Annotated in this window: 115 protein-coding genes, 2 tRNA genes and 1 other RNA gene (2 of these 118 running past the window's edge); 60 read left to right on the forward strand and 58 right to left on the reverse strand. The window is 51.9% G+C overall.

Going from position 1 to position 115,343, the window contains the following annotated elements:
* From OGV89_RS13385 to OGV89_RS13435, 11 genes are all read left to right on the forward strand, one after another.
* Window positions 1-269 carry the end of an MFS transporter gene (locus tag OGV89_RS13385; protein WP_003024814.1) on the forward strand. 1,033 nt of this gene lie to the left of the window's left edge, so only the last 269 of its 1,302 coding nucleotides appear in the window; the start codon falls outside the window, past its left edge; its stop codon occupies window positions 267-269.
* Between the two features lie 134 nt (window positions 270-403).
* Window positions 404-1,180 carry a transcriptional regulator ExuR gene (gene exuR / locus OGV89_RS13390; protein ID WP_003024817.1) on the forward strand — a complete coding sequence of 259 codons (777 nt, stop codon included), beginning with the start codon at window positions 404-406 and terminating at the stop codon, window positions 1,178-1,180.
* 348 nt (window positions 1,181-1,528) lie between these two features.
* Complete coding sequence (yqjA, locus tag OGV89_RS13395) at window positions 1,529-2,191, forward strand: DedA family general envelope maintenance protein YqjA (protein WP_003024820.1); 663 nt, start codon at window positions 1,529-1,531, stop codon at window positions 2,189-2,191.
* 18 nt (window positions 2,192-2,209) lie between these two features.
* Window positions 2,210-2,578 (forward strand): EnvZ/OmpR regulon moderator MzrA, encoded by a 369-nt coding sequence (gene mzrA, locus OGV89_RS13400; protein ID WP_162838710.1) that lies wholly within the window; start codon window positions 2,210-2,212, stop codon window positions 2,576-2,578.
* A 148-nt stretch (window positions 2,579-2,726) separates the two neighbouring features.
* Window positions 2,727-3,095 (forward strand): DUF1090 domain-containing protein, encoded by a 369-nt coding sequence (locus tag OGV89_RS13405; protein WP_003024825.1) that lies wholly within the window; start codon window positions 2,727-2,729, stop codon window positions 3,093-3,095.
* A 33-nt stretch (window positions 3,096-3,128) separates the two neighbouring features.
* Window positions 3,129-3,434, forward strand: coding sequence for an ElaB/YgaM/YqjD family protein (locus OGV89_RS13410; RefSeq protein ID WP_003024832.1), 306 nt, complete (start codon window positions 3,129-3,131; stop codon window positions 3,432-3,434).
* A 2-nt stretch (window positions 3,435-3,436) separates the two neighbouring features.
* Window positions 3,437-3,832, forward strand: coding sequence for a phage holin family protein (locus OGV89_RS13415; RefSeq protein ID WP_003024834.1), 396 nt, complete (start codon window positions 3,437-3,439; stop codon window positions 3,830-3,832).
* A complete protein-coding gene (locus OGV89_RS13420; RefSeq protein ID WP_003024845.1) occupies window positions 3,832-4,131 on the forward strand; it encodes a YqjK-like family protein in 300 nt (99 codons plus the stop codon). Before OGV89_RS13415 ends, OGV89_RS13420 begins: the two co-directional genes overlap by 1 nt.
* Before the next feature lie 173 nt (window positions 4,132-4,304).
* The gene (locus OGV89_RS13425) at window positions 4,305-4,697 is read left to right on the forward strand and encodes a DoxX family protein (protein WP_003024847.1); all 393 of its coding nucleotides are present in this window, start codon (window positions 4,305-4,307) and stop codon (window positions 4,695-4,697) included.
* 71 nt (window positions 4,698-4,768) lie between these two features.
* Window positions 4,769-5,755 (forward strand): glutathione S-transferase family protein, encoded by a 987-nt coding sequence (locus tag OGV89_RS13430; protein WP_046670244.1) that lies wholly within the window; start codon window positions 4,769-4,771, stop codon window positions 5,753-5,755.
* A gap of 863 nt (window positions 5,756-6,618) precedes the next feature.
* Window positions 6,619-6,984 (forward strand): DUF805 domain-containing protein, encoded by a 366-nt coding sequence (locus tag OGV89_RS13435; RefSeq protein WP_003024853.1) that lies wholly within the window; start codon window positions 6,619-6,621, stop codon window positions 6,982-6,984.
* Between the two features lie 37 nt (window positions 6,985-7,021).
* Here OGV89_RS13435 and yhaJ read toward each other — a convergent pair whose 3' ends face one another.
* Window positions 7,022-7,918, reverse strand: a complete 897-nt coding sequence (yhaJ, locus tag OGV89_RS13440) for a DNA-binding transcriptional regulator YhaJ (RefSeq protein ID WP_003024855.1) — start codon at window positions 7,916-7,918, stop codon at window positions 7,022-7,024.
* A 104-nt stretch (window positions 7,919-8,022) separates the two neighbouring features.
* On the opposite strand from yhaJ, the gene OGV89_RS13445 reads away from it, so the two are divergent.
* Window positions 8,023-8,724 (forward strand): pirin family protein, encoded by a 702-nt coding sequence (locus OGV89_RS13445; protein WP_003024860.1) that lies wholly within the window; start codon window positions 8,023-8,025, stop codon window positions 8,722-8,724.
* Between the two features lie 26 nt (window positions 8,725-8,750).
* A complete protein-coding gene (locus OGV89_RS13450; protein ID WP_003841507.1) occupies window positions 8,751-8,900 on the forward strand; it encodes a protein YhaL in 150 nt (49 codons plus the stop codon).
* Window positions 8,901-8,954: 54 nt separating this feature from the next.
* On the opposite strand, the gene OGV89_RS13455 is transcribed toward OGV89_RS13450, so the two are convergent.
* From OGV89_RS13455 to garP, 14 genes are all read right to left on the reverse strand, one after another.
* A complete protein-coding gene (locus OGV89_RS13455; RefSeq protein ID WP_003841509.1) occupies window positions 8,955-10,265 on the reverse strand; it encodes an L-cysteine desulfidase family protein in 1,311 nt (436 codons plus the stop codon).
* A 24-nt stretch (window positions 10,266-10,289) separates the two neighbouring features.
* Window positions 10,290-11,621 carry an SLC5/6 family protein gene (locus tag OGV89_RS13460; RefSeq protein ID WP_003841510.1) on the reverse strand — a complete coding sequence of 444 codons (1,332 nt, stop codon included), beginning with the start codon at window positions 11,619-11,621 and terminating at the stop codon, window positions 10,290-10,292.
* 283 nt (window positions 11,622-11,904) lie between these two features.
* Window positions 11,905-13,269: an L-serine ammonia-lyase gene (gene tdcG / locus OGV89_RS13465; RefSeq protein WP_046670242.1), complete on the reverse strand. Its 1,365-nt coding sequence runs from the start codon at window positions 13,267-13,269 to the stop codon at window positions 11,905-11,907.
* Between the two features lie 87 nt (window positions 13,270-13,356).
* Complete coding sequence (locus OGV89_RS13470) at window positions 13,357-13,752, reverse strand: enamine/imine deaminase (RefSeq protein WP_003024870.1); 396 nt, start codon at window positions 13,750-13,752, stop codon at window positions 13,357-13,359.
* Between the two features lie 13 nt (window positions 13,753-13,765).
* Window positions 13,766-16,060, reverse strand: coding sequence for a formate C-acetyltransferase (gene pflB / locus OGV89_RS13475; protein WP_003024871.1), 2,295 nt, complete (start codon window positions 16,058-16,060; stop codon window positions 13,766-13,768).
* Between the two features lie 28 nt (window positions 16,061-16,088).
* Window positions 16,089-17,297 carry a propionate kinase gene (gene tdcD / locus OGV89_RS13480; RefSeq protein ID WP_046670240.1) on the reverse strand — a complete coding sequence of 403 codons (1,209 nt, stop codon included), beginning with the start codon at window positions 17,295-17,297 and terminating at the stop codon, window positions 16,089-16,091.
* 31 nt (window positions 17,298-17,328) lie between these two features.
* Window positions 17,329-18,660 (reverse strand): threonine/serine transporter TdcC, encoded by a 1,332-nt coding sequence (gene tdcC / locus OGV89_RS13485; RefSeq protein ID WP_003024875.1) that lies wholly within the window; start codon window positions 18,658-18,660, stop codon window positions 17,329-17,331.
* Window positions 18,661-18,682: 22 nt separating this feature from the next.
* The gene (gene tdcB, locus OGV89_RS13490) at window positions 18,683-19,672 is read right to left on the reverse strand and encodes a bifunctional threonine ammonia-lyase/L-serine ammonia-lyase TdcB (protein WP_003024877.1); all 990 of its coding nucleotides are present in this window, start codon (window positions 19,670-19,672) and stop codon (window positions 18,683-18,685) included.
* A 98-nt stretch (window positions 19,673-19,770) separates the two neighbouring features.
* The gene (gene tdcA / locus OGV89_RS13495; RefSeq protein WP_003024882.1) at window positions 19,771-20,709 is read right to left on the reverse strand and encodes a transcriptional regulator TdcA; all 939 of its coding nucleotides are present in this window, start codon (window positions 20,707-20,709) and stop codon (window positions 19,771-19,773) included.
* A 1,076-nt stretch (window positions 20,710-21,785) separates the two neighbouring features.
* Window positions 21,786-22,162: RNase P RNA component class A (rnpB, locus tag OGV89_RS13500), an RNA gene on the reverse strand.
* A 32-nt stretch (window positions 22,163-22,194) separates the two neighbouring features.
* The gene (gene garK / locus OGV89_RS13505) at window positions 22,195-23,340 is read right to left on the reverse strand and encodes a glycerate 2-kinase (protein ID WP_003024885.1); all 1,146 of its coding nucleotides are present in this window, start codon (window positions 23,338-23,340) and stop codon (window positions 22,195-22,197) included.
* Between the two features lie 65 nt (window positions 23,341-23,405).
* Window positions 23,406-24,296, reverse strand: a complete 891-nt coding sequence (gene garR, locus OGV89_RS13510; RefSeq protein WP_003840019.1) for a 2-hydroxy-3-oxopropionate reductase — start codon at window positions 24,294-24,296, stop codon at window positions 23,406-23,408.
* Between the two features lie 30 nt (window positions 24,297-24,326).
* Window positions 24,327-25,097 (reverse strand): 2-dehydro-3-deoxyglucarate aldolase, encoded by a 771-nt coding sequence (gene garL, locus OGV89_RS13515; RefSeq protein ID WP_003840018.1) that lies wholly within the window; start codon window positions 25,095-25,097, stop codon window positions 24,327-24,329.
* 15 nt (window positions 25,098-25,112) lie between these two features.
* Entirely contained in the window at window positions 25,113-26,447 is a 1,335-nt protein-coding gene (gene garP, locus OGV89_RS13520; RefSeq protein ID WP_003024898.1) for a galactarate/glucarate/glycerate transporter GarP, read from the reverse strand.
* A 403-nt stretch (window positions 26,448-26,850) separates the two neighbouring features.
* On the opposite strand from garP, the gene garD reads away from it, so the two are divergent.
* The 7 genes from garD to OGV89_RS13555 all read left to right on the forward strand — a co-directional run bounded on the left by garD (window position 26,851) and on the right by OGV89_RS13555 (window position 35,245).
* Window positions 26,851-28,422, forward strand: coding sequence for a galactarate dehydratase (gene garD, locus OGV89_RS13525; protein ID WP_139935803.1), 1,572 nt, complete (start codon window positions 26,851-26,853; stop codon window positions 28,420-28,422).
* A gap of 355 nt (window positions 28,423-28,777) precedes the next feature.
* Window positions 28,778-30,037, forward strand: coding sequence for an ABC transporter substrate-binding protein (locus OGV89_RS13530; protein WP_044701300.1), 1,260 nt, complete (start codon window positions 28,778-28,780; stop codon window positions 30,035-30,037).
* Between the two features lie 78 nt (window positions 30,038-30,115).
* Window positions 30,116-31,060, forward strand: coding sequence for a carbohydrate ABC transporter permease (locus tag OGV89_RS13535; protein WP_003840012.1), 945 nt, complete (start codon window positions 30,116-30,118; stop codon window positions 31,058-31,060).
* Between the two features lie 10 nt (window positions 31,061-31,070).
* A complete protein-coding gene (locus OGV89_RS13540) occupies window positions 31,071-31,895 on the forward strand; it encodes a carbohydrate ABC transporter permease (protein WP_003024907.1) in 825 nt (274 codons plus the stop codon).
* Between the two features lie 11 nt (window positions 31,896-31,906).
* On the forward strand, window positions 31,907-33,013 hold the full coding sequence (locus OGV89_RS13545) for an ABC transporter ATP-binding protein (RefSeq protein ID WP_003840008.1): 1,107 nt from the start codon (window positions 31,907-31,909) through the stop codon (window positions 33,011-33,013).
* A 36-nt stretch (window positions 33,014-33,049) separates the two neighbouring features.
* Entirely contained in the window at window positions 33,050-34,306 is a 1,257-nt protein-coding gene (locus tag OGV89_RS13550) for a Gfo/Idh/MocA family protein (protein ID WP_003840006.1), read from the forward strand.
* An 18-nt stretch (window positions 34,307-34,324) separates the two neighbouring features.
* Entirely contained in the window at window positions 34,325-35,245 is a 921-nt protein-coding gene (locus OGV89_RS13555; RefSeq protein ID WP_049001689.1) for an ROK family protein, read from the forward strand.
* 37 nt (window positions 35,246-35,282) lie between these two features.
* Here the strand turns inward: OGV89_RS13555 and agaR are convergent, their stop codons facing one another.
* Both agaR and OGV89_RS13565 read right to left on the reverse strand, forming a co-directional pair.
* Window positions 35,283-36,053 (reverse strand): transcriptional repressor AgaR, encoded by a 771-nt coding sequence (gene agaR, locus OGV89_RS13560; protein ID WP_003024920.1) that lies wholly within the window; start codon window positions 36,051-36,053, stop codon window positions 35,283-35,285.
* Window positions 36,054-36,377: 324 nt separating this feature from the next.
* Window positions 36,378-37,184: a DeoR family transcriptional regulator gene (locus tag OGV89_RS13565; RefSeq protein WP_003024922.1), complete on the reverse strand. Its 807-nt coding sequence runs from the start codon at window positions 37,182-37,184 to the stop codon at window positions 36,378-36,380.
* 249 nt (window positions 37,185-37,433) lie between these two features.
* Between OGV89_RS13565 and kbaZ the strand changes: the two genes are divergently transcribed.
* The 12 genes from kbaZ to OGV89_RS13625 all read left to right on the forward strand — a co-directional run bounded on the left by kbaZ (window position 37,434) and on the right by OGV89_RS13625 (window position 47,884).
* A complete protein-coding gene (kbaZ, locus tag OGV89_RS13570; protein ID WP_008320556.1) occupies window positions 37,434-38,729 on the forward strand; it encodes a tagatose-bisphosphate aldolase subunit KbaZ in 1,296 nt (431 codons plus the stop codon).
* Window positions 38,730-38,748: 19 nt separating this feature from the next.
* Window positions 38,749-39,222: a PTS N-acetylgalactosamine transporter subunit IIB gene (gene agaV, locus OGV89_RS13575; protein WP_003024925.1), complete on the forward strand. Its 474-nt coding sequence runs from the start codon at window positions 38,749-38,751 to the stop codon at window positions 39,220-39,222.
* A 10-nt stretch (window positions 39,223-39,232) separates the two neighbouring features.
* Complete coding sequence (gene agaW / locus OGV89_RS13580) at window positions 39,233-40,012, forward strand: PTS N-acetylgalactosamine transporter subunit IIC (protein WP_003839998.1); 780 nt, start codon at window positions 39,233-39,235, stop codon at window positions 40,010-40,012.
* A complete protein-coding gene (agaE, locus tag OGV89_RS13585; RefSeq protein ID WP_003024929.1) occupies window positions 40,002-40,880 on the forward strand; it encodes a PTS N-acetylgalactosamine transporter subunit IID in 879 nt (292 codons plus the stop codon). Before agaW ends, agaE begins: the two co-directional genes overlap by 11 nt.
* 16 nt (window positions 40,881-40,896) lie before the next feature.
* Window positions 40,897-41,331, forward strand: coding sequence for a PTS galactosamine/N-acetylgalactosamine transporter subunit IIA (gene agaF, locus OGV89_RS13590; protein ID WP_003024930.1), 435 nt, complete (start codon window positions 40,897-40,899; stop codon window positions 41,329-41,331).
* On the forward strand, window positions 41,328-42,461 hold the full coding sequence (nagA, locus tag OGV89_RS13595; RefSeq protein ID WP_286558831.1) for an N-acetylglucosamine-6-phosphate deacetylase: 1,134 nt from the start codon (window positions 41,328-41,330) through the stop codon (window positions 42,459-42,461). Before agaF ends, nagA begins: the two co-directional genes overlap by 4 nt.
* A gap of 301 nt (window positions 42,462-42,762) precedes the next feature.
* Window positions 42,763-43,917: an AgaS family sugar isomerase gene (locus OGV89_RS13600; RefSeq protein WP_003839993.1), complete on the forward strand. Its 1,155-nt coding sequence runs from the start codon at window positions 42,763-42,765 to the stop codon at window positions 43,915-43,917.
* Window positions 43,918-43,929: 12 nt separating this feature from the next.
* On the forward strand, window positions 43,930-44,805 hold the full coding sequence (kbaY, locus tag OGV89_RS13605; protein ID WP_049015901.1) for a tagatose-bisphosphate aldolase subunit KbaY: 876 nt from the start codon (window positions 43,930-43,932) through the stop codon (window positions 44,803-44,805).
* A 186-nt stretch (window positions 44,806-44,991) separates the two neighbouring features.
* Window positions 44,992-45,492 (forward strand): PTS galactosamine transporter subunit IIB, encoded by a 501-nt coding sequence (gene agaB, locus OGV89_RS13610; protein WP_200003036.1) that lies wholly within the window; start codon window positions 44,992-44,994, stop codon window positions 45,490-45,492.
* Between the two features lie 31 nt (window positions 45,493-45,523).
* Entirely contained in the window at window positions 45,524-46,330 is an 807-nt protein-coding gene (gene agaC, locus OGV89_RS13615) for a PTS galactosamine transporter subunit IIC (protein WP_286558833.1), read from the forward strand.
* Complete coding sequence (gene agaD / locus OGV89_RS13620; RefSeq protein WP_005131762.1) at window positions 46,320-47,111, forward strand: PTS galactosamine transporter subunit IID; 792 nt, start codon at window positions 46,320-46,322, stop codon at window positions 47,109-47,111. The genes agaC and agaD overlap by 11 nt, the downstream gene beginning before the upstream one ends.
* Window positions 47,112-47,164: 53 nt before the next feature.
* A complete protein-coding gene (locus tag OGV89_RS13625; RefSeq protein WP_049015907.1) occupies window positions 47,165-47,884 on the forward strand; it encodes a galactosamine-6-phosphate isomerase in 720 nt (239 codons plus the stop codon).
* Between the two features lie 3 nt (window positions 47,885-47,887).
* On the opposite strand, the gene OGV89_RS13630 is transcribed toward OGV89_RS13625, so the two are convergent.
* On the reverse strand, window positions 47,888-48,889 hold the full coding sequence (locus OGV89_RS13630; protein ID WP_121540481.1) for a Fic family protein: 1,002 nt from the start codon (window positions 48,887-48,889) through the stop codon (window positions 47,888-47,890).
* A 2-nt stretch (window positions 48,890-48,891) separates the two neighbouring features.
* Window positions 48,892-49,755, reverse strand: a complete 864-nt coding sequence (gene rsmI, locus OGV89_RS13635) for a 16S rRNA (cytidine(1402)-2'-O)-methyltransferase (RefSeq protein ID WP_115489295.1) — start codon at window positions 49,753-49,755, stop codon at window positions 48,892-48,894.
* Between the two features lie 63 nt (window positions 49,756-49,818).
* Here rsmI and OGV89_RS13640 point away from each other — a divergent pair, with 63 nt between their 5' ends.
* Genes OGV89_RS13640 through dolP form a run of 4 tightly spaced genes read left to right on the forward strand, consistent with a single transcriptional unit; the run spans window position 49,819 to window position 53,433 of the window.
* Window positions 49,819-51,870, forward strand: coding sequence for a penicillin-binding protein activator (locus OGV89_RS13640; RefSeq protein WP_121540482.1), 2,052 nt, complete (start codon window positions 49,819-49,821; stop codon window positions 51,868-51,870).
* Complete coding sequence (locus OGV89_RS13645) at window positions 51,828-52,223, forward strand: YraN family protein (protein ID WP_003024946.1); 396 nt, start codon at window positions 51,828-51,830, stop codon at window positions 52,221-52,223. The genes OGV89_RS13640 and OGV89_RS13645 overlap by 43 nt, the downstream gene beginning before the upstream one ends.
* Window positions 52,224-52,257: 34 nt before the next feature.
* The gene (diaA, locus tag OGV89_RS13650) at window positions 52,258-52,848 is read left to right on the forward strand and encodes a DnaA initiator-associating protein DiaA (RefSeq protein WP_003024948.1); all 591 of its coding nucleotides are present in this window, start codon (window positions 52,258-52,260) and stop codon (window positions 52,846-52,848) included.
* Between the two features lie 9 nt (window positions 52,849-52,857).
* A complete protein-coding gene (gene dolP / locus OGV89_RS13655; RefSeq protein ID WP_121540483.1) occupies window positions 52,858-53,433 on the forward strand; it encodes a division/outer membrane stress-associated lipid-binding lipoprotein in 576 nt (191 codons plus the stop codon).
* Window positions 53,434-53,526: 93 nt separating this feature from the next.
* Here dolP and OGV89_RS13660 read toward each other — a convergent pair whose 3' ends face one another.
* Together OGV89_RS13660 and OGV89_RS13665 are read right to left on the reverse strand one after the other, a co-directional pair.
* Entirely contained in the window at window positions 53,527-54,162 is a 636-nt protein-coding gene (locus tag OGV89_RS13660) for an NAD-dependent epimerase/dehydratase family protein (protein ID WP_121540484.1), read from the reverse strand.
* A 37-nt stretch (window positions 54,163-54,199) separates the two neighbouring features.
* The gene (locus OGV89_RS13665; protein ID WP_044714511.1) at window positions 54,200-54,628 is read right to left on the reverse strand and encodes a YhbP family protein; all 429 of its coding nucleotides are present in this window, start codon (window positions 54,626-54,628) and stop codon (window positions 54,200-54,202) included.
* Window positions 54,629-54,671: 43 nt separating this feature from the next.
* Here OGV89_RS13665 and OGV89_RS13670 point away from each other — a divergent pair, with 43 nt between their 5' ends.
* Window positions 54,672-54,980 (forward strand): GIY-YIG nuclease family protein, encoded by a 309-nt coding sequence (locus tag OGV89_RS13670; RefSeq protein WP_088169154.1) that lies wholly within the window; start codon window positions 54,672-54,674, stop codon window positions 54,978-54,980.
* Here OGV89_RS13670 and OGV89_RS13675 read toward each other — a convergent pair.
* Together OGV89_RS13675 and ubiT are read right to left on the reverse strand one after the other, a co-directional pair.
* Complete coding sequence (locus OGV89_RS13675) at window positions 54,967-55,470, reverse strand: GNAT family N-acetyltransferase (RefSeq protein ID WP_003024966.1); 504 nt, start codon at window positions 55,468-55,470, stop codon at window positions 54,967-54,969. The genes OGV89_RS13670 and OGV89_RS13675 overlap by 14 nt on opposite strands.
* The gene (gene ubiT, locus OGV89_RS13680) at window positions 55,464-55,988 is read right to left on the reverse strand and encodes a ubiquinone anaerobic biosynthesis accessory factor UbiT (protein ID WP_003024968.1); all 525 of its coding nucleotides are present in this window, start codon (window positions 55,986-55,988) and stop codon (window positions 55,464-55,466) included. The genes OGV89_RS13675 and ubiT overlap by 7 nt, the downstream gene beginning before the upstream one ends.
* A gap of 220 nt (window positions 55,989-56,208) precedes the next feature.
* Between ubiT and ubiU the strand changes: the two genes are divergently transcribed.
* The 3 genes from ubiU (at window position 56,209) to OGV89_RS13695 (ending at window position 59,177) form a co-directional block, all read left to right on the forward strand.
* Window positions 56,209-57,204 carry a ubiquinone anaerobic biosynthesis protein UbiU gene (gene ubiU / locus OGV89_RS13685; protein ID WP_003839981.1) on the forward strand — a complete coding sequence of 332 codons (996 nt, stop codon included), beginning with the start codon at window positions 56,209-56,211 and terminating at the stop codon, window positions 57,202-57,204.
* Between the two features lie 8 nt (window positions 57,205-57,212).
* Window positions 57,213-58,091, forward strand: a complete 879-nt coding sequence (locus tag OGV89_RS13690; protein ID WP_003844853.1) for a U32 family peptidase — start codon at window positions 57,213-57,215, stop codon at window positions 58,089-58,091.
* Window positions 58,092-58,169: 78 nt separating this feature from the next.
* Complete coding sequence (locus tag OGV89_RS13695) at window positions 58,170-59,177, forward strand: luciferase-like monooxygenase (protein ID WP_032950308.1); 1,008 nt, start codon at window positions 58,170-58,172, stop codon at window positions 59,175-59,177.
* Window positions 59,178-59,264: 87 nt separating this feature from the next.
* Here the strand turns inward: OGV89_RS13695 and mtr are convergent, their stop codons facing one another.
* The 12 genes from mtr to OGV89_RS13755 all read right to left on the reverse strand — a co-directional run bounded on the left by mtr (window position 59,265) and on the right by OGV89_RS13755 (window position 73,133).
* Window positions 59,265-60,509, reverse strand: coding sequence for a tryptophan permease (mtr, locus tag OGV89_RS13700; protein WP_016151047.1), 1,245 nt, complete (start codon window positions 60,507-60,509; stop codon window positions 59,265-59,267).
* Window positions 60,510-60,646: 137 nt separating this feature from the next.
* Window positions 60,647-62,575 carry a DEAD/DEAH family ATP-dependent RNA helicase gene (locus tag OGV89_RS13705; protein ID WP_003839970.1) on the reverse strand — a complete coding sequence of 643 codons (1,929 nt, stop codon included), beginning with the start codon at window positions 62,573-62,575 and terminating at the stop codon, window positions 60,647-60,649.
* Window positions 62,568-62,648, reverse strand: a complete 81-nt coding sequence (yrbN, locus tag OGV89_RS13710) for a protein YrbN (RefSeq protein ID WP_010723222.1) — start codon at window positions 62,646-62,648, stop codon at window positions 62,568-62,570. The genes OGV89_RS13705 and yrbN overlap by 8 nt, the downstream gene beginning before the upstream one ends.
* Window positions 62,649-62,754: 106 nt before the next feature.
* On the reverse strand, window positions 62,755-63,639 hold the full coding sequence (nlpI, locus tag OGV89_RS13715) for a lipoprotein NlpI (protein WP_003024982.1): 885 nt from the start codon (window positions 63,637-63,639) through the stop codon (window positions 62,755-62,757).
* Between the two features lie 109 nt (window positions 63,640-63,748).
* Complete coding sequence (gene pnp / locus OGV89_RS13720) at window positions 63,749-65,881, reverse strand: polyribonucleotide nucleotidyltransferase (protein WP_003024984.1); 2,133 nt, start codon at window positions 65,879-65,881, stop codon at window positions 63,749-63,751.
* A gap of 246 nt (window positions 65,882-66,127) precedes the next feature.
* A complete protein-coding gene (gene rpsO / locus OGV89_RS13725) occupies window positions 66,128-66,397 on the reverse strand; it encodes a 30S ribosomal protein S15 (protein ID WP_000059465.1) in 270 nt (89 codons plus the stop codon).
* Between the two features lie 273 nt (window positions 66,398-66,670).
* Window positions 66,671-67,615, reverse strand: a complete 945-nt coding sequence (gene truB, locus OGV89_RS13730) for a tRNA pseudouridine(55) synthase TruB (RefSeq protein ID WP_003024986.1) — start codon at window positions 67,613-67,615, stop codon at window positions 66,671-66,673.
* Window positions 67,615-68,019 (reverse strand): 30S ribosome-binding factor RbfA, encoded by a 405-nt coding sequence (rbfA, locus tag OGV89_RS13735; RefSeq protein ID WP_003024988.1) that lies wholly within the window; start codon window positions 68,017-68,019, stop codon window positions 67,615-67,617. Before rbfA ends, truB begins: the two co-directional genes overlap by 1 nt.
* A 146-nt stretch (window positions 68,020-68,165) precedes the next feature.
* A complete protein-coding gene (gene infB, locus OGV89_RS13740; RefSeq protein ID WP_003844847.1) occupies window positions 68,166-70,856 on the reverse strand; it encodes a translation initiation factor IF-2 in 2,691 nt (896 codons plus the stop codon).
* A 24-nt stretch (window positions 70,857-70,880) separates the two neighbouring features.
* Window positions 70,881-72,368: a transcription termination factor NusA gene (gene nusA / locus OGV89_RS13745; RefSeq protein ID WP_003024992.1), complete on the reverse strand. Its 1,488-nt coding sequence runs from the start codon at window positions 72,366-72,368 to the stop codon at window positions 70,881-70,883.
* Window positions 72,369-72,396: 28 nt separating this feature from the next.
* Window positions 72,397-72,849, reverse strand: coding sequence for a ribosome maturation factor RimP (rimP, locus tag OGV89_RS13750; RefSeq protein ID WP_003024996.1), 453 nt, complete (start codon window positions 72,847-72,849; stop codon window positions 72,397-72,399).
* Between the two features lie 207 nt (window positions 72,850-73,056).
* Window positions 73,057-73,133 (reverse strand) — tRNA-Met (locus OGV89_RS13755).
* 333 nt (window positions 73,134-73,466) lie between these two features.
* Here OGV89_RS13755 and argG point away from each other — a divergent pair.
* Window positions 73,467-74,810, forward strand: a complete 1,344-nt coding sequence (gene argG, locus OGV89_RS13760; RefSeq protein WP_003024998.1) for an argininosuccinate synthase — start codon at window positions 73,467-73,469, stop codon at window positions 74,808-74,810.
* A 202-nt stretch (window positions 74,811-75,012) separates the two neighbouring features.
* Here the strand turns inward: argG and OGV89_RS13765 are convergent.
* The 3 genes from OGV89_RS13765 to OGV89_RS13775 all read right to left on the reverse strand — a co-directional run bounded on the left by OGV89_RS13765 (window position 75,013) and on the right by OGV89_RS13775 (window position 76,502).
* Window positions 75,013-75,099 (reverse strand) — tRNA-Leu (locus tag OGV89_RS13765).
* Between the two features lie 9 nt (window positions 75,100-75,108).
* On the reverse strand, window positions 75,109-75,441 hold the full coding sequence (gene secG, locus OGV89_RS13770) for a preprotein translocase subunit SecG (protein ID WP_003025000.1): 333 nt from the start codon (window positions 75,439-75,441) through the stop codon (window positions 75,109-75,111).
* Between the two features lie 167 nt (window positions 75,442-75,608).
* Entirely contained in the window at window positions 75,609-76,502 is an 894-nt protein-coding gene (locus OGV89_RS13775) for a LysR family transcriptional regulator (RefSeq protein WP_008320638.1), read from the reverse strand.
* Between the two features lie 148 nt (window positions 76,503-76,650).
* Here OGV89_RS13775 and iadA point away from each other — a divergent pair, with 148 nt between their 5' ends.
* Together iadA and dcuC are read left to right on the forward strand one after the other, a co-directional pair.
* Window positions 76,651-77,784: a beta-aspartyl-peptidase gene (iadA, locus tag OGV89_RS13780; protein WP_284924305.1), complete on the forward strand. Its 1,134-nt coding sequence runs from the start codon at window positions 76,651-76,653 to the stop codon at window positions 77,782-77,784.
* Between the two features lie 10 nt (window positions 77,785-77,794).
* Window positions 77,795-79,258: a C4-dicarboxylate transporter DcuC gene (gene dcuC / locus OGV89_RS13785; protein ID WP_016151051.1), complete on the forward strand. Its 1,464-nt coding sequence runs from the start codon at window positions 77,795-77,797 to the stop codon at window positions 79,256-79,258.
* 47 nt (window positions 79,259-79,305) lie between these two features.
* On the opposite strand, the gene glmM is transcribed toward dcuC, so the two are convergent.
* The 4 genes from glmM to rlmE all read right to left on the reverse strand — a co-directional run bounded on the left by glmM (window position 79,306) and on the right by rlmE (window position 84,246).
* Complete coding sequence (gene glmM / locus OGV89_RS13790) at window positions 79,306-80,643, reverse strand: phosphoglucosamine mutase (protein ID WP_003025008.1); 1,338 nt, start codon at window positions 80,641-80,643, stop codon at window positions 79,306-79,308.
* Window positions 80,636-81,484, reverse strand: a complete 849-nt coding sequence (gene folP, locus OGV89_RS13795; RefSeq protein WP_003025010.1) for a dihydropteroate synthase — start codon at window positions 81,482-81,484, stop codon at window positions 80,636-80,638. The genes glmM and folP overlap by 8 nt, the downstream gene beginning before the upstream one ends.
* A gap of 98 nt (window positions 81,485-81,582) precedes the next feature.
* Complete coding sequence (ftsH, locus tag OGV89_RS13800; protein WP_058842408.1) at window positions 81,583-83,517, reverse strand: ATP-dependent zinc metalloprotease FtsH; 1,935 nt, start codon at window positions 83,515-83,517, stop codon at window positions 81,583-81,585.
* A 99-nt stretch (window positions 83,518-83,616) separates the two neighbouring features.
* Window positions 83,617-84,246, reverse strand: coding sequence for a 23S rRNA (uridine(2552)-2'-O)-methyltransferase RlmE (gene rlmE, locus OGV89_RS13805; RefSeq protein WP_003025015.1), 630 nt, complete (start codon window positions 84,244-84,246; stop codon window positions 83,617-83,619).
* A 125-nt stretch (window positions 84,247-84,371) separates the two neighbouring features.
* On the opposite strand from rlmE, the gene yhbY reads away from it, so the two are divergent.
* On the forward strand, window positions 84,372-84,665 hold the full coding sequence (yhbY, locus tag OGV89_RS13810) for a ribosome assembly RNA-binding protein YhbY (protein ID WP_003025016.1): 294 nt from the start codon (window positions 84,372-84,374) through the stop codon (window positions 84,663-84,665).
* A gap of 153 nt (window positions 84,666-84,818) precedes the next feature.
* On the opposite strand, the gene greA is transcribed toward yhbY, so the two are convergent.
* Complete coding sequence (greA, locus tag OGV89_RS13815; RefSeq protein WP_003025019.1) at window positions 84,819-85,295, reverse strand: transcription elongation factor GreA; 477 nt, start codon at window positions 85,293-85,295, stop codon at window positions 84,819-84,821.
* A 248-nt stretch (window positions 85,296-85,543) separates the two neighbouring features.
* Here greA and dacB point away from each other — a divergent pair, with 248 nt between their 5' ends.
* The gene (gene dacB / locus OGV89_RS13820) at window positions 85,544-86,977 is read left to right on the forward strand and encodes a serine-type D-Ala-D-Ala carboxypeptidase (protein ID WP_003025021.1); all 1,434 of its coding nucleotides are present in this window, start codon (window positions 85,544-85,546) and stop codon (window positions 86,975-86,977) included.
* A gap of 105 nt (window positions 86,978-87,082) precedes the next feature.
* On the opposite strand, the gene cgtA is transcribed toward dacB, so the two are convergent.
* The 4 genes from cgtA to rplU all read right to left on the reverse strand — a co-directional run bounded on the left by cgtA (window position 87,083) and on the right by rplU (window position 89,952).
* Complete coding sequence (cgtA, locus tag OGV89_RS13825; protein ID WP_003025024.1) at window positions 87,083-88,255, reverse strand: Obg family GTPase CgtA; 1,173 nt, start codon at window positions 88,253-88,255, stop codon at window positions 87,083-87,085.
* Between the two features lie 15 nt (window positions 88,256-88,270).
* Window positions 88,271-89,236 carry a DMT family transporter gene (locus tag OGV89_RS13830; protein ID WP_003839955.1) on the reverse strand — a complete coding sequence of 322 codons (966 nt, stop codon included), beginning with the start codon at window positions 89,234-89,236 and terminating at the stop codon, window positions 88,271-88,273.
* Between the two features lie 127 nt (window positions 89,237-89,363).
* Window positions 89,364-89,621 carry a 50S ribosomal protein L27 gene (gene rpmA / locus OGV89_RS13835; RefSeq protein WP_003025030.1) on the reverse strand — a complete coding sequence of 86 codons (258 nt, stop codon included), beginning with the start codon at window positions 89,619-89,621 and terminating at the stop codon, window positions 89,364-89,366.
* A 19-nt stretch (window positions 89,622-89,640) separates the two neighbouring features.
* On the reverse strand, window positions 89,641-89,952 hold the full coding sequence (gene rplU / locus OGV89_RS13840) for a 50S ribosomal protein L21 (RefSeq protein WP_003025032.1): 312 nt from the start codon (window positions 89,950-89,952) through the stop codon (window positions 89,641-89,643).
* Between the two features lie 258 nt (window positions 89,953-90,210).
* Here rplU and ispB point away from each other — a divergent pair, with 258 nt between their 5' ends.
* Window positions 90,211-91,182: an octaprenyl diphosphate synthase gene (gene ispB, locus OGV89_RS13845; protein WP_003025033.1), complete on the forward strand. Its 972-nt coding sequence runs from the start codon at window positions 90,211-90,213 to the stop codon at window positions 91,180-91,182.
* 222 nt (window positions 91,183-91,404) lie between these two features.
* Window positions 91,405-91,689, forward strand: coding sequence for a DNA-binding transcriptional regulator SfsB (sfsB, locus tag OGV89_RS13850; protein WP_003839952.1), 285 nt, complete (start codon window positions 91,405-91,407; stop codon window positions 91,687-91,689).
* A 56-nt stretch (window positions 91,690-91,745) separates the two neighbouring features.
* Here sfsB and murA read toward each other — a convergent pair whose 3' ends face one another.
* The 7 genes from murA to mlaF all read right to left on the reverse strand — a co-directional run bounded on the left by murA (window position 91,746) and on the right by mlaF (window position 96,594).
* Window positions 91,746-93,005 (reverse strand): UDP-N-acetylglucosamine 1-carboxyvinyltransferase, encoded by a 1,260-nt coding sequence (murA, locus tag OGV89_RS13855; RefSeq protein WP_003839949.1) that lies wholly within the window; start codon window positions 93,003-93,005, stop codon window positions 91,746-91,748.
* Between the two features lie 53 nt (window positions 93,006-93,058).
* The gene (gene ibaG, locus OGV89_RS13860) at window positions 93,059-93,313 is read right to left on the reverse strand and encodes a BolA family iron metabolism protein IbaG (protein ID WP_003025040.1); all 255 of its coding nucleotides are present in this window, start codon (window positions 93,311-93,313) and stop codon (window positions 93,059-93,061) included.
* Window positions 93,314-93,482: 169 nt separating this feature from the next.
* Complete coding sequence (gene mlaB / locus OGV89_RS13865) at window positions 93,483-93,776, reverse strand: lipid asymmetry maintenance protein MlaB (RefSeq protein WP_286558838.1); 294 nt, start codon at window positions 93,774-93,776, stop codon at window positions 93,483-93,485.
* Window positions 93,776-94,411, reverse strand: coding sequence for a phospholipid-binding protein MlaC (mlaC, locus tag OGV89_RS13870; RefSeq protein ID WP_003025047.1), 636 nt, complete (start codon window positions 94,409-94,411; stop codon window positions 93,776-93,778). The genes mlaB and mlaC overlap by 1 nt, the downstream gene beginning before the upstream one ends.
* An 18-nt stretch (window positions 94,412-94,429) precedes the next feature.
* The gene (gene mlaD, locus OGV89_RS13875) at window positions 94,430-94,987 is read right to left on the reverse strand and encodes an outer membrane lipid asymmetry maintenance protein MlaD (RefSeq protein WP_003025050.1); all 558 of its coding nucleotides are present in this window, start codon (window positions 94,985-94,987) and stop codon (window positions 94,430-94,432) included.
* Between the two features lie 4 nt (window positions 94,988-94,991).
* Window positions 94,992-95,774 (reverse strand): lipid asymmetry maintenance ABC transporter permease subunit MlaE, encoded by a 783-nt coding sequence (gene mlaE / locus OGV89_RS13880; RefSeq protein ID WP_003025053.1) that lies wholly within the window; start codon window positions 95,772-95,774, stop codon window positions 94,992-94,994.
* A 19-nt stretch (window positions 95,775-95,793) separates the two neighbouring features.
* Complete coding sequence (mlaF, locus tag OGV89_RS13885) at window positions 95,794-96,594, reverse strand: phospholipid ABC transporter ATP-binding protein MlaF (RefSeq protein WP_003025057.1); 801 nt, start codon at window positions 96,592-96,594, stop codon at window positions 95,794-95,796.
* Between the two features lie 215 nt (window positions 96,595-96,809).
* Here mlaF and OGV89_RS13890 point away from each other — a divergent pair, with 215 nt between their 5' ends.
* The 11 genes from OGV89_RS13890 to npr all read left to right on the forward strand — a co-directional run bounded on the left by OGV89_RS13890 (window position 96,810) and on the right by npr (window position 104,729).
* Window positions 96,810-97,787, forward strand: a complete 978-nt coding sequence (locus OGV89_RS13890; RefSeq protein ID WP_286558841.1) for a calcium/sodium antiporter — start codon at window positions 96,810-96,812, stop codon at window positions 97,785-97,787.
* A 13-nt stretch (window positions 97,788-97,800) separates the two neighbouring features.
* Window positions 97,801-98,787: an arabinose-5-phosphate isomerase KdsD gene (gene kdsD / locus OGV89_RS13895; protein ID WP_003025063.1), complete on the forward strand. Its 987-nt coding sequence runs from the start codon at window positions 97,801-97,803 to the stop codon at window positions 98,785-98,787.
* 20 nt (window positions 98,788-98,807) lie between these two features.
* Window positions 98,808-99,374 carry a 3-deoxy-manno-octulosonate-8-phosphatase KdsC gene (gene kdsC / locus OGV89_RS13900; RefSeq protein WP_003025065.1) on the forward strand — a complete coding sequence of 189 codons (567 nt, stop codon included), beginning with the start codon at window positions 98,808-98,810 and terminating at the stop codon, window positions 99,372-99,374.
* A complete protein-coding gene (gene lptC / locus OGV89_RS13905; RefSeq protein WP_003025068.1) occupies window positions 99,371-99,946 on the forward strand; it encodes an LPS export ABC transporter periplasmic protein LptC in 576 nt (191 codons plus the stop codon). The genes kdsC and lptC overlap by 4 nt, the downstream gene beginning before the upstream one ends.
* Window positions 99,915-100,463 (forward strand): lipopolysaccharide ABC transporter substrate-binding protein LptA, encoded by a 549-nt coding sequence (lptA, locus tag OGV89_RS13910; RefSeq protein ID WP_003025070.1) that lies wholly within the window; start codon window positions 99,915-99,917, stop codon window positions 100,461-100,463. Before lptC ends, lptA begins: the two co-directional genes overlap by 32 nt.
* 6 nt (window positions 100,464-100,469) lie before the next feature.
* Complete coding sequence (gene lptB, locus OGV89_RS13915) at window positions 100,470-101,195, forward strand: LPS export ABC transporter ATP-binding protein (RefSeq protein ID WP_003025073.1); 726 nt, start codon at window positions 100,470-100,472, stop codon at window positions 101,193-101,195.
* 46 nt (window positions 101,196-101,241) lie between these two features.
* Window positions 101,242-102,675, forward strand: coding sequence for an RNA polymerase factor sigma-54 (rpoN, locus tag OGV89_RS13920; RefSeq protein ID WP_003025074.1), 1,434 nt, complete (start codon window positions 101,242-101,244; stop codon window positions 102,673-102,675).
* 22 nt (window positions 102,676-102,697) lie between these two features.
* A complete protein-coding gene (gene hpf, locus OGV89_RS13925; protein ID WP_003025078.1) occupies window positions 102,698-102,985 on the forward strand; it encodes a ribosome hibernation promoting factor in 288 nt (95 codons plus the stop codon).
* A gap of 83 nt (window positions 102,986-103,068) precedes the next feature.
* Window positions 103,069-103,560 (forward strand): PTS IIA-like nitrogen regulatory protein PtsN, encoded by a 492-nt coding sequence (gene ptsN, locus OGV89_RS13930; protein WP_003025083.1) that lies wholly within the window; start codon window positions 103,069-103,071, stop codon window positions 103,558-103,560.
* A gap of 45 nt (window positions 103,561-103,605) precedes the next feature.
* Window positions 103,606-104,460, forward strand: a complete 855-nt coding sequence (gene rapZ, locus OGV89_RS13935) for an RNase adapter RapZ (RefSeq protein ID WP_003025085.1) — start codon at window positions 103,606-103,608, stop codon at window positions 104,458-104,460.
* Window positions 104,457-104,729 (forward strand): PTS phosphocarrier protein NPr, encoded by a 273-nt coding sequence (gene npr / locus OGV89_RS13940; protein WP_003025086.1) that lies wholly within the window; start codon window positions 104,457-104,459, stop codon window positions 104,727-104,729. Before rapZ ends, npr begins: the two co-directional genes overlap by 4 nt.
* Before the next feature lie 130 nt (window positions 104,730-104,859).
* Here the strand turns inward: npr and mtgA are convergent, their stop codons facing one another.
* The 4 genes from mtgA to mnmL form a co-directional block, all read right to left on the reverse strand.
* A complete protein-coding gene (gene mtgA, locus OGV89_RS13945; protein ID WP_003839927.1) occupies window positions 104,860-105,579 on the reverse strand; it encodes a monofunctional biosynthetic peptidoglycan transglycosylase in 720 nt (239 codons plus the stop codon).
* On the reverse strand, window positions 105,576-106,229 hold the full coding sequence (gene elbB, locus OGV89_RS13950) for an isoprenoid biosynthesis glyoxalase ElbB (RefSeq protein ID WP_136346019.1): 654 nt from the start codon (window positions 106,227-106,229) through the stop codon (window positions 105,576-105,578). Before elbB ends, mtgA begins: the two co-directional genes overlap by 4 nt.
* Window positions 106,230-106,458: 229 nt before the next feature.
* Window positions 106,459-108,795, reverse strand: a complete 2,337-nt coding sequence (arcB, locus tag OGV89_RS13955) for an aerobic respiration two-component sensor histidine kinase ArcB (protein ID WP_003025089.1) — start codon at window positions 108,793-108,795, stop codon at window positions 106,459-106,461.
* A gap of 205 nt (window positions 108,796-109,000) precedes the next feature.
* Window positions 109,001-109,930: a tRNA modification radical SAM protein MnmL/YtqA gene (gene mnmL / locus OGV89_RS13960; RefSeq protein ID WP_003839924.1), complete on the reverse strand. Its 930-nt coding sequence runs from the start codon at window positions 109,928-109,930 to the stop codon at window positions 109,001-109,003.
* Between the two features lie 684 nt (window positions 109,931-110,614).
* On the opposite strand from mnmL, the gene gltB reads away from it, so the two are divergent.
* Both gltB and OGV89_RS13970 read left to right on the forward strand, forming a co-directional pair.
* Entirely contained in the window at window positions 110,615-115,075 is a 4,461-nt protein-coding gene (gene gltB, locus OGV89_RS13965; protein WP_016151061.1) for a glutamate synthase large subunit, read from the forward strand.
* A 12-nt stretch (window positions 115,076-115,087) separates the two neighbouring features.
* Window positions 115,088-115,343, forward strand: partial view of a glutamate synthase small subunit gene (locus tag OGV89_RS13970; RefSeq protein WP_003025096.1) — the start only. 1,163 nt of this gene lie beyond the right edge of the window; the window shows 256 of its 1,419 coding nt (coding positions 1-256); it begins with the start codon at window positions 115,088-115,090; its stop codon lies beyond the right edge, outside the window.

A 115,343-nucleotide genomic window follows, 5' to 3' on the forward strand; every position in this document is an offset into this window, starting at 1 on the left:
CGCTGATCACACTCTCTTCTGACGTGTTTGGTCGTAATGAAGTGGCAACGGCGAACGGTCTGACCGGTATGTCCGCCTGGCTTGCAAGTACGCTGTTTGCGCTGGTCGTCGGCGCACTGGCTGACACCATCGGCTTTAGCCCACTGTTTGCCGTACTGGCGGTATTCGACCTCCTCGGCGCGTTAGTCATCTGGACAGTATTGCAGAACAAATCGGCCAGCGAGGTAGAGTCAGAGTCGCAAACTGGCGATCCCGCTGCGCAAAGTTAACCGGACAAGATTTAACAAGGTTTTGTCATGCTAAGCCGCCAGTTATCTGGCGGCTTTTTTGACGTCGCGAGTGGAGCCGTAATCGTAAAAGTGGTATAACAAATAGAGTCTGCCGTATCATGCCTGGAGCGCATATGGAAATCACTGAACCACGACGTTTGTACCAACAACTTGCCGCTGATCTGAAAGAACGCATTGAGCAGGGCGTCTATCTGGTGGGTGAAAAACTCCCCGCAGAGCGCTTTATCGCCGATGAAAAAAATGTCAGCCGTACCGTGGTTCGTGAAGCGATTATCATGCTCGAAGTTGAGGGCTATGTAGAAGTGCGCAAAGGTTCTGGCATTCATGTCATTTCGAACCAGGCCCGTCACCAGCAGGCCACCGACGAATCGCTTGAATTCGCCAATTATGGTCCTTTCGAGCTGCTTCAGGCTCGTCAGTTGATTGAAAGCAATATCGCTGAATTTGCTGCTACGCAGGTTACCAAGCAAGACATCATGAAACTGATGGACATTCAAGAGCATGCGCGGAATGAAAAATGCTTCCGCGATTCCGAATGGGATCTGCAGTTTCATATTCAGGTCGCGCTAGCCACGCAGAACTCAGCGCTGGCCGCCATCGTGGAAAAAATGTGGACCCAGCGCAGCCACAACCCGTACTGGAAAAAACTGCACGAGCATATCGACGCACGTACCGTCGATAACTGGTGTGATGACCATGATCAAATTCTCAAAGCACTGATCCGTAAAGATCCCAATGCGGCAAAACTGGCGATGTGGCAGCACCTGGAGAATACCAAAATCATGTTATTCAACGAGACCAGCGATGATTTTGAGTTCAACGCCGATCGTTATCTTTTTGCAGAAAATCCGGTCGTTCATCTCGATACGGCAGTTAACAGCGCTAAATAAGCAATCTTTTCGATGCAGGCGCGACAAAGCGCCTGTTTCTCCTGCTTGGTAAGCATTAGGTATAAAGTGTCAGCCTGTGTAAATCCTCTCGCCTCCCTCCATTGCGATAAGCAAAATCACAGTTCAACAACCGTAATTTCTATAACGGACAACGTTGACCTTTGTTACAATTAGATGCTATTTGAATTTTTGTGTTTGAGAGCTTGCTTACTTCACAACTTTACAGGGAATAGTTCAGGCCGTGAATTTGTGTCAGACCGCGATCCATGTAAAAAACACCAATAAAATTGCGGCGTTACAAACTCCAGAAAACCGGCATGACGACAACCGATTCTCCAGGAATATTGAATGGAACTACTGACTCAATTACTGAATGCTTTATGGGCTCAGGATTTTGAAACGCTGGCCAATCCTTCCATGATTGGCATGCTCTATTTCGTACTATTTACCATTTTGTTTCTGGAAAACGGACTGCTGCCAGCGGCCTTTTTACCTGGCGACAGTCTACTGGTGCTGGTCGGCGTACTTATCGCCAAAGGCGCGATGGGTTTCCCGCAAACGGTACTGCTGCTCACTACCGCAGCCAGCCTGGGTTGCTGGCTTAGCTATATCCAGGGGCGATGGCTGGGGAATACCCGCACAGTACAAAACTGGCTATCTCATCTGCCCGCACATTACCATCAGCGCGCGCATCATCTGTTCCATAAGCATGGCTTGTCTGCGCTGCTGGTCGGTCGCTTCATCGCGTTTGTCAGAACATTACTGCCGACCATCGCAGGATTGTCCGGCCTGAACAATGCGCGCTTTCAGTTCTTCAACTGGATGAGTGGACTGCTTTGGGTTTTGATTCTCACAACGCTTGGTTATCTGCTGGGCAAAACGCCGGTGTTTCTCAAGTATGAAGATCAGCTGATGTCTTGTCTGATGCTGCTTCCTGTGGTGTTACTGGTGTTTGGTCTGGCAGGTTCACTGGTTGTTCTTTGGAAGAAGAAATACGGGAACCGAGGGTAAATTATGCTGAAATCATGCATAACGCTCCGACGACTTGCCTGGTCCACCACTTTTATGTTGTTCATTGGCGCGTTGCTCCTGACCTGGTCTGTCATTCGCCAGCAGGAATCAACGCTCGCCATTCGTGCCGTAAACCAGGGAGCCAGCATGCCTGATGGCTTCTCTATCTGGCATCACCTGGATGCCAACGGCATTCGTTTTAAAAGCATCACTCCGCAAAATGACGCACTGCTGATTACCTTTGATTCCAGTGCGCAAAGCGCAGCGGCAAAGGTCGTACTTGATCGAACGTTACCGCACGGTTTCGTTATCGCTCAGCAGGATGATGATAATCAGGCGGTGCAGTGGTTATCCCGCTTACGTGATACTCCACACCGCTTTGGTTAATTTCCAGGAATCTGAATTAGATCACTCACTTTGGTGATTTCACCGTTTAGCGCCTATGATTAATAAACTGGGCTTATGACCCAACGTTTTATTATTCTGGAGCATCGACCCTAAACGACGAGGTCGAATCACAATGGAAGGTTCAAGAATGAAATACCGCATCGCTTTGGCAATTAGCCTTTTCGCTCTAAGTGCCGGCAGCTACGCCAACACCCTCTGTCAGGAAAAAGAACAAGACATTCAGCGGGAGATTAGCTATGCCGAAAAACACAATAATCAGAGCCGCATCAATGGGCTGAACAAAGCGCTGAGCGAAGTCAGGGCAAACTGTACTGACAGCAAACTGCGCGCCAACCATCAGAAAAAAATCGCCGAGCAGAAAAATGAGATTGCCGAGCGTCAACGTGACTTAGCCGAAGCTAAGCAAAAAGGCGATGCGGATAAGGTAGCTAAGCGCGAACACAAGCTTGCTGAAGCTCAGAAAGAGCTAAAAGAACTCGAGACCCGCGATTACTAAGTACGGTAACTAGCCACTCAACTGGAGAAAACTATGTCGAAAGATAATGCTACGGAAAACCTGCGCGCTGAGCTGAAATCTCTTGCGGATACGCTTGAAGAAGTACTTAGCTCTTCTGGCGATAAGTCGAAGGAAGAGATGAGTAAAATTCGCAGCAAAGCCGAACATGCGCTGCGCGAGAGCCGCCATCGTCTGAGTGAAACCAGCGATGTGATTGCCAAACAGACCCGTGAGGCCGCGGCTAAAGCCGATAACTACGTGCGCGAAAACCCATGGACAGGCGTCGGCATTGGCGCTGCAGTCGGTGTGGTGCTTGGTGTACTGCTGTCGCGCCGTTAACAATGGCTGATTCTCAACACGCACAAGGTCCAGGCAAAGGCGTACTGGGTATTGGACAGCGGATCCTGACGATTCTCGTTGAGATCGTAGAGACGCGGCTGCGGCTGGCCGTCGTTGAGCTGGAAGAGGAAAAAGCCAACCTCATCCAGATCCTGCTGATGCTTGGGCTGACTATGCTGTTCGCGGCGTTTGGCCTGATGAGCCTGATGGTACTTATCATCTGGGCCATTGACCCTCAATACCGCCTGAACGCCATGATTGCCACCACCGTAGTGCTGTTGCTGTTAGCGCTGATTGGCGGGATATGGACGCTGCGTAAAGCGCGTAAAACAACGCTGCTACGCCATACGCGCAATGAACTCGCGAACGACAGGCGGGCTCTGGAGGATGACGCATAATGAGCAGTAAAGTCGAACGTCAACAACGTAAGGCGCAACTGCTTGGACAGATCCAGCAGCAACGGCTGGATCTGTCTGCTACTCGCCGCGACTGGCTGGAAGCCACCGAGGTCTACGATCGTGGCTGGAAGACGCTGTTGAACCTGCGCGGCTGGGTGTTAGTCGGGAGCAGTATTATGGCAGTTCGCACCATCCGTAACCCAAATCTGCTGGTCCGCTGGGCCAAACGCGGCTTTAGCGTCTGGAGCATCTGGCGTCTGGTGAAATCGACCATCAGACAGCAGCAACTGCGCGGCTAATCCCTTCCCTACCCCCAACCTCAAAATTTTTGAAAAATACTGACAGTTTTCCTTGCTAACAATTCTCATTAGCCACGTTTATTATTCTCTTCATCGACAGCAACGACGCGCTCAGCAGCGTCGTTGCACAAAAAAACACAATAAGCCGCCTGAGTGGTTTCCTGGAGAGTATGATGAAGAAATTAGAAGATGTTGGTGTACTGGTAGCGCGCATTCTGATGCCAATCCTGTTTATTACCGCAGGTTGGGGAAAAATCACCGGATATGCAGGTACCCAACAGTACATGGAAGCCATGGGCGTCCCTGGATTTATGCTGCCGCTGGTGATTCTGCTTGAGTTTGGCGGCGGTCTGGCAATTCTGTTCGGTTTCCTGACCCGTACTACCGCGCTGTTCACCGCAGGCTTCACGCTGCTGACGGCATTCCTCTTCCACAGTAACTTTGCGGAAGGTGTGAACTCTCTGATGTTTATGAAAAACCTGACCATAGCAGGCGGCTTCCTGCTGCTGGCTATCACCGGTCCGGGCGCATTCAGTATTGACCGCGTACTGAATAAAAAGTGGTAAGCAAACTATACTGAACACATCAAAAAGCGAGGAGATATCTCCTCGCTTTTGCTATCTGAGGAGACGATAAAATGGGACAACTGATTGACGGCGTCTGGCATGACACTTGGTACGACACCAAATCAACCGGTGGGAAATTTCAACGTTCTGCATCGGCTTTCCGTAACTGGCTCACCGCAGATGGCACGCCTGGCCAGACCGGTGAAGGTGGCTTTGCTGCCGAAAAAGACCGTTATCATCTGTACGTTTCTCTGGCCTGTCCGTGGGCACATCGCACACTGATTTTGCGTAAACTTAAAGGGCTGGAACCGTTTATTTCCGTTTCCGTTGTGCATCCGCTAATGCTGGAAAACGGCTGGACCTTTGACGACAACTTCCCAGCGGCAACCGGCGATACCCTGTATCAGCACAAATTTCTTTATCAGCTCTATTTACACGCCGATCCGCACTACAGCGGTCGGGTGACCGTTCCGGTACTGTGGGACAAAAAAAACCACACTATTGTCAGCAACGAATCTGCAGAAATCATCCGCATGTTTAACACTGCGTTTGATGCGCTGGGTGCGAAAGCCGGGGATTACTATCCACCTGCCCTGCAAAGTAAAATCGACGAGCTGAACGGCTGGATTTATGACAACGTCAATAACGGCGTGTATAAAGCGGGATTTGCCACCAGCCAGGAAGCCTACGACGATGCCGTGGAAAAAGTCTTTCAATCTCTGGCACGACTGGAGCAGATCCTGGGTCAGCATCGCTTCCTGACCGGTGACCAGCTAACTGAGGCCGATATTCGCCTGTGGACCACGCTGGTGCGCTTTGATCCGGTTTATGTCACCCACTTCAAGTGCGACAAACACCGCATCAGTGACTACCTGAATCTGTACGGTTTTCTGCGCGATATCTACCAGATGCCGGGCATTGCGGAGACCGTCAACTTTGACCATATCCGTCATCACTACTTCCGTAGCCACAAAACAATCAACCCGACCGGTATTATTTCAATCGGCCCGTGGCAGGATCTCAGCGAACCTCATGGGCGTGACGAGCGTTTCACCTGATTTACACTGGCCTCCGTTTGGGTAATGCTGTTCAGTTAACGCCTCAGTTTCGAAAGGCATCAACATGTGCTGGCGGAGGTAATGAATATGCTATTTCAGGGAAAGGGTTCCGTTCACCTCATGTTCATCGTTTCTCTGAAGCACCGATTCCTGTGAACGTGTAAAGGGCGTTCTCCGCCACGCCCTTTACAATCCCGGCTCCCGGCAGGAAAATTGTTGCTGTGCAATACCCTCCGCTTATTCCTCCAGGCTACCGGGTCGGGCGCGAGGAAACGTCCCTGTAAAACGCGCCCTGAACCCGCATCCATGCGGGTTCTCCCGGCCTTACGGAAACACGTCGGCAATTTTCAGCCGGACCAGCCCACACCTGACCATCTGCGTTTTTTTGAATATATCTGAACAGCAAATCAGATTTAACTGGAAGTCAGAGCATTACAGCGATGACCCCGGTCCGGCTGAAAATCGATGAGGCGTTGACGGCTGACCGGGGCTGCCCGCAGGGATGCGGGCAGAGGGAACGGCCTGCATGGACGCAGGCTCGGCCCCGACCCGACAGGCAGACGGAATAAGACGAATACATCGCGCAGCGACGATTTTCCCGCCGGGAGCCTGGGTTGCAAGGGAGGCGGCGGTGAGCCTCCCTTGCCCGTTCACGGGTATAAAGATATCAGAGAAGCAACGCACATGAGGTGAACGGAACCCTGAGCAAGAATCACATGTTCACCATACATGCTTAACTGATCGGCATTGCCCGTTTGGAGGCCAAATAATTAACAACACAAACATTTACCAGCATTCCATTCGCAGCTATTCTTAATTTGATTGCTTTAAAAACAAGTAATTGAACGCAGAACGAGGCAAAAATGGATTGGTATTTAAACGTATTAAAGAATTACTTTGGTTTTGGTGGCCGCGCGCGTCGTAAAGAATACTGGATGTTTGTGCTGGTCAACATCATCTTCACGTTCGTGCTGGGCATTCTGGACAGAATGCTTGGCTGGGAACGCGCCGGAGGAGAAGGCATATTAACGACGATTTACGGGGTTCTGGTCTTTATCCCGTGGTGGGCGGTACAGTTTCGGCGTTTACATGACACGGATCGTTCAGCCTGGTGGCTGCTGGTGCTGCTGATCCCGATCGTCGGCTGGTTGGTGATCATCATTTTCAACTGTCAAAACGGCACTCCGGGGAGTAACCGCTTCGGCGCTGACCCCAAACAGTTGTCCTGAATTTAAATACGCCCCTTCCGTTGGAGGGGCGTATTTCTTATTTACCCGCAAACAGCTTGGGAATTTCTCGCAGACACCAGGATTTCGCCTCGCCCATGCTGTCACGACGCCAGGCCATAATAATATCTATCTCGCTTGTCGATTCCGGGCTAACGACCCGCAGTCGACCAGCTGCAATATCCTCTTCCACCAGCGGGTACGGCATTGTCGCTACGCCCAATCCGGCCAGCAGCGCCTGACGTTTATCTTCTATCGTACTCACCGTCAGACGCGGCTGTTTATCCAGCAATTGAACCGTGAGTACCGGACGCTCACGGGCGGTATCCGCCACAGCGATCCCACGGTATTTCACGCGGGTGACTTCCGATAACGGTTCCGGCTCCTGATGAATCGGATGATCCGGAGCCGCCACATACACGTTCATCAGCGAGTACAGCTTGCGCGAGTTGATTTCGGAAGATGAGCGAAAATGCATATCCGGCGCAATCACGATATCCGCCCGCCCCTGCTCAAGACGCTCCCACGCCCCGGCCAGAACTTCGGTAATGACGGAAAGCTGGGTATTGGCCTTGCCGGCAAGTCGGTCGATCAGCGGGAAAAACGCCGCCGTTGGCACCAGTGCTTCGGTAACGATAGTCAAATGCGTTTCCCATCCTCGAGCCAACGCTTCGGCATCGGTAGTCAGCTTATCCGCAGCTTCCAGCAGTACGCGCCCACGCTCCAGCAGCATACGCCCGACGTTAGTGAATTTTGTACGGTGGCCTGAACGGTCAAACAGCACTACGTCCAGCTCTTCCTCCAGCTTCTGCATGGTATAGCTAAGTGCGGAAGGCACGCGCCCCAGTTCGTCTGCTGCGGCGGCAAAGCTGCCGCGCCTGTCTATTGCGTCCATGACGCGTAACGCCTCAAGCGTTAAAGCCCTTTCTTTAGCCATCTCGTTCTCATTCAGGAAATTTGAACATACCAGGCAGAATATCTGGCTAACAATGCAGCGTCTAGCCATTTAACATAAAAGGAAGTAAAGAGAGGTCAAGAACTATGATTACTACCCGTACAGCCAAACAATGCGGGCAAGCAGACTACGGCTGGCTGCAGGCCCGTTATACCTTCTCCTTTGGACACTATTTTGATCCTAAACTGCTGGGTTATGCCTCGCTGCGTGTTCTGAACCAGGAAGTTCTGGCACCGGGGGCCTCTTTCCAGCCACGGACCTATCCGAAGGTGGATATCGTCAATCTGATCCTCGAAGGGGAAGCGGAGTACCGAGACAGCGAAGGCAACCATATCAAGGCCAAAGCAGGAGAAGTTTTACTGCTCGCGACACAGCCCGGGATTAGCTATAGCGAACACAATATCAGCAAAGACAAACCATTAACGCGGATGCAGCTCTGGCTGGACGCCTGCCCGCAGCGTGAAAACGCCTGCGTACAGAAAGCCACGCTGGGTACCGGTAAGCATCAGCTGCTGGCCTCGCCGGACGGTGAACAAGGCAGCCTGCATCTGCGCCAACAGGTATGGGTGCACCACGTTGAACTGCAGCAAGGTGAATCGCTGAGTTTTCAGTTACATGGGCCACGCGCTTATTTACAGTCGATTCACGGCAGATTCCATGCGGTGACGTCTGGTGCCGAAAAAGAAGCGCTCACCTGTGGCGATGGGGCATTTATTCGTGACGAAACTAACATAACGTTAGTCGCCGATACCCCGCTGCGCGCTTTGCTGATAGATTTGCCCGTATAGTCAGGGAAAACAATGGAGTACGACTATTGAGCAAGAAATCATCAAAAAAACGCCAGCCGCAGGTTGAGCTGAAAAAACAGGAAACAGTTGCCTTCGGCTATGAAGAAATGCTGACAGAGCTGGAAGCGATTGTGGCCGATGCCGAACTACGGCTGGAAGACGAAGAAGCCGCCTGAAAAGGCGGCTTAGACTTATGCCGGGTGGCGGCAACGCCTTACCCGACCTGAAGATTAATGCGCCTTACTGGCCATGATCTCAATGATCTGCTTGTCGGTTTCCTGCATCGAACGACACGCCAGCGCACACAGGTTAGCGATAGATTGTTCCACGTTATGCGCCACAATCCCTTCGTTTCCGGTTACGGCAGTATCATCCAGTGCCATCAGTACCGCTTTCCACGCCGCAGATGCGCTGGTTGAGACTTTCATCGCGCAGCTGTTTGAAGCGCCATCGCAAATCATTCCGCTCACGTCGCCAATCATGCTGCTGATCGCCATCGCGATGGTGTTGTAGCGGCCATCCACGATCCATGCCATCCCCGCTGCTGCGCCCATCGCCGCCGTGGTTGCTGCGCACAGCGCAGACAAACGAGGAAGCTGATGATGGATGTAGATAGCGCTCAGGTGAGACAACATTAGCGCACGTGCCAGTTTCTCCTCATCCGCGCCAAAGTGCTCGGCCACCACCATGACCGGAACAGTCGCGGTAATCCCCTGATTGCCGGATCCGGAGTTACTCATGGCCGGCAGCGTCGCCCCACCCATTCGCGCATCCGATGCCGCACTGGTGCGGATCAGAATAGAGGTGGAGAGATCGTTCGCCAGCAGACCACGCGCGCACTGCTTCTCAAGTGTGGTTCCGATGTGCAAGCCCCAGTTACCACGCAGCCCTTCCTGAGACAGCGCACCGTTCAGCTTTGCCGCATCAAGAATAAAGCGGATCGACTCAAACGGTACCGCGTTCACGAACGCCAGAATCTCTTCCAGCGAGGTGTGAGATAATACCGCCAGCGGCGACTCCAGCTCCTCTTCCTGAGCATTCTGTTCTGTGGTGAACACTACACCCTTATTGGTCTCGATGTGGACTATGTTGGTATGACCGCCCACAATCGTCACGCACGCCCATCCTTCAGCGCTGTAAACCTTCGCGCGGGAAAAGAGGATATCCTCGCAAGGCTCCTGCAGCATCACCGCGACCTTGCCAGCGCTCAACATCGCTTTCGCATCAGCGATCGCTTGGGGCGACGCATCTTTCAGTACCTCTAAACCGGCACGGGCATTTCCCCCCAGCGCACCCAGCGCCGCCGCGACAGGTAACCCGACCATTCCGGTACCCGGCACGGTAACGCCCATGCCGTTTTTCATCAGGTTCGGTGAGACCCACGCATCAATACGTTCAACCGCGCCGTCCAGCTCAGAGGATGCGACCGCTGCCGCCAGCGCCAGAGAGATAGGTTCCGTACAACCCAGCGCAGGCTTAACCTCTTCCTGTACCGCGCGGATAAAACTATCCCATAATGGATTCAATGTAGTCTCAAACATAACAACAACCTTTGCTCAGATAACTCAGGAAAATGCCAGGAACGGAGAAACGCACAGCAGCAGGCCCGTGATAATAATCAGATACAGGGAAGCGCCTTTGTATTTGTGCAGTGAAGGAACTTTGTAGACCAGCCAGGCCGGGATCAGACAACCCACCATGCCGAAGATAGGACTACAAATAGAGGTGAAGCTCAGCACCGGCGCATTGAGCACAATTGCGCTCCAGGCCAGCAGGATGGCGAAAACCATAATGCCGCGCTGAACCAGGGTTTCGTTGATTTTCTCGGCTGGCATTTTGCGGCGCAGCACGTTCATTACGATCCCCTGAGTCGCTTCACGGAAACCTAAGTAGACGCCGAAGAAAGCGGTCATAACGGCAAAGATGTTCAGAACAACGCTGACGATTTTCACCCAACCAGCACCCGCACCGCTGATAAACTGCGCGGCAATCGCCAGAGCGGAAATATTCTGCTCATAAGCTTTAACCGCTTCGTCATGGCCCATCGCCAACGTGAAGGAAACGGCGTAGAAAAAGACGGTCACGAACAGAATGCCGAACGCGATATTCATCGCTCGCAGGGCTTTATGGCGCGCCACTTCAATGGATTTGTTGCGAGAACGATACGAGATAACCATCGGGCTTAATGTCTGAATAAACAGAATTGAGGTCAGCGTAAATGGCAACGTTATGATCGCGTTTTTGATCAGCAGCGCCATCGGCGGCAGTAAACCTACGTTATACAAATGCCACATCCCAACCATCGATACGCCAAGCGCTGCCACTACCAGCAGTTTGGTCAGCACCATGCCGGTGGAGATTTTAAACAGCAGTTTTTCCCCGCGTGACGAGATGGCCACCAGGATGCAAATCAGCACCAGGCCATAGAACGGGCTGTCGGACAGTAAACCTTCAGTAACGCCAAAAGTATGCAGGTAAGAGGCGCTATCGTTGGTGATGGCGGTGGAGTAGACGAACATCCAGATTACCAGCATCACAAAGTACAACGCACCTAACAGGATGCCCCAGTTTTTACCCAGGTAACCGCTGATCACGCTTGGGTAATCTTTACATTCCGGGGACTCAGCCAGCGTATTGATAAACAGACGCTGGAACAGATACATGGCTGGGTAGCCAATGATAGAGGACAGCAAGAACACCCACAGCCCCATTAACCCGACCTGGACAGGAAGAAAAACAATCCCCGCGCCAATTGCCATACCGATACTCATAATGACCCAGCCAGTGTCCATGCTGTCGAATTTAATGGCTTCACGCCATTCACTTTCGGTCATCCCCGCCCGACGCGCCGGAGCTGATGCGTCGAGTATTACGCTGTTATTCGTTGCCGTTTCCATAAAAATCTCGCTCAAAATGTAGGGTAAGGTTTTATTATTTTTCCGTTCCGCATCAATGCGATACGCGGTACGAGTCGTGCAGGCGAGTTCGTTAGAATGGAGAAATCATACGCCGAGGGTCAGAGAAAAACTTCACATAAATACCCACTCATTTCATAATGTTTAATAAAATTTTTCTATTTTATATTTACAAAATGGGATTAATTTCCCTTTTTGAAGCGGATCACAACAAAAAAAAGGGCGCACTCAAGTGCGCCCAAAGGAGAAATAAACACAAATTTAGTTAAGTGCAAATCACTTTGATAGCCAGACCACCACGTGACGTTTCACGGTATTTGTCGTTCATGTCTTTGCCCGTCTCATACATGGTCTCGATCACTTTATCGAGCGAAACGCGTGGTTCTGACGTCCTACGTAGCGCCATACGCGCGGCGTTGACGGCTTTTACCGCGTTGATCGCATTGCGCTCAATACACGGTATTTGTACCTGTCCGGCGACCGGATCGCAGGTCAGTCCCAGGTTATGCTCCATGGCGATTTCCGCCGCAATACACACCTGAGACGGGCTACCGCCGAGCAACTCGGTCAGCCCAGCTGCTGCCATTGAACAAGCAACGCCAATCTCACCCTGACAGCCCACTTCGGCACCAGAAATAGAGGCATTCATCTTATACAGCGCACCTATCGCCCCCGCGGCCAGTAAGTAGCGGGCAATGGAGTTTGCATTCACCGGGCGGCGGAACTTGTCGTAATAGGCCAGGACAGCAGGGATAATCCCACATGCTCCGTTGGTCGGTGCCGTCACAACCCGGCATCCGGCGGCGTTTTCTTCGCTCACGGCCAGCGCGAACATGTTGATCCAGTCGATCACGTTCATCGGGTCGCTGGACAGGTTATCGCTGGAAACCAGCAACCGACGTAATGCCACGGCGCGGCGCGGGACGTTCAGTGGACCCGGCAGAACGCCTTCGGTGTTCATGCCTCGCTCAATTCCAGCGTGCATAACGTCCCAAATGGCAGCAAAGCCAGCATCGATTTCTTCTTTGCTGCGCATCGCCAGTTCGTTTTGCATCATCAGGCCGGAAACAGACAGCCCGTTGCGCTCGCACAGTTTCAGCAGTTCGCTGGCGGAATGAAAATTGTAGGGCACGTGTGCTTCAACATCATGCGCCTGACCAAATTGCTCCTCTTCAACGATAAAACCACCGCCGATGGAGTAATAGGTTTTGCTTAATAGCGTCTCGGTGCCGTTCCATGCGGTGATACGCATGCCATTTTCATGGCGTGGCAGCGTTTCGGCATGAAAGAGAATATTTTCGTCTGGGGAAAAATCGACAACATGCGTGCCCCCTGCAACCGGTAAACGTCCGGTACGGGCCACTTCCTGAGTAAAACCAGCGATTGAATCTATATTAACATTTTGCGGACTGTTACCTGCCAGTCCCATCATGATGGCGACATCTGTTGCATGACCTTTTCCGGTCAGGGAAAGCGATCCATAAAGATCGACCACAATATGTGTAGCCTTGGAAAGTTCCCCGCAGCTGACCAACAGATCGATAAAGCTTTTACCAGCGTTCATTGGCCCCACGGTATGGGAGCTGGAAGGTCCAATGCCAATCTTGAAAATATCGAATGCGCTAATCATATCCACACCCTCGGATTGCCGTTCAGTGAAGACCAGGTTTCACACTCATTAAGGATCGGGGCGATCCTGAGATCGCCCCGCAAGGGATTACAGCGTGTCGCCACGTACGGCGATGGCTTCAATCTCCAGCTTCACATCCTTTGGTAAGCGGGCGACCTGCACGCAGCTGCGCGTAGGGTAGATTGCCTTATGCTCATCAAAGAACTGCTGGTAAACCTGATTGATGGTGGCGAAGTCGTTCAGGTCGGAAACGAAAACGGTGGTCTTGACGATATCGCTCACTTTCAAACCTGCAGACTCGACAATCGCTTTCACGTTTTCCAGGCTTTGACGCGCCTGATCGGATACGTTTTCAGCCACTTCACCGGTCTGTGGACACACCGGGATTTGACCTGACGTCAACACCATGCTGCCCAGATCCACACCCTGTACGTAAGGCCCGATAGCCCCTGGCGCACATTCGGTTGCAATAACTTTTCTCATAGTCCCTCCGGCGTCAGAGCGCCTGGGTGAAAGTACGTGAAATAACATCCTGCTGCTGTTCGCGGGTCAGCGCGTTGAAGCGCACCGCATACCCAGACACGCGGATCGTCAGGTTCGGATAGTTTTCCGGGTGCTCAATGGCATCCATCAACATTTCACGATTCATAACGTTAACGTTCAGATGCTGACCACCTTCCACATGCGCTTCATGGTGGAAGTAACCGTCCAGCAGACCGACCAGGTTGGTTTTACGCACTCCATCCTCTTTGCCCAGCGCTGCCGGTACAATGGAGAAGGTGTACGAGATACCGTCTTTGGCATAGGTGAACGGCAGTTTGGCGACCGAGGTTAACGACGCCACCGCACCTTTACGATCGCGGCCGTGCATCGGGTTTGCCCCTGGCGCAAACGGCGTACCTGCGCGACGTCCGTCCGGCGTGTTACCAGTTTTCTGTCCGTACACCACGTTGGAGGTGATGGTCAGAATGGACTGCGTCGGCACCGCGTTACGGTAGGTTGGCAACACTTTAATTTTCTTCATAAAGCGCTCGACCAGATCGCAGGCAATACTGTCTACGCGCTCGTCGTTGTTGCCGTATTGCGGATAGTCTCCTTCGATTTCAAAATCAATCGCCAGACCGTTTTCATCGCGAATCGGTTTCACGCGAGCATATTTGATAGCCGACAGAGAATCCGCCGCCACGGACAGACCCGCCATACCACAGGCCATCGTGCGATAGACATCACGATCGTGCAGCGCCATCAGCGATGCTTCGTAGCTGTACTTGTCGTGCATGTAGTGGATGATGTTCAGTGCGCTGATGTACTGCACGGCCAGCCAGTCCATAAAGTGGTCCAGGCTCTCCATCACCGTGTCGTAGTCCAGCACGTCATCCATCAGCGGTGCCGTTTTCGGCCCGACCTGGATTTTCAGCTTCTCATCCACACCGCCGTTGATTGCGTACAGCAACGTTTTGGCGAGGTTGGCACGCGCCCCGAAGAACTGCATTTGTTTGCCGATAACCATCGGGCTGACGCAGCAGGCAATGGCATAGTCATCGCTGTCGAAGTCGGCACGCATCAAATCGTCGTTTTCATACTGCAAAGACGAGGTGATGATAGACACCTGGGCAGCGTACTTTTTAAAGGCGATTGGTAGCTGTTCAGACCACAGCACCGTCAGGTTCGGCTCTGGTGCCGGGCCCATGGTGTGCAGCGTATGCAGATAGCGGAACGAGTTCTTCGTCACCAGCGTGCGGCCATCAAGCCCCATACCACCGATAACTTCGGTCGCCCAGATAGGGTCGCCTGAGAACAGGGTGTCGAATTCCGGCGTACGCAGGAAGCGCACCATACGGATCTTCATAATGAAGTGGTCGATCAGCTCCTGCGCCTGCTGCTCGTTTAAAATCCCCGCTTTGAAATCGCGCTCAATGTAGATGTCGAGGAACGATGCGGTACGGCCCAGCGACATCGCGCCACCGTTCTGCGATTTCACCGCAGCCAGGTAAGCAAAGTACACCCACTGCACCGCTTCCTGCGCATTACGTGCCGGGCGGGAGATATCGCAGCCATACTTCGCCGCCATTTCCTGCATTTGCAGCAGAGCGCGACGGTGCTCAGACAGCTCTTCACGCAGGCGAATCGTGGCTTCAAGATTCTGGCCCCACTCCAGGTTCGACTGGAGATCGGCAAACTGCAGTTCACGCTCGCGCACCAGGTAGCGAATACCGTACAGCGCCACGCGGCGATAGTCACCGATGATACGGCCACGACCATAGCCGTCCGGCAGACCGGTCAGCACGCCGGATTTACGGCAGCGCAGCATATCCGGAGAGTAGGCGTCGAATACGCCCTGGTTATGGGTTTTACGCAGTTCAGTAAACTGGTATTCAAAATCAGCATCCATCTCACGACCATAAGCATCAAAAGAGCTTTTGATCATGTTGATGCCACCAAACGGATGCAGAGCGCGCTTGAGCGGCTTATCCGTTTGCAGACCAACGATTTTTTCCAGTTCTTGTTCAATATAACCCGCATCATGCGCGGTTATCGTGGTAGCAATATTGGTATCGAAATCAACCGGCGCGTGCGTCGAGTTTTCAATACGGATGCCCGCCATAACTTTTTCCCACAATGCAGTGGTCGCAGGCGTTGCTTCGGCGAGGAAAGATTCATCCCCTTCATAAGGCGTATAGTTGTGCTGAATAAAATCACGGACATTAATTTCTTCTTTCCAGTCCGTACCTTTAAAGCCATTCCAGGCTTCGGCATACAGCATATCGCTGGTATCGATATTTACCTTCATGAAAAATAATCTCTCTGCTGAAAATTAATTATGCAAATGCTACTGGGGTATTAATTTTGCCTAATGCAATGGCATCACGTGCAATCATTTTCTCTTCATTTGTGGGAATAACCGCACAAATAACACGAGCATCTTTATTTGAGATAATTCTTTCACCATGGGAATTTGGCAGACTATTCATTTCGTTGTCGATATTCACGCCTAAAACGGCAAGGTGCTCAATAACCAGACGACGAATTAATACTGAGTTCTCACCTATTCCACCAGTGAAAATAATCCCATCAAGACGATGCAACGATGCGGCATGCCCGGCGATATGACGCGCGATACGATGCACAAACGTTTTAATCGCCAGCTGCGCACGCTCATGTCCCTCGTGCCAGGCTTTTTCTAACGTACGTAAGTCAGAGGACAAACCGGAAATACCCAGTAAACCGGACTCTTTATTCACTACGCGCTCAAGGTCCCTCAGCGTCTGGTTGGTTTCGCTGGCAATCCACGCCATCGCGCCGAAATCAACGTCGCCACTGCGTGTCCCCATCATCAACCCTTCCAGCGGCGTCATGCCCATTGAGGTATCAACGCTCTGGCCGTTACGCACCGCACAGATTGACGCGCCGTTCCCCAGGTGAGCCACAACCAGACCCGAGTCATCACTCTGCAGGTCGAGAAGGTCATGCGCTTGCTGAGAAACATAGCGATGCGACGTACCATGGAAGCCGTAACGACGAACGCCCAACTCTTCGAAATATTTCCACGGTAAACCGTACAAATAGGCTTCAGGGGCCATCGTCTGGTGGAAGCTGGTATCAAATACCGCAATCTGCTGCCGGCCAGGGAAAAGGTGCTGAGCAGATTCGATCCCACTCAGGTTCGCATAATTATGTAACGGTGCTAGCGGCGATACCCGGCGGATATTATCGATAACTTCGTCAGTAATAATTGCTGATTCGGTAAAGATATTTCCGCCGTGGGCAATGCGGTGGCCAATTAAGGCCACGCTGTCCATTAAATTACGTTTCTCTAGTTCAACGGCAATTGCTTTTAATGCGTCTTCGTAGCTGTGGTGAGCCAGCTTAGCTGGCTCTCCTCCATTAATTGCTATGAACGCATTTTCAGAGTTAATACCGTCCGCGATTCCCGCCATTAAAACTTCACAGTTAGCTGCATCCAGCACTGAGAATTTAATGGAAGACGAACCACAGTTAATAACCAGTACTACCGGAAACTCATTCATTTCACTACTCCGCTCATCCTGAGCTTAAGGATTAAAACAGTTTGTAGACAATGTTCAGGATGGTCAGCAGACCAATCACGGTAACAAACACGTTATCCAGACGGCCACGGTATTTCGCCAGTGATGGCGCTTTACGGATGGCATACATCGGCAGCAGGCAGAGCAGAGAGGCAATAATCGGCGCGCCCATTGCTTCAATAAGGTCCAGGATGTTCGGGTTGGCGTAAGCCACAACCCAGGTGGAGCCCATGATGAAGATCATGCTGATGGTGTTCAGTTTGCCGGCGGAAACTTTGGTCTTATCGCCTTTGTAACCAAACTTCAGCACCAGACCGTTCAGACCTTCCAGCGTACCCAGGTAGTGGCCGAAGAACGATTTGAAGATAGCAACCAGGGCGATAATAGAAGCACCGTATTCCAGAACGGTCGCGAAGGTGGACTTCGTCCCGGACAGTGAAGCGAAGTGGTTCGCCAGATAAGACAGTACTGGAATGTTCTGCGCTTTCGCATCCGCCATGTTTGCCGGAGACAGCGTGAACAGGCAGCTAAAGGCGAAGAACATTACCACCGCAACCATCAGCATACTGGCGCGGGAGATGATTTTAGAACATTTCTGCTCGGTAAATTCGCGACCGAAATCTTTCTCATACTCTTCGCGTTTAGAGACCACGAAGGAAGAAACGATTGGCGAGAAGTTGAAAGAGAACACCATGATGGAAATACCCAGCCATACGGTAACCAGGATGCCGTCATGACCAGTCAGAGCGATATTGCTGATATCAACCTGATCGATAACCGCTGAGTTCCAGTAAGGAATCAGTGACAGAGAGATAAGCACCAGGCTGGCAATGAACGGCCATACCAGGTAGCTCATCACTTTAACCATCAGATCTTTACCAAACCAGATGACGAATGCCATCAGCAGCAACAGGAACAGCGCCACAAAGCCACGGTTCAATGCTGGCATTTGCAGTTGGTTTTCCCAGAAGGTCATAAAGGTGTTGGTAATGGTGACGCCATAAATCCACAGCAGCGGACAAATCGCAAAGAAGTAGAGGAACGTGATAACCACGCCGCCCGTTTTACCAAAGTGCTCTTCAACCGTTTCTGTGATGTTACCGGAAGGATTAGAACCGGAAAGACACAGGCGTGCCAGCGCACGGTGGCAATAGAAAGCGATTGGGTATGCTAACACCAGCATGATCAGAATGGGGATCAGTCCGCCAAAACCTGCGCGGATAGGGAAGAACAGCACCCCAGCGCCGATGGCTGTACCAAATAAACCCAGTGTCCAGGTGGTGTCCGATTTGCGCCAGGACGACTGTTTTGTCTGGCTGGATACAATGCTATCAGTAGTACTCATATCCTATCCTCAACGAAGTATATTAAGCGTCAACTAAACCAGTAATTTGAGATACACGAGAAAGGTCGATATTACCGCCAGAAATAATGCTGACTGTTTTTCTGTTCTGGATATAGCTATCTAATTTCCCGCTTAATAATGCTGCGCATGCCAGCGCACCGGCACCTTCAGTTACAACTTTATTTCGCTGAATTAATGCCACCATGCTGTTGCGAATTTCATCTTCGCTGACCAGGACAATGTCATCCACCAACTCACGAACGATTTCATACGTTAAAGTACCCGGGCGAGAGACGTCACAACCATCCGCCAGGGTGCCGGTCGTTCGGTGCGTGGTTATTTCTCCAGCGTGGAAAGAAGCCGCCATGCCGTGAACGTTTTCAGACTGCACGCCAATAATTTTAATGGTCGGGTTAATAGATTTAATTGCCACCGCAATACCCGCAATCAGACCACCACCGCCAATTGGCACAATCACGTTATCGACATCGTACAGGTCTTCCAGAATTTCCAGACCAATAGTGCCCTGGCCAGCAATAACTTTCGGGTCATCATATGGTGGAATAAAGATACGGCCTTCCGTTTCCACAATCTCGCTAACCTTAGCGATGGTGTCGTTGAAGTTGTCGCCATGCAGCACAACTTCCGCGGAATAATCGCAGGTTGCCGCTACTTTAGACTTCGGTGCGCCTTTCGGCATCACCACTTTGCCGTCGATACCGAGCATAGCACAGGAGAGAGAAACCCCTTGCGCATGGTTACCTGCAGAGCAAGCCACCACGCCCTTCATTCTTTCTGCTTCTGTTAAGGAACTGAGCTTGTTAAAAGCGCCACGGATTTTAAATGAACCGGTACGCTGCATGTTTTCAAACTTGAGGAAAATTTCCCCTTTGCAACGTTCACTAAAATAGTTAGAGCGAGGCATTCCCGTTTTATAAATTTTCCCCGCCAGTCTTTTTTTCGCTTCGAGGATATCTTCAATTGCAACTGGGAGATCGTATGTAATGTGCATTAGAACCTCTTACTAGGGTATTAAAGTAAATAGATAGCCGTGACCATTGTCAGATATAGACAGATGGCGTTTATTTTTTGTTAAAACAATTTCAATCTTTAATCAATTTCAATTAATTGCCTTCGTCTCCGACAATTATATGATGAATACTCTTTGGCTAATTCCACCAAAATAGATGCTGCTTTTTTAATTCGATAATTTTTCGACCACACGGCGGCGTAACGCGCGACGGGTAAAGTTTCTTGTACCGGGATAGTAATAAACTGGTTTGAGCCAAACGGTGTGGTCATATCGCAGGGAATTACTGTTAAGAAATCAGCATTGAGAACAAGATTATAAATGGTGACGACGGAGTCAGTATTAACGATGTTTTCACTGCTGATGCCATTATTCTGTAACGTGGTAAGAAGTTCGCTGTAGTACCCCATATTCGTTTGTGGCAACACCCACTGTTCGTTTTTCAACGCGCTCAGCGAGGTGATGCCGGTGCATGTTCGGGACTTGCTGGCAACCAGGATAAAGTCTGACTCAAAGAGCGGCTCCACATGCAGATCGTGCAATTTCATCTCATCGCTCAGCGTACCGATGGCAAAATCCAGACGCCCGTCACGGATTGCCGGTAAGAACGAGGAGAGCTGAGCTTCATACATAGAAACCTGTGCTTTCGGGAATACCTCTTTGAATTTTTTAATCATGCCGGACATGATGGTGAAGGCAATCAGTGAAGGAAAACCAAACGACACATCAACGACCGCATTGCTCGTCATGCTGTTCATCTCATCAACCATGTTTTTCATTTCACGGGTAATTGATTCAGACCATGAGAGCATCACCTGACCTGCCTGAGTCAATGTCACACCAGTATTTTTACGCACAACTAACTCAATACCAAAATAAGCCTCAACATCGTTGATGATTTTACTGACAGCGGGTTGAGTTAAACCTAATTCTTTTGCAGCTGAGCCGATAGAACCGCTTCTAATGACTTCCTGAAAGACCACTAAGTGCTGTGTTTTAGGGAGTGTAATAGTATTCATATCGACCTGCGTTAATTACTTTGTTGACGGCAGGAAGTGTACCAAATTAAGCAAACAAGGATATGTGCTACCCCTCACAAATCCCCTTGACTTACATTTTGTAAGACTATTATAAAAAATGAAACCACTTATAAATCATATAGATATGAAATACATATCTCACTTTACCCTGACTTTAATCAAAAAAAGATGGGGGGATAACGATTTTTTATGGCTATAACATCGCCATTTTATCTGTTATTTCTAAAAACCAGGAAAGGCTATATTTCAATCAATTACAGCGCAATTATCGGGCAAAATGACACTTAAATTTAATGAGTAATTTATCAAATATAATTATATTTTACCGTTTGTGGTGATTAAATAACGCCATGCATCACATTTTTTCGCCATATTTGTTTGTAAAGAAACATTGCGTTTATTAAAATTCAATCTAGACAATACAAATAATCATCATATGCAACATTACATTAACACTAATTTTGTACACTTTATTAGCGCGTAATTTTGTGATGGCGATCGATTGCGTTCGATTATTCTCGATAAAAACGTATCGCGCAGCGTTTTGTGCTAGCCATCACAAAAACGAAAATACCCCACAACGCATTCCCTCAAATAAAAGACGTTCAGCGCATAAATAAAGGTCAAATAAAGAGTAGATGAAGAGAAAATAAACGCCAGAGTCGTGTTAAACCAAGCGTAACGCGACAGGTATAACGTCTGCCGGATGGCGGTGTAAACACCTTATCCGGCCTACAAAACCCGTTCCAGCCATACCTGTAGGCCTGATAAGCGCAGCGCCATCAGGCATAACAACCTGCCCAGAAAGCAAAAAACCCATCAAAGCGGGGTTTCATAAAGAGTGAAGCTGACCGATAAGCCGCGTTCTTTTGAGCATAGCGTCGTGGACAGTCATTCATCTGGCCTATCCGAAAAGCAAAAACCCCGCCGAAGCGGGGTTTTATAAAGAGTGAAGCTGACCGATAAGCCGCGTTCTTTTGAGCATAGCGTCGTGGACAGTCATTCATCTGGCCTATCCGGAAAGCAAAAACCCCGCCGAAGCGGGGTTTTATAAAGAGTGAAGCTGACCGATAAGCCGGGTTCTGTCGTGGACAGTCATTCATCTAGGCCAGCAATCGCTCACTGGCTCAAGCAGCCTACCCGGGTTCAGTACGGGCCGTACCTTGTGAACCCCTATTTGGCCTTGCTCCGGGTGGAGTTTACCGTGCCACGGACTGTTACCAGCCGCGCGGTGCGCTCTTACCGCACCCTTTCACCCTTACCTGATCCCACTTACGTGGGCCATCGGCGGTTTGCTCTCTGTTGCACTGGTCGTGGGTTTCCCCCCCAGGCGTTACCTGGCACCCTGCCCTATGGAGCCCGGACTTTCCTCCCCTCCGCCCGTCTCCCCCGAAGAGGACGACGACGAAGCGGCGACTGTCTGGTCAGCTTCGGCGCGCAGTATAGAGGGTTTGTGGGGTAATGTCACCCCGCACTGCGCATTCCTATCGCTAACGTGGCAGCGATGTTTCTTGAGGCGCGATAAATATTATCAAATGCCCCACGGAAGGCCTCTTCCAGCGTGCTGATGCTGGTCAATACGCTAAACACCGCATCGATACCATATTGATGCACCACTTCCACATCGCGCGTCAGGCTGCCGCCAATACCAATTACCGGTTTGTGGTATTTCTTCGCGACATTCGCCACGCCCACCGGCACTTTGCCGTGAATACTCTGGCTGTCGATGCGTCCTTCGCCGGTCACCACCAGCGTACAGTCGTGAATATGCTCTTCCAGATTGAGGGCCTGAGTCACAATCTCTATCCCACTGCGCAGCTCCGCGCCTAAAAAAGCCATTAACGCGGCGCCCATACCACCGGCAGCCCCCGCCCCGGGAACATCCTTCACATCTACCCGCAGCGATTTTTTAATGATGTCGGCGTAGTGAGAAAGATTGCGGTCCAGTTCGAGAATGCGTTCTTCCGTCGCCCCTTTCTGTGGGCCGAAGATGCGCGAAGCGCCAGTATCACCTGTGAGCGGATTGGTCACATCGCAGGCCACGCGAATGGAGCAGGTTTTTAATCGCGGATCCAAACCGGAAATGTCGATGCTGTTGAGGCTCATCAGACTACCGCCCCCGTAGCCAATCTCAGTCCCGTTAGCGTCGCAAAGTTTCGCGCCCAGAGCCTGCACCATACCCGCGCCGCCGTCGTTGGTTGCACTACCGCCAATGCCGATAATAATGCTCTGCGCCCCGCTATCCAGCGCCTGCAAAATCAATTCCCCGGTACCACGTGACGTGGTGACTAACGGGTTACGCTTATCAGGAGGTACTAACGCCAGACCACTGGCTGCCGCCATTTCGATAAACGCAGTTTTACCATCTCCGGACATGCCCCAGCAGGCATTCACTTTTTCGCCCAGCGGCCCCGTTACCCACGCGGAATATTCACTCCCTTGCGTGGCGGCAATCATGGCTTCGACCGTTCCTTCGCCACCGTCGGCCACCGGAACTGAAACATATTGCGCATCGGGAAATATTTCCCGAAATCCTTTTTCTATTGCCTGAGCGACCTCAGTGGCAGATAGACTTTCTTTATAAGAGTCTGGGGCAATTACGATTTTCATAGTTATGTAGCCTGACTGTGCCGCGCAAGGCAAGAAATACAGGGCGCACATCCGCGCCCTTCTTGTTAGCGTGTGACTTCCACTTTCGCCAGTTTTTCGTAGTAGCATGCGAGCGCGCTGTGATCGGCGGTGCCCAGCCCATCTGCGCGAAGCGCCTGCATCATCTCCATGACTGCAGCAGTCAGCGGCAACTGCGCGCCGACCCCATGAGAAGTGTCCAGCGCATTCGCCAAATCTTTGATATGCAGGTCAATACGGAAACCTGGCTTAAAGTTGCGGTCCATGACCATCGGCGCTTTCGCATCCAGCACGGTGCTTCCCGCCAGTCCGCCACGGATCGCCTGATACACCAGGTCCGGGTTCACACCCGCCTTGGTCGCCAGCGTCAGCGCTTCAGACATCGCCGCAATGTTCAGCGCTACAATCACCTGGTTCGCCAGCTTAGTGACGTTACCCGCGCCAATGTCGCCGGTATGTACCACTGAGCCAGCCATCGCTTTCAGCAGATCGTAATACTTGTCGAAAATCGCTTTATCGCCGCCGACCATTACCGACAACGTACCATCAATCGCTTTTGGCTCGCCGCCGCTGACCGGCGCATCCAGCATATCCACGCCTTTCGCTTTCAGCGCGTCGCTAATTTCACGGCTGGCCAACGGTGCAATGGAGCTCATGTCGATAAGCACTGTGCCCGGTTTCGCACCTTCAATAATTCCGCCTTCACCCAGCGCCACTTCCTTAACATGCGGAGAATTCGGCAGCATGGTGATGATCACGTCGCACTGCTCAGCAATATCTTTCGCCGTGGCGGCGGTTTCTGCACCAGCGGCAATGACTTCCGCAATGGATTCCGGGTTACGGTCAGCAACCACCAACGAGTAACCTGCCTTGAGGAGGTTTTTACTCATTGGTTTACCCATAATACCGAGGCCAATAAAACCAACTTTCATTGTCATGTCTTTATCTCTCTCTACTGTCGATGGTGGTTATTTCTTAAAAGAATCAGCCAGTTTCTGCGTGGCTGAACGGAACACGCCAAGGTCGCTGCCAACAGCAACAAAGGTCGCGCCCCATTCCAGATAACGACGCGCATCCGCCTCTACCGGCGCCAGAATTCCGCTTGGTTTGCCATGTGCTTTCGCGCGGGCAAAAATGTGCTGGATAGCTTTCTGCACATCAGGATGTGACGCATTGCCGAGATGGCCTAGCGCCGCAGCCAGATCGCTTGGGCCGACGAAGACACCGTCTACACCTTCGGTCGCCGCGATGGCGTCAACGTTATCAACGCCCTGCTGACTTTCGATCTGCACGATGATGGTGATGTTCTTATTCGATTGCGCAAAGTAGTCCGGTACGGTGCCAAACATATTGGCGCGATGGGAGACGGACACGCCGCGAATACCTTCCGGCGGATAGCGGGTCGACGCCACGGCGTTCACCGCCTCTTCTTGTGTCTCAACGAACGGGATCAGGAAGTTGTAAAACCCAATATCCAGCAGGCGCTTGATAATCACCGGCTCGTTGGTCGGCACGCGTACGACCGGCGCGCTGGCGCTGCCTTTCAGCGCCATCAATTGCGGGATAAACGTCGAGATATCGTTTGGCGCGTGTTCGCCGTCCAGTACCAGCCAGTCAAAACCCGCCAGGCCTAAAACTTCGGTACTGATTGGGCTGGCCAATGCAGACCAGCAGCCAATCTGAATCTGTTGCGCCGCGAGGGCCGCTTTAAACTTATTCGGGAAAATCGTGTTATTCATCGCCTATACCTTTGTTTATTTCTGCAATTCCATACGTTTAATGTCACCGACAATAAACAGGTAGCAAACCATTGCCATCAGCGCCGAACACCCTACAAACATCAGCGCAGCATTAAATGAGTGCAGCTCGCTCACCAGATAACCAATCACCAGCGGGGTGACGATAGAGGCTACGTTGCCAAATACGTTAAATACCCCACCGCACAGACCAACGATTTCTTTCGGCGCGGTATCGGAAATCACCGGCCAACCCAGCGCGCCGAAGCCTTTGCCGAAGAACGCCAGCGCCATCAGCGCAACCACCAGAGTGGTGTTATCGGTGTAGTTACACAGAATAATGGTCGACGCGAGCAACATTCCGAGCACAATCGGCAGCTTACGTGCCAGGGTGATGCTGAAGCCACGTTTAATCAGATAATCAGAGAACACACCGCCGAGCACGCCACCGGCAAATCCGCACAACGCAGGAATCGACGCCACCAGACCGACTTTCAGGATCGACATGCCTTTTTCCTGTACCAGGTAAATCGGGAACCAGGTAAGGAAAAACCAGGTGATAGTGTTGATAAAATACTGTCCGAAGAACACGCCAAGCATCATGCGGTTTGTCAGCAACTGCTTGATATAATGCAGTTTAGGACCACCTGATTTCACATCGCCGGGCTTTTTATGGTCCATATCCACGACCGCGCCGTTTTCAGAGATAAACTTCAGCTCTTCCTGCGACATACGCGGGTGATCGGTTGGGTTATGAATAAACTTTACCCACAGGCCGGTGAGCACAAAACCGATAACGCCCATCACGGTAAAGACGTGCTCCCAGCCCCAGGCAAAGGTCAGCCAGCCCAGCAGCGGCGAAAACAGCGCCAGAGAGAAATATTGTGCGGAGTTAAAAATCGCAGATGCCGTACCGCGCTCTTTCGTCGGGAACCAGGCCGCCACAATACGGGCGTTCGCCGGGAAGGACGGCGCTTCCGAGAAGCCCAGCATAAAGCGCATGATGAACATTGAAATACCCGCCCAGGCCAGCGGGAACATGTCGACAAAACCCTGCAGAAAAGTAAACAGCGACCAGAAGAACAGACTGTAAGTGTAGACTTTCTTCGAACCGAACTTATCCAGCAGCCAGCCGCCAGGGATTTGCATCAACAGGTAAGCCCAACCGAAGGCGGAGAAAATGTAACCCATTGAGATGGCACTGAGCTGCAACTCTTTCGCCACTTCCGTGCCGGCAATAGATAGCGTGGCACGGTCCGCGTAGTTAACGGCGGTAACAATAAATATTATTAGCAATATTAAGTAACGGGTGTGCGTACCTTTCTTTTTCTCGACAACTGTATCCAGTATCATTCTAATTACCTCGGGTACATAAAAGTTTTTATTATTATTTGGCAGATATCCCTGGTGATAAATTACCGATAATAAAAACGTATAATAATTTATCAGACGCTATGAAACCGTGATTTAGTATAATCAGCAGTGCAACGTTAATCATTGTGCAAGCGCTCATTAAACATGCGTTATGAAAATAATGTTTTGGGCATATGCACACATGCATGGGCGCTAATCCACACATTTACGTATTGCTACCCCTGCTGGTGCGGTCTTGCTGAGTTTAAGTGATCATTGTCACATTCTTCACGATAAACTCCTGACATTCTTATTTCACGATACCGAATCTTTATTACTGAAAATGAGATTCAAAATATAAATATCCACACTATTATCACCACTTGTTGGAGAATACTGGACAATGGCCGACATCGAAATTAGACAAGAATCGCCAACGGCGTTTTATATTAAAGTTCACGAAACAGATAATGTGGCGATAATTGTCAATGACAATGGTCTGAAAGCCGGAACGCGTTTTCCGGACGGACTGGAACTCATTGAACATATTCCCCAGGGTCATAAAGTGGCGCTATTGGATATTCCTGCTCATGGCGAAATCGTGCGTTATGGCGAAGTGATAGGCTATGCCGTTCGCGACATCCCACGCGGCAGCTGGATTGATGAATCAATGGTTGAGCTGCCCAAGGCTCCGCCGCTGGAGACGCTGCCGTTGGCAACTAAAGTGCCTGAGCCGCTGCCGCCTCTCGAGGGTTATACCTTCGAAGGTTACCGCAATGCTGACGGTAGCGTTGGCACCAAGAATCTGCTCGGCATCTCCACCAGCGTGCACTGCGTGGCGGGCGTGGTGGACTATGTGGTGAAAATCATTGAACGCGATCTGCTGCCCAAATACCCGAATGTTGACGGTGTGGTGGGGCTCAATCATCTGTACGGTTGCGGCGTGGCGATTAACGCTCCAGCCGCCATCGTGCCCATTCGAACTATTCATAATATTGCGCTGAACCCTAACTTTGGCGGTGAGGTAATGGTCATTGGCCTCGGCTGTGAAAAACTGCAGCCAGAGCGCCTGCTGGAAGGCACCCACGATGTAAAAAGCATTCCGGTCGACAGCGCCAGCATCGTCAGCCTGCAGGATGAAAAACACGTCGGCTTTCAATCGATGGTTGCCGATATTTTGCAAGTGGCCGAACGCCATCTGGCAAAGCTCAATCAGCGCCAGCGTGAAACCTGCCCGGCATCAGAACTGGTGGTCGGCATGCAGTGCGGCGGCAGCGATGCGTTTTCCGGCGTGACGGCCAACCCAGCGGTAGGTTATGCCTCCGACCTGTTAGTACGCTGCGGCGCGACAGTGATGTTCTCCGAAGTCACCGAAGTACGCGATGCCATCCACCTTCTGACCCCGCGCGCGATTAACGAAGAGGTGGGTAAACGCCTGCTCGAAGAGATGGCCTGGTACGATAACTACCTGGATATGGGCAAGACTGACCGGAGCGCCAACCCATCACCGGGCAACAAGAAAGGCGGTCTGGCAAACGTGGTAGAAAAAGCGCTGGGTTCTATTGCGAAGTCGGGCAAGAGCGCGATTGTCGAAGTCTTGTCGCCGGGCCAGCGTCCAACCAAACGTGGCCTGATTTACGCTGCCACCCCCGCCAGCGATTTTGTCTGCGGTACGCAACAGGTTGCTTCCGGGATCACAGTACAAGTCTTTACCACCGGTCGCGGTACGCCGTATGGCCTGATGGCTGTGCCGGTGATTAAAATGGCGACACGCACCGAGCTGGCCAATCGTTGGTTTGACCTGATGGACATCAACGCCGGTACCATCGCTACCGGAGAAGAAACCATTGAAGACGTGGGTCTGAAACTGTTCGAGTTTATTCTCGACGTCGCCAGCGGACGTAAGAAAACCTTCTCAGATCAGTGGGGACTGCATAACCAGCTGGCGGTGTTTAACCCGGCGCCAGTGACCTGATTATCGAAACGAAAGCCAACGAAAAAACGGGGATTTGTCCCCGTTTTTGATGTCGATGCTTCAACAAATAAAGTGATAACGTTCGCATTTTAAGAGGTTTTTTTAAACATCTATTTTTTTCGATTCAAACCTACCAAATGAACCTAACGACATGAAATTAAAAGAAATAATACCACCATTGTTTTACGTTATATTTTCGTTTTGATAAAAGAGAAACCTACCGAAAGACGACCTTGTTTTAATGCGATAATCCCCTCTTTTTTACTGCTTTGACTTTCTCCGGTGTAAAACAGATTATTCATAGGCTGCTGTAATTTACCTCATAAGCATTCTGACCTGAATAAAGAGGGAAGTTATGTATACCCTGAATAAAAATAATGTCGCATTGGCTTGTCTTATTTCCTGTTTACTGGCAACTCCTGTCTTCGCGAGTGCTGAAGGCCAGTCGGACGCAAAGCCTGTTAAATTACGCTACACGTTATGGGACCGCAATCAACTCCCTGGCGAACAACAGCTCGTTAATGAATTTGAAAAAGACAACCCCGGAATTAAGGTCGAAATTGAACTAACTCCTTATGACCAGTATTTTATCAAACTCAGTTCAGCAGTCGGTGGAAATGTAGCACCGGATGTATTCTGGATGAACATGCCTAATTTCCAGCAATATGTGAAAAATGGCATGCTGGAACCACTGAGTAATTATCTGAAAGATAAATCAGCGCCGAAACTGGATGATTTTGTTAAAAGCTCAGTCGATGCCTACCAATACCAGTCGCAACAATATGCCATCCCAAGGGATATTGATGCAATTGCCGTCTGGTACAATAAAAAAATGTTCGATCAGGCTGGTGTGAGCTATCCCGATAAAAACTGGACATGGGACGATTTAAAACAAAAATCAGAGCAGTTGCGTAAAGGGCTGGATAAACAGTCTTATCCACTGGCAATGGAATTCAGCAGCGGACAGGATAGTTACTTTAACCTGCTATTACAGGCCGGGGATAAGATTGTACTACCTGAGGGCAAAACGGATGTTGCCAATGACAAAGCTATCGCCGTCTATCGCGATGTTCAAGGCATGCTGAACGCGGGACTAATCCAACCGCCAGGCGAGATGGAAGCCTCAGACGTCTTCCAGTCAAACCGGGTAGCCATGGTCTACGCAGGCTCATGGTGGGCATTACCCTTCTCTCAAAATGAGCTGATTAAGGATCACATCGGCGTAGTGCCAATGCCAAAAATGGCAGAGCAGGCAGGTGTATCCCATAGTCTGGCATTTGCTATGTCAGCCAAAAGTCAGCATAAAGATGCGGCGTGGAAGTTCATTGAGTTCATGAGTTCTGAGCATGCGCAGCAGACTCTGGCGACGGGAAAAGTCGTGATCCCGGCTAACCAAAAAGTGGCCAAAGAGTGGGCTGAAGGCTTTAAGGATATTGATGTTTCAGCCTATATCGATTCGTTGGCTTTCTCACATAAATATCCAACCGCGGGCTCCAATACCGCTAAGTGGAATAGCATTCTGAATGATGGCTTGAAAAAAGTGTGGACGGGTACTGACCCAGAGAAAGTCATGCCTGGTGTTGCTAAACGCGTTGAACGAGAAATGCAGAAATAATCCTGAGGGAGCCATGCTCCCTCTCGCTTTCGCCCGCGCAATATATTTTGGTTGCACAGTGAGCATCCCGGAGTCTGTATGAGCTATTCAGATGAAGCTGCATCCCCACAATTACCGGCCAGAGAGGCGCAAAAAAAATCCCTGACCAAGCTGGAAAAAGAAGAACGCTTCTGGGGATGGATAATGATTATGCCGTTACTGGCGGGATTAATTGTTTTTTACTTTACTCCATTCTTCCAGAACGTTTTTTATAGTTTCACTGACCTGGGAGAGTTTCAGATCTGGACGACGATCAGCTTAGATAACTATATTAATTTATTCAGCGATGATGAGTTTCGTTCAGCAATATATAACACCTTGGCCTATGTTTTTATTTGCGTACCGATAATCACCGTTTTGTCATTACTGCTCGCAATTGGCCTGAATCAGGCGATTCGCGGTCAGTGGTTGTTTCGCACGCTGTTATTTCTGCCCGCTGTCACTATGCCTGCGGCTATTGCTATGGTCTGGCAGTGGTTGATGAACCGAAATTTCGGCTTAATTAATCAGATCCTGGCCTTTTTCGATCTTCCGGCCATCGGTTGGTTATCCGATCCCGATGTCGTCCGCCTGAGCGCCTCGTTGGTTATCATCTGGTCGGCTATTGCGCTGAAGATGATCATTCTACTCGCTGGATTGCAGGGGATTCCCAAACAAATTTATGAAGCGATGTCGCTGGATGGCATCAGCAAATTGCGTGGATTCTGGTCTATTACCTTACCGCTAATGATCCCCACGCTGTTTTTCGTACTGGTGATCTCTTTTATCGAAACGCTGCAAATTTTCGATGTGGTTTATCTGCTGTTTGGCAGTTCATCCATGGTGGACGATCAGACAATGACTATCGCCTATCTCTTCTATAAATACGCCTTTATCTACCATGAAAAAGGGTATGCCTCAGCGATCGCCGTGGTGATTTTCGTTATCACGATGGTCCTGACGCTGCTGCAAATATGGATTGGTAAACGACTTAAAGCACAGTGAGGCAACCACGATGTTCATGACTAAACGTGAAAAATGGCTAATTTACGGCTTGATGATCCTCGCGACGCTGGTAACTGTGGTTCCCTTCATCTGGATGATCATCACCTCTTTTAAAACCCAGGCAGAAAGCATCGCCTTTCCGCCGATCCTGCTACCTGCCAACCCAGGGTTTCAGGCTTACGGTAAAATCTTGCATGAAATGCCTTTTGGCAGCTTTTACTTTAACTCGATCGTCTCCACGTTGGTCATCGTCATTTTGCAGACGCTGATTGCGGCAATGGCAGCGTACGGTTTCTCCCGACTGCGTTTTAAAGGGCGAGATGTCCTGTTTATGCTGTGTATTTCAATTCTGATGGTGCCCGGTCAGATCTTTTTAATCCCACAGTTTTTAACCGTTGAAAAAATCGGTTTGCTGAACTCAATTCCTGGACTGGTGCTACCGGGTTTATTCAGCATATATAGCGCCTTTTTATTGCGTCAGTTTTTTCTGTCAGTACCTAAAGAACTGGAAGAGGCAGCCATTATGGATGGGTATAACCATCTGACTATTTTCTTCAAAATTATGCTGCCATTAATTAAACCAGGGCTGATTGCCTGCGTCATTATTAACGGATTGTGGAGCTGGAATAACTTAATGTGGCCGCTGATCGTCAACACCTCCATGGATAAAATGACATTACCGGTGGGGTTAGCCTCACTTTCCGGACGCTCAGGCGTGGAATATCCGATGTTAATGGCGGGCGCATTGCTGGCGATTATCCCGATGTTGTTACTTTATATCTTCTTCCAGCGCTATTTTATTCGCGGCATCGCTGGTGCCGGAATTAAAGGATAAGGGGCAGTGTTATGTCAGGTATTCAATTACAGGCAGTAAGCAAAGTCTATCCCAATGGCTTCCAGGCGATCCATGGCGTTGATCTTGAAATCCACGATGGCGAATTCATGGTGTTTGTCGGGCCATCAGGCTGCGCCAAATCAACGCTGCTGCGCATGATTGCAGGTCTGGAAGATATCACTCATGGTCATATCGCAATCGGAGAGAAGTGCGTCAACGACCTGCTACCAAAGGAGCGAGGCGTTGCCATGGTCTTCCAAAATTATGCCCTCTATCCCCACATGACGATTTATAAAAATATGGCATTCAGTCTGTTAGGGAAAATGAGCAAAGAAGAGATTGATATCCGCGTACGGGAAGCTGCACACAAGCTGGAAATAGAGACATTACTCGATAAAAAGCCCGGCCAACTTTCGGGCGGTCAATGTCAGCGCGTTGCCGTTGGCAGGGCCATCGTGCGTAAGCCAGACGTTTTTTTGTTTGATGAGCCACTTTCCAACCTGGATGCAAAGCTGCGTGTTTCAATGCGCGTGCGGCTGACAGAACTGCATCGACAACTGCGTCAAGAAGGCGTGAGCGCAACCATGGTGTACGTCACGCACGATCAGATTGAAGCAATGACGATGGGAGACAGGATTTGCGTCCTTAATGGCGGTCGTATTATGCAGGTGGATACCCCAGGAAATATCTACCATCACCCCAGGAATAAATTTGTTGCTGGTTTTATTGGTAATCCGGCAATGAATATTATGCTGCTTGATATTGAACCCGGCACTCGTGGTCTGCGCCTGGCTGAAAATTTAATCCTGCCATTAAATACACGCTTGAGTAACCTACTGGAGCAATACCCGCACTCCAGCGTCTGGTTCGGCATCCGGTCAGAGGCCATTCAGTTAGCCTCGCAGCATGACGTCTCTGCGTTCGATGCGCACATTACCAACGTAGAAAGGATGGGCAACGAAGACCTTCTGCATTTTGATATTGGTGAGCAACATATGATCTTACGTATTAACTCTTCACCCGACTGGGCCCCTCTTCCCGGCGAATCTATCAAAGTGAAATTTAATCTGGAAGCCGCCTTTTTGTTTGATAAAAAACATGAAGAAAATTTGGCCTGACCGTTATTCAGGCTAAGTGAAAAATGAGAGGTTTATATGTGTGCGAATAAAGTGACCGTATTAGTGGTAGGGGCTGGTGCGCGCGGAGAAATATATGCTCGCTATGCGCTTGAACATCCAGACAGAATGCAGGTAGTAGGCGTTGCTGAGCCCAGAGAGGCGTATCGCCAGCAGTTTGTCGCACAGCATAAGATTGCTCCAAATAACGTATTTTGCGACTGGCAAGAGGCTGCGGCCCAACCCAAAATGGCCGACGTAGTACTTATTTGCACGCAGGATAATATGCACAAAGATCCTGCCGTGGCGTTTGCCAATCTCGGCTATCACATTCTGCTGGAAAAACCGCTCGCCCCTACGCCAGAAGATTGCCGGATCATTATTGATGCGGTTAAACGCAACAACGTATTACTGGCCGTCGCGCACGTCCTGCGGTACACCCGCTATACGCAAAAGCTGAAATCACTGCTTGATGATGGCGTAATTGGCGATATTGTCAGCATGCAGCATCTCGAACCCGTAGGTTACTGGCATCAGGCGCACTCGTTTGTACGTGGTAACTGGCGCAATGAAGCAGAATCGTCATTTATGTTATTGCAGAAATCCTGTCATGATTTGGACTGGATCCGCTACATCATGGGCGACAACTGCAAGGACGTAGGATCATTTGGCAGCCTGAGCCACTTTGTGAAAGAGAATCAGCCTGCTGGCGCCGCCGACCGCTGCCTTGATTGTCAGGTTGAAGCAACCTGCCCCTGGTCTGCCTGCAAAATTTATCTGGGTGAAAACCACAAATGCACTCCCCACTTCCGTCGGGTGCTGACTGCAGATCCCAGCGAAGAAAATGTCCGCCAGGCGCTGCGCGATGGGCCTTATGGTCGCTGCGTTTATCGTTGTGATAATGATGTGGTGGATCATCAGGTTGTTAACTTACGTTTTGCCCACCAGCAGACAGTGACCTTTACCATGACCGCGTTTACCAAAATGGAAGATCGAAAAACGCGCCTGTTTGGCACCAGAGGTTATCTGGAAGGTGATGGCGAGCAGATCCGGGTGTTTGATTTCCTGACAGACAAAGAAACTGTGCATCAGATCGAGGAGATCGCCGCTGGAACACAAACCCAGATGGGGGGACATGGTGGTGGCGATTACTACCTGATGGATCGCTTTATCCATGCAGTGATGGCCAACGATCAAAATATGATCCTTTCTGGCCCGGATGAGTCACTGGAAAGTCACTTAATGGTCTTTGCCGCAGAACGCGCTCGCAAGGAAAACAGTCTGGTTACGCTGTGAAGCCGGAGGAGATGAGGCATGTTTTACGGTGTTGATATTGGTGGAACCAAAACTGAAATTGTCGCTTTTGATAAGGAAATGCAGGTTTGCTGGCGCAAGCGCGTCGCCACGCCAGTCCAGGATTATGAACTCTTTCTTTCGACCTTTACTTCACTTATTGATACCGCCGACTGGGCGACTGGAACGCAAGGAAAAATTGGCATCGGCATGCCCGGTCTTATGGACAGACATACCGGAAAATTACTGTCATCTAACGTGCCTTGCCTTACTGGACGCCAGGTGATGAACGATCTGGCCCACCGCCTCAATCGTTCGGTTGAACTGGACAATGATTGCTGCTGTTTTGCACTCTCGGAAGCCCATACCCAGCAGGCTCGCCAGTTCTCCAGAATTTTTGGTGCCATTATTGGCACCGGCATGGGTGGAGGGTTAGTCATTGACGGTCAGTTGTATCGGGGTCGCAACCGAATGGCCAGTGAGTTTGGCCATTTACCGCTTCCGGCAACGTTTATGCGTCGTTATCATTTACCGGAACTGAAGTGCGGTTGTGGCTTACAAGGGTGTCTGGAACGCTATCAATCCGGCCCCGGTTTACTGTGGCTCCACAAACACTTCAGTGGAGAACAACTCAAAATGGAGACCCTGCTGGAGCATTATCGTCATGGCAATACCAGCGCCGTTACTACCATAGAAGCATGGATTGATATGTTGGGTTGTACGCTGGCGCAATTGCAGTTGATTCTGGATGTCGATGCTTTTGTTCTCGGCGGTGGGGTTTCCAACATCGAAGAAATTTATACGTTGCTGCCGCAGGCCATGTCACGTTATTTGTTCCCAGGATTAGAACCTGCCCGCGTATTCCCGGCCATCCATGGCGCATCCAGCGGGGTTCGCGGTGCCGCATTGCTGCTGGTTGAACAGGGTACGCAGACCCACTAAAAAATTGCTGGCGGGGGAATCTCGCCAGCAATTTCAGTTATTCATCCGCAATCACCACATCCACCCCAAGCTGGATTAACGTCCGGTGATAATTTTCTGGGATCCCGCTGTCGGTAATCACCCGGTCAATCCCGCTGATTTCGCTAATCATACAGAAACTTTTGCGGCCAAACTTGCTGGAGTCAGCGACTACCGTGACCTCCTGCGCAACTTCACACATTACCTGATTCAGATGTGCTTCTCCCGGATGTGGCGTGGTAATTCCCGCTTCCAGGCAGAATCCGTCAACGCCTAAGAAAAGCTTATCAAACCGGTATTGCCTAAGCTGGTGTTCTGCTGAAGGGCCATACAATGAATAGACGCTTTGCCTGACGTTCCCTCCCAGAATCATGACGTCTACGCGCTCAAAATTCGCCAGTTCCCATGCAATGTTGAGCGCATTGGTCATCACCACCAGATCGCGGCGATTTTTTAACATAGGAGGAATGAGCGTGGTGGTCGAACCGGAATCGAGGATTAGCGTGTCACCATCTTTCACAAAGCTGGCCGCTTTTTCGGCAATACGCGTTTTCACATCTCGATTCAGCCGGTCCTTATCCTGCAAAGGCCGGTCAAGGGCAAAGTGCTGATTGAGAACCGCCCCGCCGTAGGAGCGCATGACACATCCCTTCTGTTCCAGATAACGTAAGTCGTTGCGGATCGTAACCGATGACACACCAAAATGGACGCTCAGTGGCTCGACACGAACGCTACCCTGATCGCATAGCAGATCAATTATTTGCTCGCGACGTCTTAAGTTATCCAGCATTTCTATTGCTCCATCAAATATTCATGTTGTTTTGTTTTAGCGCTTTAGCACTTTCGTTTTCTTTTGAATATATTACATCAGAAGCAATAAGGTGAATTTGTGCGCACTGGCCCAGCGTTGAATTTAACAAAAATTGACTATTTTCTTTCGTTTTAGCAAATCGAAACGAAGAAAACCGAAAAAATGAAAAGGTCAAAAGCGAGTAAGATGCGAGAAAGAGACGGGAAGCATGCAAAAAAACGAAAGCGAGCTACTAAAAAAGCTCGCTTATGGTTTGTTTTTGTTTAATTGAATGGGATCACATTTTTGAATTTTAGAGCGGGACTACTCAACAATGATCACTTCAACACCGCTGCGGCGTAGTTCCTGCAAGCTCTCCTCTGGGATGCCTTCATCAACAATGATGGTGTGGATCCTCTGGGTATCAATAATCTTATGCAGGCTGGAGCGGTTAAACTTCGTCGAGTCGGTAACGACAATGATACGTTCAGCCACTTCACACATCCGGCGGTTGAGACGCGCCTCATCTTCGTTGTGCGTGCTAACACCACGCTCTAAATCGATAGCATCAACGCCAAGAAACAGCATGTCGAAGTGATAATTTTGTAGCGACTGCTCAGCCTGATCGCCATAAAACGATTGTGACTGACGACGCAAATGACCGCCGGTCATCAGCAGCTCAACCCCTTCGGCTTCCAGTAGCGCATTGGCGACATTCATACCGTTAGTCATAGCAATGACATTGGTATGCTGGCGCATCAGGCGGGCAATTTCATAGGTCGTGGTGCCGGAGTCAAGGATCACGCGGTGTCCCGGTTGAATTAACTCTGCGGCGGCTCTGGCAATACTGCGTTTTACTGCCGTATTAAGTGAACTCTTATCTTCAACAGAAGGCTCCACAACAGGCGCATTGCTCTCGCATATTAGCGCTCCGCCATAGGCACGTACCGCAATCCCCTGCTTTTCCAGAAAGGCGAGGTCGTTGCGAATAGTGACCGTGGAGACGCCAAAAAATAAGGAAAGATCGTTAACCTGAACGCTTCCCTGTTGCCGTAACCGCTGGATGATCTGCTCACGTCTTTCGCTGGTGCCAATAACGCGCTTGTCTGCAGAGGACTCGGTGTTACTCATAAGAAATCCTTTAGTTGAACCTTTCGTTTTATTTCGTTTTGTCTATTAACGCCTTTCTTTTGCGCGAATGCAAGCCCCGCAAGCAGCGAAGAGCCGGACGAACTTACGCTGAAACCTTTCATTGTGTTTCTTTTGTGAAACAGATCGGAAAATCATTATCTTTCGTTTTATTTTCATAACACCATGATGCAGTATTAAATGAAACAAAACGAAAGATTGATGTCGCAGTAATCTGACCTGGAGAGGAAAGTGAAACATCTAACTAAAATGGTCGAACAGCATAAACGGGGGAAGGCAAACGGGATTTATGCCGTTTGTTCCGCGCATCCAATCGTATTGGAAGCCGCAATACGCTACGCCCATGCAAACCATACACCGCTGTTGATCGAAGCAACCTCTAATCAGGTTGACCAGTTTGGCGGCTATACGGGTATGACACCAGCCGATTTTCGCAGTTTTGTCTGCCGTTTAGCCGACTCGCTTGATTTTTCTCAGGATATGCTGATTCTCGGCGGAGACCATCTCGGGCCAAACCGTTGGCAAAATCTGCCTGCGGAACAGGCAATGGCCAATGCAGACGATCTGATCAAGAGCTATGTCGCCGCAGGCTTTAAAAAAATCCACCTCGATTGCAGCATGTCTTGTGCTAACGACCCGGTTCCACTGACGGATGAAATTGTCGCTGAGCGCGCCGCACGTCTGGCAAAAGTCGCCGAAGAAACCTGTATGGCACATTTTGGCGAGTCTGACCTGGTCTATGTGATTGGCACAGAAGTGCCGGTTCCAGGTGGCGCTCACGAAACGTTAACCGACCTGGCGGTAACAACGCCCGATGCCGCACGCGCAACGCTTCAGGCTCACTATCACGCCTTTGAAAAGCACGGTCTGGAAGGTATCTGGCCGCGTATTATCGCCCTAGTGGTGCAACCTGGCGTTGAATTCGACCACACACACATCATTGATTATCAACCACAGAAAGCTGTGGCACTCAGCAAAATGGTGGAAGACTACGACACACTCGTGTTTGAAGCGCACTCTACCGATTACCAAACGCCACAGTCCTTGCGTCAACTGGTGATAGACCACTTCGCTATTCTGAAAGTGGGACCTGCGTTGACCTTCGCTCTGCGCGAAGCGCTGTTTTCATTAGCCGCCATTGAAGAAGAATTACTGCCTGCAAAAGCTTGTTCAGGCCTGCGACATGTGCTGGAAAGCGTAATGCTTGATCGACCAGAGTACTGGCAGAGCCACTATCACGGTGATGGCAACGCACGCCGTCTGGCTCGCGGATACAGCTACTCCGATCGGGTTCGTTACTACTGGCCGGACAGCCAGATTGATGAGGCATTCGAACGTCTGGTACGTAACCTGGCGGATGACCCCATTCCACTGCCGCTGATTAGCCAGTATTTACCCTTGCAGTACGTAAAAGTGCGCGAGGGAGATCTCAGCGCCACGCCGCGAGAACTCATCATTAACCATATTCAGGACATACTGCAGCAATATCACTGCGCCTGCCTGGGTGCTCCAGCTCGTAACGCATAACAAAAAAGAGAAAAATACCATGCCAAACATTGTATTAAGTCGCATTGATGAACGTCTGATTCACGGTCAGGTTGGTGTGCAATGGGTCGGGTTTGCGGGGGCAAACCTGGTGCTGGTCGCTAATGATGAGGTGGCTGAAGATCCAGTGCAGCAAAACCTGATGGAAATGGTACTGGCAGAAGGGATCGCCGTACGCTTCTGGTCACTACAAAAAGTGATCGACAATATTCACCGTGCCGCCGATCGCCAGAAAATTCTGCTGGTCTGCAAATCGCCTGCGGATTTCTTCCGTCTGGTCGAAGGCGGTGTTCCTGTTAACCGTATCAACGTTGGCAATATGCACTACGCCAACGGCAAACAACAAATCGCCAAAACGGTTTCTGTAGACGCTGCCGATATTACGGCGTTCAACGGGCTCAAAGCCGCTGGAGTGGAATGCTTCGTTCAGGGCGTTCCAACAGAACCCGCCCAGGACCTCTATAAACTTCTCTGAGGGATTCACAATGGAAATCAGTCTGTTGCAGGCTTTTGCGTTGGGTATTCTCGCCTTTATTGCAGGCCTGGATATGTTCAACGGGTTAACGCACATGCACCGCCCGGTTGTTCTCGGGCCGCTGGTCGGCCTGATTCTGGGCGATCTGCATACCGGTATTTTAACAGGTGGTACGCTGGAACTGGTGTGGATGGGTCTGGCCCCACTGGCAGGAGCTCAGCCGCCAAACGTGATTATCGGCACTATCGTGGGAACCACGTTTGCCATAACGACCGGAGTGAAACCTGAAGTTGCCGTAGGTGTGGCGGTACCGTTCGCCGTAGCAGTACAGATGGGGATTACTTTCCTGTTCTCTGTGATGTCCGGGGTGATGGCTCGCTGCGATCGCATGGCAGCAAATGCCGATACAGCCGGGATTGAGCGGGTCAACTATCTGGCGTTGCTCGCGCTGGGGACCTTCTACTTTTTATGCGCGTTCCTGCCAATTTACTTTGGCGCGGAACATGCCAAAACCGCGATAGATGTTCTGCCGACGCGTCTGATTGACGGCCTCGGCGTGGCAGGCGGCATCATGCCAGCTATCGGCTTCGCTGTACTGCTGAAAATCATGATGAAAAACGTCTATATCCCCTACTTCATCCTGGGTTTTGTGGCAGCAGCCTGGCTCAAACTCCCGGTGCTAGCGATTGCCGCAGCTGCACTAGCCATGGCGCTGATCGATTTTCTGCGTAAATCACCTGAACCTACAGCTCCCGCAGCACAAAAAGAGGAATTCGAAGATGGCATCTAATCAAACGGCTCTGCCGAACGTTTCCGAAACCGAAGAAACGCTGCTGTCCGGCACCAATGAAAACGTCTACGAAGACCAGAATATCGGTGCCGAGCTGACGAAAAAAGATATCAACCGTGTTGCCTGGCGTTCAATGCTGTTGCAGGCCTCTTTTAACTACGAACGTATGCAGGCATCAGGATGGCTGTACGGCCTGTTACCTGCTCTGAAAAAGATCCACACCAATAAGCGCGATTTGGCGCGTTCGATGAAAGGCCATATGGGCTTCTTCAACACGCACCCATTCCTGGTCACGTTTGTTATCGGGATTATCCTGGCGATGGAACGCTCCAAGCAGGATGTGAACAGTATTCAAAGCACCAAGATTGCCGTGGGTGCGCCACTTGGCGGTATCGGTGATGCCATGTTCTGGTTAACGTTACTGCCTATTTGCGGCGGTATCGGAGCCAGTCTGGCGCTGCAAGGCTCTATTCTTGGTGCTGTTGTCTTTATTGTTATGTTCAACGTGGTTCATCTTGGTCTGCGCTTTGGGCTGGCACACTATGCTTATCGAATGGGCGTTGCTGCCATCCCGCTGATTAAAGCTAACACCAAAAAGGTTGGACATGCGGCATCCATCGTTGGGATGACGGTGATCGGCGCGCTGGTAGCGACCTATGTTCGCCTGAGCACTACGCTGGAAATCACTGCTGGCGATGCAGTGGTGAAACTGCAAACAGATGTGATAGACAAGCTGATGCCTGCTTTTTTACCGCTGGTCTACACATTAACCATGTTCTGGCTGGTCCGCCGTGGCTGGAGTCCTCTGCGCCTTATCGCCATTACCGTGGTGCTCGGCGTCGTAGGTAAGTTCTGTCACTTCCTGTAAACATAAGGGGTTGTAGATGTTAGGTATTATTTTGACGGGTCATGGCGGGTTTGCCAGCGGAATGGAAAAAGCGATGAAACAGATTCTGGGTGAACAATCACAGTTCATCGCCATCGACTTTCCGGAAACCTCAACCACCGCCTTACTCACATCGCAGCTTGAACAGGCGGTGAGTGAACTGGATGCGCAGCAAGACATCGTGTTTCTGACAGACCTGTTAGGCGGGACACCATTTCGCGTCGCTTCCACCCTGGCCATGCAAAGGCAAGGCACCGAGGTGATCACTGGCACTAATCTGCAACTACTGCTGGAAATGGTGCTGGAGCGCGATGGCCTGACCAGCGAAGCATTTCGCTTGCAGGCGCTGGAGTGCGGGCATCGTGGTTTAACTAGCCTGGTGGACGAACTGGGACGCTGTCGTGAGGAAAAGCCCGTTGAGGAAGGGATATGAGACAGCTACTTCGCGCCAGACGTCTACTGACCGAACGGGGCTGGCTGGACGATCATCAAATACACATTGAAGACGGCATCATTGCAGAAATAGAGCCAATCCCCTCTGGCGTTATGGTCCACGATGCAGACCTGCTTTGTCCGGCTTACATTGATATCCACGTGCACGGCGGTGCGGGCGTCGATGTGATGGATGAAGCACCAGATACGCTCGACAAACTGGCGATGCACAAAGCACGTGAAGGGGTAGCCAACTGGCTACCCACTACCGTCACCGCTCCACTACCAGATATTCGCAAGGCGCTTGAGCGTATCGCCCATCGTTACCATTCCGGAGGACCCGGCGCACAGGTGCTGGGCAGTTATCTTGAAGGCCCGTACTTTACGCCGCAGAACAAAGGGGCGCACCCGCCTGAGCTTTTCAGGGAACTGGAACTCAGTGAACTGGATGAACTGATTGCGATTTCCCAGCAAACATTGCGCGTCGTTGCGCTGGCACCAGAAAAACCCGGTGCATTACAGGCCATCGAACATCTGAAGCAGCGCAACGTACGGGTGATGCTGGGACACAGCGCTGCTACCTGGGAACAAACCCGCGCGGCCTTTGACGCCGGTGCTGACGGACTGGTGCACTGCTATAACGGTATGACCGGCTTACATCATCGGGATCCAGGAATGGTTGGCGCAGGGTTAACCGACCCTCGCGCCTGGCTGGAACTTATCGCTGACGGACACCATGTCCACCCAGCGGCCATGAAGCTCTGCTGCTGTTGCGCCAAAGACAGGCTGGTGCTGATCACCGATGCCATGCAGGCTGCAGGAATGCCAGACGGGCGCTATACGCTCTGCGGTGAGGAAGTGGAAATGCACAGTGGTATTGTGCGTACCGCTTCCGGTGGTCTGGCTGGTAGCACGCTCTCGGTTGATGCCGCCGTACGTAATATGGTCGAGCTCACCGGGATAACGGCAGAAGAGGCAATTCATATGGCCTCTCTCCACCCCGCACGTCTGTTGGGTATCAATCGCCACCTGGGATCGTTAGCAGTGGGAAAACGTGCCGACGCGATCGCGCTTAATAGCGGGCTGCATTTACAACAGATCTGGATTCAGGGTCAGGCTCTCCCCCTTTGACCTTTCATTTTGTCTCGTGTTGGCCTGCGATCTTCGATCGCAAGGCCTTTCTTTTCCTTTCGCTTGAGTAAATACCTAACCATCATACAACAAGCGTACTTCTTATAGATCAATAAGATAATCGCCCCTTTCGTTCTCACGATCACAAATTTCGTTTTATTTCATTTTGGATCATTGCTCTTTCGATTTCTTTCCTATAGATTTTAATCAATCGACAAGATGAACAAGTGAAACGAAACGAAAGATAGCGACATTCTCGCCAGCGTCTTATGTGGAATTTACAAGACTAAGGACTTAAGTTATGCCAGAAACCTATACCCCTGTTACCGCGGTAACGGGCACCTGGACCGAAGAAGAGATCCGTCAACAACCTGCCAGTTGGATCCGTTCCCTTACGAATATCGACAACATTCGCTCTGCCATTGACAGCTTTCTCGCACCATTACTGCGCAAAAACGATCTGCGGATCATACTGACTGGGGCCGGAACATCAGCATTCATTGGCGACATCATCGCCCCCTGGCTGGCAAGCTATACCGGTAAAAACATCAGCGCTGTGCCAACCACCGATCTGGTCACTAATCCGATGGATTACCTGAATCCCGCACATCCGCTGCTGCTCATTTCTTTCGCTCGCTCAGGAAACAGCCCTGAAAGCGTTGCGGCAGTGGAACTGGCTAATCAGTTTGTACCTGAGTGCTATCACCTGCCAATCACCTGCAACGAAGCAGGTAGCCTCTATCAAAACGCAGTCGCAAGCGACAATGCCTTTGCTCTGTTGATGCCCGCAGAGACACATGACCGTGGTTTCGCCATGACCAGCAGCATTACCACCATGATGGCCAGCTGCCTGGCGGTATTCGCCCCGGAAAAAATCAACAGTCAGACCTTCCGCGACGTGGCCGATCGGTGCCAGGCGATTCTGACTTCACTGGGTGATTTCAGCGACGGCGTATTTGGCAATGAACCCTGGAAACGGATCGTTTACCTCGGTAGCGGTGGATTACAGGGAGCTGCGCGGGAATCGGCACTGAAAGTCCTGGAACTGACAGCAGGCAAACTGGCCGCATTCTATGACTCCCCTACAGGCTTTCGTCACGGTCCAAAGTCGCTGGTTGATAATGAAACGCTGGTAGTGGTCTTTGTTTCCAGCCATCCCTATACACGTCAATACGATCTCGATCTGCTGGCAGAGTTACGCCGCGATCGGCAGGCATTGCGGGTTGTCGCGATTGCCGCACAAACCCATGAGGCGATTGAAGCTGGCCCACATATTCTGCTGCCACCAGCACGCTCTTTCATCGATATGGAATTGGCATTCTGCTTCCTGATCTACGCCCAGGTCTTTGCTTTGACGCAATCCATCAATATCGGCAATACACCGGATACGCCTTCTGCCAGCGGCACTGTGAACCGCGTTGTACAGGGCGTTGTTATTCATCCCTGGAACGCCTAAAAGGATCGTTTTATGAGCATTATTTCCACGAAATACCTCCTGCTGGATGCCCAAAAAAAGGGTTATGCCGTACCCGCCTTTAACATTCATAACGCCGAGACGATCCAGGCGATCCTTGAGGTGTGCTATGAAATGCAATCGCCGGTGATCCTTGCCGGAACACCGGGCACCTTTAAGCATATCGCGCTGGAAGAGATCTACGCGCTGTGCAGCGCTTATTCCACCAGCTACGGTATACCGCTGGCGCTGCACCTTGATCACCATGAGTCGCTGGACGATATCCGTCGTAAAGTGAATGCAGGAGTGCGCAGCGCAATGATCGACGGCAGCCACTTTCCGTTTGAAGAAAACGTGAAGCTGGTGAAATCCGTTGTGGATTTTTGCCATGCCAAAGATTGCAGCGTGGAAGCTGAGCTGGGTCGCCTCGGTGGCGTAGAAGATGATATGAGCGTGGATGCAGAAAGCGCCTTCCTCACCGATCCACAAGAAGCTAAACGGTTTGTTGAGCGTACTGGCGTAGATAGCCTTGCAGTTGCCATCGGCACAGCACACGGTTTATATACCAAAACGCCCAAGATCGATTTCCAGCGGCTGGGTGAAATTCGTGAGGTCGTCGACGTTCCCCTGGTTTTACATGGCGCAAGCGATGTTCCTGACGAATACGTCCGCCGCACGATCGAGCTTGGCGTTTGCAAAGTTAACGTCGCTACTGAACTGAAAATCGCTTTTGCCGATGCGGTCAAGGCGTGGTTTGCGGAGAATCCGCAGGGCAACGATCCTCGCTATTACATGCGGGTCGGTATGGATGCGATGAAAGAAGTGGTGCGTAGCAAAATCACTGTATGCGGGTCAGCAAACAAATTGGTGGCTACCTGCGAATTATCGTGACCGTCGTTAGATTTCAATTTTTATTCACGAGTGCTATCTGCGTAATATCAGGTAGTGCTCATTGTTCAAATAAAATAGATGTATGATTTTTAAATCACGCTGAATAAATTTATGAATTTGATGGTGCAACAATAATATATTTCAATAATCTATGTCATTCAATCTTTTTATGGTGAGGATTTAAATATGAGCAGTCCAAATATTCTATTAACCCGCATTGATAACAGATTAGTCCATGGGCAGGTTGGCGTGACATGGACATCAACAATTGGTGCTAACTTGTTAGTCGTTGTTGATGATGACGTTGCTCAGGATGAGATTCAGCAAAAATTAATGGGTATCACTGCCGAAACCTACGGTTTTGGCATCCGCTTTTTTTCCATAGAAAAAACCATCAACGTTATCGGTAAGGCCGCACCACATCAGAAAATCTTCCTGATTTGCCGGACGCCACAAACGGTAAGAAGATTGCTTGAAGGCGGTATTAAACTGAACGACATCAACGTAGGCAATATGCATTTTTCTGAAGGCAAAAAACAAATCAGTAGCAAAGTTTATGTTAACGATCAGGATCTTGAAAATCTTCAGTTTATTAAGAAACAAGGCGTTAATATTTTTATTCAGGATGTCCCTGGTGATCAAAAAGAACAGATTCCTGAGCAAGGAATAAATCAGATTTTTCCATAATAAAAGGATTTATTTATTTGAGGTATCCGACATGCATGAAATAACACTACTTCAGGGTATATCCCTGGCTGCATTAGTCTTCTTCCTTGGAATAGATTTTTGGCTGGAAGCCTTGTTTTTATTCCGGCCAATCATTGTATGTACGCTAACCGGCGCTATTCTCGGCGATATTCATATTGGCCTGATAACAGGTGGTCTGACAGAACTGGCTTTTGCCGGTTTGACACCCGCAGGTGGTGTACAGCCCCCTAATCCAATCATGGCTGGTTTAATGACCACGGTAATCGCATGGTCTACCGGTGTGGATGCTAAAACAGCTATCGGTTTTGGCTTACCTTTCAGCCTCTTGATGCAGTACGTCATATTGTTCTTTTACTCAGCCTTCTCATTGTTCATGGCAAAAGCCGATAATTGTGCGAAAGAAGCAAACACAGGCGCATTTACGCGTCTGAACTGGCTGACAACGCTGATTGTTGCTTCTTCTTACGCCATCATCGCCTTCCTGTGTACGTATCTGGCACAAGGCGCTATGCAGTCGCTGGTAAAAGCCATGCCCGCCTGGTTAACACATGGATTTGAAGTGGCCGGGGGCATTTTGCCCGCAGTCGGTTTTGGTTTGTTGCTCCGCGTGATGTTCAGAGCACAGTACATTCCATACCTGATTGCTGGCTTCCTTTTCGTTTGCTACATCCAGGTTAATAACCTTCTGCCCGTCGCCGTATTAGGCGCAGGCTTCGCCGTATATGAGTTTTTCAATGCGAAAGCCAAACAGCAGGCTCAACCTCAGCCTGTCGCCAATAAGAACAATGAAGAAGAGGACTACAGCAATGGGATCTGAAATCAGTAAAAAAGACATTACTCGCCTGGGGTTTCGATCATCCCTTCTTCAGGCCAGCTTTAACTATGAGAGGATGCAGGCGGGAGGTTTTACCTGGGCGATGCTCCCGATCCTGAGAAAAATCTATAAAGATGATAAAGCCGGTCTGAGCGCGGCGATGAAAGATCATTTGGAATTTATCAATACCCACCCAAACCTGGTTGGCTTCCTGATGGGACTACTAATCTCAATGGAAGAGAAGGGAGAAAATCGCGACACGATTAAGGGCTTGAAAGTGGCGTTGTTCGGACCCATCGCCGGGATCGGCGATGCCATTTTCTGGTTCACCTTGCTGCCCATTATGGCGGGGATCTGCTCCTCTTTCGCCAGTCAGGGAAACATCCTGGGGCCAATTCTGTTTTTCGCCGTTTATTTGATGATCTTTTTTCTGCGTGTCGGCTGGACGCACGTTGGTTATTCGGTCGGGGTTAAGGCTATCGATAAAGTGCGGGAAAACTCGCAGATGATCGCCCGCTCAGCAACGATCCTCGGGATAACCGTTATCGGTGGGCTCATCGCCTCCTATGTGCATATCAATGTTGTAACTTCCTTCGCGATCGACAGTACCCATAGCGTGGCGTTACAACAGGATTTTTTCGATAAAGTATTCCCGAATATTTTACCGATGGGCTACACGCTGCTGATGTACTACCTTTTGCGGGTGAAAAAAGCGCATCCTGTATTGTTAATCGGCGTAACGTTTGTACTGTCAATTATCTCGTCAGCACTTGGCATTCTTTAAACGAAAAGAGGATGAAGCGGCCTGCAACATCCTCCTTCAAAAGGACTCGAAAAATGCAATATACCCAGTACTGCGACAATTATGACGTATTGAGCGATCGCGCCAGCGAGCAGTTAATTACGCTGATACAAAAGAAGCCTGATGCCACCATCTGTCTGGCAACAGGAGGCACGCCGCTTCTCACCTATCGCTACTTTGTCGAGAAAATTAACCAGCGTCAGATCAATATTGAGCGGGTAGTTTTCGTAAAACTGGATGAGTGGGTTGGCATTCCCCTGAACTCTCCAGCAACGTGCGAATATTTCCTGCAACAACACATCGTTCAACCATTGGGTTTACGAGCAGAACAGCTGGTCGGTTTTCAATCTGAAAATGTTAACGAGCAGGAATGCGAACGCATTACAGAGATTATTGCCAGCCGGGGCGGCCTCGATTTATGTCTGCTCGGAATCGGCAAAAATGGCCATTTGGGGTTGAATGAACCCGCGGAGTTACTGGAACCGTTTTGCCATATCAGCGTACTTGATGAGAAAACGCGCCATCATGACATGTTAAAAACGGCCACTAATCCTGTAACTCGCGGCATTACGCTCGGGCTGAAGGACATTCTGAATGCAAAAGAGATCTTGTTGCTGATAGCAGGTGAAGGGAAGCATGATGCGGTAGAAAAATACCTGGCCGCCACCGTTACAACAGCTATTCCTGCTTCATTTTTATGGCTACACAGCAATGTGGGTTGCCTGATTGACGGCTCACAATACTCTGATAAATAAAATTTACAGCACCCGCCACATCCCTCCTTTCGTCGAGCCAACGCGTTGCAGTTTGCCTTTTAGCTGCAACGCTTTCAGATAGCGTTCAACTGTTCGGGGTGAAATTTCACACTCATCAGCGATACTTTTGGCAGTTCTACCAGGCTGATTCGACAAGATTCGTAGAATGCGCTTTTCCATATCCAGTAAATCAGACGGCATTTCTTCCGACATTTCTTCCGACATTTCTTCCGACAGGGTCGATGATTGTCCTAATCCCTCTTGCAAAGCAGAGATAATGTTTTCCAGAATAAATTCTATAAATGGCGTGCAGCTGCTTTGCCGATCGCACACTCCTAGCACCTGGTAATAGCGATCCTGCTGGTAGTGGATCAGCGTTTCCACCGGCAACCAGGCTAATTCTGAACGCCACTCACTCAGGATTAATGTCTGCCACAATCGCCCCATCCGTCCATTGCCGTCGGCAAAAGGATGAATAAATTCGAACTCATAATGGAATACAGCACCCGCGATAAGCGGGTGAAGTTCTGTCGTTTTTAACCAGTCCAGTAAATCATTCATCAAGCGAAGAACTTGTGAGACCGGCGGGGCCATATGAATAAGCTGTTTTTCCCTGTAAACACCGACATTGCCAGATCGCAATTGGCCCGGGTTATCGACAAGCCCCATCATCAGGACTTGATGTGCCTGTAAAAGATCGGAGAGTTTTTCACTTTTCCACTCCGACATTTTTTCGTATGCCAGAATCGCATTTCTGACTTCCTGTATATCTTTAGCCGGAGCCAAAATACGCTTACCGTCCATCAGGGCTGTAACCTGATCCGTCGTCAACGAATTATGCTCAATCGCTAAAGAAGCCTGGATAGTACGAATACGGTTCTCTTTGCGCAAAAGAGGAGATATCCTGCCCGCCATCGCCGCCCAATGCCCCATCAGCTCACCAATCTCAATGACTTGATTGAGGATCAATGGCGTAACGGTAAAAGGCGGTTGGTAGGTGCTCACGTCTAGTCTCCCTGTTGTTCCAGTGCGTGCTTATACAGCGCATTCTTTTTCACGCCGTGGATTTCAGCGGCCAGCGCGGCGGCCTTTTTCAGCGGCAGTTCTGCCTGTAATAAAGCCAACGTACGCAGCGCATCGGCAGGGAGATCGTCTTCCTGCGCTTTATGCCCTTCGACAATCAGCACCATTTCACCTTTACGACGGTTTTCATCTTCCTTGACCCACGCAAGCAGTTCGCCGACCGGTGCGCCGTGAATGGTTTCCCAGGTTTTGGTCAGCTCGCGCGCCAGCACCACGTAACGGGATTCGCCCCAGACGGCAACCATGTCTTCCAGGCTATCCAGCAAGCGGTGGGTAGATTCATAAAAAATAAGCGTACGCGGCTCTGCCTCAATGGCTTTCATCGCATCACGACGCCCTTTCGATTTGGCAGGCAGAAAACCTTCATAGCAAAAGCGGTCTGAAGGCAAACCAGCAGCGCTCAGGGCAGCAATCGCCGCGCAAGGGCCCGGCAGAGGAACAACGCGGATCCCCGCTTCGCGACAGGTGCGCACCAGATGGTAGCCAGGATCGTTAATCAGCGGCGTTCCGGCATCGGAAACCAGCGCAATGTTTTGCCCTTCTTTGAGTTTCGCCACCAGCGTTTCCGCTTTTTGTTGCTCATTGTGATCGTGTAACGCGAACAAACGGGCGTTAATCGCGAAGTGTTGTAACAATAATCCTGTATGACGTGTGTCTTCAGCGGCAATCAAATCAACGGCTTGTAAAACTTCGAGCGCTCGTTGGGTAATATCAGCCAAATTTCCTATAGGAGTAGGTACAATAAAGAGTTGGCCTTGAGAATTATCCGCCGATTCGTGTTGTTTCATTGTGTCGTCCGTATTGCCGATTTAATATTGAGCATTGAGTAAAAAAATATCACTGGATACAGTATGGTACCCTCAACATTTTCTCGTTTGAAAGCCGCGCGCGCGCTACCAGTCATTCTGGCAGCACTGATTTTCGCAGGCTGTGGCACCCAGGCGCCAGACCAGAGTGCAGCCCATATGCAGGGCACTGCGCAGGCTGATTCCGGCTTTTATCTGCAACAAATGCAGCAAAGCTCAGATGATAGCAAGACCAACTGGCAATTACTCGCCATTCGTGCACTGCTGAAAGAAGGCAAGAGCCAGCAGGCTAGCGAGCTGTTCAACCAGTTGCCGCAGAAACTAAACGACACTCAGCGTCGTGAGCAGTCTCTGCTGGCCGTCGAGATCAAGCTCGCACAGAAAGATATCGCTGGCGCTCAGGCCCTGCTGGATAAACTCACTCCTGCCGATTTCGATCAAAACCAGCAGGCCAGATACTGGCAGGCGCAAATCGACGTCAACCAGGGTCGCCAATCGTTGACACTACTGCGCGCGCTGATCGCCCAGGAACCGCTACTGGCCGCGAATGCTAAGCAGAAAAACATCGATGCCACCTGGCAGGCGCTGTCATCCATGACCCAGGAGCAAGCACAGGCACTGGTCATCAATGCGGATGAAAACGTGCTGCAAGGCTGGTTAGATCTCCAGCGCGTCTGGTTCGATAACCGTAACGATCCAGACATGATGAAAGCGGGTATTGCTGACTGGCAGAAACGTTATCCGCAAAACCCGGGCGCAAAAATACTGCCAACGCAGTTGGTTAACGTCCAGAGCTTTAAGCCCGCCTCCACCAGCAAAATTGCGCTGCTGCTGCCGCTGAACGGTCAGGCCGCTGTATTTGGCCGGACTATTCAGCAAGGCTTTGAAGCGGCGAAAAATATGGGTACTCAACCCGTAGCGGCCCCTGCGGTAGCTGCGCCTGCTGCGGATACAACAGCTGCGACGACCACAGAACAGCCGCAAACGACTGACGGCGTTGCCAGCCCTTCTCAGGCGTCAGTAAGCGATCTGACCAACGAGGAGCCTGCACAGCCAGAAACTACAGCCCCACAGCCAACAGCGCCTGCACAACCAACCACCGCCAGCGCGCCGGCAAATCCGTCCGCAGAACTTAAAATCTACGACACTTCATCACAGCCTCTGAACCAAATCCTGACTCAGGTTCAACAGGATGGTGCCAGCATCGTGGTTGGCCCACTGCTGAAGAATAATGTTGAAGAGCTGATGAAAAGCAATACGCCATTAAACGTGCTGGCACTTAATCAGCCGGAGTCGGTGAAAAACCTGCCGAACGTCTGCTACTTCGCTTTGTCGCCAGAAGATGAAGCGCGCGACGCCGCGCGTCACATCCGCGATCAAGGTAAACAGACGCCGCTGTTGTTGATCCCTCGGAGTTCATTAGGCGATCGCGTTGCCAACGCCTTTGCACAGGAATGGCAAAAGCTGGGCGGTGGCGTAGTGTTGCAGCAGAAGTTTGGCTCTACCGCCGAGCTGAAAATGGGCGTCAACGGCGGCTCGGGAATTTCCCTGACGGGCAGCCCGGTGGCCTCCTCTGTACCTGCGCAACCTGGCGTGACGATTGGCGGCCTGACGATTCCGGCTGCGCCCACCGATGCGCAGATCACCGGCGGCAGCGGCCGTGTTGATGCCGTGTATATTCTGGCGACGCCGGAAGAAATTGCCTTTATTAAGCCGATGATCGCTATGCGTAACGGCAGCCAGAGCGGAGCGACGCTGTACGCCAGCTCCCGTAGCGCGCAGGGAACTGCTGGCCCGGATTTCCGTCTGGAGATGGAAGGCTTGCAGTACAGCGAAATACCGATGCTGGCAGGTGCTAACGCTCCTCTCATGCAGCAGGCGCTTGGCGCGGTTCGTAACGACTACTCACTGGCACGTATGTATGCGATGGGCGTCGATGCCTGGTCACTTGCCAACCACTTCTCGCAAATGCGTCAGGTACAGGGTTTCGAAATTAACGGCAACACCGGGACCTTAACCGCAACGCCGGATTGTGTGATTAACAGGAAGTTATCATGGCTCAAATACCAGCAAGGACAAGTCGTCCCCGCCAGTTAACGAGTAAACAGACCGGTGACGCGTGGGAATCCACCGCGCGTGACTGGCTGCAAAGCAAGGGACTGCATTTTATCGCCGCCAACGTGCGTGAACGTGGCGGCGAAATCGACCTGATAATGCGTGAAGGCAGCACCACCGTCTTTGTTGAAGTCCGCTATCGGCGCTCGGCCCAGTTTGGCGGCGCAGCGGCGAGTGTGACCCGGAGCAAACAACACAAATTATTACAGACCGCCCGCTTGTGGCTTGCGCGCCACAATGGGAGTTTTGATACTGTGGATTGCCGGTTCGATGTGTTAGCCTTCACCGGAAATGATGTTGAGTGGTTTAAGGACGCGTTCAACGACCGCTCATAGTTGAAGATTCAGAGCCTGGTTCTTAAGGATTAGCGTGTTAGATAGAATTAAAGTCTGCTTTACAGAAAGCATTCAAACTCAGATAGCTGCGGCTGAAGCACTTCCGGATGCGATCTCCCGTGCCGCCATGACGCTGGTTCAGTCCCTGCTCAATGGCAACAAAATTCTCTGTTGTGGTAATGGGACGTCCGCTGCCAACGCACAGCATTTTGCTGCCAGCATGATCAATCGTTTTGAAACAGAACGCCCAAGTTTACCTGCGATTGCACTAAACACTGATAATGTGGTCTTAACTGCGATTGCCAACGATCGCCTGCACGACGAAGTTTATGCAAAACAAGTCCGTGCGCTGGGACATGCAGGAGATGTTCTGCTGGCAATCTCTACGCGTGGTAATAGCCGCGATATCGTAAAAGCCGTTGAAGCCGCCGTGACACGCGACATGACAATCGTCGCGCTGACCGGGTATGACGGAGGGGAACTGGCCGGATTACTGGGGCCGCAGGATGTTGAAATCCGTATCCCCTCACACCACAGCGCCCGCGTTCAGGAAATGCACATGCTGACGGTCAACTGCCTTTGCGATCTCATCGATAACACGCTTTTCCCTCACCAGGATGATTAAGGAGTACACATGAAGGCATTTTCGCCGCTTGCTGTGATTATCGCTGCACTGCTGCTGCAAGGCTGTGTCGCTGCTGCCGTTGTCGGAACTGCTGCTGTCGGCACCAAAGCCGCGACGGATCCTCGCAGCGTCGGCACCCAGGTAGATGATGGAACCCTGGAATTACGCGTCAATACGGCGTTGTCGAAAGATGCCCAGCTCAAGAAAGAAGCGCGAATCAACGTGAGCGCATATCAGGGTAAAGTGCTGCTGGTCGGTCAGTCGCCAAATAGCGAACTGTCTGCACGAGCAAAACAGATTGCGATGGGCGTAGAAGGTACGACTGAGGTCTTTAATGAGATCCGTCAGGGCCAGCCAATCGGTCTGGGCGATGCGTCCAACGATACCTGGATAACCACCAAAGTACGTTCCCAGTTACTGACCAGCGATCAGGTGAAATCCTCTAACGTGAAAGTCACGACCGAGAATGGAGAAGTGTTCCTGTTAGGTCTGGTGACCGAACGCGAAGCGAAGGCGGCGGCAGACATCGCCAGCCGGGTAAGCGGCGTGAAACGCGTCACGACGGCCTTTACGTTTATTAAGTAATACTGATGCCGGATAGCGACGCCTGAGCGTCTTATCCGGCCTACAGGACGTTATCGTTTGTAGGTCGGATAAGCGTCAGCGCCATCCGGCATTTTATTTAGCCCTTTCGCGTAACTCGGAAGAGGTCAGGATCGAAACCCCTTCATGCCCAGGCGCCAGCGCTTCTGCCAACATTGCCCGCGCAACATCGCGCGCTTCAATCGACTTCCAGTTACCCGGCAGCAGCCTGAACAACGGCGCTAAAAACATCTCATTCGCCCGCTGTTTGTCCCTATCACCCAGTAGCATTGAAGGCCGGGCAATGGTCAGCCGAGGCCAATTCTGCGCAATCAGCGCCTGCTCCATTTCACCTTTAACCCGGTTATAAAAAAACGGTGAATTGGCATTAGCGCCCATCGAACTCACCACCAGCATATGCTGTGCCCCCAGCCGACGCCCCGTCAGAGCTGTATCCACTACCAGCGTATAGTCAGCGTGGATAAATGCTTCTTTGCTGCCCGCTTCACGTCGGGTCGTTCCCAGACAACAAAAGACAATATCGACCGGATCGGTAACCTGCGCCAGAGCATCGGTTAGCTGCGGATCGTGGGGATTATAGATGCCAACCGTATCAGCCAGCGGTCGACGCGTCGGCACCGTAATGGCATTGATCCGGGGTTCATTCAGTAGCATCCGCAATAAATGTCCACCCACCAGACCCGTTGCACCGGTTATTAACACCTGACTCATCGTTTATTTTCCCCTGACGCTTCAATCACTCTTTTAACTATAGATCACGTAGCCAGTGCATCTTTTTACCGAAGCCCAGCGTGTTGTCCGTGAATTTGACTTCATCCAGTCGAATCTCCCACACGGGCGCTGGCAACATTCTGGCGACAGGGAAACGGCGGTTGTAGGCGTTACGCGCGGCTTCACTCTCCAGCCCTTCAAGACGGCGAATCTCACCCTTAAACTGCACGCCACGAATCAGGGCGACCGTTTTGGGCTGCCCATTTACCGTGCCGGCAATCGGCGCGCGCGGCCCGGACATTTGCGCATGGCGCGTTTTATCTTCGGTCAGCACATAGAATGCCATCTTCTGCGCATCAAACAGGTAAAACGCATTGGCGCACCACAATTCACCTTCATGGTGTACGCACCAGGTCACGACGTGCTGTTTTGCCAGCCAGCGAGACACCGCAGTCAGTGTTTCCATTTGTGTTCTCTTTTATACTGTAGGTCTGAAAATTATCACGTCGATGGTGACAATGACACCCTGGTATCTGTACCTGATCCGTACCGCTGACAACGCCTTATACACCGGAATAACCACCGATGTGCAGCGCCGCTATAAGCAGCATCAAAGTGGGAAAGGCGCGAAGGCGCTACGTGGAAAGGGGGAACTCACGTTGGCATTTGCGGCGCAAGTTGGCGACCGTTCGCTGGCCCTGCGCATAGAGTATCGCGTCAAACAGCTCACAAAGCGTCAGAAAGAGCGCCTTGTAGAAGGCGAAGGGCTTGAGGCTCTACTGAGCAGCCTGCAAGCCCCGGATGTTAAAAACGATTGAAGTGGTCGTGGTATTCCACCAGGCCCGTCACGCCCTCCAGCGCATCGTCCGCCAGGCGATGAACCTGGAACGCGCTTTCGGTGCCCGGCCAGCGGCAACGCAGGTCATGATGCGCTGCCAGCTCAAAGCCAAAGCGGCTGTACAATGCCGGATCGCCCAGCGTAACCACCGCGGCGTAGCCAAACTCGTTCAGGGAATCGAGTCCTTCATAGACCAGTTGACGCGCCAGGCCCTGCCCCCGGTAGTTTTCATCCACCGCAAGCGGCGCCATGCCGACCCATTGCAGATCTTCACCCTGAACATCGACAGGACTGAACGCGACGTAACCCACTACCTGACCTTCATCATCGGTAGCAACCAAACCCAACGTTAAGAAACCATCTTCACGCAGGTCGTGGACTAATTTTGCTTCCGCATCGCTCTCAAATGAACGGCGCAGCAACGCATCAATACCAGGGGCATCAATGGGAATCTCAACTCGAATCAGCATGGCTCACCTACCGAGGTCTGTTTGGTTTCTGGCGACGTTTTCATCCCCGCCTCAACAAAATCCGCCAACTGCATCAGCATGACGCGCAACGCTTTAGGCATCTGCTCCAGTTCGATGGCATCCATCAGATTTTTTACGTATAGCCCTAATTCTGTATCACCTTCAATCACCAGGCGACGCTGGAAGAAAAGCGTATCCGGATCCTGCTTGCGGGCCACGATCATCAGGAGATCGCTGGCATCGGCGCTAAAACTCACATCCGCATCTGCATTCTGGCTGACGATAAGTTTATCGTTCTCAACAGAGGTATACCATTTGAGGTCAATGTCACGCACATGAATGCTCAGCCAGCGACCTTCGAGAAACTCCAGCTCCCCATCGGCCAGCGCCTGACTAAACTGCCAGCTCAGGACCTGCTCCAGAACCTGGCGCTTCAGCGCAAAGGGCGTCAGTTTAACCGGTACACTCATCAGAGAAGGACCTAAATGTACTAAGCGTGAACGCAGTTTATCCAACACGAGCTTTACTCCCTGTTTCAATAGTCCTGCTATTTTGCCATATCAAATAAACGACATAGCGGCATAAATCAACAATTCGCTACGAAATTGTTACCTCTTTATTGGTGTCACCAATACGACTTTAACTGCCTCAAATCAAAAATTGTCTCAGCAAGGTTAACTAAAATCCCTCTTCGTTAACATTTCTGCGCCCTACATGGCGCAACGTTCAGGATAAATTATGGAGCTGCTCTGCCCTGCCGGAAACCTCCCGGCGCTTAAGGCGGCCATCGAGAACGGCGCTGATGCTGTCTACATCGGGCTGAAAGATGATACCAACGCCCGTCATTTCGCCGGCCTTAATTTTACCGAGAAAAAATTGCAGGAAGCGGTGAGTTTCGTTCATCAACATCGCCGTAAGCTGCACATTGCGATTAACACCTTTGCGCACCCGGATGGTTACGCACGCTGGCAGCGTGCCGTTGATATGGCAGCGCAACTGGGTGCAGACGCGCTGATCCTCGCCGACCTCGCCATGCTTGAGTATGCCGCAGAGCGCTACCCGCATATTGAGCGCCATGTCTCTGTTCAGGCATCTGCAACCAATGAAGAGGCGATTAATTTCTACCATCGCAACTTTGACGTCGCCCGCGTGGTTCTGCCGCGCGTGCTGTCTATTCATCAGGTGAAGCAACTTGCTCGCGTCACACCAGTTCCCCTGGAAGTGTTCGCCTTTGGCAGCTTGTGCATTATGGCGGAAGGCCGTTGCTATCTTTCGTCTTACCTGACAGGCGAATCTCCTAATACCGTCGGTGCCTGCTCCCCTGCCCGTTTTGTGCGCTGGCAGCAGACCCCACAGGGTCTGGAATCTCGCCTGAACGAAGTGCTGATTGATCGCTACCAGGATGGCGAAAACGCCGGGTATCCAACGCTGTGTAAAGGGCGCTACCTGGTGGATGGCGAGCGCTACCATGCGCTGGAAGAACCCACCAGCCTCAACACGCTCGAACTGCTGCCGGAACTGCTGGCTGCCAATATTGCCTCGGTGAAAATCGAAGGTCGCCAGCGCAGCCCGGCTTACGTTAGCCAGGTGGCGAAAGTGTGGCGTCAGGCAATCGACCGCTGTATGGCCGACCCGCAAAACTACGTCCCGCAGGCCGCGTGGATGGAAACGCTCGGTTCAATGTCCGAAGGCACGCAGACCACGCTTGGCGCGTATCACCGTAAATGGCAGTGAGAAAAGCAATGAAATATTCATTAGGACCCGTGCTCTACTACTGGTCGAAAGAAACGCTGGAAGATTTTTACCAGCAGGCCGCCGCCAGTCATGCTGACGTTATCTATCTTGGCGAAGCGGTATGCAGCAAACGCCGTGCGACCAAAGTGGGCGACTGGCTGGATATGGCGAAGTCTCTCGCCGGTAGCGGTAAGCAGGTGGTGCTGTCGACGCTGGCGCTGGTGCAGGCTTCCTCTGAACTGGGAGAGCTGAAGCGCTATGTCGAAAACGGCGACTTCCTGTTGGAAGCCAGCGATCTCGGCGTGGTGAATATGTGCGCCGAGCGTAAGCTGCCGTTTGTCGCCGGGCACGCGCTCAACTGCTACAACGCCGTCACGCTGCGTATTCTGCTCAAGCAGGGCATGGTGCGCTGGTGTATGCCGGTTGAGCTGTCGCGCGACTGGCTGGTGAACCTGCTCAACCAGTGCGACGAACTGGGTATTCGCGACCAGTTTGAAACCGAAGTGCTGAGTTATGGGCATTTACCGCTGGCCTACTCTGCCCGCTGCTTTACCGCACGTTCCGAAGATAAGCCTAAAGACGAGTGCGAAACCTGCTGCATTAAATATCCCAACGGGCGTGATGTGCTGTCGCAGGAGAATCAGCAGGTCTTTGTGCTCAACGGGATCCAGACCATGAGCGGCTATGTCTACAACCTCGGTAACGAGCTGACATCCATGCAGGGGCTGGTTGATATTGTGCGCCTTTCCCCGCTGGGGACAGAGACATTCGCCATGCTTGACGCCTTCCGTGCCAATGAAAATGGCAGTGCTCCATTACCGCTTGCCGCCCACAGTGACTGCAACGGCTATTGGAAGCGACTGGCTGGTCTGGAGCTGCAGGCGTAAAAAAGCTCACTTTGTTAACAACGGTAATCAAATTTTAATGCAGTATTAAAAGATTAACCGGTAACAAAGTGAGCCGTTATGACTGACAAAACTATTCCGTTCTCGGTGCTGGATCTGGCGCCGATCCCTGAAGGTTCTTCGGCAAAAGAGGCCTTCACGCACTCGCTTGATCTCGCCCGACTGGCCGAAAAGCGCGGCTACCACCGCTACTGGCTGGCAGAACATCACAACATGGTCGGTATCGCCAGCGCGGCAACTTCAGTGCTGATTGGCTATCTGGCTGCCAATACCACCACGCTGCATCTCGGTTCCGGTGGCGTTATGCTGCCCAACCATTCGCCGCTGGTGATCGCCGAGCAGTTCGGTACCCTGAATACGCTGTATCCGGGACGCATCGATCTTGGGCTTGGCCGCGCGCCGGGGAGCGATCAGCCAACGATGCGTGCGCTGCGCCGCCATATGAGCGGTGATATCGATAACTTCCCACGCGACGTCGCTGAACTGGTGGACTGGTTCGACGCCCGCGATCCTAACCCCCATGTACGCCCGGTTCCCGGCTACGGCGAGCAGATCCCGGTCTGGTTATTAGGCTCCAGCCTGTACAGCGCACAGTTGGCGGCCCAGCTCGGCCTGCCGTTTGCCTTCGCCTCGCATTTTGCTCCGGATATGCTGCATCAGGCGCTGCATCTGTATCGCACCCAGTTCAAACCCTCAGCGCGGCTGGCAAAGCCGTATGCAATGGTGTGCATCAACATCATTGCCGCTGACAGCAATCGCGACGCCGAGTTTCTTTTCACCTCGATGCAGCAGGCGTTTATGAAACTGCGTCGTGGCGAAACGGGCCAGCTACCACCGCCGGTAGAGAATATGCATCAGCTGTGGTCCGCTTCAGAACAGTACGGCGTACAACAGGCGCTGAGCATGTCGCTGGTTGGTGATAAGGCAAAAGTGCGTCACGGTCTTGATGCCATTTTGCGTGAAACCCAGGCCGATGAAATTATGGTTAACGGCCAGATTTTTGATCATCAGGCACGTCTACATTCGTTTGATTTGGCGATGGATGTGAAGCAGGAATTGTTGGGGTAGCGCGGTTTGTGCCTGATGGCGGCTACGCCTTATCCGGCCTACACGGTACTGTAGGCCCGGTAAGCGTAGCGCTACCGGGCAACGGTTTTACTGATAGACCGGTAACAGATCCACGCTCGACAGAATATGGATAACCGCGTTGCCGATACCGAACACCAGGATCAGCGCAATCATCGGCTTACCGCCCCAGACACGGAATTTCGGGCTACCGAAACGCTCGCGGGATTTACGGGCCAGCAGCGCCGGAACAATGGCAGCCCATATGGTTGCTGCGAGTCCTGCATAGCCGATGGCGTACAGGAAACCGTTCGGCCATAGCAGGCCACCGATAATTGGCGGGACAAACGTCAGCAATGCCGTTTTGAAACGTCCCACTGCTGAGTCATCAAAGCCAAACAGATCCGCCAGATAGTCAAACAGACCGAGCGTAACGCCGAGGAATGAACTCGCCACCGCAAAGTTAGAGAACACCACCAGCAGCAGATCCAGACTGCGGCTGTTTAGTACGCCGCTCAGCGCCTGTACCAGCACATCAATGTTACCGCCCTGTTGCGCGATACCGATAAACTCTGGACGCGGAATGTTGCCCATCGTTCCCAGCAACCATACGGTATACAGCACCAGCGCCAGCAGCGTGCCGTACACCAGACACTTAACGATGGTCTTCGGATCTTTGCCGTAGTACTTCATCAGGCTCGGGACGTTGCCGTGATAGCCGAATGAAGCCAGACAAAACGGCAGCGTCATCAGCAGGTACGGCGTATACGAAGCGTTGCTCTGCGCCACGTTAAACAGTGTTGCGGGCTGCACGTGCCCCAGCAGACTGCCGAAGGTCAGGAAAAAGGTAATCACCTTTGCGCCCAGCACAATCGCCGTCATGCGGCTAACCGCTTTGGTGCTTAACCACACCACAAATGCCACCAGCAGCGCAAAGCCAAGACCTGCCGCGCGCGCCGGAACATTCAGCGACATCTCGGAGAAGGTGTGATGCAGAATCGACCCGCTCGCTGAGATATAGGCGTAAGTCAGGATATAGAGAACGAAGGCGATCGAGATGCCGTTCACTACGTTCCAACCTTTACCCAGCAGATCTTTCGTGATGGTGTCAAAACTGGAGCCAATGCGGTAATTGAGGTTAGCTTCAAGGATCATCAGCCCGGAGTGCAGCATGCAGAACCAGGTGAAGATCAGCGCCGCCATTGACCAGAAAAACCACGCCCCGGACATGACCACTGGCAGAGAAAACATCCCCGCGCCAATAATGGTGCCGCCGATAATCACCACGCCGCCGAGCAGCGAAGGTGACGTTTGGGTGGTGGTTAGTGTTGCCATTTAGCCATCTCTCCAGTCATTTATATTGTGACTACATCTCAATGTGCTGCACTGTACCAGTACACGAGTACAAATGAAATAAAAAAAGCCCCGATTGTTGAGATCGGGGCTGTATATATTACTTTACGCAGCGAAACTTATGCGTCACCGCCGAAACGACGACGACCAGCGGAGTCATCACGACGCGGTGCAGAAGAATCGTCACGACGCGGACCACGGTTGCCTTCACGACGTTCGCCGCTAAAACGACGACCATCGCCACGACCGCCTTCACGACGTTCACCGCTAAAGCCACGACCTTCACCGCGACCACCTTCACGACGCTCGCCGCTGAAACGGCCACCACCACGACGCTCACCACCGGTGTGCGGAACTGCATCGCCAACCAACTGCATGTTCATCGGCTTGTTCAGGATACGAGTACGGGTAAAGTGCTGCAGCACGTCGCCCGGCATACCTTTCGGCAGCTCGATGGTGGAGTGGGAAGCAAACAGCTTGATGTTACCGATGTAACGGCTGCTGATATCGCCTTCGTTAGCAATCGCGCCAACGATATGACGAACTTCAACACCGTCATCACGGCCCACTTCAATGCGGTACAGCTGCATGTCACCAACGTCACGACGTTCACGACGCGGACGATCTTCACCACCACGGTCATTACGGTCACGAGGGCCACGATCGTTACGATCGCGCGGACCACGGTCATCACGATCGCGGAATTCGCGTTTCGGACGCATTGGTGCATCTGGCGGCAGGATCAGCGGACGTTCGCCCTGAGCCATTTTCAGCAGTGCGGCTGCCAGCGTTTCGATATCCAGCTCTTCTTCCGGCTGCATTTTCGCCAGCAGAGCACGGTACTGATCCAGATCGCTGCTTTCCAGCTGCTGCTGTACTTTAGCGGCGAATTTTTCCAGACGGCGTTTGCCCAGCAGTTCTGCGTTCGGCAGTTCTACTTCCGGAATCGTCAGCTTCATGGTGCGTTCGATGTTACGCAGCAGACGACGCTCACGGTTCTCAACGAACAGCAGCGCACGGCCAGCACGACCCGCACGACCGGTACGGCCGATACGGTGAACGTAAGACTCGGAATCCATCGGGATGTCGTAGTTAACAACCAGGCTGATACGCTCAACGTCCAGGCCACGGGCCGCAACGTCGGTAGCAATCAGGATATCCAGGCGGCCATCTTTCAGACGTTCCAGAGTCTGCTCACGCAGGGACTGGTTCATGTCGCCGTTCAGTGCAGCGCTGCTATAACCGCTACGCTCCAGCGCTTCTGCCACTTCCAGAGTCGCATTTTTGGTACGAACGAAGATAATCGCCGCATCAAAATCTTCTGCTTCCAGGAAACGCACCAGCGCTTCATTTTTACGCATGCCCCACACAGTCCAGTAGCTCTGGCTGATGTCAGGACGCGTGGTAACGCTGGACTGAATGCGTACTTCCTGCGGCTCTTTCATAAAGCGACGGGTAATACGACGAATCGCTTCCGGCATGGTTGCAGAGAACAGAGCGGTCTGATGACCTTCCGGGATCTGCGCCATGATGGTTTCAACGTCTTCGATGAAGCCCATACGCAGCATTTCGTCAGCTTCGTCCAGTACCAGACCGCTCAGTTTGGAGAGGTCCAGAGTACCGCGCTTCAGGTGATCCAGCAGACGGCCCGGCGTACCGACGACGATCTGTGGTCCCTGACGCAGGGCACGTAATTGCACGTCATAACGCTGGCCGCCGTACAGGGCAACCACATTCACGCCGCGCATGTGTTTAGAGAAATCCGTCATGGCTTCTGCTACCTGAACCGCCAGTTCGCGGGTCGGTGCCAGCACCAGAATCTGAGGTGCCTTCAGCTCAGGATCAAGATTGTTGAGCAGCGGTAAAGAGAACGCTGCAGTTTTGCCGCTACCTGTCTGGGCCATACCCAGAACATCGCGGCCGCCCAGCAGATGCGGAATGCACTCTGCCTGGATTGGAGATGGTTTTTCGTAACCCAGATCGTTAAGGGCTTCAAGGATAGGAGCCTTCAGGCCCAGATCTGCAAAAGTGGTTTCGAATTCAGCCATGTAGTACGTGTGCCTCAAAATTAATGGCGGCCAGTCTACATAACTCATCATGAAATTGATCTGCAATTTTCATTGAAAAGTGTGAACCGGCTCAAAGTAGGTGTATTAACGAACAACAACGCCCTCACCCGTGAAGGTGATGGCAATCAAAAAAGATTACGGGCTGATGTGTACGTCAGCTATTGCTGGTCCGATTCTGCCAGGTCATCTTGGTCCTGGCCCAGGAGCGATAATTCCAACAATGCGTATCGGTGCTCAACAAAGTTATGAACGTTGTTAGCCACCGCCAGTTTGAACAATGCCGTAGCGTTGTCCAAATCCCCCAGACTTAGGTAGTACTTACCTAAATAGAAGTTGGTTTCACTGAGATGCTCAGCGAGCGAGGTGTTATCCGTTGCGTCCGCCTTCAGGCGTTCCATCAGCGTTGCTTCGCTAATGTTGCCCAGGTAGAACTCGACAATGTTCCATCCCCATTGCTCTTTATCCGATTTCTCAAAGCGTTGCTTCAACGCTTCTTTAGCCTGCTTCTCATCGAGCTTCTGCTCGGCGAGATAAAGCCACAGACTACGGAAAGGATCATTGGGATCGTCTTGATAAAACGCTAGCAGATCATCTTGCGCTAACTTGTCGCGACCGCCGTAATACAATGCGATACCGCGATTTAAGTGCGCGTAGTTGTAAGTTGGATCAAGCTCAAGTACAGAATCAAACGCTTCATAGGCAGCATCAAAATTGCCTGCCTGCGTTAAATATATACCTAAGTAATTGAATACTTCAGGCATATCTGGTCGGATTGCCAGCGCTTGTGAAAAATCATTTCGCGCCAGTGCCCTCAGACCGAGACTATCATACAACACTCCGCGCTCATATAAAAGCTGTGCGCGTTCGTCATCGGTTAAAGCCCGACTGGCAAGAATTTGTTCCATACGTGCCAGAATCACTTCCTGCTGCAAAGTCGGTTGCAATGGTACTGCGAGGACTTCACTCTTTCGCCAGGCGGAATTACTGCATCCAGCCAGCGTGAGTGCTGTCGCAACGAAACACCAGCGCAAAAAAGGCTTCATTTCCCACTCCCGAAGACAACGATTGAATGAACGTCCAGGTTCCCCGGTTGCTAACAAGGCATCCTGCCGGGTTAAAGGCCCTCCGCTTTCACGGAGGGCAATGGCAACCTTACTCGCCCTGGCTTGCCGGAGCTTCCGGTTCGCCTGCAGGCTGAGACTGCTCAGTTGCTTCTTTAATGCTCAGACGTACACGGCCCTGGCGATCAACTTCCAGAACTTTGACCGGTACTTCCTGGCCCATCTGCAGGTAGTCGGTCACTTTCTCAACGCGCTTATCAGCGATCTGAGAGATGTGTACCAGACCTTCTTTACCGCCACCGATGGCAACGAATGCGCCAAAGTCAACGATACGGGTCACTTTACCATTGTAGATACGGCCTACTTCGATCTCTGCGGTGATCTCTTCGATACGACGGATAGCATATTTCGCTTTTTCGCCGTCGGTCGCAGCAATCTTCACGGTACCATCATCTTCGATTTCAATGGTGGTGCCGGTTTCTTCGGTCAGAGCACGGATAACAGAACCGCCTTTACCGATAACGTCTTTGATCTTGTCCGGGCTGATCTTGATGGTGTGGATACGCGGAGCAAATTCAGAGATATCGCCACGCGGTGCGTTGATCGCTTGTTCCATCACACCCAGGATGTGCAGACGCGCACCTTTAGCCTGGTTCAGAGCAACCTGCATGATCTCTTTGGTGATACCTTCAATTTTGATATCCATCTGCAGTGCAGAGATACCGTCGCGGGAACCCGCCACTTTGAAGTCCATATCGCCCAGGTGGTCTTCGTCGCCCAGGATGTCAGACAGAACAACAAAGTTGTCGCCTTCTTTCACCAGACCCATCGCGATACCCGCAACGGCGGCTTTGATCGGCACGCCTGCGTCCATCAGCGCCAGGGAAGCACCACATACGGAAGCCATGGAAGAAGAACCGTTAGATTCGGTGATTTCAGAAACCACACGCACGGTGTACGGGAATTTATCCAGTTCCGGCATTACTGCCAGTACGCCACGTTTCGCCAGACGGCCGTGACCAATCTCACGACGCTTCGGAGAACCGACCATACCGGTTTCACCTACGCAGTACGGAGGGAAGTTGTAGTGGAACAGGAAGTTGTCAGTGCGCTCGCCCATCAGTTCGTCAAGGTTCTGCGCATCACGAGTGGTGCCCAGGGTCGCAGTAACCAGCGCCTGAGTTTCGCCACGGGTGAACAGTGCGGAGCCGTGGGTACGCGGCAGAACGCCAGTACGCACGTCCAGACCACGGATCATGTCTTTTTCACGGCCATCGATGCGCGGCTCGCCTGCCAGTACGCGGCTACGAACAACGTTTTTCTCGATAGCGTGCAGAATTTCACCCAGTTCGTTAGCGTCCAGGGTTTCGTCTTCAGCCACCAGAGTCGCGATGGTTTCAGATTTGATTACGTCAACCTGAGCATAACGCTCTTGTTTGTCAGTGATGCGGTAAGCATCGCTCAGGCGAGCTTCTGCCAGTGCGGCAACGCGTGCGTTCAGCGCTTCGTTGACGGCTTCTGGCTGCCAGTCCCAACGCGGTTTGCCAGCTTCTTTCGCCAGCTCGTTGATAGCCTGAATCACAACCTGCTGCTGTTCGTGACCGAACACAACAGCACCCAGCATCTGATCTTCGCTCAGCAGTTCTGCTTCGGATTCAACCATCAGTACGGCTGCTTCAGTACCCGCAACAACCAGGTCCAGCTTGCTTTCTTTCAGTTCGTCCTGAGTCGGGTTCAGTACGTACTGGTCATTGATGTAACCAACACGTGCAGCACCGATCGGGCCGTTGAATGGAATACCAGACAGAGTCAGCGCAGCAGATGCACCAATCATTGCCACGATGTCCGGGTTAACCTGCGGGTTAACGGAAACAACGGTCGCGATAACCTGAACTTCGTTAACGAAGCCTTCCGGGAACAGCGGGCGAACCGGGCGGTCAATCAGACGCGCGATCAGGGTTTCGCCTTCGCTCGGACGGCCTTCACGACGGAAGAAGCTACCCGGGATACGGCCAGCAGCGTAGGTACGCTCCTGATAGTTAACGGTCAGCGGGAAAAAGTCCTGGCCCGGTTTCGCTTTTTTCTGGCCAACAACGGTAACGAATACCGCGGTGTCATCCATGCTAACCATAACAGCGGCAGTCGCCTGACGCGCCATCATGCCGGTTTCCAGCGTAACGGTATGCTGACCGTACTGGAATTTACGAACGATCGGATTAAGCAAAATAATATCCTTTCTCTATTTTTTTGACGGCACATTTTGCGCCATCGTTAATACCCGATCTTCTGCGCATCCTCGCGACTAATGACAACCCTAACCCATAAGCATGAGTAAAGCCTCTCATTAGCCGCGCGAACCTCTGCAACGGAAGATCATTCATAGCAACAATACATTAGTTTCCAGCGAATTGCTGCCATCTGCTGGAAAAAAGGGGCCATGAAGGCCCCCTCTTTCTGAAACTCGAAAGAATTAGCGACGCAGACCCAGACGCTCGATCAGCGCGGTGTAACGTGCAACATCTTTACGTTTCAGGTAGTCGAGCAGTTTACGACGCTGAGAAACCATGCGCAGCAGACCACGACGGCTGTGGTGATCTTTTTTGTGCTCTGCAAAGTGGCCCTGCAGGTGGTTAATCTGTGCAGTCAACAGTGCAACCTGAACATCGGTAGAACCGGTGTCGTTTGCATCACGACCAAACTCAGAAACGATTTTAGCGGTAGCTTCAGTACTTAGAGACATTTTAAAACTCCAAAGTGTTAAGAATGAAAGGATGCCGATCTCTAATTCAGCTATCCCAGTGTATACACTTTATCCTTCAAACTGACTCTGCGTTGGCTGCGTCCGCTCACCTCAGTCACTTACCTAAGTAAGCTCCTGAGGATTCTCAGACTTGCCGCCTTGATGCAGCTCGAATGATTTTGTGTATACGTCGCGTAGATTGTTAAACAATTTACGCGACGTTAAGCGGCAGTATTCTACTCGCAGCGCCCTTTTATCGCAAGACAGAGAGCGCTATGCAGGATACTCAACCACCAGGCGACGGGGGGCGACACGACCTTCATCGTCCATCTCCCCCATGCCGATAAACTTGCCGTCATCGCCTTCCGTCACGCGGACCAGCCCTTCCAGCGGCGCACCTGACGTCCGTACCGGGTTACCATTTTTAAAGTAAACCGAGGATGTTAAAGGCAAATTAACAACAGGATAGTCCGATGCTGGACTGTCCATTGGCATCAGCAAAGGATCAAGCAGCTGTGCCGCCGGAATGTTCTGCTGCTCGGCCTGTTCAACCAGCTCACGCAGATGTTCCAGCGTCACCATTCGATCCACCGGATACTTGCTGACCGTCAAACGACGCAGATACGTGACGTGCGCGCCGCAGCCCAACTTCTCACCCAGATCGTCAACAATGGTGCGAATATAGGTGCCTTTGGAACAGTGAACTTCCAGCTCCAGTTCGTTACCTTCGTGACGGATAAACAGCAGCTCATAGACGGTAATCGGTCGCGCTTCACGCGGCACTTCAATACCCTGACGCGCATATTCGTACAGCTTCTTACCCTGATACTTCAGCGCCGAATACATTGACGGGATCTGCTCGATATCGCCGCGGAAAGTTTCCAGCGCGCTAGCCAGTTGTTCTGCGGTGAAGGTTACCGGACGCTCCTGCACGATTTGCCCATCGGCATCGGAAGTGTCTGTACGCTGGCCCAGACGGGCAACCACACGATAGCGTTTGTCAGAATCCAGCAAATACTGTGAAAACTTAGTCGCTTCACCGAGGCAGATAGGCAGCATGCCTGTCGCCAGCGGATCCAGTGCGCCGGTATGTCCTGCGCGATTGGCATTGTAGATGCGTTTTACTTTTTGCAGTACATCATTGCTGGACATGCCCTGCGGCTTATCCAGCAGCAGGACACCGTGAATGTCGCGACCACGACGACGAGGACGACTCATCAGTCCTCCTTGCTGTCGTCCGCTGGGTTCACACGACGCTCATCGTCATGTTTCACCACGCTGGTCACCAGGTTGGACATGCGCATCCCTTCAACCAACGAGTTGTCGTAGAAGAAGGTCAGCTCAGGCACGATACGCAGACGCATGGCTTTACCCAGCAGAGAACGGATAAAACCAGAGGCTTCCTGCAGTGCCTTGATGCCGTTTTTCACAGCAGCTTCGTCCTGATCGTTGAGGAAAGTCACGAATACTTTGGCATATGCCAGATCACGAGACATCTCAACACCCGATACGGTGGTCATCATGCCAACACGCGGATCTTTGATTTCGCGTTGCAGGATAAGTGCGATCTCTTTCTGCATCTCTTGCGCGACACGCTGCGGGCGACCAAATTCTTTCGCCATAATAAATTCTCCAGAATAAAGACAAAAAAGGGGCTATCAGCCCCTTTTTAAATTTCTTGCCGGGTGGCGCTTCGCTTACCCGGCCTACACCTAATCATCTTCTAAGGATTTTGGGCTGCAAATTGCGGCCCAAAAGACGACGAAGATTAAGCGATAGTACGTTGGATTTCGATAATCTCGAACACTTCGATCATATCGCCAACGCGAACGTCGTTGTAGTTCTTAACGCCGATACCACATTCCATGCCGTTACGGACTTCGTTAACGTCATCTTTGAAGCGACGCAGGGATTCCAGCTCGCCTTCATAGATAACCACGTTGTCGCGCAGAACGCGGATTGGGTTGTGACGTTTAATCGTGCCTTCGGTAACCATACAGCCTGCGATAGCGCCGAATTTCGGTGATTTGAACACATCACGAACTTCAGCCAGACCAATGATCTGCTGTTTCAGCTCCGGAGACAGCATGCCGCTCATCGCTGCTTTCACTTCGTCGATCAGATGATAAATGACGGAGTAGTAACGCAGATCCAGGCTTTCAGATTCGATAACTTTACGTGCAGAGGCATCAGCACGGACGTTGAAGCCAACCAGAATCGCGTTGGATGCCGCAGCCAGGGTCGCGTCGGTTTCGGTGATACCACCTACGCCAGAACCGATGATCTTCACTTTGACTTCGTCGGTAGACAGTTTCAGTAAAGAGTCGGAAATCGCTTCTACAGAACCCTGAACGTCAGCCTTCAGGACGACGTTCACTTCGTGAACTTCGCCTTCGGTCATGTTAGCGAACATGTTCTCGAGTTTAGATTTCTGCTGACGAGCCAGTTTAACTTCACGGAATTTGCCCTGACGATACAGTGCAACTTCACGGGCTTTCTTCTCGTCACGAACGACAGTAACTTCGTCACCTGCAGCCGGAACACCGGACAGACCGAGGATTTCCACCGGAATGGATGGACCTGCTTCCAGTACTTCCTGACCCAGTTCGTTACGCATAGCACGAACGCGACCGTATTCGAAGCCACACAGTACGATGTCGCCTTTGTGCAGCGTACCTTCACGCACCAGTACGGTAGCAACCGGACCACGACCTTTATCCAGGAAGGATTCGATAACCGCACCGCTCGCCATACCTTTACGCACAGCTTTCAGTTCCAGTACTTCGGCCTGCAGCAGGATAGCGTCCAGCAGCTCGTCGATACCGGTACCCGCTTTCGCAGAAACGTGAACGAATTGGCTCTCGCCGCCCCACTCTTCCGGCATGATGCCGTACTGGGACAGTTCGTTTTTAACGCGATCCGGATCCGCTTCCGGCTTATCGATTTTGTTGACTGCAACCACCACCGGTACACCCGCCGCTTTCGCGTGCTGGATAGCTTCGATGGTCTGCGGCATCACGCCGTCGTCTGCTGCAACAACCAGAACAACGATATCCGTTGCCTGAGCACCACGAGCACGCATGGAGGTAAACGCGGCGTGACCCGGGGTATCCAGGAAGGTGATCATACCGTTGTCAGTTTCAACGTGGTACGCACCGATGTGCTGAGTAATGCCGCCTGCTTCGCCAGAGGCCACTTTCGTAGAACGAATGTAGTCCAGCAGAGAGGTTTTACCGTGGTCAACGTGACCCATGATGGTCACAACTGGTGCGCGCGGTTCAGCCGCAGCACCGGTGTCACGGTCGCTCATTACCGCTTCTTCCAGCTCGTTTTCACGACGCAGGATAACTTTGTGGCCCATCTCTTCGGCAACCAGCTGTGCGGTTTCCTGGTCGATGACCTGGTTAATGGTAGCCATTGCGCCCAGTTTCATCATCGCTTTGATGACCTGAGAGCCTTTAACTGCCATTTTGTTCGCCAGATCGCCAACGGTGATGGTTTCGCCGATCACAACGTCACGGTTAACGGCCTGAGCTGGCTTCTGGAAGCCCTGCTGCAGAGCGGAACCTTTACGCTGCTTACCGCCTTTACCGCCGCGAACCGCTGCACGTGCTTCCTCACGGTCAGCTTTAGATTCAGCGTGTTTGTTGCCTTTCTTCGCCGGACGCGCTGCTTTAGTGCTGCGAGTACGACCACGACCGCCTTCGACTTCACGATCGTTCTCGTCTTCAGCCTGGCGAGCATGCTGAGAAGTGGTGACGTGATAATCGCTGGTGTCTTCGACAGGTTCAACGTTATTCACACCATTTTTCTCGTTTTCTTCCGCCATACGGCGAGCTTCTTCCGCTACGCGGCGCGCTTCTTCTTCAAGCTTGCGACGTGCTTCTTCTTCCGCTTTACGCTTCAGTTCTGCGGCTTCATTTTCACGGCGGGCTTTTTCGGCCTGGGCGGTTTTAGTCATATCGTCGGTCTGTTGATTGCTCACTTTGTCTTTTTCCGCAGCTTCACGTTTCGCTTTATCAGCGGCTTCACGCTTAGCTTGTTCTGCGGCCTCACGTTCGGCTTTTTGTTGCGCCTCGCGTTTGGCAGCTTCTTCTGCCTCACGACGGGCTTGCTCTTCCGCTTCACGCTGCGCCTGCTCTTCCGCGGCAAGGCGTTCAGCCTCTTGCGGATCGCGTTTCACAAAGGTGCGTGTCTTGCGGACTTCGATTTGTACCGATTTGCTTTTTCCACCGGTACCTGGAATATTGAGAGTACTGCGCGTTTTACGCTGCAATGTCAACTTATCCGGCGCTGAGCCGTTTTCACGGTTCAAATGCGCCAGTAAGGTTTGTTTCTCTTGTGCGGACACAGAGTCGTCAGCAGACTTCGGGATACCGGCATCAGCAAATTGCTGTACCAGGCGATCCACGGAAGTCTGTATCTCTGCAGCCAGCGTTTTTACGGTTACATCTGTCATACTGTTCCTTCCTGCTACAGTTTATTACGCTTCGTCGCCGAACCAGCAAATATTACGGGCAGCCATAATCAGCTCACCGGCTTTTTCGTCGGTCAACCCTTCGATATCAGCCAGATCATCAATGCCCTGTTCAGCGAGATCTTCCAGCGTACAAACACCACGGGCCGCCAGTTTGAAGGCCATCTCACGATCCAATCCTTCCAGATTCAGCAGATCGTCAGCCGGTTTGTTATCACCGAGGCTTTCTTCCTGGGCCAGTGCCAGAGTGGTCAGTGCGTTTTTAGCACGCTCGCGCAGCGCTTCAACGGTCTGTTCATCCAGGCCGTCAATTTCCAGCAGCTCTTTCATTGGCACGTAGGCCAGTTCTTCCAGCGTCGCAAAACCTTCTTCCACCAGAACGGTCGCGAAATCTTCATCGATATCGAGATATTTGGTGAAGGTATCGATGGCTGCATGTGCTTCAGCCTGATGCTTCGCCTGCAGGTCATCAACGGTCATCACGTTGAGTTCCCAACCGCTCAGTTGTGAAGCCAGGCGGACGTTCTGACCATTACGTCCAATCGCCTGAGCCAGGTTACCGGCTTCAACCGCGATATCCATGGTGTGCTTGTCTTCATCCACCACGATAGAAGCAACGTCTGCTGGCGCCATTGCGTTAATCACGAACTGTGCCGGGTTATCATCCCACAGGACGATATCGATACGCTCGCCGCCCAGTTCGGTAGAAACCGCCTGAACGCGCGCACCGCGCATACCAACACAGGCGCCGACCGGATCAATACGCTTGTCGTTGGTCTTAACGGCGATTTTCGCACGCGATCCCGGATCACGGGCAGCCGCTTTAATTTCGATAACTTCTTCGCCAATTTCCGGTACTTCAATGCGGAACAGCTCAATCAGCATTTCCGGTTTGGAACGGGTTACAAACAGCTGCGCACCGCGCGCTTCCGGGCGTACAGAGTACAGAACACCACGAATACGGTCACCTGGGCGGAAGTTTTCACGCGGGAGCATGTCTTCACGCAGGATAACAGCTTCAGCATTGCTGCCCAGATCCAGAGAAATGTTGTCGCGGTTTACTTTCTTTACCACACCGGTGACGATTTCGCCTTCGTGTTCGCGGAACTGATCGACAACCATTGCGCGTTCAGCTTCACGTACTTTCTGTACGATAACCTGTTTCGCGGTCTGGGTGGTGATACGGTCAAAGGTGACAGATTCAATCTGATCTTCAACATATTCGCCCACGTTCAGACTTTCGTCTTCGAAGCGTGCCGCTTCCAGCGTAATTTCTTTGGTCGGCTGAGTAACTTCTTCTACGATTACCCAACGACGGAAGGTATCGAAATCACCGCTTTTACGATCGATTTCTACGCGAACGTCGATCTCTTGCTCATATTTTTTCTTTGTTGCTGTAGCCAGCGCACTTTCCAGTGCTTCAAAAATTTTCTCGCGTGGCAGCGCTTTTTCGTTGGATACGGCTTCAACAACAGCCAAAATTTCTTTGTTCATCGCGGGCTTTTCACCTCAATCCAGACTGTTAAAAGTGGGGAACCAGGTTCGCCTTCTGGATATTACTCAGCGCGAACACTTCATCTTTGCCTTCGACTGTGACCGTGATCATCTCACCGTCCACCGCTTTGATAACGCCCTGCCATTTACGACGGTTTTGTACCGCCATACGAAGAACCAGCGTGACTTCTTCACCCAGGAAACGCACGTAGTGTTCAGCTGTGAACAGAGGACGGTCGAGACCCGGAGAGGAGACTTCCAGGTTATAGGCAACGGTGATTGGGTCTTCGACATCCATCACGGCGCTTACCTGATGGCTCACATCAGCACAATCATCAACATTGATGCCATCTTCACTATCAATATAGATGCGCAGTGTGGATGTGCGACCACGAATAAATTCGATGCCGACCAGTTCGTAGCCCAGGGCTTCAACTGGCGCTGTAATCATCTCTGTTAATTTTTGCTCTAATGTGGACAAGCCCACCCCCAAGACATAAAAAAAGGGCCTAAAGCCCAGTTATTCTGTAGTCAGATAACAAAAAACCCCGATAAATCGGGGCTTTAGATAACTGAACCCTATAACCGCACCTGCGGTTCGGAGAACCTTCCGAAAGAATTTTTTTCAAATCCAGCTACGAAGGCCTAAGTCTTCACAGTATATTTGAAAAAGAACTCTAAGGGAAAGTGGTTGCGGGGGCCGGATTTGAACCGACGACCTTCGGGTTATGAGCCCGACGAGCTACCAGGCTGCTCCACCCCGCGCCTGAAACGTGGCAAATTTTACTCGTTTTGGGTAAAAAATGCAAATACTGCTGGGATTTGGTACCGAGGACGGGACGTAAAATCTGTGCACAGTATATTGATTCAATATGTGTTATGTCAACCTTGTTACGACTATGCAAATCAATGAATGCTGCCCAGCACTAGCCCAGCAAGATAAATATGCCACCCACGCCGTTATTTAACGAAATTATCACTAAACTCTTCCTGTCATCCAGAAAAGATGATTAAATGAAAACTCATTTATTTTGCATAAAAATGCAATTAGCATAATAAGCGACCTCTTCACCAGTCTATCAAGCAGGGTTTTATTTTATGACGACGATTCTCAAGCATCTCCCGGTAGGTCAACGTATTGGTATCGCTTTTTCCGGCGGCCTGGACACCAGTGCAGCACTGCTGTGGATGCGACAAAAAGGGGCTGTCCCATATGCATATACTGCGAATTTGGGCCAGCCGGATGAGGATGACTATGACGCCATTCCTCGCCGTGCAATGGAATATGGTGCTGAGAATGCTCGCCTGGTAGATTGCCGTAAGCAGCTCGTTGCCGAAGGGATCGCTGCCATTCAGTGCGGTGCATTCCACAACACCACTGGCGGACTGACCTACTTCAATACCACCCCGCTGGGCCGTGCCGTGACCGGCACCATGCTGGTTGCCGCCATGAAAGAAGATGGCGTAAATATCTGGGGTGACGGTAGCACCTATAAAGGTAACGATATTGAACGTTTCTATCGTTACGGTCTGCTGACCAACGCCGAACTGCAGATTTATAAACCATGGCTGGATACCGATTTTATCGATGAACTCGGCGGTCGCCATGAGATGTCCGAATTTATGATTGCCTGTGGTTTCGACTACAAGATGTCCGTTGAGAAAGCGTACTCAACAGACTCCAATATGCTCGGGGCGACCCACGAAGCAAAAGATCTGGAATTCCTGAACTCAAGCGTCAAAATCGTCAACCCAATTATGGGCGTGAAGTTCTGGGATGAGAGCGTGAAGATCCCGGCAGAAGAAGTGACCGTGCGTTTTGAACAGGGTCATCCGGTTGCACTGAACGGTAAAACCTTCAGCGACGACGTTGAGATGATGCTGGAAGCCAACCGTATCGGCGGCCGTCACGGTCTGGGTATGAGCGATCAGATTGAAAACCGTATTATTGAAGCGAAGAGCCGTGGCATTTATGAAGCCCCGGGGATGGCGTTGCTGCATATCGCCTACGAGCGTCTGCTGACCGGCATTCACAACGAAGACACCATCGAGCAGTATCACGCACATGGTCGCCAGCTTGGTCGTCTGCTGTATCAGGGTCGCTGGTTCGACTCTCAGGCGCTGATGCTGCGTGACGGTCTGCAGCGTTGGGTTGCCAGCCAGATTACCGGTGAAGTGACGCTGGAACTGCGCCGTGGTAATGACTACTCGATCCTCAACACCGTATCTGACAATCTGACTTATAAACCAGAACGTCTGACGATGGAAAAAGGCGATTCCGTATTCTCTCCGGACGACCGTATCGGTCAGTTAACCATGCGTAATCTGGATATCACCGATACCCGCGAGAAGCTGTTCGGCTATGCGCAGTCTGGTCTGCTGACCGCTTCTTCCACAACCGGCCTGCCGCAGGTTGAGAATCTGGAAAATAAGGCGAAGTAAAGATACCCCATCTTAAGGCCGCGAAAGCGGCCTTTTTTATGTGCGGAATGTAGGCCTGATAAGCGTAGCGCCATCAGGCGTTGTAATAATGTCGGATGACGGCGTAAACGCCTTATCCGACCTACTGGGCCGCAGAGCTACAGGACAGCCACAAATAACAGACGAAAAAAAAGACGCTTTGCAGCGTCTTTTTTTTGGAATTTGGTACCGAGGATGGGACTCGAACCCACAAGCCCGTTAGGGCACTACCACCTCAAGGTAGCGTGTCTACCAATTCCACCACCTCGGTACAGAATACTTAGCGTGGGATATCGCTGGTCGGCTGAGCCGGAGCAGCTGGCTGAGTTTGCTCGGTTTTCGCCGGTGCACTCAGATTTTCCCACTCACTTCCTTTATTGGTCTTATTGCTGTTCATGTTACCCAGCACCAGACTGATGATGAAGAACAAGGTTCCCAATACAGCTGTCATACGGGTCATGAAGTTACCAGAACCACTTGAACCAAACAGAGTACCAGAAGCGCCTGCGCCAAAAGAGGCTCCCATATCAGCGCCTTTGCCTTGCTGCAGCATGATCAAGCCTACCAGGCCAATTGCCACAATAAGGAAAACTACTAAAAGAGCTTCGTGCATAATCAACCTGTTCCTTGCGGAGTTGCCGCGTACAATGCTTCGACCATTAAAGCGGGAATATTTACTGTTTCCCACTGAAGCGGGTGTGAATACTAACCAAAGCGAATAACCTTCGCAAGGGCAATTTGTTAGCATTGTATCAACTGCGGAAAAAATCGCCATATCAATCAAAAACGCAGCAACTTCTCCCAGCATCTCTGCATGACGGCGCGTTGATCGTCAAGATTCGCCCATACCACAACGGGGATTTCACAAATCAGATCTGCATTTTGTGGCCAGCAGTGAATAATTTGCTGATTCACCAACTCTTCCGCCACCATCGATTCAGGTAACCAGGCCATTCCCATATGGCGCAACACCATTTCTCGTATCGTTTCGCTTAAACCACTCTCAAACACTTTTTTCAACCGTGGTCGCACTCGTTGTTCTGCAAGATCAATAATACGTCTGACAAAGGTATAGTCGCTGTAACATAGCCAAGGGATCGGGGTATGCGGATCGTCAAGCGTATCCACCAACTGTGCAGAAATCACAGGAATAAATCGCTCATACCGCCATAGTGAACGTTTTAACCCTCCGGCAATCTCCAGCCCTGGTTGTGAAGAGGGCAAATCGTAAGTCACCAGCATATCAATTTGCCGGTTTATCAGGGCATTGAAGTGGTTGTCTATCCCCTGGATACTGGCGTTTACCGTAAAGTTTAACTGCGGCTCACTCTGTCGCAGGTAGTTGATCATATCCGGCAGGATATTCACCGACAGCGTATGCAGGCTGACCATCACCAGCGTGTTATCCGTTGCTGGCGTCATCGCCGACAGCTCATGGCGTGCCTCTGTTAACGTACTGAGGACGTGCCGGGCATAAGGTTCAAAGCGTTCACCATAGCGCGTCAGCGTGACGGGGGTCGTTGTCCGATCAAACAAAGGCACGCCCAGCACCTCTTCCAGCGCTTTTATACGCCGACTCAGCGCAGGTTGAGTAATATGCCGCTGCGCAGCGGCCTGAGAGTAGTTTCCATGCTGGCTCAAGGCCAGAAAATCTTCCAGCCACTTACAATCCACGTTGTGCTCTCCGCCATGCCATAACCGCATCCTCCAATAACAAATCGGTAATAGTCATAGTTATAGTAATGGCTTTATGGTGGGCATCATAACAACAATATTCCGTTTCACCTGCCGACTCTCACCTTCGACGTTTGACAGGACCGCTATGTTTACTTTATTGACCAATGCCCGTGTTTTTTCTCCTGAGGATTTAGGCCTCTGCTCCCTGCTCATTCATGCCGACCGAATTGTGGCGGTAGAAAAAGATATTTCATTGTTTGATGGCGTCAACGAGGTCATCGATTGTCGGGGTAAATGGGTTATCCCTGGCATCATCGATCAGCATGTTCATCTTACCGGTGGCGGTGGCGAAGCCGGATTTGCCAGTCGGACACCCGCCGTCAAGCTGCGCGATCTGATTCAAGCGGGTATTACCACGGTGGTTGGCGTGTTAGGCACCGATGCTATTTCTCGTTCGCCCAAAGACCTCTACGCTAAAATGCAGTCTCTCAACCTTGAGGGATTACGCGCGTTTATGCATACGGGAGCCTACGCCGTTCCCAGCCCAACCATTACGCGATCCATCCGCGATGATATGGCCTTTATTCCGGCAATTCTTGGTGTAAAAATCGCCCTCGCCGATCACCGCGGTTCTTACCCCTCTTTCCAGGAGTTGCTGAGGATAGTGAGCGATATTCGCGTCGCTTCCCTGCTGGCAGGGAAAAAAGGCTTGCTGCATGTGCACCTGGGGAATCTGCCGGAAGGGATGTCGCAACTTATTGAGTTGTGTGATGCGGGTATTCCGATTCACCATATTTCACCGACCCATGTTACAAGAACAGAGCCCTTGTTCGAACAGGCTATTGCTTTCGCCCATCGCGGCGGCCATATCGATGTTACGTCCGGTGGCAGTCGTTTTATGCCTCAGGAGCAAGCGATTCTCCACGCACTCGAAGCACAGGTTCCGACGGAGCGCATCACGATCAGTTCTGACGGCAATGGCAGCGTTCCGCGCTTTAACGCTCAGGGTATCGTTGAAGGTTTAAGCGCGGCGCCGGTCGCAGGCAATCTTAACCTACTTCCTCGCCTGATTGATGTCGGTATTCCGGTGCCGCAGGCCATCGCAATGTTGACGGCAAACGTTGCACGCTCGCTGGGTATTTCCGGGGGCATGCTCTGCGCCGGAGAACGTGCCGATATCTGTGTACTCAATGATGACCTCTCGCTGGCCCATCTGTTTGCCGCGGGTAAACCGTTGCTGCGGGATGGAGAGTGCCTGGTTACCGGCAACTTCGAGTAAGGGGGCAAGAATGTCATTACTACTGGCGCTAATCGCCATCATTTTTGCCGGACGTCTGATCCTCAAAAAATATCACCCCCAGTCGGTACTGTTATTGACCGGGATTGTGCTGTTGCTTATCGCGCATTTTAGCGGAATGACCTCACTCAGTGGCCTGGTGAAAAAGAGCACCGGATTCGGCCCCTTTGACGCCTTTGAGTTTATTCGCGATACCCTGAGCGTGCGTCTCGGCGGCCTCGGGCTGCAAATTATGCTGATTGGTGGTTTCGCCACGTACATGTCAGCCATTGGCGCAAGCCAGGTACTGGTTCGGGTAACATCTCGTCCTTTACAACGGCTGAACTCGCCTTATCTGCTGCTGGGACTGGCACTGCTATTAGGCCAATTCCTGTCGCTGTTTATCAGCAGCGCCACCGGATTGGGTCTGCTGTTGATGGCGACGCTTTACCCATTGCTTACCCGTCTTGGCTGTAGCCGCGCCGCAGTTGCCGCAGTTATCGCCAGTACCTGTGCGGTTGAGTTTGGCCCAGGATCCGGCAACTCGGTTCTCGCCGCCAAAACCGCAGGTATTGAGGTGGTGAACTATTTTGTGCAGGATCAGTTGCCGATCGTTGTGCCCGTCATTCTTTTCATCGCCCTGTTGCATATTGTTGTGCAACGCTTTTTTGACCGTCGGGAAAGTGGCGACAATGCAGCTCAGCAGATGCAGACATTAACGGCAACTGATGAAGCCGACGCACCTATCGCCTGGCTGTTTCTGCCTATGCTGCCGCTGGTATTGATGTTGGTGTGTAGCGATTTAATATTTAGCTCGCTTAAGATTACGCTGGATACCGCCGTACTGATAAGCCTCGCTATTACGCTGGTTTGTGAGTACTGCCGTCATCGCAAAGCGCGCGAGGTGATGGCTGGCGTACAAAAGGTTTTCGACAGCATGGGCAGCGTTTTTGCCACCGTCGTGACGCTGATTATCGCCGGTGAAGTTTTTTCCGCCGGGCTGAAAGCCATTGGTGCCGTCGACGCGCTGCTGTCGCTTTCTGGCGAATTTGGCCTCAGCGCAGCCTCTATTATCCTGCTGATGACCCTAATCACCTTCGCAATTTCAGCGCTGATGGGCTCCGGGAATGCGGCATTTTTCTCCTTCGCCCCCATGGTGCCGGACATCAGCCGTCATATCGGTAGCGATATCGCAGTCATGATGTTGCCTATCCAGATATCGGCGGGTATTGGTCGTACGTTATCGCCGATTGCCGGCGTCATCATTGCTATCGCAGGGATTGCAGGCGTCTCGCCTGTGGATATTGTTAAGCGCACCGCGATTCCGATGCTGGGCGGTTGGCTACTGATGATTGCGCTAACCTTTGCCCGGTCTGGGCATTTGCTGGCGGTTCTGCCGTGGCTGGCAGTCCTTGTACTACTGATGGTCGGTGGTTATTTCTGGCAGCGCCGACGTAAACAGCCGCTTGCCGTATAGTAAAAAAAAGCCGGAGTCTCAGACTCCGGCTCTCACTTTCTTCGGGATTACGCCGCTTTCACAGCATCGGCAATACGGTGGGCGAATTCAGTCACCTGCGCTTCGTCTTCACCTTCAACCATCACACGAATTAACGGTTCGGTACCAGACTTACGCAGCAGGACGCGTCCACGGTTACCCAGCGCCGCTTCCACTTCCGCCATCACCGCTTTCACATTTTCATGTTCCAGCGGATCGCCGCTACCTGCGGTGTAACGTACGTTAACCAGCAGCTGTGGGAACATTTTCATGCCGCTGCACAGGTCGTGCAAACTCATATGGTTGCGCACCATCGCCGCCAGTACCTGCAGCCCTGCCACGATGCCGTCACCAGTGGTGGTTTTGTCCAGCAGGATCACATGACCAGAGTTTTCGGCACCGATACGCCAGCCTTTTTCCTGCATTTTTTCCAGCACATAGCGGTCGCCAACTTTCGCCCGAGCAAAAGGAATACCCAGCTGTTTCAGCGCCAGCTCGAGGCCCATGTTGCTCATCAACGTACCTACCGCACCACCACGCAGCTGTCCCTGACGCAGGGCTTCACGGGCGATGATGTACATGATCTGATCGCCATCGACCTTATTGCCTTCGTGGTCAACCATAATAACGCGGTCGCCATCGCCGTCCAGCGCAATACCCAGATCGGCTTTTTCCGCAATCACGCGCGCCTGCAGGGCACGGACGTCAGTGGCGCCGACTTCTTCATTGATGTTCACACCGTTTGGCTCACAGCCAATGGCAATCACGTTTGCACCCAGCTCACGCAGTACATTTGGTGCAATGTGGTACGTTGCACCGTTAGCGCAATCCACCACAATTTTAAGCTCACTCAGACTCAGTTCGTTCGGGAAGGTGCCTTTGCAAAACTCGATATAGCGACCGGCAGCATCAACGATACGGGTAGCTTTACCCAGTTCAGCCGAGTCCACGCAGGTGATCGCTTTTTCCATTTCGGCTTCTATAGCTTCTTCAACCGCATCCGGCAGTTTGGTCCCATCGATGGAGAAGAATTTAATCCCATTGTCATAGAATGGGTTGTGCGAAGCGGAGATAACAATCCCGGCCTCAGCACGGAAAGCACGCGTCAAATAAGCAACGGCAGGTGTTGGCATTGGCCCTGTGAATGAGGCTGAGAGTCCGGCGGCTGCCAGGCCCGCTTCCAGCGCGGACTCCAGCATATAGCCGGAAATACGCGTATCTTTACCGATAATAATTTTACGTGAACCATGACGAGCCAGCACTTTCCCTGCAGCCCAGCCCAGCTTGAGCACAAAGTCAGGAGTAATTGGGGCATCACCTACGCGACCGCGGATCCCATCAGTGCCAAAATATTTACGATTACTCATAGCGTTTTTTTTCCTTTGCAGACAATGTGGCTTCCACCACACGCATCGCTTCTACGGTTTCTTTGACGTCATGGACACGAACGATCTGCGCCCCCTGCATTGCGGCAATCACCGCGCACGCAAGACTACCGCTCAGGCGTTCAGATGGCCCCACATTCAGTAACTGACCGACCATTGATTTTCGTGACATCCCAACCAGCAGCGGCAGATTAAAATGATGAAACTCCGCCAGACGTGCCAGTAATGTGTAGTTGTGAGTGAGATTTTTACCGAATCCGAACCCGGGGTCGAGCAACAATTTATCTTTTGTGATTCCAGCCCGCTCGCAACGTGCTATTTGCTCAACAAAGTAACGATCTACCTCAGCAAAAACATCCTCATACTTTGGCGCTTCCTGCATGGTTTTCGGCTGCCCCTGCATATGCATCAGGCAAACCGGCAATCCGGTCTCCGCTGCGGCTTCCAACGCTCCAGGCTCCGAGAGTGAGCGAATGTCATTGATGATATGCGCGCCAACCCTGGCGCATTCGCGGATCACTTCGGGCTTTGAGGTATCAACCGAAATCCACACTTCAAAACGCTGAGCAATCGCCTCTACCACAGGGATCACTCGCTGCAACTCTTCTTCAACACTCACATCAGCCGCGCCCGGACGCGTGGACTCACCACCCACATCAATGATAGTCGCCCCGGCGTTAATCATCAGGTTTGCGTGTTTTACCGCCTCAACCAAAGAGTTGTGCGCTCCACCATCGGAAAATGAGTCTGGCGTGACGTTCAAAATCCCCATGACGTGCGGATGGCTGAGATCCAGTGAAGAACCCTGAGCAAAGAGTTTCATAGTTTTATCTCTGGTAAAATCTTGAATATGCAGATAAGAAAAACCCCGGAGCAAGCCCCAGGGTTTTCAATTAAAACACGGTCATCATCAACGATAACTTATTTGTCGCCCAGCTGCTCTGACATAGTGCCAGAGTCCGGCGCACGCGGTTCATCAACCGGACGCGGTGCATTCGGCTTGCCGGTGCTGCCAGAGTTGTTGTTAGAAGAACCCGGTTCTTCCCAACCCGCAGGCGGACGCACATCGCGGCGAGCCATCAGATCGTCAATCTGCGGCGCATCGATAGTCTCATATTTCATGAGCGCATCTTTCATCGAGTGCAGAATGTCCATGTTTTCGTTCAGCAAACGACGTGCACGGTCATAGTTACGCTCAATCAGCAGTTTAACTTCCTGATCGATAATGCGAGCGGTTTCATCGGACATGTGTTTCGCTTTCGCCACAGAACGTCCCAGGAACACTTCGCCTTCTTCTTCAGCGTACAGCAACGGACCGAGTTTATCGGAGAAGCCCCACTGAGTAACCATGTTACGCGCCAGGTTAGTCGCGACTTTAATGTCGTTCGACGCACCGGTAGAAACATGTTCAGCACCGTAGATGATCTCTTCCGCCAGACGGCCACCGTACAATGTGGAGATCTGACTTTCCAGTTTCTGACGGCTGGCGCTGATTGCATCGCCTTCAGGCAGGAAGAAGGTCACACCCAGCGCACGACCGCGCGGGATAATCGTCACTTTGTGCACCGGATCGTGTTCCGGCACCAGGCGACCGATAATCGCGTGGCCAGCTTCGTGATACGCGGTAGATTCTTTCTGCGCTTCCGTCATCACCATGGAGCGACGTTCCGCACCCATCATGATTTTGTCTTTCGCTTTTTCGAACTCAACCATCGACACTACGCGCTTGTTGCCACGAGCAGCAAACAGCGCCGCTTCGTTGACCAGGTTCGCGAGGTCCGCACCGGAGAAGCCAGGCGTACCACGTGCAATGATTGCCGCATCGATATCCGGAGACAGCGGCACGCGACGCATATGCACTTTCAGAATCTGTTCACGACCGCGAACGTCCGGCAGACCAACCACAACCTGACGGTCGAAACGGCCTGGACGAAGCAGCGCAGGGTCAAGAACGTCCGGACGGTTAGTCGCTGCGATAACGATAATACCTTCGTTACCTTCGAAGCCGTCCATCTCAACCAGCATCTGGTTCAGCGTCTGTTCACGTTCATCGTGACCACCGCCCAGACCTGCGCCACGCTGGCGGCCTACGGCGTCGATTTCATCGATGAAGATGATGCACGGTGCCGCTTTTTTGGCTTGTTCGAACATGTCACGCACACGAGATGCACCGACACCCACGAACATTTCCACGAAATCAGAACCGGAAATTGTGAAGAATGGAACCTTCGCTTCACCTGCGATAGCTTTCGCCAGCAGGGTTTTACCCGTACCCGGAGGACCGACCATCAGGACGCCTTTCGGGATTTTACCGCCCAGTTTCTGGAAACGGCTCGGTTCGCGCAGATACTCAACCAGCTCAGCGACTTCTTCTTTTGCTTCGTCACAACCCGCAACGTCAGCAAAAGTCGTTTTGATCTGATCTTCCGTCAGCATGCGCGCTTTGCTCTTGCCGAACGACATGGCACCTTTGCCACCACCGCCCTGCATCTGACGCATGAAGAAGATCCAGACACCAATCAGCAGCAGCATTGGGAACCAGGAAATGAAGATAGAAGCCAGCAGGCTCGGCTCTTCAGGTGGTTCGCCAACAACCTTGACGTTTTTGGTCAGCAGGTTATCAAGCAGCTTCGGATCGTTAACCGGGATGTAGGTCGTGTAACGGTTACTATCTTTCTTGGTAACGTTAATCTCACGTCCGTTGATCTTCGCTTCACGAACCTGGTCCTGATTGACCTCTTGCAGGAAGGTAGAGTAATCAACCTTACGGCCATTAGACTCGCTGGGCCCAAAGCTCTGGAATACTGACATCAGCACAACGGCAATGACCAGCCAGAGAATTAGGTTTTTCGCCATGTCACTCAAGGGATTAACCTCATATTACAACTGTGTTAAAAACAGCGTCAGGATACTCTATATCCAGTTTCTTTCAAACTTTCGTTTGAAATCTGCCGGTTATGGTTTACGCCCGGTCGCTACAATATACACTTCACGCGAACGGGCGCGAGAAGAGTCCGGCTTACGAACTTTGACCTTCGTAAACAGGGAGCGAATCTCTCTTAGATACTCATCGAAGCCTTCGCCCTGGAACACCTTCACTACAAAACTACCACCTGGCGCTAATACATCACGAGCCATTCCAAGCGCCAGCTCTACCAGATACATGGCCCGGGGAATATCCACCGCCGGTGTTCCACACATATTTGGCGCCATATCAGACATGACAACTTGTACTTTACTGTCACCTACGCGTTCAAGTAACGCTTTCAGGACTAATTCATCACGAAAGTCGCCCTGAAGGAAGTCCACACCAACGATTGGATCCATAGGTAAAAGATCGCAAGCGATAATGCGGCCGGTGTTGCCGATCTGCGTAACTGCATATTGCGACCAGCCACCGGGTGCAGCACCGAGATCAACTATCGTCATCCCCGGTTTAAAAATTTTGTCACTTTGCTGTATTTCATCAAGTTTAAACCAGGCACGGGAACGTAACCCCTTTTTCTGCGCCTGCTGAACATATTTATCGCTAAAGTGTTCCTGAAGCCAGCGACTCGAGCTGGCAGAACGCTTTTTACCTGTCATTTCACATTCCCAAAGGGCAGTTCATCGTAACCAATGGTGTAAATTTCTACACAGCTATTTGGTGATATATGGGAGATGGCGGTAGAATGACCCGTTTTCAATCCCAACGTAAGCAAAAATATACGATGAATCTGAGTACTAAACAAAAACAGCACCTGAAAGGTCTGGCACATCCGCTCAAGCCTGTAGTTATGCTTGGCAACAATGGTTTGACCGAAGGGGTACTGGCCGAGATTGAACAAGCGTTAGAGCACCATGAACTTATCAAGGTGAAAATCGCCTCGGAAGATCGCGATACTAAAACCTTGATCGTGGAAGCTATCGTACGCGAAACCGGCGCCTGTAATGTGCAGGTCATCGGCAAAACGCTGGTACTGTATCGCCCGACTAAAGAACGTAAAATCTCGCTGCCACGCTAAGAATATCCCAAAGTTGAACACGAAGTTTGTGTAAAACGCGGGTTTTTCCGCTAGCAGGAGAGCAAAATGCCACGCTCTCTTCGTTGATAAAAGGCCGCTATGCGGCCTTTTTCCTTTCTTTACAATGTATCAACATCTTAACCAAGATGCGAATTACAGGTATTCTACCTTCGTCACTTCATATTCCACTTCGCCGCCCGGCGTTTTGATAACCACGACGTCATCCTGCTCTTTACCGATAAGGCCACGAGCGATAGGCGAGTTCACTGAAATCAGGTTCTGTTTAAAATCGGCTTCATCATCGCCGACAATACGCCAGGTCTGCTCTTCATCGTTATCGAGATTCAACACGGTAACCGTCGCGCCGAAAACAACGCGGCCATTGTTCGGCATTTTAGTAACGTCGATTACCTGCGCGTTGGACAGTTTAGCCTCGATATCTTTAATGCGTCCTTCGCAGAAACCCTGCTGTTCGCGCGCCGCGTGATACTCCGCGTTCTCTTTCAGGTCACCGTGCTCACGCGCTTCAGCGATAGCGGCAATAATTTCAGGACGGCGCACAGATTTCAGAAAATCCAGCTCTTCGCGCAGTTTTTCAGCACCACGTAAGGTCATCGGGATAGCTTGCATTTGTTATACCTCTTGAACATTCCTGTAGGGGGCAGTTGCTCTCACCCCGGCTGCTAAGCCCACCCTGGCGAATGTCATGCCAGAGTCAGAAGCAAAAAAATACCGACCCGGGGCTCAAGGTCCCAGGTCAGCTACAATTCTCTATTTGATGATCATTTTACCCTGGAGTTCCTTATGGGTCATCGTTTACTTTTTGGGGCGTTGCGCCGTAGTATGACGGCCTGTTTCCAGGTTGTTAGCGCGAGATTATGCGATTTTCCAGATTTACCATCGGATTGACTGCCAGTATAGCGTTCAGTGTTCAGGCTGCGAACGTCGACGAGTATATCAATCAGCTCCCTGCCGGGGCCAACCTCGCCCTTATGGTACAGAAGGTTGGCGCACCTGCACCCGCTATTGATTTTCATAGCCAGCAGATGGCGCTGCCGGCCAGTACCCAGAAAGTGATCACCGCGCTGGCGGCATTGATTCAGCTCGGGCCTGACTTTCGTTTTACCACTACGCTTGAGACTAAAGGCAACGTGGAAGGCGGCGTATTGAAAGGTGACTTAGTGGCACGATTTGGTGCTGATCCGACGCTAAAACGCCAGGATATTCGCAATATGGTGGCAACCCTGAAAAAATCAGGCGTGACGCAAATTGCCGGAAATGTCCTGATCGACACCTCTATTTTCGCCAGTCATGATAAAGCGCCCGGTTGGCCCTGGAACGACATGACGCAGTGTTTTAGCGCACCGCCCGCAGCGGCTATTGTCGATAGAAACTGTTTCTCGGTTTCACTCTACAGCGCGCAAAAACCCAACGATCTCGCCTTTATTCGCGTGGCATCTTATTACCCGGTCACCATGTTCAGTCAGGTGCGTACTCTCGCCCGAGGTTCTGCGGAAGCGCAATATTGTGAACTGGATGTGGTTCCCGGCGATCTCAACCGCTATACGCTGACCGGATGCCTGCCCCAACGAGCCGATCCGCTGCCGCTGGCGTTCGCCATTCAGGACGGAGCCAGCTATGCCGGGGCGATTATCAAAGATGAGCTAAAACAAGCAGGTATCACCTACAGCGGTACGCTGCTGCGCCAGACGCTGGTCAACGAGCCGGGAACGGTGGTCGCCAGTAAGCAGTCAGCGCCACTGCATGACCTGCTTAAGATTATGCTGAAAAAATCGGACAACATGATTGCCGATACCGTTTTCCGTATGATTGGTCATGCCCGATTTAACGTGCCAGGCACCTGGCGGGCGGGTTCTGATGCCGTACGCCAGATTTTGCGTCAGCAGGCGGGCGTTGATATCGGCAACACCATTATTGCCGACGGTTCAGGCCTCTCCCGGCATAACCTGATTGCTCCGGCGACCATGATGCAGGTGCTGCAATATATCGCTCAACACGATAACGAGCTGAACTTTATCACTATGCTGCCGCTGGCGGGGCACGACGGCTCCCTGCAATACCGTGCGGGTCTGCATCAGGCTGGTGTGGATGGCAAAGTATCGGCGAAGACAGGCTCGCTGCAAGGAGTCTATAACCTTGCTGGCTTCATTACCACGGCAAGCGGCCAACGCATGGCATTCGTGCAGTATTTGTCTGGTTATGCGGTAGAGCCGGCTGACCAGCGTAATCGCCGTATTCCGTTGGTGCGCTTCGAGAGCCGGTTGTACAAGGATATTTATCAGAACAATTAGATGGGTAGTTTGATTGCCGGATGGCGGCACTAACGTGCCTTATCCGGCCTACAGAGAGACCTGAAAACAATAACCCCGGCAACATGGCCGGGGTTTTTCATGCGATTAACGCTTGTAGATGAACTCGACGCCTTCGTCGTCTTCTTCGTCCCAATCGTCATCCCAGTCATCTTCCGCTTCGTCTTCGACTTCAGCGAGCTGCTGGCGGTGATAATCATCCCACATGAACTCAACTTTCTCTGGCTGTTTCGCTTCTTCAGCCTGAACAATCGGGTTCTCGATGATAAAGGTCATCACATCCCAGCAAAGATCCTTCACGCCCAGCTGGCTGGCGGCAGAGATCAGGTAATATTTACCTTCCCAGCCCAGCGCTTCGGCGATCGCTTTCGCTTTCTCTTCCGCTTCAGCCTTGTCCATCAAATCAATTTTGTTGAACACTAACCAGCGCGGTTTAGATGCCAGATCCTGACTGTATTTTTCCAGTTCGCCAATAATGATACGGGCGTTTTCTACCGGATCGGAACCGTCAATCGGATCGATATCGATGAGGTGCAGCAACACGCGGCAACGTTCCAGATGCTTCAGGAAGCGGATACCCAGGCCTGCGCCTTCAGCCGCACCTTCAATCAGACCCGGAATGTCGGCAACCACGAAGCTCTTTTCGTTGTCCATACGCACCACGCCCAGGCTCGGCACCAGGGTGGTGAAGGGATAATCAGCGACTTTCGGCTTCGCCGCAGATACTGCACGGATAAACGTCGATTTCCCGGCATTTGGCATACCCAGCATCCCCACGTCTGCCAGCAGCATCAGCTCCAGCATCAGATCGCGCTTATCACCCGGCGTACCCATTGTTTTCTGACGCGGAGTACGGTTAACCGATGATTTGAAACGGGTGTTGCCCAGACCATGCCAGCCGCCTTTAGCGACCATCAGACGCTGACCGTGTTTGGTCATGTCGCCCATGGTTTCGCCCGTGCCCTGATCGATAACACGCGTACCAACAGGCACTTTAATCGTGACGTCTTTGCCACGCTTACCGGTGCAATCACGGCTCGCGCCATTCTGACCACGTTCCGCACGGAATGATTTTTCAAAACGGTAATCGATCAGCGTGTTCAGGTTTTCGTCGGCTTCCAGCCAAACGTCACCACCGTCACCACCATCACCACCGTCCGGACCGCCTTTTGGGATGTACTTTTCGCGGCGGAAGCTGACGCAACCATTACCGCCATCACCTGCAACGACCAGAATCGATGCTTCATCAACAAACTTCATTTTACTCTCCGTAAATCATTCGCCTGAGCGGGGTTGCGAAACCACCGTTTCATGCTTACGTAAACCGCCCCAAATTCGATGACCAATGGCGGAATACATCGCGCCCGCAACCACGATAAACGCACCGAGATAACCTAATAGGTTTAGCATCGGTCTGGCGAAGAAATCGGGCCAGGCCAGTGATAATAAATCTGAAAATAACAACGTAAACAGCGGTGTGAGCGTGATAATAGCGCTCACCTGCGCCGCCTGCCAACGCGCCATCGCTTCCGCAAGAGCGCCGTATCCTACCAGCGTATTCAGGCCGCAGAATATCAGGCATGCCAGCTGCCAGTCGCTGAGCTGCGTGATGACACCGGGTTTAGCCAGCGGCAACAACGCAATCGTACATAAAGTGTACAGTAAAAACAGGATCTGCGGTGATGCCAGGCGGCGCAATAACACCTTTTGTGCGACCCCATAGCTCACCCAGACCATCGCCGCACCGACACCAAAGATAACGCCCCAGGTGTAATCGGTGAGTCGGGTAAAAATTTCGATCAGACTGGTATTAAAAAACAGGACCAGGCCGCTCAGAAGCATAATGGCGCCAATCACCTGCGTGCCGCGCATCTTTTCTTTCAGGATAAAGACGCTGGCGATCATCATACCAACCGGTGACAGCTGACCGATAACCTGCGAAGCCGTTGGGCTCAAATACTGCAAGGATGAACTAAACAGAATGAAGTTACCGAACAGCCCACCGGTTGCGATAGCCAGCAACACCAGCCAACGCGCTTTGCGAAAAATACGCAATGGAGGGAGCTTTTTTTTAACCGCAAGAATAGCGCCAAGGCCAACGCTTGCCATTAAAAAACGGTAGAACACCACGGTAGGAGGCTCCATCACCTCCAGCACTTGCTTCATTGCTATTGGCAAAGCCCCCCAACATACTGCCGTTGTGAGTGCTAACAGAATACCAATGCCTGCCTGTTGCTTCATGCCGTATTCCCTGCAAGGGCTCGTTTCCGGGTTGTCACGGCGTGACGAGCGTATTTACCGGCCGTCGAATGTAAAAAGCCCCGCAACGTGTTGCGGGGCTTTTATCCGTTACCGGGACGCGAAAAACTTATTCAGCAACGATGCTGATGAATTTACGGTTTTTCGGGCCTTTCACTTCAAATTTCACTTTACCGTCTGCTTTAGCAAACAGAGTGTGGTCTTTGCCGCAACCAACGTTAGAGCCAGCGTGGAATTTAGTACCACGTTGACGAACGATGATGCTACCAGCCAGAACTGTTTCACCGCCGAAGCGTTTTACGCCCAGACGTTTAGCTTCTGAATCGCGACCGTTACGAGTCGAGCCGCCAGCCTTTTTATGTGCCATTTAATCTGCTCCCCTTAACTTAAGCGCTGATGCCAGTGATTTTCACATCAGTGAACCACTGACGATGGCCCTGCTGCTTACGGTAGTGTTTACGACGACGAAACTTAACAATTTTAACTTTCTCGCCACGACCGTGAGCAACAACTTCAGCTTTGATAACGCCGCCATCAACGAAAGGAACGCCGATTTTGACTTCTTCACCGTTTGCGATCATCAGAACTTCTGCGAATTCAACAGATTCGCCAGTTGCGATGTCCAGCTTTTCCAGGCGAACGGTCTGACCTTCGCTTACTCGGTGTTGTTTACCACCACTTTGGAAAACCGCGTACATAAAAAACTCCGCTTCCGCGCACACCTTTTTGATGATTCAGAGTGCGCTATAAATATTCACAATAGGGCGCGAATATTACGCAAAACGCGAGCCTTTGACAAGTGCTACCGTCAATACATGAAGAAAAAAAACACAACACGTACGGTAACGTTTATCTACGGCGTTTTTTCAGTACAATCAGCATATATTTATAACCCTAAACCCGACGTTACCTTCTCACACAGTAAGGTAATCGGGGCGAGAAGCCCGGCTTTTGCGATGAATTTAGAAAAAATCAATGAGTTAACCGCGCAAGATATGGCGGGGGTCAATGCGACAATCCTTGAACAGCTCAATTCTGACGTTCAGTTGATCAATCAACTGGGGTACTACATCGTTAGCGGTGGCGGAAAACGCATTCGCCCAATGATCGCCGTCCTCGCAGCGCGGGCCGTTGGTTACCAGGAAAATGCGCACGTTACGATTGCGGCCCTCATCGAGTTTATCCACACAGCGACCCTGCTGCACGATGATGTTGTGGATGAGTCAGACATGCGCCGTGGGAAAGCTACGGCAAATGCGGCGTTTGGTAATGCGGCCAGCGTGCTGGTTGGCGATTTTATCTATACCCGCGCATTTCAGATGATGACCAGCCTTGGCTCGTTGAAAGTGCTGGAAGTCATGTCGAAAGCAGTCAACGTCATCGCCGAAGGTGAAGTCTTGCAGCTGATGAACGTCAACGACCCAGACATCACCGAAGAAAACTATATGCGCGTCATCTACAGTAAGACGGCGCGGTTGTTTGAAGCGGCAGCCCAATGTTCAGGCATTCTGGCTGGCTGTAGCGAAGAACAAGAAAAAGGGTTGCAGGATTATGGCCGTTATCTCGGTACAGCTTTCCAGTTAATTGACGATTTGCTGGATTACAGCGCAGATGGCGAGCAGCTGGGTAAAAACGTCGGTGATGACCTCAACGAGGGTAAACCTACGCTGCCGCTGCTGCATGCCATGCGCCACGGTACTCCAGAACAAGCGCAAATGATCCGCCAGGCCATTGAGCAAGGTAATGGTCGTCACCTTCTGGAGCCGGTTCTGGAAGCGATGAACGCCTGTGGTTCCCTGGAGTGGACGCGCCAACGTGCAGAAGAAGAGGCTGATAAGGCCATCGCTGCGTTGCAGGTGCTGCCTGATACGCCGTGGAGAGAAGCGCTGATTGGTCTGGCACATATCGCCGTACAGCGCGACCGTTAATTCCCTACAGCATTCTCCCTCATCCCGTGCTCTGCACGGGATTTTTTTATAAGTTCTAGTAACCCCCCCACTCTCCTCCGGATAATCACGCAGAACCTTGGCATATTCTGAATATACAGACACTTTACATGAACATTTTAGAACATTCGTTCTTCGGGCGTTATAGTGTCGCCACAACCGATCGTGGAACCGTAAGTCGTTAACCAAAGGAGAGATGAATTTATGGAAAACAAGCTGATTGACTGGCATCCGGCCGACATCATCGCCGGACTGCGCAAGAAAGGGACCTCAATGGCCGCTGAATCACGTAAAAATGGATTGAGTTCATCAACGCTGGCAAATGCGTTAACGAGACCATGGCCAAAAGGTGAGTTGATTATCGCCCGGGCACTGGGAACTGATCCCTGGGTGATTTGGCCGTCACGCTATCACGATGCCAAAACGCATGAGTTCATCGACAGAACGCGGATGATGAGGAGTCGCAGAGAGAAAAAGAATCCGGAATGAACATTGAGCTGTAACCCCCGGCCAACTGAACTGGGGGTTACAAGAGACGTTGACGATTACTCGCCTTTCACGCGCTCAATGTTTGCGCCCAGCGCACGCAGTTTATCTTCGATGCGCTCATAGCCGCGATCGATGTGATAAATACGATCGACCACTGTTGTACCTTCAGCAATACAACCTGCCAGCACTAAACTTGCAGATGCACGCAGATCGGTCGCCATAACCTGTGCGCCTGAGAGTGTTTCCACGCCGTGGCAAATCACGGTATTGCTTTCGATTTCTGCGTGAGCGCCCATACGGCTCAGCTCAGGCACGTGCATAAAGCGGTTCTCAAACACGGTTTCCGTGATGAAGCCGGTCCCTTCTGCCACCAGGTTCAGCAGCGTGAACTGGGCCTGCATATCGGTAGGGAACGCCGGATGCGGCGCAGTACGCACATTAACCGCTTTCGGACGTTTGCCGTGCATATCAAGGCTGATCCAGTCGTCGCCGACTTCGATATCCGCACCCGCATCACGCAGTTTCGCCAGAACGGCATCCAGTGTGTCCGGTTGTGCATTACGGCAGATAATTTTGCCACGAGAAATTGCCGCCGCCACCAGGAAGGTACCGGTTTCGATGCGGTCTGGCAGAACGCGATACACACCGCCGCCGAGACGCTCAACGCCTTCGATCGTAATACGATCGGTGCCCTGGCCAGTGATCTTCGCGCCCAGCGCAATCAGGAAGTTCGCGGTATCCACAATCTCCGGCTCGCGCGCAGCGTTTTCGATGATGGTGGTGCCTTCGGCAAGCGTTGCTGCACACATGATGGTGACAGTCGCACCGACGCTCACTTTGTCCATGACAATATGCGCGCCTTTCAGACGGCCATCAACGGACGCTTTCACATAGCCTTCTTCCAGCTTGATAGTCGCGCCTAACTGCTCCAGACCGGTAATGTGCAGGTCCACCGGACGCGCGCCGATGGTGCAGCCGCCCGGCAGTGAAACCTGGCCCTGACCAAAGCGGGCAACCAGCGGCCCGAGCGCCCAAATGGATGCACGCATGGTTTTCACCAGATCGTACGGCGCACAGAAGACGTTCACATCACGCGCATCAATGTGCACGGAACCATTACGCTCAACTTTCGCACCCAACTGGCTCAACAGCTTCATTGATGTGTCAACGTCCTTCAGTTTCGGGACGTTTTGGATCTCTACAGGTTCTTCAGCCAGCAGCGCCGCAAACAGGATCGGCAGTGCGGCGTTTTTAGCGCCTGAAATTGTGACTTCGCCCTGGAGCTTGGTTGGCCCCTGAACACGAAATTTATCCATTATTCTGTTCTCTGTTTAGAATTTATCTTCGCTACCGGCACATCACCCGTAGCTCAAAAACCGTTAAGTTTGCGATCGCGCGCCCATTCCGCTGGGGTAAACGCCTTAATCGACACGGCATGAATGCGGTTGTCCGCAATGTACTCCATCAACGGGCCATAGACCGATTGCTGCTTCTTGACCCGGCTCATGCCTTCAAACATCTCACCCACGGCAATAACCTGAAAGTGACTGCCGTCGCCAGAAACGTGGACTTCCTGGAGGGAGAGTGCATTCATCAGCACGCTCTGAATTTCATTATTTTCCATGGGCTCTTCATTCGTCAGATAGTGAAAACAGCCCAACATCTTAGAGCAAAGTGGCGCTGTCATAAATAAGCAAAAAGCCTCGCTGATAAATCAGACAAGGCTTTAGTGGCAGATCCCCCTCAGGGGTTTTGCCGGATAGCGGCACAAGACCTTATCCGGCCTGGAAAAATTAACGCGGAAGGACGTCGTCAGGCAAATTGTAAAGCTGCGCCAGCGTGTACACTTTATCGTTAACACCAGTGAGCGAAACGCTGTTTCCCTGCTGCTTGCCTTGATTAATCAGATGCAACAGTAACGCCAGACCGCCGGTATCTACCCGGGATACCTGGTTCAGATCGATGCAGGATACCCCTTTCATCGCCTCAATTCGCGCATCCCATAAGGGATTTAACACGTCCTGATCCAGTTCTCCCACCATCACCAGCTTGTCGCCTTCGCGCGTCCAGGTGAGTGACTGCGTCATTATTTTTTCTCTTCCAGAGTGATTTTCTGCTGAGAAATAGATTTCAGCTGTGCCGTCAGGCCATCAATACCTTTGGTACGCAGCAGGTCGCTCCACTCATTTTGTTTGGTGGTGATCATACTTACGCCTTCGGCGATCATGTCATACGCCTGCCAGTTACCGGTCTGGGAGTTTTTACGCCACTGGAAATCCAGACGTACCGGAGGACGACCGTTTGGATCGATGATGGTTACGCGGATAGGTACGATGGTCGCATCACCCAACGGCTGCTCAGGGGCAATCTGATAGGTCTGGCCGTGGTACATCGCCAGTGCCTGGCCGTAAGCCTGCTTCAGATATTCACGGAATGCAGCAAAATAGGCTTCACGTTGGGCAGGAGTCGCATCTTTGTAGTAACGGCCCAGCACCAGCGCGCCGGCATACTTAACCTGCACATAAGGCAGCAGTTCCTGATCGACGACCTGACGCAGGTAATCGGGGTTGGAACGGATTTTTGGTTGCTCGTTTTTCAGACGGTCAAAGGTCTTTTGCGCCGCCTCATCCATCAGTTTGTACGGGTTAGTCTGGTCTGCTGCGGTTGCCGCGCTAAGTGGAGCAATCACCAGCATAGCCACCATCATCAATCGTTTAAACATACGTCGATTCTCCTGATATTATTTCGTTGCGCCCGCAGGCGTAGTGGCTTCATTATTGCCTTCAGTTGCGGCTGGCGCATCGCCAGAATTCTTATTGTCATCACCTTTACTGTTGCTGTTGTAAAGGAACTGACCAATCATATCTTCCAGCACCATCGCGGATTTCGTGTCCTGAATCGTACCGCCATCTTTGAGGATAGACGTTCCCAGCTCAGGATCTTCAAAACCCACGTTCAATGCCAGATACTGTTCGCCCAGCAGACCGGAAGTACGGATGCTCAGAGAACTGGTGTCAGGAATATGGTTAAAACGCGATTCGATTTCCAGCGTCACGCGCGGCAGGTACGTTTTCGGATCTAACGAGATGTCCGATACGCGTCCAACTACCACCCCGCCAATCCGCACCGGAGAACGCTCTCTCAGGCCGCCGATATTATCAAAGGTCGCATAAATCGTGTAAGTCGGCTCAGTACGCATTGAGGTAACGTTCGCCGCCTTCAGGCAGACAAACAGCGCAGCCAGCAGCGCAACCAGCAGGAATAACCCGACCCAAATTTCATTTTTTTTCGTTTGCATGAACTCAATTCCCAAACATCAGTGCGGTCAGCACAAAATCCAGCCCCAGAACGGCAAGAGAGGCGTGCACAACGGTGCGTGTCGTTGCCCGGCTAATCCCGGCAGAGGTCGGGATCGCATCATAACCATTGAACAATGCAATCCAGGTGACCGTAATGGCGAACACCACGCTCTTAATCAGACAGTTGACCAGGTCCAGACGCCAGTCGACGGCATTTTGCATAGCCGACCAGAAAAAGCCCGCATCAATACCCTTCCAGCTTACGCCAACCAGTGAACCACCCCAGATCCCCACGGCGACAAATATAATCGTTAGCAGCGGCAATGAAATGACACCGGCCCAAAAACGCGGAGAGATCACCCGGCGCAGTGGATCGACGGCCATCATTTCCAGGCTGGAAAGCTGCTCGGTCGCTCTCATCAGACCAATCTCTGCGGTTAAGGCCGATCCGGCTCGCCCGGCAAACAGCAGCGCCGCAACAACCGGCCCCAGCTCACGTAACAATGACAGTGCCACCAGCATACCGAGGCTGGTTTCCGCACTGTAGGTCGTCAGCACCAGGTATCCCTGCAATCCCAACACCATACCGATGAATACGCCTGACACAATAATGATCAGCATCGATAAGACACCGACATTATAAAGCTGGCGTATCAGCAGCGGCGCATGTTTGCGAAACTCCGGTTTGCCGACAACCGCATTGAACAACATTAATCCGGCTCGCCCGAACGTCCTGAGGGTTTTTATTCCCCGATGTCCGAGTGATGCCAGCGCATTTAACAACATGGGTGGCTTAACTCCCTGTTTAGAGTAAATCGATATGGTAGTCACCCGCCGGGTAACGGAACGGAACCGGTCCATCGGCAATGCCGTCAAGGAACTGGCGTACGCGCGGATCGGCATTTTCTTGTAGCGCCTGAGCACTACCGTAGGCCACTATTTTTTTGTCCGCCATTATATAGGCGTAATCCGCAATACTCAGTACTTCAGGCACATCATGGGATACCACCACACAGGTGACACCCAGCGCGCTGTTCAGTTCTGAAATCAACTTCACCAGCACGCCCATGGTGATGGGATCCTGACCGACGAACGGCTCATCAAACATAATGAGGTCAGGCTCCAGCGCGATAGCACGCGCTAACGCAGCGCGGCGCGCCATCCCACCGGATAATTCAGAAGGCATTAATTTGGCCGCACCCCGCAGGCCGACCGCCTCGAGCTTCATCATCACCGTGCTCTTCAGCAACGGCGCTGGCAACGTCGTATGCTCGCGCAGAGGGTACGCAACGTTGTCAAACACATTCATGTCGGTAAATAGCGCACCTGACTGAAACAGCATACTCATGCGCTTACGCACGGTAAATAAACGCGAACGGGACATGGCCGGGACGTTCTCACCGTCAAACAGAATCTCGCCCTTATCCGGTGAGATCTGTCCGCCAATCAGACGCAACAGCGTCGTTTTGCCGATGCCTGATGGCCCCATGATTGCCGTCACCTTACCGCGCGGTACCGTCAGGGAAATATTATCAAAGATGCAGCGGTCGCCCCGGGAAAAGCTGACATCGCGCATATCGACTAGATTCGCCACAGACTGCCCCATTGATTCATCCTTTACTATTGCCTTGTTGATCGAAGAGTTTGGCGCTCAATTTAGCCCTGAACTCAACATATTTACAGATTATTGCCTGTCCTGGTTAGCGAAAGCTGGCATTTGTTTTACTTTTTAGCCGCATAAAGTCAAAATTAAGACTTCGTTACGGCTTCCAGAAGATCCTTCAAGAGGACCGGCGAGTATACCTGAAGAAAGGACTTTAGATGCTTTTAGCGACGGCGCTGTTAATAATTGGTTTACTTCTGGTGGTCTACGGTGCCGACCGTCTGGTATTTGCCGCATCCATTTTATGTCGAAACGTCGGTATTCCACCCATTATCATCGGAATGACCGTGGTCAGCATTGGTACGTCGTTACCCGAGATCATTGTATCCGTTGCCGCATCGATGAATGGGCAACTCGATCTGGCTGTCGGGACCGCCATAGGTTCTAACATCACCAACATTCTGCTTATTTTAGGCCTGTCGGCGCTGATTCATCCTTTTACCGTGCATTCTGATGTTCTGCGTCGTGAATTACCGCTAATGTTGCTGGTAAGTATTTTAGCTGCATCCGTCCTGTATGACGGGCAGTTGAGCCGCAGCGACGGTTTCTTTCTTCTGCTCCTGGCCGTGCTATGGCTGCTATTCATTGTTAAAATCGCTCGTCTGGCCGAGCGACAAGGCAATGACAGCCTGACACGCGAGCAGATAGCTGAGCTGCCGCGCGAAGGCGGGTTACCCGTCGCATTTTTGTGGTTGGGTATTGCGCTGATTATTATGCCTATGGCTACGCGTATGGTGGTAGATAACGCTACCGTACTGGCGAACTATTTCGCCATGAGCGAACTCACCATCGGGTTGACGGTGGTCGCCATTGGTACCAGCCTGCCGGAACTGGCAACGGCGGTTGCGGGTCTGCGTAAAGGTGAAAACGATATTGCCGTCGGTAACATTATCGGCGCGAACATTTTTAATATTGTTATCGTCCTCGGGCTACCGGCGTTGATTACGCCGGGCGAAGTCAATCCGATGGCCTTCGTCCGGGACTACAGCGTCATGCTGCTGGTGAGCGTTATTTTTGCATTACTCTGCTGGCGACGTCCGCGCCAGATTGGTCGCGGCGCGGGCGCGCTGCTGACCGGCGGTTTTATCATATGGCTGGCGATGCTGTATTGGTTATCGCCACTTCTCGTTGGATAACTGGAAACGCATTATGTCGCACTTAGAGTTGCAACCGGGTTTTGACTTTCAGCAAGCAGGCAAGGAAGTCCTGGCAATTGAACGTGAAGGCCTGGCGGAGCTTGATCAGTACATCAACCAAAATTTTACCCTGGCATGCGAGAAAATATTCAGTTGCCCGGGCAAAGTCGTGGTGATGGGAATGGGGAAATCCGGCCATATCGGGCGGAAAATGGCAGCCACATTTGCCAGCACCGGCACCCCCTCATTTTTTGTACACCCAGGCGAAGCTGCACATGGCGATCTGGGTATGGTCTCGCCGCAGGATGTGGTCATCGCCATCTCTAACTCCGGTGAATCCAATGAGATAGCGGCGCTGATCCCGGTATTAAAACGTCTTCATGTACCGCTTATATGCATGACCGGTCGTCCGGAAAGCAGTATGGCGCGTGCAGCAGATGTGCATCTGTGTGTTAAAGTGCCCAAGGAAGCTTGTCCGTTAGGCCTGGCGCCGACCAGCAGCACGACAGCAACACTGGTGATGGGCGATGCCCTTGCGGTGGCATTATTAAAAGCGCGCGGCTTTACCGCGGAAGATTTTGCATTGTCTCATCCCGGTGGCGCACTGGGCCGTAAGCTTTTACTGCGCGTTAACGATATTATGCATACGGGCGACGAGATCCCGCATGTAACCAAAAACGCCAGCCTGCGTGACGCCTTAATTGAGATCACGCGTAAAAATCTCGGCATGACCGTCATTTGCGATGATGCCATGAAGATTGACGGTATTTTCACCGATGGTGATTTACGTCGTGTCTTCGATATGGGCGTTGATGTACGCCAGTTAGGCATTGCCGATGTGATGACCCCTGGAGGCATTCGCGTGCGTCCGGGTATTCTTGCCGTCGATGCCCTGAACTTAATGCAGTCCCGCCATATCACCTCGGTAATGGTTGCTGATGGCGACCAGTTACTCGGTGTGTTACATATGCATGATCTGCTACGTGCAGGTGTAGTGTAAGAAACTCAAGGATAACGAAAATGAGTAAAGCAGGTGCGTCGCTTGCGACCTGTTATGGACCCGTCAGCGCAGACGTTATCACCCGGGCAGAAAACATCCGTTTGCTGATCCTGGATGTGGATGGCGTACTGTCTGATGGTCTGATTTATATGGGCAACAACGGTGAAGAGCTGAAGGCTTTTAACGTCCGCGATGGTTACGGAATTCGCTGTGCGCTCACTTCCGGTATTGAGGTTGCCATTATTACCGGACGAAAGGCTAAACTTGTAGAAGATCGCTGTGCCACTTTGGGGATCACCCACCTGTATCAGGGGCAGTCAGACAAACTGGTTGCCTTTGGCGATCTCCTTAGCAAACTGGCGATCGCGCCGGAGAATGTCGCCTACGTTGGCGATGACCTGATCGACTGGCCGGTGATGGCACAAGTGGGATTGAGCGTCGCGGTGGCAGATGCCCACCCTTTGCTGATCCCACGGGCCGATTATGTCACCCGTATTAATGGGGGACGTGGCGCTGTGCGTGAAGTCTGCGATTTATTACTCCTGGCGCAGGGCAAACTGGACGAGGCCAAAGGGCAATCGATATGAGCAAAACCAGACGTTGGGTTATCATTCTACTGTCGCTGGCTGTCCTTGTGATGATTGGTATTAATCTGGCAGACAAAGAGGACACCGCTCAGGTCGTCGTCAATAACAACGAGCCAACCTATAAGAGCGAACATACTGATACCGTCGTGTATAGTCCGGAAGGCGCGCTGAGCTATCACTTGATCGCACAACACGTTGAATATTATTCGGAACAAGCGGTTTCGTGGTTTACTCAACCAGTATTAACCACATTTGATAAGGATAAAGTACCGACCTGGACGATCAAGGCCGATAAAGCCAAATTGACCAACGATCGGATGCTGTATCTGTACGGCCATGTTGAGGTTAACGCCCTGGTGCCTGACTCTCAACTACGCAGAATTACGACCGATAACGCGCAGATTAACCTGGTGACACAAGATGTCACTTCCGATGATCTGGTGACGTTGTATGGCACAACATTTAACTCCAGCGGACTGAAGATGCGCGGCAACTTACGCAGCAAGAACGCCGAGCTGATTGAAAAGGTTAGAACCTCATATGAAATCCAAAACAAACAAACTCAGCCTTAATCTTGTACTTGCCAGCTCACTTCTGGCCGCCAGCATTCCGGCATTTGCCGTCACCGGCGATACCGAGCAGCCGATTCACATTGAGTCGGACCAGCAGTCCCTGGATATGCAGGGCAACGTGGTGACGTTTACTGGCAACGTGATTGTGACTCAGGGCACCATCAAAATTAACGCCGATAAAGTCGTCGTGACCCGTCCTGGCGGCGAAGACGGCAAAGAAGTGATTGACGGCTATGGCAATCCAGCGACGTTTTACCAGATGCAGGACAACGGTAAACCGGTTAAAGGCCGCGCCTCGCAGATGCACTATGAACTGGCGAAAGACTTTGTCGTGCTAACCGGCAAGGCGTATCTGGAACAGCTCGATAGCAACATCACGGGCGATAAGATCACCTATCTGGTAAAAGAGCAGAAAATGCAGGCCTTCAGCGATAAAGGCAAACGCGTCACCACCGTTCTGGTTCCGTCGCAGTTGCAGGACAAAAACAAGGCTCCGGCAGAGAAAAAAGGTAACTGATTCGTTATGGCAACATTAACTGCAAAGAACCTTGCAAAAGCCTATAAAGGCCGTCGTGTGGTGGAAGATGTCAGTCTGACCGTCAACTCCGGGGAGATCGTCGGTCTGCTCGGTCCTAACGGTGCAGGCAAGACAACAACCTTTTACATGGTGGTCGGCATTGTCCCGCGCGATGCGGGTAACATTATCATTGATGACGAAGACATCAGCCTGCTGCCTCTGCATGCACGCGCGCGTCGCGGCATCGGCTACTTACCGCAGGAAGCATCGATTTTCCGTCGTCTGAGCGTGTTTGATAACCTGATGGCGGTACTGCAAATTCGTGACGATCTGACCAGCGAGCAGCGGGAAGATCGCGCCAACGAGCTGATGGAAGAATTCCACATCGAACACCTGCGTGACAGTATGGGGCAGTCGCTCTCCGGTGGTGAACGACGCCGCGTGGAGATCGCCCGCGCACTGGCCGCTAATCCGAAATTTATCCTGCTGGATGAACCGTTTGCCGGTGTTGACCCGATTTCCGTTATTGATATCAAACGGATCATCGAACACCTGCGCGACAGCGGCCTTGGCGTGCTGATTACCGACCATAACGTCCGCGAAACGCTGGCAGTGTGTGAGCGCGCCTATATCGTGAGTCAGGGGCACCTGATCGCGCACGGCACGCCAACAGAAATACTGCAGGATGAGCACGTTAAGCGCGTATACCTTGGGGAAGACTTCAGACTCTGATAGGGTAGAAGACTTCACGTCACCGCAGGAGAAAACAACTCTGAACATGAAGCAAGGTTTGCAACTCAGGCTTAGCCAACAACTGGCGATGACGCCTCAGCTACAACAGGCTATCCGTCTGTTGCAGCTGTCCACGCTGGAACTTCAGCAAGAACTTCAGCAAGCGCTGGAAAGTAATCCACTGCTCGAGCAAACCGATCTTCACGACGAAATTGATACCCAGGAAAAACAGGACAGCGAAACCCTCGACACCGCCGATGCTCTCGAACAAAAAGAGATGCCTGAGGAGCTGCCGCTTGATGCCAGTTGGGATGAGATTTACACCGCCGGGACGCCTTCGGGCACCAGCGGAGATTACATCGACGATGAGCTGCCTGTGTATCAGGGTGAGACCACGCAATCACTACAGGATTACCTGATGTGGCAAGTGGAGCTGACCCCGTTCTCAGATACCGATCGCGCCATTGCGACATCCATTGTGGATGCGGTAGACGAAACCGGTTATCTCACCGTGACCCTGGACGATATTCTCGAAAGCATGGGCGATGACGACGTCGGTATGGACGAAATCGAAGCCGTGCTTAAACGCGTTCAGCGCTTTGATCCCGTAGGCGTGGCCGCCAAAGATCTCCGCGACTGCTTACTGATCCAACTTTCGCAGTTTGATAAAGCCACACCGTGGCTGGAAGAAGCGCGTCTGATCATCAGCGATCATCTCGATCTGTTAGCCAACCATGACTTCCGCACGCTGATGCGCGTGACCCGACTGAAAGAAGACGTGCTAAAAGAAGCCGTCAATCTTATTCAGTCACTGGATCCAAGGCCTGGGCAGTCGATCCAGACTGGTGAACCAGAATACGTTATTCCGGATGTGCTGGTGCGTAAGCATAACGATCGCTGGGTGGTCGAACTCAACAGCGACAGCATCCCACGACTGCAGATCAACCAGCACTACGCCGCTATGTGCAATAGCGCGCGCAACGATGCCGACAGTCAGTTTATACGTAGCAATCTACAGGATGCGAAGTGGCTGATTAAAAGCCTGGAAAGCCGCAATGATACACTGCTGCGCGTAAGTCGCTGCATCGTGGAGCAACAGCAAGCCTTCTTTGAGCAAGGTGAAGAGTTTATGAAACCGATGGTGCTGGCGGATATCGCCCAGGCCGTCGAGATGCACGAATCGACCATTTCCCGTGTGACCACGCAAAAGTATCTGCACAGTCCGCGCGGCATTTTTGAATTGAAGTATTTCTTTTCCAGTCACGTTAACACTGAAGGTGGAGGCGAAGCCTCATCCACGGCGATCCGTGCGCTGGTGAAGAAATTAATTGCTGCGGAAAACCCCGCGAAACCACTGAGTGACAGCAAGTTAACCTCTATGCTGTCAGAACAGGGTATCATGGTGGCACGCCGCACCGTTGCGAAGTACCGAGAGTCTTTATCCATTCCGCCGTCTAACCAGCGCAAACAGCTGGTCTGACCCAACCGATAAGGAAGACACTATGCAGCTCAACATCACTGGAAACAACGTCGAAATCACTGAAGCCCTGCGCGATTTTGTTAATACAAAATTTGCCAAGCTTGAACAATATTTCGACCGGATTAATCAGGTCTATATTGTGTTGAAAGTGGAGAAGGTTACACATATCTCGGATGCAACGCTGCATGTGAACGGTGGCGAAATTCATGCCAGCGCGGAAGGTCAGGATATGTACGCCGCCATTGACGGTTTAATTGATAAACTGGCTCGGCAGTTAACAAAACATAAAGATAAACTGAAACAGCACTAACTTGTCCGGGCAGTTAGCGGGTGCAGGACGGCCTGTTGTGTAGCACAACGGGCCATTTGTACAGTTAGCGCTTAGGTGAAATTATGACAAATAACGATACGACTCTACAACTGAGCACTGTTCTTAACCAGGAATGTACACGCGCAGGTGTTCACTGCCAAAGCAAGAAACGCGCACTGGAAATCATCAGTGAACTGGCGGCAAAACAGCTCAGCTTGCCTTCTCAGGTGGTATTTGAGGCCATTCTGACGCGTGAAAAAATGGGCAGTACCGGCATCGGTAATGGTATTGCTATCCCGCATGGAAAGCTGGAAGAAGACACGATGCGCGCGGTTGGTGTGTTTGTGCAACTTGAAACGCCTATCGCCTTCGACGCTATTGATAATCAGCCAGTCGATCTGCTGTTCGCCCTGCTGGTTCCGGCGGACCAAACCAAGACGCATTTGCATACGTTGTCACTGGTCGCAAAACGTCTGGCGGATAAAACCATCTGTCGTCGTCTGCGCGCCGCACAGAGTGACCAGGAGTTGTATCAAATCATCACGGACACCGAAGGTGGACAGGATGAAGCATAACAACCCAATGGCATCCTTTTTTGTCGTTGTGAGGAGAAACAGTACATGGTACTGATGATCGTCAGCGGCCGTTCAGGGTCAGGTAAATCTGTCGCTCTGCGTGCGCTGGAAGATATGGGTTTTTACTGCGTGGATAACCTTCCCGTAGTGCTGTTGCCCGATCTGGCTCGTACTCTGGCCGATCGCCAGATTTCTGCGGCCGTCAGCATTGATGTGCGCAACATGCCTGAGTCCCCGGAGATTTTCGAGCAGGCAATGAACAATCTGCCTGAAGGCTTCTCACCACAGCTGCTGTTCCTTGATGCTGACCGTAACACGCTGATTCGTCGCTACAGTGACACGCGTCGCCTGCACCCACTCTCCAGCAAGAACTTGTCTCTGGAAAGCGCTATCGATAAGGAAAGCGATTTGCTTGAGCCTTTGCGCTCTCGCGCTGACCTGATCGTTGATACCTCCGAAATGTCCGTACACGAACTGGCAGAAATGTTGCGTACCCGACTGTTGGGCAAACGTGAACGTGAATTGACGATGGTTTTCGAATCCTTTGGTTTCAAACACGGTATCCCGATTGATGCGGATTACGTCTTTGACGTGCGCTTCCTGCCTAACCCGCACTGGGATCCGAAGCTGCGCCCAATGACCGGTCTTGACCGCCCCGTCGCCGCGTTCCTCGACAGGCACACAGAAGTACACAATTTTATCTACCAGACGCGCAGCTATCTTGAGCTATGGTTACCCATGCTGGAGACCAACAACCGTAGCTATCTCACCGTAGCCATCGGTTGTACCGGCGGGAAGCACCGTTCGGTGTATATTGCAGAGCAGCTGGCAGACTACTTCCGCTCACGCGGTAAAAACGTGCAGTCACGCCATCGCACGCTGGAAAAACGTAAATCATGACCGTGAAGCAAACCGTTGAAATCACTAATAAGCTGGGCATGCATGCCCGTCCAGCTATGAAACTGTTTGAATTGATGCAGGGTTTCGAAGCAGAAGTTTTGCTGCGTAATGATGAAGGAACGGAAGCCGAGGCCAACAGCGTTATCGCTCTGCTGATGCTGGATTCAGCCAAAGGGCGTCAGATAGAAGTTGAAGCCACGGGTCCGCAGGAAGTTGAAGCCCTTGCCGCAGTGGTTGCCCTGTTTAATTCAGGTTTTGATGAAGATTAGTCAAGTGGTTTTAACACGTAGCCAGTAGGTCGGATAAGGCGTTTACGCCGCATCCGGCAATGCCATTGTGTCGTATTGTGCCTGATGCGCTGCACTTAAATCAGGCCAACAAAAACAGCGACAGTAGCGACTAATACAACTTATTTTCCCGCATAAACGACTCACCGCCTAACTGGCGCATTTGACGCATGATCCACGCCTGGCGGCTACGCACATAACCAGAAGGCGCATTCGCTTTAAAACGCAAAGGATTAGGTAATACCGCCGCCAGCAAGGCCGCTTCAGACAGACTCAACCGACTGGCAGGCTTATGGAAATAGCGCTGCGCCGCCGCCTCCACGCCAAAAATCCCATCGCCAAACTCAGCGATATTCAGGTAAACGGTCAGAATACGTTTCTTGCTCCAGACGGTTTCCATACCCAGCGTTAGCCCGGCTTCAAGACCTTTACGTACCCAGCTACGTCCATCCCACAGAAAGAGGTTTTTCGCCGTCTGTTGCGATAACGTCGACGCCCCGCGAATACGGTTTTCATTGCGTTCATTGTGCGCCAGCGCTTTCTCTATGGCGGAGACATCGAATCCCCAGTGCTCGGGAAACTTCTGGTCCTCCGCGGCAATGACGGCCAGTCCCATCCACGGTGAGATCTCGTCCATGCTCACCCAGTCTGAGTGCGCCACATAACCAAAATCACCGGACAGCCATGCGCCCAGTTGCCGTTCAACCATCACCGCCGAGAAAGGTACAGGCATCACGCTGAAAAGTGCGATGCCTCCGCCCCAGAATACGCCGAGGACAATGACCGCCCGCAGAAAGATACGTCGCAGAAAGGCGGTAACTCCTGTTCTCATTCAGCCAGCACCAGCACACGCGATACCAGTTTATCGATGCCACTCGCAGCCTGAGCAATGTCCTGCGCCAGCATATAGGCGGGCGTGGTGACGATTTTATTGTCTTCATCGACGACAATGTCATCAACCGGACAAGGCACATGTTCAGCGCCCATCTCTTCCAGCACCTCTGCCGTATCGATATCAGTACCGATGGTCAGACGCAGCGGGAAATCAAAAATTTTAGGTAACATAGCGGGCGCAATGCACATAAATCCCAGCGGCTTACCCGCCTGATGCATGGCCACCGCCAGCCCGGCTAAGTCGCTATCAACCCGGCATTCGCTGCCCTGACTGGCAAAATTGCTCAGATTTTTGGCCGCACCAAACCCGCCCGGCACGATCAACGCATCCAGTTCCGCTGAGACTGCCTGAGCGAGCGGGCGAATTTCACCGCGTGTTATACGTGCGGCTTCAATCAGTACATTACGCGTTTCCAGCATCGGCTCGCCGGTCAGATGATTAATCACATCCGCTTGCTGTTTATCCGGAGCAAAGCAGACGGCCTGAGCGCCGTTGCGGGCAATGGCCAGAAGCGTGAGAACAGTTTCATGGATCTCTGCACCGTCATACACGCCGCATCCACTGAGCACTACACCCACTTTTTTCATCGTGATACTCCTTTCTCAACTGGCTGAAACATATTAGTTATTATGATTTAAATGCTACGCTTCACACATTTAACTGATTCATGTAACAAATTATTTAAGATTTGCTATCTTAACTGCGTGCGGCCTGAAAATTAGGGCTGCGCCCTTGTAAACAATGATAATAATTTACGGCGCAGCCACGATTTCCCTGGTGTTGGCGCAGTATTCGCGCACCCCGGTCAAGCCGGGGTCATTTTTTTTCCACGCTCGCCACCCAGGCTTTTAATACCGCCACGTCGTGCTGCCACTCCTGCTTCATCTCTTCAATCCATTCAGCAACGTTATCTTCCCAGGCGGGAAGGTCCGGCGACTGGATTTGCTGACCTAACTGTTGCAGGTGACGCAGCCCCACAGAACCTGCTGCGCCTTTAATTTTATGACCTTCCTCAACCACGCCTTTTTTATCCCGTGCGGTCAAGTTTGACTCCAGCACGCTCAAATATCCCGGCATCATCTTCTCAAACACCGCCAGCCCGTCGGTAATTAACTTCGGTCCCACCAGCTCGAGGTATTGTTCCAACATAGGAATATCTAACAGCGCTTGCGATTTACTGCTTTCTTCAGATGTCACAGTGCTCTCCTCTTCGTTTCTGGTATCCCAGTATTTTTTGATCATGGCGGTTAGCGCCGGAACCGACAGCGGCTTACTCAGCACGTCATCCATCCCCGCGTCCAAATACTCTTTTTTATCTTTCAGTACGTTGGCGGTGAGTGCAACCAGCGGCGGAAGGTCCTCACGAGCGTATTTTTGCGTGAGCTCCCGCGAGATATCCAGACCGGTCATATCCGGTAGCTGAATATCCAGCAGCACCAGGTCATATTCACCCGGCGTAAACATTTCCAGCGCGGCTTTCCCGGTCATCGCGACATCCACGCTGTTGCCTAATTTTTCCAGCACGGAACGCGCAACAATAACGTTTAGTTCAATGTCTTCCACCAGCAGCACATTCAGGGCTGGCAGCGGCATGTCATCGTCTTCAAAGGCGTCTTCAATCTCTTCCGCTACCGCAGGCGCATGTACGGTCAGCGTAAAGATGGAGCCTTTACCTGCCTGGCTGGAAACCGTAATATCGCCGCCCATATTTTTCGCCAGACGCTTCGACACGGCCAAACCAATCCCGGTTCCTGTGGCCGGTTTACCGCCGTTGCTGTCCTTCACCTGATAATACATGGCGAAGATTTTATCCTGCTCATCCTGCGGAATGCCGATCCCAGAATCTTCAACCTCGAAATGCAGCATATCGCCCTGGTCATAGCGCGCCCGCACGGTCACCTGTCCCTGCTGAGTGAACTTCACGGCGTTGCTGATCAGATTCCACAGAATCTGGCGCAAACGCGTGCCGTCGGTAATGACCTTATGCGGTAGCGGTAACGTTGGCTCAAGTACAAAACGCAGCCCTTTTTGCTGCGCCTGCAGGCCAGAAAGGTTTTCCAGATCCGCCATAAAGCTGGTGAAATCAACAGGCTGGTTATCGAGCTGGACTTTACGTCGCTCCATCTTATCCATATCTATGATATCGTTGAAAATATTCCCCAGCGTCACGGCCGAGACATGGATGGTTTTCAGGTATTTTTCCTGCTCAGCGGTCAGGTCTGTATCCAACAGGATTCGGCTTAAGCCGACAATGCCGTTAAGCGGAGTGCGCAGCTCGTGGCTGATGGTGGAAATGAAGGTGGTCTTATCACGGCTGGCACGTTCAAGCGCATCCTGATAGCGCTTACGCTCGGTAATATCGCGCCCAAAACCCATCAGGCCATGTCGCTTACCTACGCGGTCATAGTACGGCACTTTACGAATTTCAAAGCAGGCTTTGCGCCCGTCCGGGTAGTCCAGCCACTGTTCGTAGGTGAGTGAGACGTTATGACGGAATACCTTCTCGTCGGTTTCAATTACCTTTTCAGCCGCTTCAGGAGAGTAAACGTCAGCCGGTTTTAAGTTCACCAGCTGCTTTTCGCTTTTGCCAGTCAGCAGTTCCATGGCACGGTTACAGCCGGAAAATTCTTTATCTTCATTGCGATAAAAAACCAGATCCGGCGAGGCATCAAGGAAAGAGCGTAAAAAGGAAGACTGTTGCTCGAGCTGGATCTGCGCTTCTTCGCGCTCTTTGATTTCAACCTTCAGTTGCTCGAACGTTTCCTGGCGCTCCGCTTCGGCTTTTTCGCGCTCAACAATTTCCTGATTGAGCTGGGCTATATTATCTTTCAATTGCACATTGAGCTTGAGATCGCGCTCGCGCATCTCTTCCAGCTTTTGTACCAGTCGTGACAGGCGTTGCCGGGACTCTTCCAGTTGCTCCACCACCACTGACAGGAAATAGACAGCCCAAGGGGTAATTAACAGACCAAAAAAGATAGAACGGATAACATCAATGCTTTCTACCTGGCCATGCAGCACCATGGTGACAGCCATCTGCACCACAATTGCCAACACGACCAGAGCCAGCGCTAATAGCAGCGAAAAGCGCACCAGACCCAACTTCATCATTAGGTCGACGTAATATTGCGCCAGCATACGGATTTGCTTCATAGAGGGTTCCTTCACGACAACTTGGCACAATAATACTCAATTCTTGGCGTGACGTTTGAGAATGTGCAAGAAATGCGGAGGTTATCAGTGAAATGACTGGGTAGGCGGTAGGCCGGATAAGGCATAGCCGCCATCCGGCAATGTGCGCCGGGCCGCCTGATGGCGCTTCGCTTATCAGGCCTACATGACTACGGCCTACGGAGGGTTAGATCCCCGGCTGCACCCATGGCGTACCCAGCGCCGAGCCTTGCACGCCGTGCTCGTTAAGGTACTTATCCAGTTCAACCATCCCAGTCCAGCGATTTTCACACCATAGCGGTGCTAACAGCGTTGGGCGACGCGCGCTGGCGGAAATGCGATGATAAATCACCTCTGGCGGCGTATGGCGGATCATCTCCCCGGCGGTAACCGTATAATCGTCCAGTTCAATTCCGTTCAGCCGCCCGGCTTCCCAGGCTTTCGCCATCGTACTGCCTTTCACAATATGCAGCGGATGCAGCTTAATACCGTCAACACCCGTCTCCACCACACGCTCCATGGTTTGTAGGCATTCTGCCTGCCCTTCTCCCGGCAGACCGACAATCAGGTGCGAACAGACTTTCAGCCCGCGTTCACGCGCCAGTCGCGTGGTGTTCTGGTAGCAGGCAAAATCATGACCGCGGTTAATACGGTGCAGGGTTTTGTCATGTGCGGTTTGCAGACCAAGTTCCAGCCATACCTCATAACCCAGGTCTTTATACTCGCAAAGCAGATCGAGTACCGCATCCGGCACGCAGTCGGGGCGCGTCCCAACGCATAACCCGACGATACTGGCCTGGCTGACCGCCTGCTGATACATCGACCGCAGCACCTGTACTTCAGCAAAGGTGCTGGTATAGGCCTGAAAATAGGCCAGATAGCGTCTGGCGCGATTGACCAACTGCGCCTGATGCTCAAGCTGCTCGGCAATGGAATGATGCTGCTGAGTTTCATCGGCAAACGAGGCGACATTACAGAAAGTACATCCGCCACGTCCGATGGTGCCATCACGATTTGGACAGCTAAAGCCGCCGTGCAGCGTGAGTTTATGAACCTTTTGCCCATAACGGCGAGAAAGATCCCCACCAAACATATTGACTAATTTCTGTAACTGCATAATCTGGTAGACCGCGCCTTGAAAAGAGGCCAAAGCCTGCCATTTTTTGCCCCAGTCGGCGATGACCTGGATCAATCGCCCTGGCGAGCCTTTATTTATTGCATAACAAATCAAAATAATTGAAATTTCATTCACTCAAAATCTAATTACTTTTCCTTATATTCAGCGGTTTTTTTTATCTTCTTATACTCTCAGCGTAAAAACAGTATCTTTAAGACGCCTGAACTCTAAAAACCAGCATAAAATGCCAGTCATCTCGATAAATAAAGGGAGGACGAGGGATATCCAGCCTTTCTGACAGTGAGACAGATCACACTTCCTGGGGGATTCCCCTTAGGTTAAATCATTGTAAAAAATCCTTTTATTTCAATATTTTCATAAAGTTAATTGCCCTATAGCACATTTTTGCATAAATAAGATTGCCATTTGACCTGTGTGTAGATTCCCGATAACTTGGAAATCCGCTGGAAGCTTTCTGGATGAGCAGTCTGCTCATCATATTTATGCAGTAATTGAGATTCCCTCTGAAGCAAGTCCTCAAACTTGTTTGACCTGTGCGAAAAGGATAAAGAGGGCGAATGCGAGGTAAGCGTATGACACGCAAACCCCGTCGCCATGCTCTTGGTGTGCCCGTGCGCAACGGTCCAGATGGGAATCCCTCAGAGCCTGGGGAGGTTCACTGATATGTTGTACGATAAATCCCTTGAGAGGGATAACTGTGGTTTCGGCCTGATCGCCCACATAGAAGGCGAACCTAGCCACAAGGTAGTGCGTACCGCCATACACGCACTGGCCCGTATGCAGCACCGTGGCGCAATTCTTGCCGATGGAAAAACCGGCGATGGTTGCGGCCTGCTGTTACAAAAACCTGACCGCTTTTTCCGCATCGTGGCGCAAGAGCGCGGCTGGCGTTTAGCCAAAAACTACGCCGTCGGCATGATCTTTTTAAATAAAGACCCTGAGCTGGCTGCGGCTTCTCGTCGCATTGTTGAAGAAGAATTACAGCAGGAAACCCTGTCGATTGTCGGCTGGCGCGACGTGCCGACCAACGAAGGTGTTCTCGGTGAAATTGCGCTCTCCTCCCTGCCTCGTATCGAGCAAATTTTTGTTAACGCCCCTGCGGGCTGGCGTCCGCGTGATATGGAGCGTCGCCTGTTCATCGCGCGTCGTCGTATCGAAAAACGCCTCCTGCAAGACAAAGATTTCTACGTCTGTAGCTTGTCGAATCTGGTCAATATCTATAAAGGTCTGTGTATGCCGGCGGATCTGCCGCGCTTCTACCTGGACCTGGCAGACCTGCGTCTGGAATCGGCCATCTGCCTGTTCCATCAGCGCTTCTCCACCAACACCGTACCGCGCTGGCCGCTGGCGCAGCCGTTCCGCTATCTGGCGCACAACGGTGAAATCAACACCATCACCGGCAACCGCCAGTGGGCTCGCGCCCGTACTTATAAGTTCCAGACGCCACTGATCCCTGACCTGCACGACGCCGCGCCGTTTGTTAACGAAACCGGCTCAGACTCCAGTTCGATGGATAACATGCTGGAACTGCTGCTGGCAGGCGGGATGGACATCATCCGCGCCATGCGCTTACTGGTTCCACCGGCATGGCAGAACAACCCTGATATGGATCCGGAGCTGCGCGCGTTCTTTGACTTCAACTCCATGCACATGGAACCGTGGGACGGTCCGGCGGGCATCGTCATGTCCGACGGCCGCTTTGCCGCCTGTAACCTTGACCGTAACGGCTTGCGTCCGGCACGCTACGTCATCACCAAAGACAAGCTGATTACCTGCGCCTCTGAAGTCGGGATCTGGGATTATCAGCCGGATGAAGTGGTAGAGAAAGGCCGCGTCGGCCCTGGCGAGCTGATGGTTATCGATACTCGCAGCGGGCGCATTCTCCACTCCGCCGAAACCGATGATGACCTGAAAAGCCGTCACCCATACAAAGAGTGGATGGAGAAAAACGTCCGCCGCCTGGTACCGTTCGAAGACCTGGCTGACGATCAGGTCGGCAGCCGTGAACTGGACGATGACACCCTCGCCAGCTATCAGAAACAGTTTAACTACAGCGCTGAAGAGCTGGATTCCGTGATCCGCGTGCTCGGTGAAAACGGCCAGGAAGCGGTCGGTTCAATGGGTGACGATACCCCGTTTGCCGTACTCTCCAGCCAGCCGCGCATCATTTATGACTACTTCCGCCAGCAGTTCGCGCAGGTCACCAACCCGCCGATCGACCCGCTGCGTGAAGCGCACGTCATGTCGCTGGCCACCAGCATCGGTCGTGAGATGAACGTCTTCTGCGAAGCTGAAGGTCAGGCACACCGCCTGAGCTTTAAATCGCCGATCCTGCTGTACTCCGATTTCACCCAGCTCACCACCATGAAAGAGGAGCATTATCGCGCTGACCGTCTGGATATCACTTTCGACGCGACCGAAACTACGCTCGAAGAGACCGTCAAAGCATTGTGCGATAAGGCGGAACAGATGGTGCGCAACGGCACGGTACTGTTGGTACTCTCTGACCGCAACATCGCTAAAAATCGTCTGCCGGTTCCGGCGCCGATGGCCGTGGGCGCAGTGCAAACGCGTCTGGTAGAACAAAGCCTGCGCTGCGACGCCAACATCATCGTTGAAACCGCCAGTGCCCGCGATCCGCACCATTTTGCCGTCCTGCTCGGTTTTGGCGCGACGGCAATCTATCCGTATCTCGCGTATGAAACATTGGGACGTCTGATCGACACTCAGGCGATTGCCAAAGATTACCGAACCGTGATGCTGAACTACCGTAACGGCATCAATAAAGGTCTGTACAAAATCATGTCCAAGATGGGCATCTCGACCATTGCCTCCTACCGCTGCTCGAAGCTGTTTGAAGCCGTTGGTCTGCACGATGATGTGGTTGCGTTGTGCTTCCAGGGCGTGGTCAGCCGTATTAGCGGTGCAGGGTTTACCGACTTCCAGCAGGATCTGCTGAACCTCTCCAAACATGCATGGCTGGCGCGTAAACCTATCAGCCAGGGCGGTTTGCTGAAGTACGTCCACGGCGGCGAATACCACGCCTACAACCCGGACGTGGTACGCACTCTGCAGCAGGCGGTACAAAGCGGCGAGTACAGCGACTATCAGGAATACGCCAAGCTGGTTAATGAGCGTCCGGCGGCCACGCTGCGCGATCTGCTGGCGATTACGCCTGGCGATGAAGCCGTAAGCATTAGCGAAGTAGAACCCGCGACCGAACTGTTTAAACGCTTTGATACCGCCGCCATGTCTATCGGCGCACTGAGCCCGGAAGCACACGAAGCGCTGGCCGAAGCGATGAACAGCATCGGCGGCAACTCGAACTCCGGTGAAGGCGGCGAAGACCCGGCGCGCTACGGCACCAATAAAGTGTCTCGCATTAAGCAGGTTGCTTCCGGTCGCTTTGGCGTAACCCCGGCATACCTGGTCAATGCCGATGTCATTCAGATTAAAGTCGCTCAGGGCGCGAAACCTGGCGAAGGCGGTCAGTTACCAGGTGATAAAGTCACCCCGTACATCGCCAAACTACGCTATTCCGTACCGGGTGTGACGCTGATCTCCCCGCCACCGCACCACGATATCTACTCTATCGAGGATTTAGCGCAGCTGATTTTCGACCTGAAACAGGTCAACCCGAAGGCGATGATCTCGGTGAAGCTGGTTTCCGAACCAGGCGTTGGTACCATCGCCACTGGCGTAGCGAAAGCCTATGCGGATCTGATCACCATTGCTGGCTACGATGGCGGCACTGGCGCAAGCCCGCTCTCATCAGTGAAATATGCGGGCTGTCCGTGGGAACTCGGCCTGGTGGAAACCCAGCAGGCGCTGGTGGCTAACGGTCTGCGTCACAAGATTCGTCTGCAGGTCGATGGCGGTCTGAAAACCGGCGTCGATATCATTAAAGCGGCAATTCTGGGTGCAGAAAGCTTTGGCTTCGGTACCGGCCCGATGGTGGCGCTGGGCTGTAAATATCTGCGTATTTGCCACCTGAACAACTGCGCAACCGGTGTTGCAACTCAGGATGAGAAACTGCGTAAGAACCACTATCACGGCCTGCCGTTCAAAGTGACCAACTACTTTGAATTTATCGCCCGTGAAGTGCGCGAGCTGATGGCCTCGCTGGGCGTTACCCGCCTGGTGGATCTGATTGGTCGCACCGACCTGCTCAAAGAGCTGGATGGCTTCACTGCCAAGCAACAGAAGCTGGAGCTGTCTCGTCTGCTGGAAACCGCCGAACCGCATCCGGGTAAAGCGCTGCATTGCACCGAGAACAACCCGCCGTTTGATAATGGCGTGCTGAACGCCCAGCTGTTACAGCAGGCGAAGCCGTTCGTCGACGAGCGCCAGAGCAAAACCTTCTGGTTCGATATCCGCAACACCGACCGTTCCGTCGGCGCATCGCTGTCGGGCTATATCGCTCAGACGCATGGCGATCAGGGGCTGGCGTCTGACCCGATCAAAGCGCACTTCAGCGGTACTGCAGGCCAGAGCTTTGGCGTGTGGAACGCGGGCGGTGTGGAGCTGTATCTGACCGGCGATGCCAACGACTATGTCGGTAAAGGCATGGCGGGTGGTCTGCTGGCAGTGCGTCCTCCGGTTGGCTCTGCTTTCCGTAGCCATGAAGCGAGCATCATCGGTAACACCTGCCTGTATGGCGCCACCGGTGGTCGCCTGTTTGCTGCGGGTCGTGCGGGTGAGCGCTTTGCAGTGCGTAACTCTGGCGCAATCACCGTGGTTGAAGGTATTGGCGACAACGGCTGTGAATACATGACCGGCGGCATCGTCTGTATTCTCGGCAAAACCGGCGTTAACTTCGGCGCGGGCATGACCGGCGGATTCGCCTACGTACTCGACGAAGACGGTGAATTCCGCAAACGCGTAAACCCGGAACTGGTCGAAGTGCTGAGCGTGGACTCGCTGGCGATCCACGAAGAGCACCTGCGCGGCCTGATTACCGAGCACGTACAGCATACCGGTTCTTCTCACGGCGAAGAGATCCTGGCGAACTGGCCAGCATTCTCGGCGAAATTCGCGCTGGTAAAACCAAAATCCAGTGATGTGAAAGCACTGTTGGGTCACCGTAGTCGTAGCGCAGCAGAGCTGCGTGTGCAGGCGCAGTAAGGGGTAGCAGCAATGAGTCAGAACGTATACCAATTTATCGACCTGCAGCGTGTTGATCCGCCGAAGAAGCCGCTGAAGATCCGTAAGATCGAATTTATCGAGATCTACGAGCCGTTTTCTGAAGGTCAGGCCAAAGCACAGGCAGATCGCTGCCTGTCCTGCGGTAACCCGTACTGCGAGTGGAAGTGTCCGGTGCATAACTACATCCCGAACTGGCTGAAGTTGGCGAATGAGGGACGTATTTTTGAAGCGGCAGAGCTTTCGCACC

This window comes from Citrobacter sp. Cf125 (assembly GCF_030333935.1).
Taxonomy (GTDB): Bacteria; Pseudomonadota; Gammaproteobacteria; order Enterobacterales; family Enterobacteriaceae; genus Citrobacter; species Citrobacter freundii.

Bases quoted from the DNA above. Each gene is read 5' to 3' on its own strand.
- exuR (WP_003024817.1), top strand. From the start codon at position 404: ATGGAAATCACTGAACCACGACGTTTGTACCAACAACTTGCCGCTGAT.
- yqjA (WP_003024820.1), top strand. From the start codon at position 1,529: ATGGAACTACTGACTCAATTACTGAATGCTTTATGGGCTCAGGATTTT.
- OGV89_RS13405 (WP_003024825.1), top strand. From the start codon at position 2,727: ATGAAATACCGCATCGCTTTGGCAATTAGCCTTTTCGCTCTAAGTGCC.
- OGV89_RS13410 (WP_003024832.1), top strand. From the start codon at position 3,129: ATGTCGAAAGATAATGCTACGGAAAACCTGCGCGCTGAGCTGAAATCT.
- OGV89_RS13415 (WP_003024834.1), top strand. From the start codon at position 3,437: ATGGCTGATTCTCAACACGCACAAGGTCCAGGCAAAGGCGTACTGGGT.
- OGV89_RS13420 (WP_003024845.1), top strand. From the start codon at position 3,832: ATGAGCAGTAAAGTCGAACGTCAACAACGTAAGGCGCAACTGCTTGGA.
- OGV89_RS13425 (WP_003024847.1), top strand. From the start codon at position 4,305: ATGAAGAAATTAGAAGATGTTGGTGTACTGGTAGCGCGCATTCTGATG.
- OGV89_RS13430 (WP_046670244.1), top strand. From the start codon at position 4,769: ATGGGACAACTGATTGACGGCGTCTGGCATGACACTTGGTACGACACC.
- OGV89_RS13435 (WP_003024853.1), top strand. From the start codon at position 6,619: ATGGATTGGTATTTAAACGTATTAAAGAATTACTTTGGTTTTGGTGGC.
- yhaJ (WP_003024855.1), bottom strand. From the start codon at position 7,918: ATGGCTAAAGAAAGGGCTTTAACGCTTGAGGCGTTACGCGTCATGGAC.
- OGV89_RS13445 (WP_003024860.1), top strand. From the start codon at position 8,023: ATGATTACTACCCGTACAGCCAAACAATGCGGGCAAGCAGACTACGGC.
- OGV89_RS13455 (WP_003841509.1), bottom strand. From the start codon at position 10,265: ATGTTTGAGACTACATTGAATCCATTATGGGATAGTTTTATCCGCGCG.
- OGV89_RS13460 (WP_003841510.1), bottom strand. From the start codon at position 11,621: ATGGAAACGGCAACGAATAACAGCGTAATACTCGACGCATCAGCTCCG.
- tdcG (WP_046670242.1), bottom strand. From the start codon at position 13,269: ATGATTAGCGCATTCGATATTTTCAAGATTGGCATTGGACCTTCCAGC.
- OGV89_RS13470 (WP_003024870.1), bottom strand. From the start codon at position 13,752: ATGAGAAAAGTTATTGCAACCGAATGTGCGCCAGGGGCTATCGGGCCT.
- pflB (WP_003024871.1), bottom strand. From the start codon at position 16,060: ATGAAGGTAAATATCGATACCAGCGATATGCTGTATGCCGAAGCCTGG.
- tdcD (WP_046670240.1), bottom strand. From the start codon at position 17,297: ATGAATGAGTTTCCGGTAGTACTGGTTATTAACTGTGGTTCGTCTTCC.
- tdcC (WP_003024875.1), bottom strand. From the start codon at position 18,660: ATGAGTACTACTGATAGCATTGTATCCAGCCAGACAAAACAGTCGTCC.
- tdcB (WP_003024877.1), bottom strand. From the start codon at position 19,672: ATGCACATTACATACGATCTCCCAGTTGCAATTGAAGATATCCTCGAA.
- tdcA (WP_003024882.1), bottom strand. From the start codon at position 20,709: ATGAATACTATTACACTCCCTAAAACACAGCACTTAGTGGTCTTTCAG.
- garK (WP_003024885.1), bottom strand. From the start codon at position 23,340: ATGAAAATCGTAATTGCCCCAGACTCTTATAAAGAAAGTCTATCTGCC.
- garR (WP_003840019.1), bottom strand. From the start codon at position 24,296: ATGACAATGAAAGTTGGTTTTATTGGCCTCGGTATTATGGGTAAACCA.
- garL (WP_003840018.1), bottom strand. From the start codon at position 25,097: ATGAATAACACGATTTTCCCGAATAAGTTTAAAGCGGCCCTCGCGGCG.
- garP (WP_003024898.1), bottom strand. From the start codon at position 26,447: ATGATACTGGATACAGTTGTCGAGAAAAAGAAAGGTACGCACACCCGT.
- garD (WP_139935803.1), top strand. From the start codon at position 26,851: ATGGCCGACATCGAAATTAGACAAGAATCGCCAACGGCGTTTTATATT.
- OGV89_RS13530 (WP_044701300.1), top strand. From the start codon at position 28,778: ATGTATACCCTGAATAAAAATAATGTCGCATTGGCTTGTCTTATTTCC.
- OGV89_RS13535 (WP_003840012.1), top strand. From the start codon at position 30,116: ATGAGCTATTCAGATGAAGCTGCATCCCCACAATTACCGGCCAGAGAG.
- OGV89_RS13540 (WP_003024907.1), top strand. From the start codon at position 31,071: ATGTTCATGACTAAACGTGAAAAATGGCTAATTTACGGCTTGATGATC.
- OGV89_RS13545 (WP_003840008.1), top strand. From the start codon at position 31,907: ATGTCAGGTATTCAATTACAGGCAGTAAGCAAAGTCTATCCCAATGGC.
- OGV89_RS13550 (WP_003840006.1), top strand. From the start codon at position 33,050: ATGTGTGCGAATAAAGTGACCGTATTAGTGGTAGGGGCTGGTGCGCGC.
- OGV89_RS13555 (WP_049001689.1), top strand. From the start codon at position 34,325: ATGTTTTACGGTGTTGATATTGGTGGAACCAAAACTGAAATTGTCGCT.
- agaR (WP_003024920.1), bottom strand. From the start codon at position 36,053: ATGCTGGATAACTTAAGACGTCGCGAGCAAATAATTGATCTGCTATGC.
- OGV89_RS13565 (WP_003024922.1), bottom strand. From the start codon at position 37,184: ATGAGTAACACCGAGTCCTCTGCAGACAAGCGCGTTATTGGCACCAGC.
- agaV (WP_003024925.1), top strand. From the start codon at position 38,749: ATGCCAAACATTGTATTAAGTCGCATTGATGAACGTCTGATTCACGGT.
- agaW (WP_003839998.1), top strand. From the start codon at position 39,233: ATGGAAATCAGTCTGTTGCAGGCTTTTGCGTTGGGTATTCTCGCCTTT.
- agaE (WP_003024929.1), top strand. From the start codon at position 40,002: ATGGCATCTAATCAAACGGCTCTGCCGAACGTTTCCGAAACCGAAGAA.
- agaF (WP_003024930.1), top strand. From the start codon at position 40,897: ATGTTAGGTATTATTTTGACGGGTCATGGCGGGTTTGCCAGCGGAATG.
- nagA (WP_286558831.1), top strand. From the start codon at position 41,328: ATGAGACAGCTACTTCGCGCCAGACGTCTACTGACCGAACGGGGCTGG.
- OGV89_RS13600 (WP_003839993.1), top strand. From the start codon at position 42,763: ATGCCAGAAACCTATACCCCTGTTACCGCGGTAACGGGCACCTGGACC.
- kbaY (WP_049015901.1), top strand. From the start codon at position 43,930: ATGAGCATTATTTCCACGAAATACCTCCTGCTGGATGCCCAAAAAAAG.
- agaB (WP_200003036.1), top strand. From the start codon at position 44,992: ATGAGCAGTCCAAATATTCTATTAACCCGCATTGATAACAGATTAGTC.
- agaC (WP_286558833.1), top strand. From the start codon at position 45,524: ATGCATGAAATAACACTACTTCAGGGTATATCCCTGGCTGCATTAGTC.
- agaD (WP_005131762.1), top strand. From the start codon at position 46,320: ATGGGATCTGAAATCAGTAAAAAAGACATTACTCGCCTGGGGTTTCGA.
- OGV89_RS13625 (WP_049015907.1), top strand. From the start codon at position 47,165: ATGCAATATACCCAGTACTGCGACAATTATGACGTATTGAGCGATCGC.
- rsmI (WP_115489295.1), bottom strand. From the start codon at position 49,755: ATGAAACAACACGAATCGGCGGATAATTCTCAAGGCCAACTCTTTATT.
- OGV89_RS13640 (WP_121540482.1), top strand. From the start codon at position 49,819: ATGGTACCCTCAACATTTTCTCGTTTGAAAGCCGCGCGCGCGCTACCA.
- OGV89_RS13645 (WP_003024946.1), top strand. From the start codon at position 51,828: ATGGCTCAAATACCAGCAAGGACAAGTCGTCCCCGCCAGTTAACGAGT.
- dolP (WP_121540483.1), top strand. From the start codon at position 52,858: ATGAAGGCATTTTCGCCGCTTGCTGTGATTATCGCTGCACTGCTGCTG.
- OGV89_RS13660 (WP_121540484.1), bottom strand. From the start codon at position 54,162: ATGAGTCAGGTGTTAATAACCGGTGCAACGGGTCTGGTGGGTGGACAT.
- OGV89_RS13665 (WP_044714511.1), bottom strand. From the start codon at position 54,628: ATGGAAACACTGACTGCGGTGTCTCGCTGGCTGGCAAAACAGCACGTC.
- OGV89_RS13670 (WP_088169154.1), top strand. From the start codon at position 54,672: ATGGTGACAATGACACCCTGGTATCTGTACCTGATCCGTACCGCTGAC.
- OGV89_RS13675 (WP_003024966.1), bottom strand. From the start codon at position 55,470: ATGCTGATTCGAGTTGAGATTCCCATTGATGCCCCTGGTATTGATGCG.
- ubiU (WP_003839981.1), top strand. From the start codon at position 56,209: ATGGAGCTGCTCTGCCCTGCCGGAAACCTCCCGGCGCTTAAGGCGGCC.
- OGV89_RS13690 (WP_003844853.1), top strand. From the start codon at position 57,213: ATGAAATATTCATTAGGACCCGTGCTCTACTACTGGTCGAAAGAAACG.
- OGV89_RS13695 (WP_032950308.1), top strand. From the start codon at position 58,170: ATGACTGACAAAACTATTCCGTTCTCGGTGCTGGATCTGGCGCCGATC.
- mtr (WP_016151047.1), bottom strand. From the start codon at position 60,509: ATGGCAACACTAACCACCACCCAAACGTCACCTTCGCTGCTCGGCGGC.
- OGV89_RS13705 (WP_003839970.1), bottom strand. From the start codon at position 62,575: ATGGCTGAATTCGAAACCACTTTTGCAGATCTGGGCCTGAAGGCTCCT.
- yrbN (WP_010723222.1), bottom strand. From the start codon at position 62,648: ATGAAAATTGCAGATCAATTTCATGATGAGTTATGTAGACTGGCCGCC.
- nlpI (WP_003024982.1), bottom strand. From the start codon at position 63,639: ATGAAGCCTTTTTTGCGCTGGTGTTTCGTTGCGACAGCACTCACGCTG.
- rpsO (WP_000059465.1), bottom strand. From the start codon at position 66,397: ATGTCTCTAAGTACTGAAGCTACCGCTAAAATCGTTTCTGAGTTTGGT.
- truB (WP_003024986.1), bottom strand. From the start codon at position 67,615: ATGAGTCGTCCTCGTCGTCGTGGTCGCGACATTCACGGTGTCCTGCTG.
- rbfA (WP_003024988.1), bottom strand. From the start codon at position 68,019: ATGGCGAAAGAATTTGGTCGCCCGCAGCGTGTCGCGCAAGAGATGCAG.
- infB (WP_003844847.1), bottom strand. From the start codon at position 70,856: ATGACAGATGTAACCGTAAAAACGCTGGCTGCAGAGATACAGACTTCC.
- nusA (WP_003024992.1), bottom strand. From the start codon at position 72,368: ATGAACAAAGAAATTTTGGCTGTTGTTGAAGCCGTATCCAACGAAAAA.
- argG (WP_003024998.1), top strand. From the start codon at position 73,467: ATGACGACGATTCTCAAGCATCTCCCGGTAGGTCAACGTATTGGTATC.
- secG (WP_003025000.1), bottom strand. From the start codon at position 75,441: ATGCACGAAGCTCTTTTAGTAGTTTTCCTTATTGTGGCAATTGGCCTG.
- iadA (WP_284924305.1), top strand. From the start codon at position 76,651: ATGTTTACTTTATTGACCAATGCCCGTGTTTTTTCTCCTGAGGATTTA.
- dcuC (WP_016151051.1), top strand. From the start codon at position 77,795: ATGTCATTACTACTGGCGCTAATCGCCATCATTTTTGCCGGACGTCTG.
- glmM (WP_003025008.1), bottom strand. From the start codon at position 80,643: ATGAGTAATCGTAAATATTTTGGCACTGATGGGATCCGCGGTCGCGTA.
- folP (WP_003025010.1), bottom strand. From the start codon at position 81,484: ATGAAACTCTTTGCTCAGGGTTCTTCACTGGATCTCAGCCATCCGCAC.
- ftsH (WP_058842408.1), bottom strand. From the start codon at position 83,517: ATGGCGAAAAACCTAATTCTCTGGCTGGTCATTGCCGTTGTGCTGATG.
- rlmE (WP_003025015.1), bottom strand. From the start codon at position 84,246: ATGACAGGTAAAAAGCGTTCTGCCAGCTCGAGTCGCTGGCTTCAGGAA.
- yhbY (WP_003025016.1), top strand. From the start codon at position 84,372: ATGAATCTGAGTACTAAACAAAAACAGCACCTGAAAGGTCTGGCACAT.
- greA (WP_003025019.1), bottom strand. From the start codon at position 85,295: ATGCAAGCTATCCCGATGACCTTACGTGGTGCTGAAAAACTGCGCGAA.
- dacB (WP_003025021.1), top strand. From the start codon at position 85,544: ATGCGATTTTCCAGATTTACCATCGGATTGACTGCCAGTATAGCGTTC.
- cgtA (WP_003025024.1), bottom strand. From the start codon at position 88,255: ATGAAGTTTGTTGATGAAGCATCGATTCTGGTCGTTGCAGGTGATGGC.
- OGV89_RS13830 (WP_003839955.1), bottom strand. From the start codon at position 89,236: ATGAAGCAACAGGCAGGCATTGGTATTCTGTTAGCACTCACAACGGCA.
- rpmA (WP_003025030.1), bottom strand. From the start codon at position 89,621: ATGGCACATAAAAAGGCTGGCGGCTCGACTCGTAACGGTCGCGATTCA.
- rplU (WP_003025032.1), bottom strand. From the start codon at position 89,952: ATGTACGCGGTTTTCCAAAGTGGTGGTAAACAACACCGAGTAAGCGAA.
- ispB (WP_003025033.1), top strand. From the start codon at position 90,211: ATGAATTTAGAAAAAATCAATGAGTTAACCGCGCAAGATATGGCGGGG.
- sfsB (WP_003839952.1), top strand. From the start codon at position 91,405: ATGGAAAACAAGCTGATTGACTGGCATCCGGCCGACATCATCGCCGGA.
- murA (WP_003839949.1), bottom strand. From the start codon at position 93,005: ATGGATAAATTTCGTGTTCAGGGGCCAACCAAGCTCCAGGGCGAAGTC.
- ibaG (WP_003025040.1), bottom strand. From the start codon at position 93,313: ATGGAAAATAATGAAATTCAGAGCGTGCTGATGAATGCACTCTCCCTC.
- mlaB (WP_286558838.1), bottom strand. From the start codon at position 93,776: ATGACGCAGTCACTCACCTGGACGCGCGAAGGCGACAAGCTGGTGATG.
- mlaC (WP_003025047.1), bottom strand. From the start codon at position 94,411: ATGTTTAAACGATTGATGATGGTGGCTATGCTGGTGATTGCTCCACTT.
- mlaD (WP_003025050.1), bottom strand. From the start codon at position 94,987: ATGCAAACGAAAAAAAATGAAATTTGGGTCGGGTTATTCCTGCTGGTT.
- mlaE (WP_003025053.1), bottom strand. From the start codon at position 95,774: ATGTTGTTAAATGCGCTGGCATCACTCGGACATCGGGGAATAAAAACC.
- mlaF (WP_003025057.1), bottom strand. From the start codon at position 96,594: ATGGGGCAGTCTGTGGCGAATCTAGTCGATATGCGCGATGTCAGCTTT.
- OGV89_RS13890 (WP_286558841.1), top strand. From the start codon at position 96,810: ATGCTTTTAGCGACGGCGCTGTTAATAATTGGTTTACTTCTGGTGGTC.
- kdsD (WP_003025063.1), top strand. From the start codon at position 97,801: ATGTCGCACTTAGAGTTGCAACCGGGTTTTGACTTTCAGCAAGCAGGC.
- kdsC (WP_003025065.1), top strand. From the start codon at position 98,808: ATGAGTAAAGCAGGTGCGTCGCTTGCGACCTGTTATGGACCCGTCAGC.
- lptC (WP_003025068.1), top strand. From the start codon at position 99,371: ATGAGCAAAACCAGACGTTGGGTTATCATTCTACTGTCGCTGGCTGTC.
- lptA (WP_003025070.1), top strand. From the start codon at position 99,915: ATGAAATCCAAAACAAACAAACTCAGCCTTAATCTTGTACTTGCCAGC.
- lptB (WP_003025073.1), top strand. From the start codon at position 100,470: ATGGCAACATTAACTGCAAAGAACCTTGCAAAAGCCTATAAAGGCCGT.
- rpoN (WP_003025074.1), top strand. From the start codon at position 101,242: ATGAAGCAAGGTTTGCAACTCAGGCTTAGCCAACAACTGGCGATGACG.
- hpf (WP_003025078.1), top strand. From the start codon at position 102,698: ATGCAGCTCAACATCACTGGAAACAACGTCGAAATCACTGAAGCCCTG.
- ptsN (WP_003025083.1), top strand. From the start codon at position 103,069: ATGACAAATAACGATACGACTCTACAACTGAGCACTGTTCTTAACCAG.
- rapZ (WP_003025085.1), top strand. From the start codon at position 103,606: ATGGTACTGATGATCGTCAGCGGCCGTTCAGGGTCAGGTAAATCTGTC.
- npr (WP_003025086.1), top strand. From the start codon at position 104,457: ATGACCGTGAAGCAAACCGTTGAAATCACTAATAAGCTGGGCATGCAT.
- mtgA (WP_003839927.1), bottom strand. From the start codon at position 105,579: ATGAGAACAGGAGTTACCGCCTTTCTGCGACGTATCTTTCTGCGGGCG.
- elbB (WP_136346019.1), bottom strand. From the start codon at position 106,229: ATGAAAAAAGTGGGTGTAGTGCTCAGTGGATGCGGCGTGTATGACGGT.
- arcB (WP_003025089.1), bottom strand. From the start codon at position 108,795: ATGAAGCAAATCCGTATGCTGGCGCAATATTACGTCGACCTAATGATG.
- mnmL (WP_003839924.1), bottom strand. From the start codon at position 109,930: ATGCAGTTACAGAAATTAGTCAATATGTTTGGTGGGGATCTTTCTCGC.
- gltB (WP_016151061.1), top strand. From the start codon at position 110,615: ATGTTGTACGATAAATCCCTTGAGAGGGATAACTGTGGTTTCGGCCTG.